The organism is Shinella sp. BE166, assembly GCF_051201095.1.
GTDB classification, from domain to species: domain Bacteria; phylum Pseudomonadota; class Alphaproteobacteria; order Rhizobiales; family Rhizobiaceae; genus Shinella; species Shinella lacus.
In genome coordinates this window covers 55,745-140,392 of record NZ_JBPEHL010000016.1, presented here as the reverse complement: position 1 = coordinate 140,392, position 84,648 = coordinate 55,745, and the positions used below count along the sequence as shown (strand labels likewise).

Annotated in this window: 86 protein-coding genes and 3 pseudogenes (1 of these 89 running past the window's edge); 53 read left to right on the top strand and 36 right to left on the bottom strand. The window is 63.3% G+C overall.

Features of this window, described 5'->3' with window-relative positions:
• Positions 1 to 228 precede the first annotated feature (228 nt).
• The 5 genes from J2Y63_RS28685 to J2Y63_RS28665 all read right to left on the bottom strand — a co-directional run bounded on the left by J2Y63_RS28685 (position 229) and on the right by J2Y63_RS28665 (position 5,989).
• A complete protein-coding gene (locus J2Y63_RS28685) occupies positions 229 to 2,118 on the bottom strand; it encodes a bifunctional sugar phosphate isomerase/epimerase/4-hydroxyphenylpyruvate dioxygenase family protein (protein ID WP_435268913.1) in 1,890 nt (629 codons plus the stop codon).
• A 21-nt stretch (positions 2,119 to 2,139) separates the two neighbouring features.
• Positions 2,140 to 3,000, bottom strand: coding sequence for a shikimate dehydrogenase (locus tag J2Y63_RS28680; RefSeq protein WP_435268912.1), 861 nt, complete (start codon positions 2,998 to 3,000; stop codon positions 2,140 to 2,142).
• Between the two features lie 61 nt (positions 3,001 to 3,061).
• A complete protein-coding gene (locus tag J2Y63_RS28675) occupies positions 3,062 to 4,078 on the bottom strand; it encodes a TRAP transporter substrate-binding protein (protein ID WP_256120139.1) in 1,017 nt (338 codons plus the stop codon).
• A 56-nt stretch (positions 4,079 to 4,134) separates the two neighbouring features.
• Complete coding sequence (locus tag J2Y63_RS28670; protein ID WP_435268911.1) at positions 4,135 to 5,415, bottom strand: TRAP transporter large permease; 1,281 nt, start codon at positions 5,413 to 5,415, stop codon at positions 4,135 to 4,137.
• Positions 5,416 to 5,425: 10 nt separating this feature from the next.
• On the bottom strand, positions 5,426 to 5,989 hold the full coding sequence (locus tag J2Y63_RS28665; RefSeq protein WP_435268910.1) for a TRAP transporter small permease: 564 nt from the start codon (positions 5,987 to 5,989) through the stop codon (positions 5,426 to 5,428).
• A 286-nt stretch (positions 5,990 to 6,275) separates the two neighbouring features.
• On the opposite strand from J2Y63_RS28665, the gene J2Y63_RS28660 reads away from it, so the two are divergent.
• On the top strand, positions 6,276 to 6,923 hold the full coding sequence (locus J2Y63_RS28660; RefSeq protein WP_435268909.1) for a TetR/AcrR family transcriptional regulator: 648 nt from the start codon (positions 6,276 to 6,278) through the stop codon (positions 6,921 to 6,923).
• 66 nt (positions 6,924 to 6,989) lie between these two features.
• The gene (locus J2Y63_RS28655) at positions 6,990 to 7,253 is read left to right on the top strand and encodes a TonB-dependent receptor domain-containing protein (RefSeq protein WP_435268908.1); all 264 of its coding nucleotides are present in this window, start codon (positions 6,990 to 6,992) and stop codon (positions 7,251 to 7,253) included.
• Positions 7,254 to 7,261: 8 nt separating this feature from the next.
• Here J2Y63_RS28655 and J2Y63_RS28650 read toward each other — a convergent pair whose 3' ends face one another.
• From J2Y63_RS28650 to J2Y63_RS28640, 3 genes are all read right to left on the bottom strand, one after another.
• The gene (locus tag J2Y63_RS28650) at positions 7,262 to 7,834 is read right to left on the bottom strand and encodes a UbiX family flavin prenyltransferase (RefSeq protein WP_435268907.1); all 573 of its coding nucleotides are present in this window, start codon (positions 7,832 to 7,834) and stop codon (positions 7,262 to 7,264) included.
• Position 7,835: 1 nt separating this feature from the next.
• The gene (locus J2Y63_RS28645) at positions 7,836 to 8,378 is read right to left on the bottom strand and encodes a carboxymuconolactone decarboxylase family protein (protein WP_435268906.1); all 543 of its coding nucleotides are present in this window, start codon (positions 8,376 to 8,378) and stop codon (positions 7,836 to 7,838) included.
• An 87-nt stretch (positions 8,379 to 8,465) separates the two neighbouring features.
• A complete protein-coding gene (locus J2Y63_RS28640; RefSeq protein WP_435268905.1) occupies positions 8,466 to 10,508 on the bottom strand; it encodes a tripartite tricarboxylate transporter permease in 2,043 nt (680 codons plus the stop codon).
• A 219-nt stretch (positions 10,509 to 10,727) separates the two neighbouring features.
• Here J2Y63_RS28640 and J2Y63_RS28635 point away from each other — a divergent pair, with 219 nt between their 5' ends.
• Genes J2Y63_RS28635 through J2Y63_RS28580 form a run of 12 tightly spaced genes read left to right on the top strand, consistent with a single transcriptional unit; the run spans position 10,728 to position 23,065 of the window.
• Positions 10,728 to 11,330, top strand: coding sequence for an SRPBCC family protein (locus J2Y63_RS28635; RefSeq protein ID WP_435268904.1), 603 nt, complete (start codon positions 10,728 to 10,730; stop codon positions 11,328 to 11,330).
• A gap of 1 nt (position 11,331) precedes the next feature.
• Entirely contained in the window at positions 11,332 to 12,147 is an 816-nt protein-coding gene (locus tag J2Y63_RS28630) for an IclR family transcriptional regulator (RefSeq protein WP_435268903.1), read from the top strand.
• Positions 12,144 to 13,019, top strand: a complete 876-nt coding sequence (locus J2Y63_RS28625; RefSeq protein ID WP_435268902.1) for an FAD binding domain-containing protein — start codon at positions 12,144 to 12,146, stop codon at positions 13,017 to 13,019. The genes J2Y63_RS28630 and J2Y63_RS28625 overlap by 4 nt, the downstream gene beginning before the upstream one ends.
• Positions 13,016 to 13,498, top strand: coding sequence for a (2Fe-2S)-binding protein (locus J2Y63_RS28620; protein WP_435268901.1), 483 nt, complete (start codon positions 13,016 to 13,018; stop codon positions 13,496 to 13,498). The genes J2Y63_RS28625 and J2Y63_RS28620 overlap by 4 nt, the downstream gene beginning before the upstream one ends.
• On the top strand, positions 13,498 to 15,840 hold the full coding sequence (locus J2Y63_RS28615) for a xanthine dehydrogenase family protein molybdopterin-binding subunit (RefSeq protein WP_435268900.1): 2,343 nt from the start codon (positions 13,498 to 13,500) through the stop codon (positions 15,838 to 15,840). Before J2Y63_RS28620 ends, J2Y63_RS28615 begins: the two co-directional genes overlap by 1 nt.
• Positions 15,837 to 16,643, top strand: a complete 807-nt coding sequence (locus J2Y63_RS28610) for an IclR family transcriptional regulator (RefSeq protein ID WP_435268899.1) — start codon at positions 15,837 to 15,839, stop codon at positions 16,641 to 16,643. Before J2Y63_RS28615 ends, J2Y63_RS28610 begins: the two co-directional genes overlap by 4 nt.
• A 24-nt stretch (positions 16,644 to 16,667) precedes the next feature.
• Entirely contained in the window at positions 16,668 to 17,705 is a 1,038-nt protein-coding gene (locus J2Y63_RS28605) for a Bug family tripartite tricarboxylate transporter substrate binding protein (RefSeq protein ID WP_435268898.1), read from the top strand.
• A 54-nt stretch (positions 17,706 to 17,759) separates the two neighbouring features.
• Entirely contained in the window at positions 17,760 to 18,482 is a 723-nt protein-coding gene (locus tag J2Y63_RS28600; protein ID WP_435268897.1) for an enoyl-CoA hydratase/isomerase family protein, read from the top strand.
• A gap of 5 nt (positions 18,483 to 18,487) precedes the next feature.
• Positions 18,488 to 19,267: an alpha/beta fold hydrolase gene (locus J2Y63_RS28595; RefSeq protein WP_435268896.1), complete on the top strand. Its 780-nt coding sequence runs from the start codon at positions 18,488 to 18,490 to the stop codon at positions 19,265 to 19,267.
• A 29-nt stretch (positions 19,268 to 19,296) separates the two neighbouring features.
• Entirely contained in the window at positions 19,297 to 20,919 is a 1,623-nt protein-coding gene (locus J2Y63_RS28590) for a UbiD family decarboxylase (RefSeq protein ID WP_435268895.1), read from the top strand.
• Positions 20,920 to 20,942: 23 nt separating this feature from the next.
• Positions 20,943 to 21,974 (top strand): XdhC family protein, encoded by a 1,032-nt coding sequence (locus J2Y63_RS28585; RefSeq protein WP_435268894.1) that lies wholly within the window; start codon positions 20,943 to 20,945, stop codon positions 21,972 to 21,974.
• Positions 21,975 to 22,000: 26 nt separating this feature from the next.
• Complete coding sequence (locus J2Y63_RS28580; RefSeq protein WP_435268893.1) at positions 22,001 to 23,065, top strand: AbrB family transcriptional regulator; 1,065 nt, start codon at positions 22,001 to 22,003, stop codon at positions 23,063 to 23,065.
• Between the two features lie 15 nt (positions 23,066 to 23,080).
• On the opposite strand, the gene J2Y63_RS28575 is transcribed toward J2Y63_RS28580, so the two are convergent.
• The 3 genes from J2Y63_RS28575 to J2Y63_RS28565 form a co-directional block, all read right to left on the bottom strand.
• Positions 23,081 to 23,566 carry a TIGR02444 family protein gene (locus tag J2Y63_RS28575; protein ID WP_435268892.1) on the bottom strand — a complete coding sequence of 162 codons (486 nt, stop codon included), beginning with the start codon at positions 23,564 to 23,566 and terminating at the stop codon, positions 23,081 to 23,083.
• Positions 23,567 to 23,685: 119 nt separating this feature from the next.
• A complete protein-coding gene (locus J2Y63_RS28570; protein ID WP_435268891.1) occupies positions 23,686 to 24,708 on the bottom strand; it encodes a Bug family tripartite tricarboxylate transporter substrate binding protein in 1,023 nt (340 codons plus the stop codon).
• A gap of 231 nt (positions 24,709 to 24,939) precedes the next feature.
• Positions 24,940 to 25,995: an aminopeptidase gene (locus J2Y63_RS28565; protein WP_435268890.1), complete on the bottom strand. Its 1,056-nt coding sequence runs from the start codon at positions 25,993 to 25,995 to the stop codon at positions 24,940 to 24,942.
• A gap of 210 nt (positions 25,996 to 26,205) precedes the next feature.
• Here J2Y63_RS28565 and J2Y63_RS28560 point away from each other — a divergent pair, with 210 nt between their 5' ends.
• Together J2Y63_RS28560 and J2Y63_RS28555 are read left to right on the top strand one after the other, a co-directional pair.
• A complete protein-coding gene (locus tag J2Y63_RS28560; protein ID WP_435268889.1) occupies positions 26,206 to 27,984 on the top strand; it encodes a thiamine pyrophosphate-binding protein in 1,779 nt (592 codons plus the stop codon).
• A 9-nt stretch (positions 27,985 to 27,993) separates the two neighbouring features.
• Positions 27,994 to 29,451 (top strand): aldehyde dehydrogenase family protein, encoded by a 1,458-nt coding sequence (locus J2Y63_RS28555; protein WP_256120240.1) that lies wholly within the window; start codon positions 27,994 to 27,996, stop codon positions 29,449 to 29,451.
• A gap of 168 nt (positions 29,452 to 29,619) precedes the next feature.
• On the opposite strand, the gene J2Y63_RS28550 is transcribed toward J2Y63_RS28555, so the two are convergent.
• Positions 29,620 to 30,516, bottom strand: a complete 897-nt coding sequence (locus tag J2Y63_RS28550; protein WP_435268888.1) for a LysR family transcriptional regulator — start codon at positions 30,514 to 30,516, stop codon at positions 29,620 to 29,622.
• A 103-nt stretch (positions 30,517 to 30,619) separates the two neighbouring features.
• On the opposite strand from J2Y63_RS28550, the gene J2Y63_RS28545 reads away from it, so the two are divergent.
• From J2Y63_RS28545 to speB, 7 genes are all read left to right on the top strand, one after another.
• Positions 30,620 to 31,615, top strand: a complete 996-nt coding sequence (locus J2Y63_RS28545; protein ID WP_435268887.1) for an ABC transporter substrate-binding protein — start codon at positions 30,620 to 30,622, stop codon at positions 31,613 to 31,615.
• 71 nt (positions 31,616 to 31,686) lie between these two features.
• Entirely contained in the window at positions 31,687 to 32,469 is a 783-nt protein-coding gene (locus J2Y63_RS28540) for an ABC transporter permease (RefSeq protein WP_435268886.1), read from the top strand.
• 7 nt (positions 32,470 to 32,476) lie between these two features.
• Positions 32,477 to 33,250, top strand: a complete 774-nt coding sequence (locus J2Y63_RS28535; protein ID WP_435268885.1) for an ABC transporter ATP-binding protein — start codon at positions 32,477 to 32,479, stop codon at positions 33,248 to 33,250.
• Between the two features lie 5 nt (positions 33,251 to 33,255).
• Positions 33,256 to 34,002, top strand: coding sequence for an SDR family NAD(P)-dependent oxidoreductase (locus J2Y63_RS28530; protein ID WP_435268918.1), 747 nt, complete (start codon positions 33,256 to 33,258; stop codon positions 34,000 to 34,002).
• The gene (locus J2Y63_RS28525; RefSeq protein WP_435268884.1) at positions 33,999 to 34,703 is read left to right on the top strand and encodes an SDR family NAD(P)-dependent oxidoreductase; all 705 of its coding nucleotides are present in this window, start codon (positions 33,999 to 34,001) and stop codon (positions 34,701 to 34,703) included. The genes J2Y63_RS28530 and J2Y63_RS28525 overlap by 4 nt, the downstream gene beginning before the upstream one ends.
• Before the next feature lie 11 nt (positions 34,704 to 34,714).
• A complete protein-coding gene (locus tag J2Y63_RS28520) occupies positions 34,715 to 35,485 on the top strand; it encodes a creatininase (RefSeq protein WP_435268883.1) in 771 nt (256 codons plus the stop codon).
• Between the two features lie 10 nt (positions 35,486 to 35,495).
• Positions 35,496 to 36,458 carry an agmatinase gene (gene speB, locus J2Y63_RS28515; protein ID WP_435268882.1) on the top strand — a complete coding sequence of 321 codons (963 nt, stop codon included), beginning with the start codon at positions 35,496 to 35,498 and terminating at the stop codon, positions 36,456 to 36,458.
• Positions 36,459 to 36,474: 16 nt separating this feature from the next.
• Here speB and J2Y63_RS28510 read toward each other — a convergent pair whose 3' ends face one another.
• A complete protein-coding gene (locus J2Y63_RS28510) occupies positions 36,475 to 37,356 on the bottom strand; it encodes a LysR family transcriptional regulator (RefSeq protein ID WP_435268881.1) in 882 nt (293 codons plus the stop codon).
• 222 nt (positions 37,357 to 37,578) lie between these two features.
• Between J2Y63_RS28510 and J2Y63_RS28505 the strand changes: the two genes are divergently transcribed.
• The 4 genes from J2Y63_RS28505 to J2Y63_RS28490 are packed head-to-tail and all read left to right on the top strand — an operon-like array spanning position 37,579 to position 41,420.
• The gene (locus J2Y63_RS28505) at positions 37,579 to 38,556 is read left to right on the top strand and encodes an ABC transporter substrate-binding protein (protein WP_435268880.1); all 978 of its coding nucleotides are present in this window, start codon (positions 37,579 to 37,581) and stop codon (positions 38,554 to 38,556) included.
• A gap of 19 nt (positions 38,557 to 38,575) precedes the next feature.
• Positions 38,576 to 39,580 carry a FecCD family ABC transporter permease gene (locus J2Y63_RS28500; protein WP_435268917.1) on the top strand — a complete coding sequence of 335 codons (1,005 nt, stop codon included), beginning with the start codon at positions 38,576 to 38,578 and terminating at the stop codon, positions 39,578 to 39,580.
• Positions 39,577 to 40,614 (top strand): FecCD family ABC transporter permease, encoded by a 1,038-nt coding sequence (locus J2Y63_RS28495; protein WP_435268879.1) that lies wholly within the window; start codon positions 39,577 to 39,579, stop codon positions 40,612 to 40,614. The genes J2Y63_RS28500 and J2Y63_RS28495 overlap by 4 nt, the downstream gene beginning before the upstream one ends.
• Before the next feature lie 8 nt (positions 40,615 to 40,622).
• Positions 40,623 to 41,420, top strand: a complete 798-nt coding sequence (locus J2Y63_RS28490; protein ID WP_435268916.1) for an ABC transporter ATP-binding protein — start codon at positions 40,623 to 40,625, stop codon at positions 41,418 to 41,420.
• Here the strand turns inward: J2Y63_RS28490 and J2Y63_RS28485 are convergent.
• Positions 41,392 to 42,090 (bottom strand): class I SAM-dependent methyltransferase, encoded by a 699-nt coding sequence (locus J2Y63_RS28485; RefSeq protein ID WP_435268878.1) that lies wholly within the window; start codon positions 42,088 to 42,090, stop codon positions 41,392 to 41,394. The genes J2Y63_RS28490 and J2Y63_RS28485 overlap by 29 nt on opposite strands.
• A 713-nt stretch (positions 42,091 to 42,803) precedes the next feature.
• On the opposite strand from J2Y63_RS28485, the gene J2Y63_RS28480 reads away from it, so the two are divergent.
• From J2Y63_RS28480 to J2Y63_RS28470, 3 genes are all read left to right on the top strand, one after another.
• Positions 42,804 to 44,291 carry a nucleobase:cation symporter-2 family protein gene (locus tag J2Y63_RS28480; protein ID WP_435268877.1) on the top strand — a complete coding sequence of 496 codons (1,488 nt, stop codon included), beginning with the start codon at positions 42,804 to 42,806 and terminating at the stop codon, positions 44,289 to 44,291.
• Between the two features lie 79 nt (positions 44,292 to 44,370).
• Positions 44,371 to 44,976 carry a nucleoside deaminase gene (locus J2Y63_RS28475; RefSeq protein ID WP_435268876.1) on the top strand — a complete coding sequence of 202 codons (606 nt, stop codon included), beginning with the start codon at positions 44,371 to 44,373 and terminating at the stop codon, positions 44,974 to 44,976.
• A gap of 294 nt (positions 44,977 to 45,270) precedes the next feature.
• Positions 45,271 to 45,588: a hypothetical protein gene (locus tag J2Y63_RS28470; protein WP_435268875.1), complete on the top strand. Its 318-nt coding sequence runs from the start codon at positions 45,271 to 45,273 to the stop codon at positions 45,586 to 45,588.
• Here J2Y63_RS28470 and J2Y63_RS28465 read toward each other — a convergent pair.
• On the bottom strand, positions 45,581 to 46,216 hold the full coding sequence (locus J2Y63_RS28465; RefSeq protein WP_435268874.1) for an FAD-binding protein: 636 nt from the start codon (positions 46,214 to 46,216) through the stop codon (positions 45,581 to 45,583). The two genes, J2Y63_RS28470 and J2Y63_RS28465, sit on opposite strands and share 8 nt — an antisense overlap.
• Positions 46,217 to 46,514: 298 nt before the next feature.
• On the opposite strand from J2Y63_RS28465, the gene J2Y63_RS28460 reads away from it, so the two are divergent.
• Positions 46,515 to 47,321: a phosphate/phosphite/phosphonate ABC transporter substrate-binding protein gene (locus J2Y63_RS28460; protein WP_435268873.1), complete on the top strand. Its 807-nt coding sequence runs from the start codon at positions 46,515 to 46,517 to the stop codon at positions 47,319 to 47,321.
• Here J2Y63_RS28460 and J2Y63_RS28455 read toward each other — a convergent pair.
• Complete coding sequence (locus J2Y63_RS28455; RefSeq protein WP_435268872.1) at positions 47,303 to 47,602, bottom strand: oligopeptide/dipeptide ABC transporter ATP-binding protein; 300 nt, start codon at positions 47,600 to 47,602, stop codon at positions 47,303 to 47,305. The two genes, J2Y63_RS28460 and J2Y63_RS28455, sit on opposite strands and share 19 nt — an antisense overlap.
• A gap of 67 nt (positions 47,603 to 47,669) precedes the next feature.
• On the opposite strand from J2Y63_RS28455, the gene J2Y63_RS28450 reads away from it, so the two are divergent.
• A complete protein-coding gene (locus J2Y63_RS28450) occupies positions 47,670 to 47,960 on the top strand; it encodes a hypothetical protein (protein WP_435268871.1) in 291 nt (96 codons plus the stop codon).
• 157 nt (positions 47,961 to 48,117) lie between these two features.
• On the opposite strand, the gene J2Y63_RS28445 is transcribed toward J2Y63_RS28450, so the two are convergent.
• Positions 48,118 to 48,273, bottom strand: coding sequence for a hypothetical protein (locus tag J2Y63_RS28445; protein WP_435268870.1), 156 nt, complete (start codon positions 48,271 to 48,273; stop codon positions 48,118 to 48,120).
• Between the two features lie 48 nt (positions 48,274 to 48,321).
• Between J2Y63_RS28445 and J2Y63_RS28440 the strand changes: the two are divergent.
• Positions 48,322 to 48,747: pseudogene (locus J2Y63_RS28440) on the top strand (fatty acid desaturase); the annotation flags it as partial.
• Positions 48,748 to 48,761: 14 nt separating this feature from the next.
• Here the strand turns inward: J2Y63_RS28440 and J2Y63_RS28435 are convergent.
• Positions 48,762 to 49,970 carry an MFS transporter gene (locus tag J2Y63_RS28435; RefSeq protein ID WP_435268869.1) on the bottom strand — a complete coding sequence of 403 codons (1,209 nt, stop codon included), beginning with the start codon at positions 49,968 to 49,970 and terminating at the stop codon, positions 48,762 to 48,764.
• Between the two features lie 105 nt (positions 49,971 to 50,075).
• The gene (locus J2Y63_RS28430; RefSeq protein ID WP_435268868.1) at positions 50,076 to 50,426 is read right to left on the bottom strand and encodes a putative quinol monooxygenase; all 351 of its coding nucleotides are present in this window, start codon (positions 50,424 to 50,426) and stop codon (positions 50,076 to 50,078) included.
• A gap of 79 nt (positions 50,427 to 50,505) precedes the next feature.
• Here J2Y63_RS28430 and J2Y63_RS28425 point away from each other — a divergent pair, with 79 nt between their 5' ends.
• Positions 50,506 to 50,823 carry an ArsR/SmtB family transcription factor gene (locus J2Y63_RS28425; protein ID WP_435268867.1) on the top strand — a complete coding sequence of 106 codons (318 nt, stop codon included), beginning with the start codon at positions 50,506 to 50,508 and terminating at the stop codon, positions 50,821 to 50,823.
• 30 nt (positions 50,824 to 50,853) lie between these two features.
• Here the strand turns inward: J2Y63_RS28425 and J2Y63_RS28420 are convergent, their stop codons facing one another.
• Positions 50,854 to 51,786 (bottom strand): AraC family transcriptional regulator, encoded by a 933-nt coding sequence (locus J2Y63_RS28420; protein ID WP_435268866.1) that lies wholly within the window; start codon positions 51,784 to 51,786, stop codon positions 50,854 to 50,856.
• A gap of 101 nt (positions 51,787 to 51,887) precedes the next feature.
• Here J2Y63_RS28420 and J2Y63_RS28415 point away from each other — a divergent pair, with 101 nt between their 5' ends.
• The 5 genes from J2Y63_RS28415 to J2Y63_RS28395 all read left to right on the top strand — a co-directional run bounded on the left by J2Y63_RS28415 (position 51,888) and on the right by J2Y63_RS28395 (position 57,970).
• A complete protein-coding gene (locus J2Y63_RS28415) occupies positions 51,888 to 52,892 on the top strand; it encodes an oxidoreductase (RefSeq protein ID WP_435268865.1) in 1,005 nt (334 codons plus the stop codon).
• A gap of 373 nt (positions 52,893 to 53,265) precedes the next feature.
• Positions 53,266 to 54,348 carry a sugar ABC transporter substrate-binding protein gene (locus J2Y63_RS28410; protein WP_435268864.1) on the top strand — a complete coding sequence of 361 codons (1,083 nt, stop codon included), beginning with the start codon at positions 53,266 to 53,268 and terminating at the stop codon, positions 54,346 to 54,348.
• Between the two features lie 160 nt (positions 54,349 to 54,508).
• Entirely contained in the window at positions 54,509 to 55,492 is a 984-nt protein-coding gene (locus tag J2Y63_RS28405; protein ID WP_435268863.1) for an ABC transporter permease, read from the top strand.
• A gap of 5 nt (positions 55,493 to 55,497) precedes the next feature.
• Positions 55,498 to 57,000: a sugar ABC transporter ATP-binding protein gene (locus J2Y63_RS28400; RefSeq protein ID WP_435268862.1), complete on the top strand. Its 1,503-nt coding sequence runs from the start codon at positions 55,498 to 55,500 to the stop codon at positions 56,998 to 57,000.
• A 10-nt stretch (positions 57,001 to 57,010) separates the two neighbouring features.
• On the top strand, positions 57,011 to 57,970 hold the full coding sequence (locus tag J2Y63_RS28395; protein WP_435268861.1) for an ABC transporter permease: 960 nt from the start codon (positions 57,011 to 57,013) through the stop codon (positions 57,968 to 57,970).
• A 100-nt stretch (positions 57,971 to 58,070) separates the two neighbouring features.
• On the opposite strand, the gene gloA is transcribed toward J2Y63_RS28395, so the two are convergent.
• Entirely contained in the window at positions 58,071 to 58,487 is a 417-nt protein-coding gene (gene gloA / locus J2Y63_RS28390) for a lactoylglutathione lyase (RefSeq protein WP_435268860.1), read from the bottom strand.
• A 161-nt stretch (positions 58,488 to 58,648) separates the two neighbouring features.
• Between gloA and J2Y63_RS28385 the strand changes: the two genes are divergently transcribed.
• The 4 genes from J2Y63_RS28385 to J2Y63_RS28370 are packed head-to-tail and all read left to right on the top strand — an operon-like array spanning position 58,649 to position 62,478.
• Positions 58,649 to 60,103: an FAD-binding oxidoreductase gene (locus tag J2Y63_RS28385; RefSeq protein WP_435268859.1), complete on the top strand. Its 1,455-nt coding sequence runs from the start codon at positions 58,649 to 58,651 to the stop codon at positions 60,101 to 60,103.
• Positions 60,100 to 60,855, top strand: a complete 756-nt coding sequence (locus J2Y63_RS28380; protein WP_435268858.1) for a FadR/GntR family transcriptional regulator — start codon at positions 60,100 to 60,102, stop codon at positions 60,853 to 60,855. The genes J2Y63_RS28385 and J2Y63_RS28380 overlap by 4 nt, the downstream gene beginning before the upstream one ends.
• 2 nt (positions 60,856 to 60,857) lie before the next feature.
• The gene (locus J2Y63_RS28375; RefSeq protein ID WP_435268857.1) at positions 60,858 to 61,601 is read left to right on the top strand and encodes an SDR family oxidoreductase; all 744 of its coding nucleotides are present in this window, start codon (positions 60,858 to 60,860) and stop codon (positions 61,599 to 61,601) included.
• Between the two features lie 28 nt (positions 61,602 to 61,629).
• Positions 61,630 to 62,478: a fumarylacetoacetate hydrolase family protein gene (locus J2Y63_RS28370; RefSeq protein WP_435268856.1), complete on the top strand. Its 849-nt coding sequence runs from the start codon at positions 61,630 to 61,632 to the stop codon at positions 62,476 to 62,478.
• 5 nt (positions 62,479 to 62,483) lie between these two features.
• Here J2Y63_RS28370 and larB read toward each other — a convergent pair whose 3' ends face one another.
• From larB to J2Y63_RS28350, 4 genes are read right to left on the bottom strand one after another with little or no spacing between them, the layout of a single operon-like run.
• Positions 62,484 to 63,152: a nickel pincer cofactor biosynthesis protein LarB gene (gene larB / locus J2Y63_RS28365; RefSeq protein WP_435268855.1), complete on the bottom strand. Its 669-nt coding sequence runs from the start codon at positions 63,150 to 63,152 to the stop codon at positions 62,484 to 62,486.
• Entirely contained in the window at positions 63,149 to 63,946 is a 798-nt protein-coding gene (locus tag J2Y63_RS28360; RefSeq protein ID WP_435268854.1) for an adenine nucleotide alpha hydrolase, read from the bottom strand. Before J2Y63_RS28360 ends, larB begins: the two co-directional genes overlap by 4 nt.
• On the bottom strand, positions 63,943 to 65,175 hold the full coding sequence (locus J2Y63_RS28355; protein WP_435268853.1) for a LarC family nickel insertion protein: 1,233 nt from the start codon (positions 65,173 to 65,175) through the stop codon (positions 63,943 to 63,945). Before J2Y63_RS28355 ends, J2Y63_RS28360 begins: the two co-directional genes overlap by 4 nt.
• On the bottom strand, positions 65,172 to 66,110 hold the full coding sequence (locus J2Y63_RS28350; protein WP_435268852.1) for an NAD(P)-dependent oxidoreductase: 939 nt from the start codon (positions 66,108 to 66,110) through the stop codon (positions 65,172 to 65,174). The genes J2Y63_RS28355 and J2Y63_RS28350 overlap by 4 nt, the downstream gene beginning before the upstream one ends.
• Positions 66,111 to 66,192: 82 nt before the next feature.
• Here J2Y63_RS28350 and J2Y63_RS28345 point away from each other — a divergent pair, with 82 nt between their 5' ends.
• On the top strand, positions 66,193 to 66,969 hold the full coding sequence (locus J2Y63_RS28345; protein ID WP_435268851.1) for a FadR/GntR family transcriptional regulator: 777 nt from the start codon (positions 66,193 to 66,195) through the stop codon (positions 66,967 to 66,969).
• Here J2Y63_RS28345 and larA read toward each other — a convergent pair.
• From larA to J2Y63_RS28315, 6 genes are all read right to left on the bottom strand, one after another.
• Complete coding sequence (larA, locus tag J2Y63_RS28340) at positions 66,950 to 68,239, bottom strand: nickel-dependent lactate racemase (protein WP_435268850.1); 1,290 nt, start codon at positions 68,237 to 68,239, stop codon at positions 66,950 to 66,952. The two genes, J2Y63_RS28345 and larA, sit on opposite strands and share 20 nt — an antisense overlap.
• Positions 68,239 to 68,967: an ABC transporter ATP-binding protein gene (locus tag J2Y63_RS28335; protein ID WP_435268849.1), complete on the bottom strand. Its 729-nt coding sequence runs from the start codon at positions 68,965 to 68,967 to the stop codon at positions 68,239 to 68,241. Before J2Y63_RS28335 ends, larA begins: the two co-directional genes overlap by 1 nt.
• Entirely contained in the window at positions 68,964 to 69,689 is a 726-nt protein-coding gene (locus J2Y63_RS28330) for an ABC transporter ATP-binding protein (RefSeq protein ID WP_435268848.1), read from the bottom strand. Before J2Y63_RS28330 ends, J2Y63_RS28335 begins: the two co-directional genes overlap by 4 nt.
• Entirely contained in the window at positions 69,686 to 70,687 is a 1,002-nt protein-coding gene (locus J2Y63_RS28325) for a branched-chain amino acid ABC transporter permease (protein ID WP_435268847.1), read from the bottom strand. The genes J2Y63_RS28330 and J2Y63_RS28325 overlap by 4 nt, the downstream gene beginning before the upstream one ends.
• 19 nt (positions 70,688 to 70,706) lie before the next feature.
• Positions 70,707 to 71,576 (bottom strand): branched-chain amino acid ABC transporter permease, encoded by an 870-nt coding sequence (locus J2Y63_RS28320; protein WP_435268846.1) that lies wholly within the window; start codon positions 71,574 to 71,576, stop codon positions 70,707 to 70,709.
• Between the two features lie 106 nt (positions 71,577 to 71,682).
• Positions 71,683 to 72,903 carry an ABC transporter substrate-binding protein gene (locus J2Y63_RS28315; RefSeq protein ID WP_435268845.1) on the bottom strand — a complete coding sequence of 407 codons (1,221 nt, stop codon included), beginning with the start codon at positions 72,901 to 72,903 and terminating at the stop codon, positions 71,683 to 71,685.
• 160 nt (positions 72,904 to 73,063) lie between these two features.
• Here J2Y63_RS28315 and J2Y63_RS28310 point away from each other — a divergent pair, with 160 nt between their 5' ends.
• From J2Y63_RS28310 to J2Y63_RS28300, 3 genes are all read left to right on the top strand, one after another.
• On the top strand, positions 73,064 to 74,050 hold the full coding sequence (locus tag J2Y63_RS28310; RefSeq protein ID WP_435268844.1) for an aldo/keto reductase: 987 nt from the start codon (positions 73,064 to 73,066) through the stop codon (positions 74,048 to 74,050).
• A gap of 78 nt (positions 74,051 to 74,128) precedes the next feature.
• On the top strand, positions 74,129 to 75,007 hold the full coding sequence (locus J2Y63_RS28305; RefSeq protein WP_435268843.1) for an amidohydrolase family protein: 879 nt from the start codon (positions 74,129 to 74,131) through the stop codon (positions 75,005 to 75,007).
• A 1-nt stretch (position 75,008) separates the two neighbouring features.
• Positions 75,009 to 75,977 (top strand): aldo/keto reductase, encoded by a 969-nt coding sequence (locus J2Y63_RS28300; RefSeq protein ID WP_435268842.1) that lies wholly within the window; start codon positions 75,009 to 75,011, stop codon positions 75,975 to 75,977.
• Between the two features lie 47 nt (positions 75,978 to 76,024).
• On the opposite strand, the gene J2Y63_RS28295 is transcribed toward J2Y63_RS28300, so the two are convergent.
• Complete coding sequence (locus J2Y63_RS28295) at positions 76,025 to 77,056, bottom strand: aldo/keto reductase (RefSeq protein WP_435268841.1); 1,032 nt, start codon at positions 77,054 to 77,056, stop codon at positions 76,025 to 76,027.
• Between the two features lie 150 nt (positions 77,057 to 77,206).
• On the opposite strand from J2Y63_RS28295, the gene kduI reads away from it, so the two are divergent.
• Positions 77,207 to 78,043 carry a 5-dehydro-4-deoxy-D-glucuronate isomerase gene (kduI, locus tag J2Y63_RS28290; RefSeq protein ID WP_435268840.1) on the top strand — a complete coding sequence of 279 codons (837 nt, stop codon included), beginning with the start codon at positions 77,207 to 77,209 and terminating at the stop codon, positions 78,041 to 78,043.
• Positions 78,044 to 78,046: 3 nt separating this feature from the next.
• Complete coding sequence (kduD, locus tag J2Y63_RS28285) at positions 78,047 to 78,802, top strand: 2-dehydro-3-deoxy-D-gluconate 5-dehydrogenase KduD (RefSeq protein ID WP_435268839.1); 756 nt, start codon at positions 78,047 to 78,049, stop codon at positions 78,800 to 78,802.
• 131 nt (positions 78,803 to 78,933) lie between these two features.
• Here kduD and J2Y63_RS28280 read toward each other — a convergent pair whose 3' ends face one another.
• Positions 78,934 to 79,224 (bottom strand): hypothetical protein, encoded by a 291-nt coding sequence (locus J2Y63_RS28280; RefSeq protein ID WP_435268838.1) that lies wholly within the window; start codon positions 79,222 to 79,224, stop codon positions 78,934 to 78,936.
• Between the two features lie 355 nt (positions 79,225 to 79,579).
• Positions 79,580 to 79,828, bottom strand: a pseudogene (locus J2Y63_RS28275) (MFS transporter); the annotation flags it as partial.
• Positions 79,829 to 80,053: 225 nt separating this feature from the next.
• Between J2Y63_RS28275 and J2Y63_RS28270 the strand changes: the two are divergent.
• Positions 80,054 to 80,989 carry a LysR family transcriptional regulator gene (locus tag J2Y63_RS28270; RefSeq protein WP_435268837.1) on the top strand — a complete coding sequence of 312 codons (936 nt, stop codon included), beginning with the start codon at positions 80,054 to 80,056 and terminating at the stop codon, positions 80,987 to 80,989.
• A 28-nt stretch (positions 80,990 to 81,017) separates the two neighbouring features.
• On the opposite strand, the gene J2Y63_RS28265 is transcribed toward J2Y63_RS28270, so the two are convergent.
• The gene (locus tag J2Y63_RS28265) at positions 81,018 to 82,031 is read right to left on the bottom strand and encodes an aldo/keto reductase (protein ID WP_435268836.1); all 1,014 of its coding nucleotides are present in this window, start codon (positions 82,029 to 82,031) and stop codon (positions 81,018 to 81,020) included.
• A 279-nt stretch (positions 82,032 to 82,310) separates the two neighbouring features.
• Positions 82,311 to 82,478, bottom strand: a pseudogene (locus J2Y63_RS28260) (O-methyltransferase); the annotation flags it as partial.
• Positions 82,479 to 82,562: 84 nt separating this feature from the next.
• Between J2Y63_RS28260 and J2Y63_RS28255 the strand changes: the two are divergent.
• The 3 genes from J2Y63_RS28255 to J2Y63_RS28245 form a co-directional block, all read left to right on the top strand.
• Positions 82,563 to 83,192: a TetR family transcriptional regulator gene (locus tag J2Y63_RS28255; RefSeq protein ID WP_435268835.1), complete on the top strand. Its 630-nt coding sequence runs from the start codon at positions 82,563 to 82,565 to the stop codon at positions 83,190 to 83,192.
• Between the two features lie 172 nt (positions 83,193 to 83,364).
• Positions 83,365 to 84,222: a MurR/RpiR family transcriptional regulator gene (locus J2Y63_RS28250; RefSeq protein ID WP_435268834.1), complete on the top strand. Its 858-nt coding sequence runs from the start codon at positions 83,365 to 83,367 to the stop codon at positions 84,220 to 84,222.
• Positions 84,223 to 84,306: 84 nt separating this feature from the next.
• Positions 84,307 to 84,648 carry the start of an ABC transporter substrate-binding protein gene (locus J2Y63_RS28245; protein WP_435268833.1) on the top strand. 771 nt of this gene lie beyond the right edge of the window, so only the first 342 of its 1,113 coding nucleotides appear in the window; the start codon lies at positions 84,307 to 84,309; the stop codon falls past the right edge of the window.

Genomic DNA, 84,648 nt, shown 5'->3' with positions numbered 1-84,648 from the left:
CCCGATACGACCGGTGCGCGCATACTTTCTTCTCAGCCATCTGCATCGCAGCAACCGTCATCTTCTGGCTTTAATCAATGAGTCCTGAGCCTAGTTGGCGGCCTCAACCCCACCGGCTCGCGCTGACACCAAAAGCTGTCGCCAAGCGAAGACCACATACATGCGTTCCCCAAGCACAACGTTCCTTCGCAAAATTGGTTGTCCGATTTTCCGTCAGGAAATTGCGTGTCAGGAACGCGGCATTCCCAGTGGCCGGAGATGACGGCGCAGGGCGGCGATGCGGAAGATCGCGTTTGCCGCGCCATAGCCGCGATAGCCGCGCCGCTCGACGATCTCGAAGAAGAGACCCTCGCCGTAGGTGGGGCTGTAGAGCTGGAAATATTCGCCATGCTCGTCACGGTCGTAGAGGATGTTGCGGGCCTGCAGCCGTTCGGTGAGGGCGGGGTCGAGGCCGAAGCGCGCTTCAAGGTCGTCGTAGTAGTTCTGCGAGATGTCCAGAGCGACGAAACCGTTTGCGGCGAGCGCGTCGGCCGTCGCAAAAATGTTGTCGGTGGTGAAGGCGAGATGCTGGATGCCGGAGCCGAAGGTTTCGCTGATGAAGCGGCCGGCCACCGTGTTGCGGTTTTCCGCGCCGTTCATGGTGATGCGCAGCGATCCTTCGCCGTTCTCGACCACCTGGCTGCGCACCAGGCCCGACGGGTCGACGATGTCGACCATCGGCGTCTTCTCTGCCTCGAAGATCGCGGTGTAGAACAGCAGCCAGGTCAAAAGCTCGTCATAGGGCATGGTCTGGGCGACGTGATCGACGCGCCCGAGGCCGGCGTCCCGCATTCCCGGATCGCCCTCCACGGGATCGAACTCGATGTCCCAGATGCGGGCGAGTTCGCTCGTCCGGTCGAGGAAATAGAGCACGCCGCCGCCCACGCCGCGCACCGCCGGCATTTCGATCTCGCCGGGATCGAGCGGTTCTCCGAAGGCCTCAGCGCCGAGCGTGACGGCGCGCGCCTGCGCGGCCCTCGCATCCTCGACGAGAAGGCCCATCGCATAGGCGGAAGTACCGTGCACGAGATAGGAGGAGCCGGCAAAGCCGCACTCGTCGGCATTAACGACGAGGCGGATATCGCCCTGCCGGAACACGATGACGTTCTTCGATTTGTGGCGGGCCTCCCGGCGGAAGCCGAGGGTGGCGATCATGGCTTCGAGATCGGGTGCCTCTGCCTCGTCTACCGTGAACTCGACGAATGCGACCCCCTCCACGCGGCTGCGCGCCGGCATGGCCGGCACGTCGAGGGAGAGGCTGGGGTTGGCGCGGCGGATGCGGTCGCCGAGATAGACGAGGGAACGGTAACCGTCGACGGCAATCGCGCCCGGCGAGCCGCCGCGGAACTGGTCGTTGAAGATTTCGAGCGAGAGGTAGCCGTCATAGCCGGTCTCGGCCACGGCGGCCATGAAGGTCTCGACTGGCAAGTCCCCTTCGCCCGGCATGTTGCGGAAGTGGCGGCTCCAGTAGAGCAGGTCCATGTCGATCTTCGGCGCATCGGCAAGCTGGATGATGAAGATCTTTTCCTTCGGGATCGAGCGGATCGAGTTGACGTCGATTTTGCGCGCCAGAGTGTGAAAGCTGTCGAGGATCAGGCCGATATTGGGGTGGTCGGCCCGGCGCACGATTTCCCAGGCGTCGCGGTGATCGTTGATGTGCCGGCCCCAGGCGAGCGCCTCATAGCCGACCCGGAGGCCGCGTTTTGCCGCGCGTTCGCCGAGTTCGTGGAAGTCGGCGGCGGCGCGGTCGAGCCCGCCGAGGGCGGCGCTGGAGACGTTCGAGCAGACCAGCACGAGATCGGTGCCCATATCCTGCATGAGGTCGAACTTACGCTCGGCGCGGTCGAAGGTGCGGCTGCGCAGCGGCTCTGGCATGCCTTCGAAATCGCGGAAGGGCTGGAACAGCGTGATCTCCAGGCCGAAATCACGCACGATGCGGCCGAGCTGGCGCGGGCTTTCGTCGAAGACGAGAAAATCGTTCTCGAAAATCTCGACGCCGTCGAAGCCGGCCTTGGCGATGGCGCCGAGCTTTTCGCTGAGGTCGCCGCTGAGCGAGACGGTGGCGATCGAGGTCTTCATGGCGATGTCCTCCGGCACTTCTCAGCGGGCGAGCATGTTGAAATGGGCGAGCATGCGGTCGGCATCGGGTTCGCGGCCGGTGAACAGCCGGAACGCGCCAACCGCCTGGAACACCGCCATGCCCCCGCCGTCGAGCGTGCGGCAGCCGTGGCGTTTCGCTTCGTGCAGCAGCGCGGTTTCGAGCGGGAAATAGACCACCTCAGCGACCCAGTGGCGCGGCGCGAGCAGATTGGCCGGCAGCGGCAGGCCGGGATATTTCGCCATGCCGGTTGGTGTCGCGTGGACGAGTCCCGTGGCGGCCCGCATGGCCGCGACTAGATTCTCGGCCGCCTCGACATGGGCTGCGGGAAAAAGCGCGGCCATGCTGTCTGCCAGGGTTGCGGCGCGTTCCGGCTCCCGGTCGAAGACCAGAAGCCTTTCCAGTCCCAGCGATAGCAGAGCATAGGCGGTCGCCGCGCCCGCTCCGCCAGCGCCGAGTTGCAACGCCGCGGATAGCTCGGCCTGCGGCAGGCCCCTGCGAAAACTTTCGGCAAAACCCCACCAGTCGGTATTGTGGCCGAAGCGCTTGCCGTCGCGCAGCACGACCGTGTTGACCGCGCCGAGATCGCGCGCCTGCGGCGATAGCTCATCGAGATGGGGAATGACGCTTTGCTTGCAGGGATGGGTGATGTTGAGCCCGGCAAGCCCGCGCGCCTCCGCCTCGCCGATCAGGCGCGGCAGGTCTTCAGGCGTGGCGCCGATCTGGTTGAGGTCGATCAGCGCATAGTCGTAGGAAAAACCCTGAGCCTCGCCCTCGCGCATATGCATGGCCGGGGTCAACGATGCCTGGATACCAGCACCGATCAGGCCGGCTTTCATCGGTTTGATGAGCGTGTCGATCATCTCTTGCAATCCATTGGGGTGTGGTCCGGCCCGCCCGTCCGGCGGGCCGGTTCCGGCGGGTTTACTGGCCGCGGATCGTTTCGAGTTCCTTGAAGAGGGCGGCGACCGTATCCGGGCCGATTTCGGCGCCGAATTTTTCGATCAGCGGCTTGACGGCGTCGCGCAGCTTCTGGGTTTCCTCGGGCGAAAGCTCGCTCACCTCCATGCCGGTCGCCTTGATGTCCGCGAGCGCCTTGGCGTCCACCTCGCGCGAGACCGTGCGCTGGTAGTCGCGGGCTTCCGCCGCGGTGGACTGGAAGAGCGCCTTCTCCTCGTCGTTGAGGCCGTCCCAGACCTTCTTGCTGATCAGCACGATCTGCGGGTTGTACTGGTGGCGGGTCACGGTCATGTATTTCTGCACTTCGAAGAATTTTGCATTGAGGATGTTGGCGGAGGGGTTCTCCTGGCCGTCGACGGTGCCGGTTTCGAGCGCGGTGTAGAGTTCGGTATAGGGCAGCGGCACGGCATTGGCGCCGAGGCTGTTGAACAGCTCGATCGGGATCGGCGACTGGATCGTGCGGATCTTCAGCCCCTTGATGTCCTCAAGCTTAGTCACCGGATGGCGGTTGTTGGTGAGGTTCCGGAAGCCGAGTTCCCAATAGCCGAGGCCGACGAGGCCAGTTTCGGGCAGAAGCTCCATGAGGCTCGTGCCGAAGGTGCCGTCCATCACCTTGTCGGCTTCCTCGCCGCTGTTGAAAAGGAAGGGCAGGTCGACCGCGCCGAATTGCTTGACGTTGCCGGCGAGGATACCGGCATTCAGCACGGTCATCTCGATGACGCCGCCCTGCAGCGCCGAAACGGTCTGCACGTCGCCGCCGAGAACGCCGCCCGGAAACAGCTTTACCTCGATCTTTCCGCCGCTCTTCTCCTTCATGAGTTCGGCGAACTTTTCCATGCCGGTCACCTGCGGATGACCCTTGTTGTTGGCGGCAGCGAATTTGAGCTGGTGTTCGCGGATTTCCGCCGAGGCCGGCAAGGCGACAAGCAGGGCGAGCGGCACGATCGTTCCGAGCGCCAGTTTCTTCAGTGTATCGAACATGGTTTCCTCCCAGGTTTGGCCGTGCCTTTGCACTCGGCCGGTTGAGTTTCCGCGGCTCAGTGTCCCATCAGCGCCACGGGAACCGTGACGAGCTGTGGGAACAGCACGAGCAGCAGAAGCACGATGATTTCGGCGATGAGGAAGGGCATGACCCCCTTCATCAATTGCTCCATGCTGAGCTTGGAGACGCCGCAGATGACGTTGAGCACGGTACCGACGGGGGGCGTGATCAAGCCGATGGAATTGTTGATGATGAAAAGCACGCCGAAATAGACCGGATCGATGCCCGCCTCCCGGATGATCGGCATCAGCACCGGCGTCATGATCAGGATGGTCGGCGTCATGTCCATGGCGGTGCCCACCACCACGACCAGGGCCATGATGGCGAGCAGCAGCAGCGTCTGGTTGTCCATCAGTGGCCGGACGAGCGAGGCGAGTTCGCCGGGAACGTCGGCGACGGTGACGAGCCAGGCCGAGACGGCGGCGCAGGCGACGAGGAACATGACGACCGCCGTGATCTTCGCCGCCGCGACGAAGACGCCGAAGAGTTTGGCCGGCGGCAGTTCGCGATAGACGACCATCGCCACGAACAGCGAATAGACCGCCGCGACCACGCCCGCCTCCGTCGGCGTGAAGACGCCGAATTTCAGGCCGACGATGATGATGACAGGTAGCATCAGCGCCCAGATACTGTCGGTGAAGGCCTTCAGGCGGGCGGCGCCGCTCTGGCGCGGCGGTAGCGCGAATTGCTCCTTGCGGGCAACGAGCAGCCAGGTGAGGCAGAGCGCGCCGGCGATCATCAGGCCGGGAAAGATGCCGGCAAGGAAGAGTTTCGTGATCGAGACCCCGCCGACGACGCCGTAGAGGATGAAGCCGATAGACGGGGGGATGATCGGCCCGATGACCGAGGCGGATGCGAGCAGCCCACCCGTCCTTGCCGGATCGTGGCCGGATTTCAGCATCATCGGATAGAGCAGGGCGCCGAGCGCAGCGGCATCGGCGACCGCCGAGCCCGAAAGGCTGGACAGGATGCAGGCCGCGAAGATGGCCACGAAGCCGAGCCCGCCGCGGATATGCCCGACCATCGCCATGGCAAGGTTGACGATGCGCCGCGAAAGGCCGCCGGTGTTCATCACTTCCCCAGCCAGCAGGAAGAAGGGCACGGCCATCAGCGGAAAGCTGTCGGCGCCGTTGAGCACGTTCTGCGCCACGATCTGCGCATCGAAGAGGCCGAGATACATCATCAGGGCAACGCCGCTGAGGATGAGGGCGAAGGCGATCGGCACGCCGAGCGCCATGGGCACGAGAAGGGCGCCGAGAAAGATCGAGACAGTCATCGGCGGGGCCTCACTGTTTGATGGAAGGGGCGGTGAGCGGGGCAGTGGGCTGGTGATCCAGCGCCAACTCGTCCTCGCTGTCCTTGACGAATTCGGCCGTGGTGACGTCGATGCGGCCGGTGAGGACACCGATCATGTCGGAGAGGACGAGCAGCACAGCCGGGATGCCAAAGGCAAGGCCCGCGCCGTAGAAGACGCCCATGGAAATGCCGGTCGCCGGGGCCGAGACGTGAAGGTTGATCAGAGTCTGCGTCCAGCTTCCGCTGATCATCAGCCAGATGGCCCAGAGCATTAGCGCCTGGCCGGCCAGAACGGCGATCTTCTCGCCTCCCGGCGGCAGGCGGCGCAACAGGGAATCAACGCCGAGATGGCCATGTTCACGTATGGCGACGACCGCGCCGAGGAAGGTCAGCCAGACGAAAAAGAGGCGCGACAGCTCTTCCGAATAGGTGATGCCGGTGTTGAAGGCATAGCGCAGGACCACATTGCCGAAGACCAGCACGACCATGCCGGCGAGCAGCGCGGCGATCACAGCCTTCAGTCCCCAGAAGCAGAAATCGATGATGCGAACCATTGTGCTCCTCCCAAAGCCAATTGCCGCTTGCACGGCCCTGTTCCTACCTAGCGCGGTCCGCCGGGACGCGTTAGGGGCACCGCGCCTTGACAGCTTCCTCCTCGCCGTCAAAGTCCGGTACAAAATGTACGAACTAGTACGTATGTCAAGTGCCCTCTCTTGAAAGAGCCCTTCAATCTCAATATGACTTCCCCGAGCGATAGAAAGCGGAGGCCGTTAGCGCGTCCGCTTCATGGCGCTTTTCTTGATGAAAATCAGGACGATCGCCGGAGAGAAGTGACGAGGAATGGTGGCGCGAGCTGAAACGAACCGAAAGAACGATCCGGAGCGGACGAAAGAGGACATCCTTGCTGTCGCGACCGAGGAATTCTCGACTCACGGTCTCGCTGGCGGACGTGTCGATGCCATCGCCGAGCGCACGCGAACATCAAAGCGGATGATCTATTATTATTTCGGCGGAAAGGAGGGGCTCTATCTTTCCGTCCTCGAACGCGCCTACCGCAAGATCAGAACCCTCGAAGAGGACCTGAAACTCGCAAGCCTTGCGCCGGAAGAGGCGCTGCGCACGTTGATCGCCAGCACCTTCGAGCATGACGAGGCCAATCCCGATTTTGTGCGTCTTGTCAGCATCGAGAACATCCACCATGCCGCGCACATGCTGCGCTCGGACGCGATCCGCGACCTCAACGTCTCGGTCATCGAGACCATCGCCGGCATCCTTGAGCGCGGCCTCGCGGATGGCGTCTTCAAGCGCCAGGCCGACCCGATCGATGTGCATATGTTGATCAGTGCCTTCTGCTTCTTCCGTGTCTCCAACCGCTACACCTTCGGCACGATCTTCCGCCGGGATCTCTCAGAACCCGAGATAATGGTGCGGCACAAGGGCATGATCGCCGACGCGGTTATAAACTACCTTAAAAATGAGCGTAGTTGACTTGCCCTTCCACAACGCGTTTTTCTTCCGATATCCGGCACGCGCCGGTAGGAACACGCCACCTCCTTGTGTGACAGGCTCGACCGTCCGAGTTATCTCTTCGATAGCGGCATCGCGTCTTGTGTCAGCTTCGCGCAGTCGTTCAAGCCTCAGGCTGGTGCGGACTTCAGCCACAACATCTCCAAGCCGACCACCGGCGAGCAATACGAAATCGGCATCAAATGCCAGCGCGCCGAAATCGGCGCGCTCGTTACGCTCTCCGCGTTCCAAATTGCGCAACAGAACACGCTGACGACTGACCCGGCCGATCCCCTATTCCAACTCGTTTGACCTCTTCTTCAAACCTCTTTCGTTTCCGTCCAGCGCTTGACCCTATGCGTATCGATATCAAAGAGATCGAGCGCGCGTCCGACGGTCTGGTCGATGATGTCGGCCAGGGTTTTGGGACGGTGGTAGAATGCGGGTACGGGCGGCATGATGATGGCACCGTTGAGTGTCGCCTGTTCCATGAGGCGGATATGGCCGGCATGCAGCGGAGTTTCGCGAAGCAGCAGCACCACGCGACGGCGCTCCTTGAGGCAGACGTCGGCGGCGCGCACGATCAGCTCGTCGTTATAGCTATTGGCAATGCCGCTCAATGTCTTGATGGAGCAGGGCGCCACCAGCATGCCTTCCGTCTTGTAAGAGCCTGATGAGAGCGAAGCGCCGATGTCCTTGAACGCGTGCACAGTGTCTGCGAGAGCGCGGACCGCGTCGATCTCGTAGTCCGTCTCCTCTCCGATCGTCCGGATGGCTGAGGGCGACAGGATGAGATGGGATTCGATGTCCTCGATCTCCCGGAGCATCTCCAGTGCGCGAATGCCATAGATGACGCCAGAGGCCCCGGTTATCGCAACGATGAGCCGGCGCATGTCATGGACCTCCGTTTGTCTTACGTAGCTCGGCGAAGGGTCGCGCCACGCCGTCGGGAACACCAATGTCGAAGACGTTGAGCGTCATGGCGACGAAGCTGTAGTAGCCCGCGATTGCCACGAGGTCTATCATGCCGTCTTGCCCCAGTTCTGCGATACCGCATTCATAGCTTTCCGCGGAAAGACTGCGTGACACGTAGAGCTCGTTCACCAACGCATAGACACAGGCGCTCTTCGCATCGGTAAAACGTGGCGTGGCGTCGGTTTCGATGGCATCGATAATATCCGGTGTGATGCCGGCGTGTAGAGCTTCGCGCTTGTGCGCATGCCATTCGTACTCGCTCATCCAGTAGCGGGCGGTGACGAGGATCGCGAGTTCGGACAGTTCCGCCGGCAACGACGTGCCGTAACGGGCATAGGCGCCAAGACTCTGCCCGCGCCGGGCGAGTTCGGGCCGGAACAGCCAGGCCTTGAGAGGAGCGGGCAGGCTGGAGCGTGGCCCGGCGAGTGTTTCGTCGCAAATCTTGCGCTGTTCGGATGACATGGTTGCGGGGTCGAGGTTAGGCAGTCGGGGCAATCGCGAACCTTTCGATTGGGACGCGGCAGTAAGTCCGCCGCGCCTTTGTTCACACTAGACGGTGGGGATGATCGTGAGGGCAGGAATGAGCTTGCCTAGCACCGTTGCCGGCCACGGAATATGCATGATGCGATCGGCCAGGACATGGATGAAGATGGTGAAGCATGTTGCCTGCGTCACGCTCAACCACCACGGCTCGCGTCCCTCCACCCGCATATATGCGATGATGAAGACAAAGGAGCTCGGGAGGAAACCGATCAGCGATACTCCGACGATGAAGGAACCAAACCAGGCAAGGAAGATACCGGACCGCACGAGGAAAGTGCGGATGTCGATCGCTTCATCGCCGCTGATATCCATGTGAACGGCGGATTCGCGTTGTTCGCCCTCCCGAAGGCTGACCCCACCTCGGCGCAGAACTTGATAGACGAGGCTGATGCCGGCGGTGATCATGAAGACGCAACCTACGATGATGGGAGCGGTGTTTGCCGGTGCCCGCCATCCCGAGGCTTGGAACATCATGATGGCGACCACGACGATAAGAAGCACGTAGAACAGGTCGGCGACCTTGAATGTCGGCCGGTGGAACTCCAGCAACATCCGCTTGAGCCCGCCGCTGCGCTTGGTTTCCCGCAGGAATGGACGAACCATGCCGAGGACGGAGACGGTGAGAATGACGACGACGGCCGGCCGCAGAAGCCAGTCGGCACCGTAGCGCACCACCGAGATCGACATGTAACGTTCAATCAGCGCACCAAGGACGAAGCCCAGCATAAGGGGCGGACGCGCCCAGCCCAACCGCTTCATCGTCCATCCGAGCACGGAGAATACGAGAAGCGCGTAGATGTCGCCCCAATCGCGGGTTTCCTGATAGGCGCCCATGAACACCACACAGAGAACGATGGGAAGGATGAGCGTGTAGCGAAGCGTCGCCAGCTTGGCGAGTTGGCCGGAAAACAGAAAACAGATACCGGCGCCGAGGATGTTGGCGATGGCGATCGACCAGATCATCGAGAAAGTGATTTCGATGTTGGTGGTCAGCATTTCCGGCCCGGGGATCAGGCCCTGGATAAGGAATGCTCCGAGCAGGATCGCCATGCTGGCGCTGCCGGGGACGCCGAAGGCGATGGTGGGGATGAGCGAACCGGCGGTGATGGAGTTGTTGGCGCTTTCCGGCGCGATAAGCCCGCGCACGTCGCCTTTCCCGAAGGTCTCGCGCGCACCCTTGACCGTCTGCATGGCGTGGCCATAAGCAAGCCAGTCGACGACCGAAGCACCGAGGCCGGGGATGGCGCCCACGGCGGCGCCGATGCCCCCGCAACGCAGTACCAGCCACCAGTTCGTGAGCGCATCACGCACGCCGGCACCCATGCCCTCGCGAACGTTGAAACGGGAATGGCTGGCGATCGCCGCCCGGCGAATGGCAAGATCGGCGAGTTCCGGAACTGCAAAAAGGCCGAGTGCGATCGGCACCAGCGGTACGCCCTCCCAGAGATAGAGTTGACCCATCGTCCAGCGCAACGTGCCGGTCTGGGGATCGGTGCCGATCATGGAGAGCATCACGCCGAAGCTGGCGAGCGCCAGCCCGCGCAACGGGGCACTGCCTGAGAGCGTCGCCACCATGGAGACACCGAAGATCGACAGCGCAAGCAGTTCCGGGCTGCCGATCTGGAGGACGAGTGGACGCATGACCGGGATAAGCGCCGCCAGCAAAGCGGCACCAAACAACCCTCCGATCAGGGACGCGGTATAGGCGGCGGCCAGGGCGCGGCCTGCTTCGCCTTTCTTCGCCATGGCGTAGCCGTCGAGCACGGTGGCCTGGGCTGACGATCCGCCGGGCACGCCAAACAGGATCGCCGGGATCGTGTCGCTGGTGCCCGTCACCGACTTCATACCCAAAAGAAGAGCGAAGGCGGTCACGGGATCAAGTGTGAACGTGAAGGGAAGCAGCAGCGCCAACCCTAGAAGTCCACCGATGCCGGGGATGATGCCCAATGCAAGACCCATCAGCACGCCGGCTGACAGCATCATCAAGCGATAGGGCTCGAGCACGCTGAGCATTGCTGAGCCAGCAACCCCCAAGAGCGAAACGTCCATGTCCGAAACTCCTCCTATTTCGCACGTGCGGCCCATCCTCACCACAGTTTGGGGCGCTCAATTTCCACGAGGCGGAATTAGTTTCCGTCTTGTTGACATGTGACTTGGACCTGATGCTAATTGCAAGAACAGCAGAAAATAATTCCGCTAAGTGGAATTTCTTTGGGTCGATTGTGCGTATGCATGGACCGAAAGTGAAAATACCGGAGGAGCATCAGCGTGATACTGCAGAACAAATTTGACGTTCCGACCTCACCCGAGGAAGCCTGGCAGACGCTTCTGGACGTGCCGGGTATCGTTGGATGCGTTCCGGGTGCCGAGCTGACTTCCAAGGAATCGGATAACGTCTACAAGGGCCGTGTCTCCGTGAAGCTCGGTCCCGTCGCGCTCAAATTCAACGGGTCGGCGACGATCGAAACGGCGGATTCCGCTACCCGCACCGCACTCATCCGCGCCAACGGCACAGACCAGCAGGGCCGGGGAAATGCCGGCGCAGTCACAACGATGCGCGTTGAGCCGTCGGCTGCCGGTTCGACCGTGACGCTCGACACCGATCTACAACTCTCGGGGCTCGTCGCACAATATGGCCGCGCGTCGGGTGTGATCACCGCGGTGTCCAGCACCATCATTTCCCAGTTCGCGGAAAACCTCCGCCGACAGATAGGCGCCCAAAAAGTGGCTGATCTGCCCGCCGAAAGAGAGGAGCCAATTTCCGCTGAGCGGAAAACTGCATCGGTTGACAATGCTATCGGCGGCGGCATGCTCTGGAAGATCTTTACCGCCTGGTTCGGTGGCCTTTTCGGCGCGTCGAGAAGGGGCTGACATGTCGCTGGCCATGTCCGCGTTGAGGCGCTCTCATACTTTGTTGTTGCACGTCGCCCAAGCTGGCGAACATGCCACGCTTGGCAGCATCGCCAGCGATCTGGAGATGCCGCAATCGACGGTGCACCGCGTGCTGTCGCAACTGGTCGAGGAAGGGCTTGTGGTGGTTGGCCCGGCCGGGCACTACCGCCTCGGCTGGAAGGCGCTGCAACTGGCGCGTCGCATCTGGAATGCGGCATCGGAGGAGGAACTGGCGCTGCCGCTGATGCGGGAGCTGTCGGAGACGACGGGGGAGACCGTCACCCTCAACAAGTACATTCCGAGCGAAGGCTTCTGTGTCTGCGTTGCGGTCGCGGAGACCTCGCACTCGCTCTCGTATGCGCTCAATGTCGGTGATACCCGACATCTCAATATGGGGGCCGGCGGCAAATCGATTCTGGCAGGGATGGGCGACGCGGACGCCGATGCGGTCATTGCGCGCCACGGACTTCCTTCAGCCACGAAGGAAACGGTCACCGATCTTGAAAGGCTCAACTCCGACATCGCGTGGATCCGAAGCCGGGGCTATGCGGTGTCGAGTGGAGAAAGCGTGGAGGGAGCGATCGGCTATGCCGTTCCGATTTTCTACCGCGGCGAGATGGTCTTCGGTTCCATGGCTGTCACTGCTCCGCAGATTCGCTTTCGCGCGGAATGGGAGCAGGACTGGCTCGCGGCACTTGTCGACAAGGCGCGCACGCTTTCCGAGCTGCTGGGCGCGTCACAACGCAAAATCACGACCTTCTATCCGTCATATCAAAAGGAAGCGGCTGACATATGAAGCCCTCGCCCTTCACCTATCACGCACCCACAACGACGGCCGAACTGACCGAACTGCTTGGAACGCTCGACGACGTCCGCATCATTGCAGGCGGTCAGTCTCTAATGCCGATGATGAATTTCCGCTTCGTACAGCCCGGCCACCTCATCGATCTCAACACCGTTGACGGCCTTGCCTATGTCGATGTCCAGCAGGACTTCATAGAAATCGGCGCGTCCACGCGCCAGAGGTTCCTGCAGCGTTCTCAGGATATCGCCAAGCACATGCCGATCGTTGGCGAAGCCCTTTCGCATGTGGGACACCGCCAGACACGAGCCCGCGGCACGATTGGCGGCTCTCTCTGTCATTTTGATCCGTCCGCCGAACTGGTAAACATGGCCGCGCTGCATGACGCAGTGCTGACGCTGACGAGCGTGGACGGTGACCGGAGTATCAGCTTCGGTGAATTCGGCTTGGGCTTCCTAACGACATCCGTCCAACCCAATGAATTCTTGCGATCGGTCCGTCTTGCCCGCTGGCCGGTAGTTCACGGCTATGGCTTCGAGGAATTCGCGATGCGCCATGGCGACTTTGCGATCTGTGCCGTGTCGTGCTTGATGACGCTGGATCATCGGGGTGCGATCGACTGGCTGGCGGTCGCGGTTTCGGGCGTCACCGAAACTCCTGTTCGCCTCACCGAGATGGAAGGCCGCTTGCGGGGCACAATGCCTGATGCCGGAACAGCCGCTGATCTTGCCGCTGCTGCTGGCGATATCGAGGCCATGAGTGACGCCTATATCACCTCCGACTACCGGAGCCATCTGGCGCGCGTCATCACGCGCCGCGCCTTCACCAAGGCCACCGAGCGCGCCGATCAGAGAGTTCGAGTATGAAAGACCTGCGTACCATTTCCGTGACCGTGAACGGCACGCCCTTTTCGCGCGAAGTCGAAACCCGGCGCACGCTCGCCGACTTTCTGCGCCTCGATCTCAAGCTGACCGGCACGCATCTGGGCTGTGAGCATGGTGCCTGCGGTGCATGCACGGTTCGTGTCGAAGGTGAGGCGGTCCGCTCCTGCCTGATGCTGGCTGTGCAGACCAACGGCAAGTCGGTCGCGACCGTCGAGGGCCTCGCCAAGGACGGTAAGTTGACGCCGATGCAGAACCAATTCTGGGAAAAACATGGGCTGCAATGCGGCTTCTGTACCCCCGGCATCCTCATGACCATGACGGAGTTTCTCGAAGAGAACCCCGATCCGACGGAATCCGAGGTTCGCGATGCGCTCTCGGGCAACATCTGCCGATGCACCGGCTATCAGGCGATCGTTGATGCGGTACTCGCGACGGCGGCTCAGGCGCGGGGAGAACAGTGATGCAGATGCGCTCATTCGGACAGAGCATCAAGCGTAAGGAAGACCCGGCGTTTCTGACCGGCAAGGGGCGGTATGTCGATGACATCGAGTTGCCCAACATGGCGCATGCGGCTTTCGTGCGAAGCCCCCTCGCGCACGCGAAAATCAAATCGATCGACGCGAGTGCTGCACGTGCAATGGACGGCGTCATTGCTGTCATCACGTACCACGAACTGCCCGAAACATTGCGGCAGCGCCGCCTGCCGCTGGTCGTGCCGGTAGAATCACTCACCAATCCGCGGCTTCCGTACACTTTGGCACGTGATGAAGTCTGTTATGTCGGCGAGGCCATTGCCATTGTCGTTGCGGAAAACCGCTACATCGCGGAGGACGCGGTTGCGCAGGTGATGGTCGACCTCGAACCTCTCGGCGTGGTCGCCGACTGCCGGGCTGGGCTTCTGGAAGGAGCGCCCCGATCGCATCTTGGTGCAGACTCCAACATTGCGGCAACGATGCCGTCGGTGACGGGGGACATAGACGCTGCCTTCTCCAACGCTCGCCATGTGTTCAAGGAGTCGATCTTCCAGCACCGCGGTGGCGCCTTCTTTATGGAATGCCGCGGCGCAATCGCCCACTACGATCAGTTCAGCGAAAACCTGCTCGTCTATGTTTCATCGCAGGGCGTGCATCGCATCAAGCGGTCCTTCCACGAACTTTTCGATATTCAGGATTCCAAGCTGCGCATCGTAACGCCGGATGTCGGCGGCGGCTTCGGCCCGAAGGGTTCGTACTACGTGGAATATGGTGCCGTCGCTGCGGCCTCGATGGCAACCGGACGTCCGGTCAAATGGATCGAGGATCGCCGCGAGAATTTCGTCGCTACCCACCAGGAGCGTGACCAGTACTGGGACGTGGAGATCGCCGTCGACGAGAACGCCAAGATTCTCGGTGTCCGTGGCACGCTCACCCATGACAACGGCGCCTACACGCCGTGGGGAATCGTGCTGCCGTGGATTTCGGTCGCAACCGTGCCCGGTCCCTACGTAATTCCCGCTTATGACATGACCCTCATTTCGGTGATCACCAACAAGGTGCCGACCACGCCGGTGCGGGGCGCGGGCCGGCCACAGGCTGTTTTCGTCATGGAGCGGCTTCTAGAGCGTGTCGCCAAGGAGCTTGGCCTCGATCCGGCCGAAGTGCGCCGACGCAACTTCATCAAACCGGAACAGATGCCCTACGATGTCGGGGTCATTTTTCGCGATGGTCGTCCAGTCGTCTATGATAGCGGGGACTATCCGAAATGCCAGGAGGTGGCGCTTGAGGCCGTCAACTACGAGGCCTTCGAGGAACGGCAGAAAGCGGCGCTCTCGGAAGGTCGGTATATCGGCATCGGCATCGGCAATGCCGTCGAGGCGACAGGCCTTGGCCCCTATGAGGGTGTAACAGTGCGCATTGGCACCAATGGCAACATCACTGCCTATACCGGTGCCACGCCGCAAGGTCAGGCGCACAAGACGACGCTGGCACAGATTGTCGCCGACCATTTCGGCGTCTCGATCGATGCCGTGACGGTCGAGACGGGTGATACGTCGAACATCTCGTTTGGCATCGGCACTTTCGCGTCGCGCACGGCCGTCAATGCAGGTTCTTCAGCGCACCTCGCCGGTCAGGCGGTGGCAACCAAGGTGCGCGAGATCGCCGCGCAACTGCTTGAGGTCGAGCCCGACGATATCGAACTGACCGATGGCGTGGCCCGGGTGAAGGGGCCGTCCAACCGGTTCAAGACGCTACGCGAACTTGCCGTCTATTCGCTGGGCAAACCCGGCTTTTCGCTCGCGCCCGGCATGACCCCGGGGCTGGAGAACACCGCCTATTTCACGCCCACGCAGTCCTCTTATGCCAACGGGACCAGCGTTGCGGAAGTCGAGGTGGATGTCGAGACGGGCCGTGTTCACATCAACCGGCTCGTGATGTCCCACGACTGCGGCCGGGTGATCAATCCCATGGTGGTTGATGGGCAGGTCGTTGGTGGCGTTGCCCACGGTGTCGGCAATGCGCTTTTCGAGCGCATGGTCCATGACGACCAAGCGCAGCCGCTGTCCACCAATTTCGGTGAGTACATGCTGCCGCTCGCGGCCGATGTTCCACGCGTCGAAATCCATCATCAAGAGACTGCAAGCCCCAACAATCCGCTTGGGGTCAAGGGGGCGGGCGAGGGGGGAACCATCCCCACCATCGTGGCGATCGTCAACGCTGTAGCCAATGCACTGTCGCCCCTTGGCGTCCACATCGCCGAGGCGCCACTGTCGCCGCAACGCATCATCCAGTTGATCGACGAAGCAAAGGCAAGGAGCGTTGCATGATGGCAGACGGAGGCGTTCCCATGAATTCGGCGAGCTATGCAGAGCGATTGGTCGCCGTCCTCAAGATCTTCGCCGAGGGGCCGGGCGTGCTCTCGATCAGCGAGATCAGCGAAGCCCTCAATCTCGCGCCGAGCTCGACGCACAGGCTCCTCGGGCCGCTGGTCGAACAGGGCTTGATCGATCGTGCCTCCAAGCGGCGCTATCGCGTGGGAACAGAACTCTTTCGTATCGCGGCCCTCGTCGAGACGCGCTACAGCCTTCTCAATGTCGCCAAGCCGGTCGTGGCCAAAACGGCCGAGGAGAGCAAGGAGACCTGCCTTCTGGCGATCGTCACGCCGTCGCGCAGCCGTATCGTGCTCGCCCACAAAGTGGATTCTGCTTATCCGCTTCGTTTCAAGTTCGATCTGCTGATGAACATTTCCCCAATCTGGGGATCGCTCGGCCGCGCGGTGATGGCGTGGCTGGAGCCGGGCGAACTGCGTCGTGTTCTTTCCGAGGGAGGACCGTCCCCGCTGACCGGTGCGCCAATACCAAGTCAGGACGCGCTTTCGGCCGAACTCGCCATGGTGCGGCGGCACGGCTATGCGCGCAGCGTCGGGCAGCGAGCCGCGCCCGACGCCATCGGAATTTCGGCTCCGGTCTTCGATGCAACGGGAGTCGTCTGCGGCGCCCTCGGGATAGTCACCCCCGAGCATCGCATGACGCCCGAACTGGAGCGGCAGGTCATAAAACTTGTCCGCTCGAACGCTGCCAAACTCTCACACATGATGGGCCATTCCGGTCGCATGCTTGATGTGAGTTGATCCATTTCATCTTTGGGAGGAAATATGATGAAGTATTCGAAGACAAGACGCATGCTTTTGGCGGGCGCGATCGCTTTCCTGGCGACGGCGCCGCACCAGGCCCTCGCCCAGACCGTCGAGGAATTCTACAAAGGCAAGACAATCGATATGGTCATCGGCTATGCGCCGGGCGGCAGCAATGATGCCTATGCACGCGCCGTGGCCAATCACATTGGTAAGCACATTCCTGGCAATCCCCAGGTCATTCCGCTCAACATGCCCGGCGGCGGCAGTTTGCTTGCTGCAAATCACCTCGCCAACATCGCGCCCAAGGATGGCTCGGTTCTCGGTGTCGTCGCATCGACGATCCCGCTTGACGAGCAGCTGGGTTCAGAGAATATCCAGTTCAAGTCCGCCGAATTCAACTGGATCGGTCGTGTCGCCTCGAACACCAATGTCACGTTCGTCAACGCATCGACCAATGTGAAGACGGTACAGGATGCCATGAACACGGAAACCATTCTGGCGGCGACCGGTGCAAGTTCGACCGTGGCGATCTATCCCTCGGTTATGAACACCATGGCCGGAACGAAGTTCAAGCTCGTCATGGGCTATGAGGGTTCCGCAGAGGCTATGCTGGCCATGGAGCGTGGCGAGGTCGATGGACATTCGACCAGCCTTGCTGCCGTCATGACGTCCCACCCTGAATGGATGAAAAGCGGCAAAGTCAACTTCCTCGTCCAGTACGGGCTGACCCGCCACGCGGAACTACCAGATGTGCCGACGGCGATCGAGTTGATCAAGGATCCGGCCGAGCTCGCGGCAACCCGTTTGATCCTCGGCGGTGTAGAGGTTGGTAAGCCCGTTCTTACCACGCCCGGTGTGCCTGCAGATCGGGTGGAGGCGCTGCGCCGCGCCTTCGACGCCATGTTGAAGGACCCGGACTTCGTCAACGAACTTACGCAACAGCGGCTCGAGATTTCGCCGATGTCGGGCGAGGAGCTCCAGAAAGTGGTTAGCGAAGCAGCCTCGGCCACGCCCGAACTGATCGCGCGCGTCAAGGCCGTTTGGCCGAACCAGTAAGCAGAGCTGACGTGCCGGCTTCTGCCGGCACGTCTCTCAATAGGGGAAAGAGCCATGTTCGAGTTCGCTGTAGAATTTTCGCGAGAGGGCACCGTCGCGACGGTCGATCTCAACCGCCCGGACGAGGGTAATAAACTGACCCGTGACATGATGCGCCTGCTGACGCAGAAGCTGCACGAGCTTGCGGGCCGGGAGCAGCTGAATACCGTTATCCTGGCCGCGCGCGGGCCGGCCTTCTGCCTCGGACGCGACGGCCGCGGTGAAACGCCGGGCGCACTCTCGGCTTACGATATGCGCGAACAGTCGATGGCGGCTGTACTCGATCTTTATGCTGCGATCAGGCGAGTTCCCGTTCCCGTCATTGCGAAGGTCCATGGCGATGCGCTGGGGTTCGGTGCTGCGCTTGCTGGGGCCTGCGACATCACGCTTGCCGCAAGTGAAGCGAAATTTGCCTTCAGTGAAATTCACCACGGTATTCCCCCCACCATGGCCATGACCGCCGTCATGCGGCATCTGTCGCCCAAAGCCCTGGCTTGGCTCATCTATTCCGGTGAGACGATCACCGCGACGCGTGCGGTCGATATCGGGCTTGCCAGCGTGGTCCTGCCACAAGAGACCTTTGAAGAGAAAGTACAAGCCTTCGTGGACGAGCTGGCATCGCGCCCGCGTCGTAATCTCGCGACGATCAAGAAATACCAGAGTTTTTCCGCAAGCATGGCACCGGAGGCCGCGTCGGACTATGCCGGCGCGCTGCTGGCGCTTGTTAGGGCGAGTTGAGAACGATGGTGCAGATCGTCACGCGCTCCGGATTGAGGCTGCATTACCAGACTCGTGGCGTCGGACCCGTCATCGTACTGCTGCATCCGGTCGGTTTGCGCGCTGCCTTCTGGGATCCGGTGGTCGATGCGCTGTCAGACCGTTTTCGGTTGATCAGTCCCGACCTGCGCGGCCACGGCCAGAGCGATGTGCCGGGTATGGATTTTAGCCTTGAGGATATGGCTCAGGACGTCATCGACCTTATCGACGCGGTCGGTACACCACCAGCAATTGTTTGCGGATGTTCGCTTGGCGGCATGCTGGCCCAGGCGGTAGCGATCGCGGCCCCGCAGATCGTGCGGGGCATGGTGGTCATCAGCGCCGGACATAGCCGTGACGACGCCGGCCGTAAAGCGGTTCTCGCCCGGGCGAACGCAGCCATGGCTGGCATGCCGGCTATCGTCGAGATGACGCTGGAGCGCTGGTTCTCGGAAGAGGCAAACCCGGCGATGGTAGCAAAGGTTCGCGCTTGGCTTCTCGAAGACGACCCGGTTGTGCATTCGCGGTGCTGGCGGGCCATGGCCGGTCTCGATCATGCTGCCAGCCTCGGAACCATCCGGGTGCCGGCCCTAGCGATCGCGGCGACCGATGACAAAAGTGTCTCGCCATCCGTTATGCGGGACCTTGCAGCACGTATCGCAGGCGCGGACTACAAGGAAATTGCCGGAGCGGGGCACCTGTCCCCACTCGAAAGGCCGAAAGATATTGCCGCGATCCTTGGCGCTTTTGCCGAAGCGGTCGCATGAGTGAAACGAACACGTCCGCTGGAGGAACCATGACCGTCCCAAGAACCCCGCCGCTCAATCTCAATGACCATCTCGACGCGCTCGATGCCGCGGGTCTGCTGGTGCGGGTCGACCGCCCCATCAACAAGGATACGGAACTCCACCCGCTGGTGCGCTGGCAGTTCTTGGGTGGATTGGAGGAGAACGACCGCAAGGCATTCCTGTTCACAAATGTGGTGGATTCCAAAGGCCGCAAATACGACATGCCGGTACTTCTTGGCGCATTGGCGGCCTCCCCGCGCATCTATGCCATGGGCATGGGCCGTCCGGTCGAGGAGATCGGTGACGCCTGGAATCACGCGATTGCCAATCCGATTCCACCTAACCGGGTCACGGACGCCCCATGCCAGGCGGTTGTCATTCAAGGCGAGGCGCTGACGCGGCCAGATGGTGGCGTTGCGGCATTGCCGGTGCCCGTTTCGACGCCGGGCTTCGATTCCGCACCCTACCTCACGGCGACCATGTGTATCACGCGCGATCCGGAAACCGGTGTCCAGAATGCCGGCATGTATCGCGCCGCGTTGAAAGCGCCGGACCGCATGGTCATTCGCATGGCGGCAAAGCCCGGCGGCGCCGGCGGGTGGTTGCATTGGCTGAAATATCGTGAGCGCGGAGAGCGCATGCCGATCGCCATCGCGCTTGGGGCGGCACCCGTGGTGGTGTTTACCTCGCCGCAGAAACTGCCCGTCGACGTCGATGAGTTTTCCGTCGCTGGGGGTCTGGCAGGACAGGCGATCGACACGGTGAAATGCGTGTCCAACGACCTTGAAGTTCCGGCAGATGCCGAGATCGTCATAGAGGGATACATCGATACCTCCGTGCTTGAGCCTGAAGCCCCGTTCGGCGAAAGCAACGGCTATGTCGCGCTCGAGGGCTACAACATGCCCATGATCGTCACGGCCATCACGCACAAGCGGGAGGCGATCTTCAACGCCATTATCAGCCAGGTGACCCCGTCGGAATCGAGCGTCATAAAGAAGGTCGCCTACGAACCGCTGTTCCTGCACCATCTGTCCAAGCAACTGTCGATCAAGGGTATCAAGAAGGTCGTGTTGCACGAGCGGTTGACCAATCTTCGCCCGGTCATCTTCCTTCAATATGCCTATGGAACACCGCGCAGCGAGGTCTGGCGTGGGCTCTACGCCGCGTCTTCCTTCATGGGTAGCGTCGGCAAGATCGTCATCGCGATCAGTGAGGACATCGACCCCAATTCGGTCGACGCTATCTTGTGGTCGATGGCCTACCGATCGACCCCCTCCGAGGACGTGCTGATCACGCCCAACAGAGGCGGCGTGCAGGGTGCTCAGTATGGCCCCTCGAACACCGATTCCGGCCTGTTGATCGACGCGACGCAGAAGCGCCCGCTGCCGCCTCTCGCCTTACCCAAAAAGGAATTCATGGAAAACGCCAAGGCGATCTGGGAGGAGTTGGGTCTGCCGGCCATCAAGGCGGAATCCCCTTGGCACGGCTACACGTTGGGCGACTGGACCGAGCGCTGGGAAACCTTGGCGCAGCGCGCCACCGCAAGCGATTGGCAGCTCAACGGCGACGACACCTTGCCGCGGCAGCATTCGGGCAAGGGTCCCGAAGATTCTGCGCGCAATCTCGAGTAATCCGCGCCCGCAGGAGACGACCAATGCAGATCTTCCCAAGGCGTGTGCCCATGATGGCGGCCCGCGTCGATTTCCCGCTTGGCGCACCTGATAGCCAGCCTGACGACGCGCTCACCGCCTTCCGGCTGCTCGAGACTGGTCAACAGGAAGGCCTCGGCTGCGCGCTGATCACTGTCGTGGAGGTGATCGGAGGGTCGGCGCGTGGCAAGGGTGCCCATATGTCGGTGCTCTCGGACGGTCGCTATTGTGGTTACGTGTCGGGTGGATGCGTAGAGGCGGCCATTGCCGCCGAAGCCATCCAGGCTATCGAGAAGGCGCGCGACCAGGTGTTGCGCATCGGCTCGGGCTCGCCGCTCATCGACGTGCGTCTGCCTTGCGGTGGCGGTATCGACTTGCATATCCATGTGGCCCCCGATCCCGTGATTGTGCGCGCCGCCATTGAAGCGATGGAATTTCGTGAGCCGTTCCGTATTGGTTACTTGCCGAAGGAGGGCAGGCTGCGCTTCGACCAGTCGCTCGATGAGGCCGATGGGACGGGCTGGAAGCTCGACATTTTCGAGCGCGTCTACCGACCAAGGACGCGCCTCGTTCTGATCGGTCGTGGGCTTGAGGTGGAAACGACGGCGCGCATAGCAACCGCTGCCGGTCTTGAGGTGATCGCCTATTGTGCCGACGGCGAAACGGCGGACAGCGTCTACCGCAATGGCGCCAAGGCGCATTGGCTTTCGATGCCTTCCGATCGCCCCGATTTCGCAGTCGATCCCTATACCGCCGTCGTGTTCTTGTTTCACGACCATGAATGGGAACTTGGCCTGCTCTGCCATCTCCTTCGGGAACACAAGCCATTTTTTATCGGCGCGCTTGGCAGCCGGAGAACCCATCAGATGCGCGTTGATGCCCTAAGGCAGGCCGGCATCGCAGAGACCTTGATCGATACGATCCATGGTCCGGTTGGGTTGTTTGGTCCCACCAGAGATGCCGCATCGTTGGCAATCTCCATTCTGGGGCAGGTGACGCAGGCCCGCGAACAGGCCGATAAGCTCGCCGGCTCCTGATTGTGGGATCGGCATCGAAAACTGCGATGTGGGCTGGCTTCGGCCTTGCGCTCCTGATCGGTACGGTCGGAGGAGCAGTCTTCGCCTATATCCGCTTTCCTCTCCCCTGGATGCTGGGAGCGATGTGTGCCTGCACGGCCGCAACGCTGCTCCGCCTGCCAGTGCGACCCGTCGCGGCCGTTCGCCCGTTCATGACGGCGATCATTGGCGTTTTGCTTGGAGCGAGCTTCTCGCCTGAACAACTCGCCAGCCTCACGGGCTGGGTGCCTACATTACTCGGTCTTGTGGGCTATGTGCTGGTGTGCGCTGTTCTGGTAACGCCCTACTTCCGTCTGGTTGCGGGCATGGACCTGCCGACCGCCTTCTTCTCCGCCATGCCCGGCGGCGTCATTGAAATGATGCTCGTCGGCGAAGAGAAAGGCGGTGACGGCAGAACGATTGCGCTGGTGCATTCTGCGCGCATCCTTTTCGTCGTGGCCGCGGTGCCACTGATTATCGCGTTTCTCGCGGATGCGACAATTGTGACCGGAGCGAGTGCAACTCGTCTGTCGATTGCTGAGACATCCATAATGAGCGAGTTTTTGCTAGCGGGTTGTGTCGTGGTCGGCATGGCTGCCGGGCGAATCCTGAAACTGCCGGCGCGATACCTTCTTGGACCGATGCTTATCTCCGCCGCGGTGCATATGACGGGCGCTACGGATTTCCAGCCGGCGGCCGAGGTGATTATTCTCGCGCAGGTGGTTCTCGGAACGCTCATCGGGTGCCGCTTCGCCGGCGTACCGCCGAAACGCATCGGTGTCATTCTGTTGGTCAGCGCCGGATCTGTGACGATCATGCTCGCCATTGCGCTGTTCTTCGCCATGGGGCTCGCTGTTGTCTCCCCTTACGGCTTGGAGGCGATCCTTCTGGCCTACTCTCCTGGCGGCCTCAACGAAATGAGTCTCGTCGCACTCGCTATGGACCTCGAAGTGGCATTCGTCTCCGGCCACCATATCGTTCGCGTGATCCTGGTTGTCGCTCTGGCGCAGCTCCTGTTTCGCGGTGCCATCAGATTAGCTCCGCGCAAAGCGAGTGATGATAGTGACGCGTGATGCCGCAACTTGTCGTTAGATTGCGTCGATGAGCGTTTCTATGGCATGCGCGAGCGGCTCGCTCTGGCCCGACGAGAAATGCTCCAGAACGAGGAGGACGGCCGCCCCAGCGCGTGGGCGCGTATCGGATGTTTTTGATGGCGATGCAGCCGCTGGCATGGCTTCAAGTGTATCGAGTTCGATATGTTCCGCGTCGAGTTCGGCGGCTTTGACGCGGTCGCGGAGCTTTTCGGTCGTTTTGTCCGGTGCTGGAGCCGGTCCTGATTTCAACCGGCGGCGAATGGCCCGAAGCGGCAGAACGACCTCTTCGCGCCAGACAGCCACGTGCGCATCAGCGGCCTCGATGTCGCCTTGCTCAAGCGTCTCTTCACGGATTACCGTCCGCCAGAGGGCATGAATCAGGACATTGACGTCGACATTGCCCCGATCCTGGAGCTCGAGGCAGGCCATTGCAACGCCTTCTCGGCGATAGAAATCGAGGGCAAAGTCCCAAAGTCGCACGTCTCGTCCTCCGTCATTCCCGTCATTCTACATGCTCATAAGGCTGCGAGCACGCCAGAGGCCGACGGATAACATGAGGGGCGCCTAGCAAGCGCCCCTTTAGATTTCGAAATCGGTCTCTATTCGCCATAAACCGCCTTCGCCTTGGCGAGAAGTGCGGGATCGATCTTGTCGAAGCGCGCAATCATCTCCTGTAAGTCCTCGCCGGACATCGGATTGACGGTTGCACCGATCGCAGCCGCATCCTTCAGGAAAGCCGGGTCCTTGACCATGGCATCGAAGGCACGGCGCAGGATTTCAAGCCGGTCGTTCGGAATGCCGGGCGTCGTGAAATAGTACTTTCCGATGTCATTGGAACTCATGATCAGTTCCATGACAGGCCGGTTCTCTTCCGAGGCGAGCTCGACGGAGGTCGGAACATCGGGCAGCACCGGATCGCGCTTCAGCGCATGCTGCACAAGAATACGGACCGTTCCCTCCTTGAACCAGGTGGGATTGGCAGCCATCAGGGCTTCGAAGGTCGTGGAGTGCCCTTCGGCTTCTCCGCGTTCCATGGCCAGCATACCGGCTGCGGAGCCCTCATAGCCCATGATGAGCTTGAATTTGGTGCCGAGGAACTGGTTCATCGCGCGCGGATACAGCGAAATCGACGAACCCACATTGGTCGCCGAGAGGATCACTTCTTCCTTCATCGCCTGCTGTATGTCTTTGATGTCGCTCGTATTCCAGACCATGGTCACGCTGGTCGACGGCTGGACGCGGCCGATAAAGTTGAAGCCCGACATTTCGAACTCGACATTGTCGATCATCTTGGATTGCAGCGGCACGGCCTGCGAGACAATGCCGATCACCGTGCCATCTTGTGGCGACGTGTTGTAGAGCTGGTTGGCCGCCGCCAGGCCCCCGGCACCGGGCAGATTGATCGGCACGATCGTCGGTTTACCCGGAATGTGGTCGCCCAGATGGTTGGAGACGACGCGGGACAGGAGATCGTTTCCGCCACCGGGCGCGAAACCGATGACCAGTTCGATGGTCTTGCCTGCGTAGAAATCTTCCTGCGCGAGAACGGGTTGAGCGGCAACGAGGGCAGTGAGTACGACGGCGCCGCGCGCCAGCCAATGCATGGCGGTCTGTCTCAACATGATGCTTTCCTCCAGTGATCGACCTCGCTTTCCCCTGCGAGGCAATATAGAGACGGTAGGAAGCAAAGGAAAACTTGGCAATTGCTTGAACAAAGAATTCCGCCATCCGGAAATACGATAGGATTTTGCAATATTGTCTTGTTTTTATTGATATATATTTCACCAAATACGGGCGCGCTTCGACGGCGCGGGTCACGCGGAGCCGCGCGGAAGTTTCTTGGCTTATGGTCCTTAGCCCAAGGGGCCGTCGATCGGACGTAGGAAGCGTCCGTTTTCGATCCGTTTGTCTCCGTCGACATAAAGCGTTGGTTCGAGGATCACCCCGTCCATGTGAATGTTCGACAGCAGGGTTCCACCCACATCGACATTGGTGCCGAGCCCGAAATGCATGGTGCCCAGGATGTTCTTGTCTTCGCGCTGGACGCCGCGGATCTGGGCCTTCGAGTTGATCCCCACCGACGCCTCCGCTGGGCAGACATAGGCATTCTCGTCGCCATACTGCTCAAGATAGTTGCGCAGGAAGTGCGCGTCTGCGCCACCGTCGATCTTGACGATACGCCCGTGCTCGACCGTAAGCTCGATCGGGCTGGATATCCGGCCGATCTGGTGCATGCACAGATCGATGACCAGTTTGCCGCTGCCGCTGTATTCGACCGGCGGAATGTTGAATTCGCCATTGGGATAGAGGAACCGCAGCATGTTGGACTTGCGGTTCTGAACTTTGGAGACGTTCTGGATCTTGTAGGCAACGAAGTCGTCGCCCGGCATATTCGGGATGAAAATGCGGTTTTCGACCGAATAGGTGAAGTCGCAGCCATATTTGGAGGTAACCCTGCAATGCCTGGCGTCTTTACCGAAGATGTTGGTAGCGACCCAATATTGCCGGATCGCCATTTCCTTCTGGTCCTCGGTGACTGCGCCGGACTGAAACATTTCCAGCGTCATGCCGCCATCCATGCAGATGACCGGAACACCAGCATCCATCGCAACCGCGTTTGCATGAGCGTGCAGCATGCCGGTCGATGCCAGCAGGATGTTGAGGTCCGAATGCAGCATCGCTTCACAGACTGTCTTGGGCGGATCGTAGTAGTCGGCCGGTCGTGGATCAAACAGCGCCAATGTGCCGTCTGCGCCGAGTTCGCTGACAATGCTCATGACAGCCTGCCAGACCCTTGGATCATGCGCCGTATCGGTCACGATGAGCACGTTCATGCCTGGCGTGATGTTGGCCACCAGGGGGCGACGTAGATAATCAAGCGTACCCGTCATGAGACCGTGCAGCGGCATGCAATCCTCCTCAATGCTATTCCTTCCGTCTTTCGCGTCGCGTCTATATTTTCGACGCGCTTGACGGCGATTGAAGTATTTGTATAGCTTAGAAGAAATTTTATGGATTAAAAATAAGTAATTCCACGTAACGGAATTTCCAACGAAATAATAATCAAAAATTCTATTTGGCGGAATTTCCAAGTGCATTGACAACCGGAGGAGGAAGAGTTGGACAAATTTGATCGCCCCATTGGGTTGGAGACACCCTCGACGCTTGATTGGAAGAGTGACATCGCCGCGGAGATGTTGCGAAGGCTCGATATCCCCTATGTCGCCCTCAATCCCGGCGCCAGCTATCGCGGTTTCCACGACAGCCTCGTCAACTACCTCGGTAACCGTTCGCCGCAAATGCTGCTGTGCCTGCACGAAGACCACGTCATTTCGATCGCGCATGGTTATGCGAAGGTCACCGACAAGCCGATGGGCGCTGTGCTCCATTCCAATGTCGGGCTGTTGCATGGCCTGATGGGCATCTTCAATGCTTGGGGCGGGCGAGCGCCGATGATCGTGATCGGTGCGACCGGTCCTGTCGAGCCGGAAAAGCGGCGCCCCTATATCGACTGGATACACACCTCCAAGGATCAGGGCGGATTGCTGCGCAACTATGTGAAGTGGGATGATGAACCACGTTCTGCGGACGGCATCGTCGAGGCATTCCTGCGCGGCCACCAGATCACCGCGTCCACGCCGCGTGGCCCAGTCTATATCTGCCTGGACGCTGGTTTGCAGGAGGACCCGGCCCCTGAACACTTCCATATTCCGACAGCCGAGCGCTATCAGCCGATTTCGCCAGCTTGTGCCACGCAACGCGATATCGACGCTGTGGCCGATCTTGTCCGGGCGGCCCGAAATCCCCTGTTTCTGTTTGGCCGTGGCTCGGTCGATCAGGGCGACTGGGATCGCAGGGTGGCGCTGGTCGAGGCCGCCGGTGCCTATGTGATGACGTCGACCCGCGGCAAGGCGGTCTTTCCGACCGACCATCCTCGCCATGCTGCCCCACCGCTCACCTGGCTTGATGCCGACGCCAAACCGATCGTCGAGGCAGCAGATCTCATCGTTTCGTTCGACTGGGTTGATCTCAACGGCCTGCTGCGGCAGGTCAATCGCAAATCCGACCAGCTTGAAGCCAGGATCGTGCATGTGACGCAGGATCGCTCACTCCACAATGGCTGGGACATGGGGTATTTCGGCCTGCCACCGGCCGATTTCCCCATCGATGCCAATCCTGATGCCTTCGTCGCACAACTCCTCGTTAGCCTGAACGGGCGGGATAAGGGTATTTCGACCTGGACCGGCATAGCGCGCATCGATCCGGGGCCGGCCGAGTTCAACGCTAATGGCGACCGGGAAATTATCCCATTCGACCTGGAAGTAGCGGTCAAAAAGATCGCCGGGAGCCGTAAGGTTACACTCGCCAACAACAATATCGGTTGGTCGACGCGCGCCTTCATGATCCGTGGACCGCTTGACTTCATGGGGCATAACGGCGGCGGCGGCATCGGCGCCGGCCCGGGGCTGACGGTCGGCGTAGCGTTGGCACTGCTTGGCAGCGACCGCACAGTGGTTGGCGTCATGGGCGACGGCGATTTTCTCCAGGGCGTCACGGCGCTTTGGACCGCCGCGCATTACCAGATCCCAGCGCTATTCATCGTGGCCAACAATCGTTCGAACTACAACGACGAGATCCATCAGGCTGCCATGGCCAAAGACCGCGGGCGCCCGCCAGAGAACCGCTGGATCGGACAACAGATCGACAATCCGGCACTCGATCTGGCCGGCATGGCGCGCGCGCAAGGTGTCGAAGCAGAAGGCCCGGTCGAGAATGTCAACGACCTGATGGCGGCGATCGAACGCGGGCTGGCCGTGGTCGATGCCGGGCGGCCATATCTGATCGATGCGCATATCGCCCTCGGATACACCAAGAAGATCGTGACCCGTGGGCATTAGGAGGCAGTGATGAGCAGAACAATACAGTCGGTCCTTCCCGCAAATCGCGATCTCTATTATGGCGGCCGCTGGCACGCTCCCAATGGCGGCTATACAGATGTGTTCAACCCGTCGACCGGTGAGAGCCTAGGTCCGGTTGCGCAGGCCGATATCAGCGATGTTGAAACGGCGATCGCTGCGGCCCGCTCGGGATTCGAAGACTGGCAGGGAACGCTGCCGAAGACGCGCTCGTCCTTGTTGCGTGAGATTGCGGCTGTCATTCGGAAGAATGCCGAGGAACTCGCCCTTCTCGATGCGGCCAACTGTGGCAATCCTGTCACCGCACTGTTGCGCGATGCCGAAAACGCCGCCACAAAGCTCGACTATTTTGCCGGCGTGGCGCTTGAAGCCAAAGGCAGCACGATACCCGCTGGCCAGGACATGATGTGCATGACAGTGCGCGAACCCTGGGGTGTCTGCCTCCGGATCGGCGCTTTCAACCACCCGCTCTCCTTTGCCGGCGGCAAGCTCGGCGCGCCGTTGGCAGCTGGAAACAGCGTGATCATGAAGCCTTCGCCGCAGGCCCCGCTCTCCGCTCTGCGGTTGGCGGAATTGATCGACGGTATTGCGCCACCGGGTGTCATCAACTTCATGACCTGTGGGCTTGAATCCACCCAGGCGCTGGTCACGCACCGCGATGTCGCCATGGTGTCGATTGTCGGTAGCATCGCCACTGGAAAAGCGGTTGCGAAGGCCTGCGCCGACCGACTGAAACCGATGATCTGTGAGCTCTCGGGCAAGAACGCGTTGATCGTCTATGCCGATGCCGATATCGGCCGCACCGTCGAGGGTGCGGTACGGGGCATGAACTTCACCTGGTGCGGCCAGTCCTGTGGTTCGACATCGCGGCTCTTCGTCCACGCAGATATCCACGATGCTGTCGTTGAGGGCATCATCGCCGCGACGCGACGCTTTAAGCCCGGCCTTGCCACAGACCCGGCAACGAATATGGGCGCCATCATCTCCAAGGCGCAGTACGAGAAGATCATGGGTTACATTGAGCTCGGCAAGCAGCAGGGCGCGACGCTCCGGCTGGGTGGCGCGCGCCCGACGTTGCCCGACCTTGCCAATGGTTACTTCATCGAGCCTACGATCTTTACCGATGTCACGCCCGACATGGCGATCGCGCACGAAGAGATCTTCGGGCCTGTCCTCGCCGTGATCAAATGGACTGACGAGGCGGACATGATGCGCCATGTCAACAGTGTCGACTACGGGCTCACCGCGGCGATTTACACAACGAATGTCACCACGGCCCATCGCGCGGCCCGGCAGGTCCAGTCCGGCTTCGTGTGGGTCAACGACACGTCATCCCATTACATCGGCGCACCGTTCGGCGGCTACAAGCTTTCCGGCGTGGGGCGTGAAGAATCGATCGAGGAACTGCTGGAATTCACCCAGATGAAGACGATCAAAATTGCGCTTTGACGTCTTGTCGGATTCACAAATTGCCGAAGTAGAAGAGTGATGGATACATTGTAGCCGCCGCATTTGAGAACCGCTTCGCTGGAAACTGATCAAGTCCAAGTCTGCATGATCCTTGTCTACACGAGGGGCCAGCTGTTTGAATTCCGTCAAGGGACGGAGCGCTAGATTTCATCTCGCTGGCTCGAGCAAGGCCTGCAAGAAAGCAACGACCAAGGGGTTGGCCGCGTTTGCAGTCCTATACGCGATGCGATGTGTGGAGGAGAAGTCGAAGGTTCCCTTCTTCAAGGCTCTCAACTCGCCGGTTTTCACCCAGGGCTCGGCGAAATGGCAGGGCAGGAAGCCGATGAAATGGCCTGATAAAATCATCATGGCTTGCGCTTCCATCTCTACGGCCGATGCGCTGGCGCGGGGATGGCCGACGATATAGAGGTCGTCGAAATGTCGGTAGCGCCGCACGCAGAACCGGCTGTTCTCGATGTCCTTCATGTCGAGATCTTTGTCGTTTCTGGCAAAAAGCGGATGTGCGGCGCCGCAATAGAGTGAATGCGGTTCCGTTGCGAAGTCGCGATAGGTGACACTTGGCGCTTTTTGGGACAGCGGGCCGATGACGATATCGAGGTCCCCGTCGGCCACCTTCTGCTCAAGTTCGGATGGCATGGCGAGTGTCAGTTCCAGGAAGACATCGGCATCGTCCTTCAGAAAGCGGCGGATGGTGTGCTGGAGGCCCAGTTGCGGGCTTGTATAGATGCCGTCCGAGGCGCCGATGCGCAGCCGGCCGGCGAGGCTGCCACGTGCGGCACTGACCCGCCGGGTGAAACCGTCGAGATCGAGAAAGAGCTGCTGGGCCGCGTCATAGGTCGCCTGGCCCGCTTCCGTTAGGCGGAACTGCTGTTTTCCCCGCAGACAAAGCTGGGCGCCGATGCGCTTTTCCAGTTCGGCAAGATGCGTGCTCAGCGTCGACTGGGAGAGGTTGAGCGCAATCTGCGCGTCGGCAAAGCCGCGTGCATCCGCCAGCGCGACGAACACCCGCAGGAGGCGGATATCGATATTGTCCAATCTGCGCATCTGCACCTCACATTGATAATCTTCGATGCAGGGTCGCAAACAATTTGATTTACTTCAATGTACCGCGTGGCAGGCTGTCCTCATAAATTTCAAGGGGAACAAAATGAACGCTTTCATCAGATTAGCCAAGGCTGCAATCCTGTTGTCTTCCACGGCATCGGCCGCGCAGAGCGCCGAGCAGATCCGTATCCTCGCGCCGACCTGGCTCGGCTTTGCGCCCGTCCATGTGGGCATCCAGAACGGCTGCTTCACGGCTCGCGGCCTCGATGTCAGCATCAAGTTCGAGGACGATCTCGCGAATGTCATGGCGGCGATGGCGCGCGGCGATATCGAGGTCCAGATGCGCTCGGTCGGTGAATACCAAGGTCGCCCGCGCGACAAGGACACGCCCGGCATCATCATCGGTACGATCGACGAATCTGTCGGGGGAGACGGCGTCATCACCGACGACAAGATCGCCTCGGTCGCCGACCTGAAGGGCAAGACCGTGGCCTCGGAGCTCAACATTCCATCACGGTTGCTTTTGCAGGCGGCCCTCAAGGAGGCCGGGCTTTCGCTCGCCGATCTCCAGATCAAGGACATTGCCACGGCCGATACCGCGGCCGTCTTCGCCGACGAAAGCATTGCCGCCATTGCGACCTACGAACCCTTCATGTCCCAGGCCGTCCAGAACTCCACGCGTTCCGGCGCGAAGGTACTTCTCTCGTCGAAGGATAAGCGTGGCCTCATCGTCGATGCCATCATCGCACGCAATGACGACCTCAAGGCGAACCCGAAGAAATATGCCGAATTCCTCGCGTGCCTTTACGAGGCGGTCGATTTCATCAAGGCCGAACCCGCGAAATTCGCGGAGATGGTGGCGCCGGAGTTCGGACTGACCCCGGCCGAGGTCACGGGTGTCGTCGAAAGCAGCCTTTCCTATACCAGCCTGGCGGAATCCAAAGCCTATATGGGGGCGGACGGAAAGCTAGGCACGCTCGGCGCGATCTTCGACACCGTCATGGCGCTCAACCTGGAAAACGGTGCGGCGGACAACAAGCTGATCGCCGAAGACCAGATCGACAATTCGATCATCAGCACCGTGACAGGCGCCGAATAATCGACCCTCGGATAACCCAGCACCAGCGGCTGCAATGGCAGGCGCTGGTGCCCAACCTTTCCGGTCCATTCATGTTCACAAACCTGTTCGTCTTCCGGGCGAGGTCGAGCCCGTTGGTCGAGGCCACCGTCGGTGCGCTGGCCGCGGCGGCCCTGCTTCTCGTTTGGGAGGCCGCCGCGCGCGGCGGTCTCATCAGTCCGCAGTTCCTGCCGGCGCCAAGCCGCGTCTTCGTCGCCCTGTGGAGCCTGATCACCAATCAGTCCCTGCTGTACCATACGGGAATATCCGCGGCCCGCGTCTGGGGCGCGTTTCTCATCGCGGCCGTCATGGCGATCCCGATCGGCATCCTCATGAGCAGCTACCGCATCGTCGGCGCAGCACTCGAGCCCATCGTCGACTTCGTTCGCTATCTCCCGGTGCCCGCACTCGTGCCACTGTCGATCATCTGGTTCGGTGTTGGGGAATCCACCAAGATATTCCTGCTCTGGCTCGGCACGTTCTTCCAGCTCGTGCTGTTCGTCGCAGACGACATGCGGCGCGTGCCGAACGAGTTCGTCGAGGTGGCCCGCACGCTCGGGGCGAACTCCGGTCATGTGATGCGGGATGTCGCGCTGCGCTCCATGGCGCCATCACTGCTCGACAATATGCGCATCACGCTCGGCTGGTGCTGGACCTACGTGATCATCGCCGAGATCGTCGCGGCCGATTCCGGCATCGGCTACATCATCTGGACCGCCCGGCGCTTCGTCAAAACGCCCGAGGTCATAGCGGGCGTCGTCGTGATCGGATTGATCGGCCTCGTCACGGACCAGCTGCTGCGCATGATCCATCGTCGCGTCTTCCGCTATCTGTGAGGCCAGGATGACCCAGAACTATCTTCACTTCGACAATGTCTCCAAGGCATTCGGGCCGGTGGATGTCGTCTCGCGCACCAACCTGTCGATCGACCGCAACCAGTTTATCGTCTTCCTCGGCCCGTCGGGCTGCGGCAAGACCACGCTCATGCGCATGGTCGGGGGCCTCGATACGCCGTCGGCCGGCTGCGTGCGCCTGGAATCCGAGGTCGTCGACAAACCCGACCGCCGGCGCGGCATGGTCTTCCAGTCCTATTCGTCCTTCCCCTGGCTCACTGTGGAAGAAAACATCGGCTTCGGGATGCGTTATCGCAACGATCTCACTGCCGGGGAAAAGGCCCGGCGCCGGCAGCACTATCTCAAGCTCGTCGGGCTTGAGGATTTTGCCCGCGCCTATCCGAACCGCATTTCAGGCGGCATGCGCCAGCGCGTGGCGATCGCGAGAACGCTTGCCGCCGGCTCCGACGTGCTCCTCATGGACGAACCCTTCGGCGCGCTCGACGCCCTGACGCGCGAACGCCTGCAGGTGGAGCTGCGGCTCATCCAGAACCGCGAGCAGAAGACCGTCATCTTCGTCACCCACGATGTGGAAGAGGCCGTGTTCCTGGCAGACCGCATCGTGCTGTTTTCCCGCCGGCCGGCGCGCGTCGTCGCGGATATCGACGTTGTCGCGCGGCTGGGGGCGGAGAGGACGTTGGATATCCGCGAGTCTCCCGCCTTCTTCGAGCTCAGGAACCATGTGCTCCATCTCATCCGCAACGAAACAGGAGACATGATGTGACCGGCATGTTCGAAAACAGGACTGTCGTCATAACCGGAGCGAGCCGGGGGATCGGTTTCGGAGTAGCAGGCGGGTTCGCCAGCGAGGGCGCGGACGTCCATATCATCGCCGATGATGAGGGCGTGTTCGAGGCTGCGCGCCAACTCGGCGCGCAAGCCCACCGGGCCGATATCACGGAGCCCCATGCCATCGAGGAGGCACTTGGCGCGATTTCCCGGATCGACGTCCTGGTCAACAATGCGGGTTATGAGCGCATGACGCCTCTGGTGTCCGAGAGCGATCGTGTCGAAGACACGTTCCGGCGCGTCATCGAGATCAATGTCGTCGGCACGGGTATCGTGACCCGCCGCGCGATCGCGCGCATGCGGCCGGGCAGCGCGATCGTCAACACGGCGTCCATCTGGGGCCGCGTGGCGGAGGCGCAATTCGACGCCTATGTCGCGTCGAAACACGCGATCATCGGGCTGACCAAGACTTGGGCGAAGGAGCTGGGGCCACTCGGCATTCGCGTCAACGCCGTGTGCCCCGGATGGGTGCGCACCGAAGCTTCGATGCGATCCCTTGGCCTGATGGCCGCCGCCCGCGAGACGGACGAGGACGGACTGTTGCGGGAGATCGTCGCCGGCCAGGCTCTCGACGGGCTGATGGAGCCGCAGGACATGCGGGAGACCTACCTGTTCCTGGCTTCGGACCGTGCCGCCAATATTACGGGCCAGTCGCTTGGTGTGGATAGGGGGGAAGTGCCGTGGTGAACGTGTTGAAGGGAAAGACCGCGATTGTCACCGGCGCGGCGCGCGGCATCGGTCGCGCCAGTGCACTGGCATTGCAATCGGCCGGAGCGACGGTGGTGGGGCTCGACCGCGATGTACCGGACGATGGCACGAAGATCATTGCCTGCGATCTGACGATCGAAGAAAGCGTGAGAGCGGCCGTGGCCGATGTGGTGGCGCTCCTTGGCCGGGTCGATATCCTCGTCAACAATGCCGGAATCCTCGAAGAGAAGGCGCTTGCGGACATCGATGCCGCCCATATCGACCGCATGTTTTCCGTCAATGTGCGGGGTGCGATCCTGGTGGCGCGCGAATGCCTGCCGCACATGCCGGAGGGTGGGCGGATCATCAACATCGTCTCCGAACTCGCCTATCTCGGTCGCGCCAATGCCTCGGTCTACTGCGCCACGAAGGCGGCGCTTCTTGGCCTCACCCGCTCCTGGGCGCGCGAGCTTGCGCCCCGCATCCTGGTCAATGCCGTCGCACCCGGCCCCACCGACACGCCGCTTCTCGACTTCGGCAATCTCACGCCCGAGCAGAAGGCCGCGGAGACAGCAAATCCGCTTGGCCGGATCGGCCGTCCGGACGAGGTGGCCGCGAGCGTCGTTTTCCTGGCAGGGCCGGGTGCCATGCTGTTTACGGGTCAATGCCTTGGCGCCAATTGCGGCGCGGCAATGTTTTAGGGAGAAACAAGATGAACAAATCCGTATTTTGGGCGGACCACACATGGCCCGAGGCCGAAGCGAAAATTGCCGCGGGCGCACCGGTGTTCCTGCCACTCGGCGCCACCGAACAGCACGGTCATCACATGGCGCTCAACGTGGATGTCGTCATTCCCACGGCGATCTGCGAGCGCGTCGCAAGGGCGGTGGGTGGCCTGGTCGCGCCGACGGTGCCTTACGGCAATCGTTCGCAGCCGCGTTCGGGCGGCGGTCCGGCCTTCCCTGGCACCATAAATCTGTCGGCCCATACCTTCTCGCTCGTCGTGCGGGATATCCTTGTCGATCTTTATCGCCAGAAGGTCCGGCGGATCGTCGTCCTCAACGGACATTACGAAAACATCTGGCCCTCGATCGAGGGTATCGAGCTGGCGCTGGACGCCATCGGCCGCGACAAGACGGATGGCCTGACGATCCTGCGGATGGATCATTGGGAATTCGCGCGGCCCGAGACCATCGCGCGCATCTTCCCCGATGGTTATCCCGGCATCGAACTCGAGCATGCGAGCGTCCTTGAAACCTCCCTCATGCTGGCGATCCGGCCGGACCTCGTCGATCTCGACCGAGCCCTGCATGACGGGCCGGCACAATTCCGGCCCTATGACCGTTTTCCCAAACCGCCCGTCGAAGTGCCGCCGTCCGGGGTCCTGTCCATGACGGACGGCTCGACGGCGGAAAAGGGCGAATGGCTCCTGGCCGACTGTGTCGGCCGGATGGTCGACATCATCAACGAAGAATTCAAATAGGACTTTGATCATGGGAGAGAAATTCCACCAGCCGGTCGATGCCGCCAAGGTGCCGCGTTTTGCAGGCCATGCGACATTCATGCGGTTGCCCGCCGTCGCCTCGGCCGAGGGGCTCGACATCGCGCTCGCCGGCATTCCCTGGGACGGCGGAACGACCAACCGGGCCGGTGCGCGCCATGGCCCGCGCGAAGTCCGCAACCAGTCCAGCCTCATGCGCAGCACCCATCACGTCTTCAAGACCGAGCCGTTCAAGATCGCCAATATTGCCGATGTCGGCGACCTTTCCGTCAATCCGATCGATCTCCTCGATGGCCTGAAGCTCATCGAGGGCGGTGTTGCGGATATCGTCAACGCTGGTGCACTGCCGCTTTGTGTCGGTGGCGATCATCTTACCACGCTTCCGGTTCTGCGGGCGGTCGCCAGGAAAGCGCCGGTCGGCCTCATCCACTTCGATGCGCATTCGGACACCAACGACACCTATTTCGGCGACAACCCGTACACGCATGGCACGCCGTTCCGTCGCGCAATCGAGGAAAACCTGCTCGATCCCCGCAGGGTGGTGCAGATCGGAATTCGCGGCTCTATCTATTCGCCGGACGAACACGACTGGGCCAAGGCGCAGGGTGTGCGCATCATCTATATGGAGGAGTTCAGCGCGCGCGGTCCCGAGGCCGTCATGGCCGAGGTTCGCGACATCGTCGGCGACGTGCCGACCTATGTGACCTTCGATATCGACTCGATCGATCCATCCATGGCGCCAGGCACCGGCACGCCGGAAATCGGCGGCTTTACGACCAGGGAAGCTCAGGACCTGGTGCGGCGCCTCGATGGTCTGAACCTTGTCGGCGCCGATGTCGTGGAGGTGTCCCCGCCATTCGACCTCGCCGGCATGACCGCGATCGCGGGCGCTACCATCCTTTTCGAACTGATGTGCGTCATGGCAAGACAGGTCGACCGCTGCCGCCTGCGTTGACGACGAAGATCAGACGTCACGCCGCCTGCGAGGTCTGGAGCCATTGGTTGAATCCGACCGCCCGGCCGGTCGGGGTTGATCCGGCGATCTCGTAGGCTCCGACGATGGGGTTGATCGTCGGGCGGAGCAGGATGAGTTGGCCTTCGCGCAACTCCCTCTCGATCAGGAAGGGACTTGCCTGGCCGATGCCAAGGCCGGTCATGCAGGCGTCGATGGAGGCTTCGTCGGTGTCGAAGGTGATGCTTCCGCTGCGCGGCCGGAAGGGAATGCCCGCCGCCTCGCACCAGCGCCGCCACGACCAGGCATCCGCGGTGTCGAGCAGGATCGGCAGGTCCAGCAGCGCCTCCGGCGTTACCGTTTTGGCCACGCTGCCGATCAGGAGCGGGGAACAGACGGCGACCGTCCGGTCGAGCAGGAAGGCGGAGGGAAACCGGGTTTCGTCGGCGCCTCTGGTATAGCTGATCGTGACATCGGGCACATCGCTTGCGCCGAGCGCGAGCGACTGGATGTTGAGATCGACGCTGGGGTTTTCCTGCAGGTAGGCGCCGATCCTCGGGATGAGCCAGCGCCGTGCCAGCGTGATCGGCGCCTGGATCACCAGGCGCACGCGATCCGGCAAGAGGGCGCGCGTGCCGTTTTCCAGTGTGGCCAGCGCTGCATTCACATGGATCAGGTACTGCCGCCCCGCATCCGTGAGCGAAATCGCGTTGTGCCTTCGATGGAACAGCTGGACGCCGAGCGTATCCTCAAGCGACTTGATCTGCCGGCTGATCGCGCCGGGTGTCAGATGCAGTTCCCGCGCCGCCAGCGTGAGGCTGCCCGTGCGCGCGGCGATCGAGAAGGCCGGAAGCGTCGCCAGCGGCGGCAGTTTGATGCGGTTGGATTGAGGATTTCTCATGCCGGCGTGAGAATCTTTCGATTGCAAATAAGTTGACTATATCTATCCACATTCTCCTGGAGCGACAAGAATTATCCGGGAAGCCCAGTCTTGAAGACCGATATCCGCAAGCGGCGTGATCACAGCGCGCCGGGCTTCCTGCCGGGCGGCAGCATGCATTCTGCGCAACGGTGCGCGCAGCCTGCGGTCCGCCACTGTCATCACTGATCGAGGGAGAGAACCATGTTTTCCAGTTTTGCCTTGCCGAGCAGGCGCGCTGTTTTGGCCGGCGCGTTCGCCGTCTGCCTTGCGGCCATGCCCGCCCTTGCCGAGGACGCGACGCAGAAGGTCACCGACGACCGTGGCGTCGAGGTGGAGATCCCTGTCCACCCGAAACGGATCGCATCGATCTCGTTCTTCGCCGACGACGTGGCGCTCGCACTCGGCATCAAGCCCGTGGCGAGCACCTACATGGTGGCGGATCGTCCGCCGGAATTCCTGCTCGGCCTAACCCGGGGCATGACGCAGATCGGCCAGCGCGCGAAGCCGAACCTTGAACTGCTCTCGGAAGCAAAACCCGACCTCATCGTCGCCATCCGCCGCTACACCGTCGGCAATGCGCCGCAGCTTGAGAAGATCGCGCCCTACGTTGCCTGGAACATGGAGCTGCTCGACGGCAGCGACAAGGAAATCGAAGCGCTGGCGAAGGTTCTCGGAAAGCCCGAGCGCGGCGTCGAGTTGAACAGGGATTTCCGCGCGCACCTCTCCGAGATTGCGGCCAAGGCGCCGAAGGACACGCATCCCCGCTACGCCATCATGTGGGGCGGCGAGGTGCCGTTCGCCTTCCATGACGAGAACACGTCTGCCTCGATCGTGAACGCCATCGGCGGCGAGAACATTGCCGGCGCCATGACGCCGGGCGGCGAGTTCGGCATTGATCTCAGCCTCGAAACGATGCTCGAAAAGGACCCTGAAGTCCTGTTCATCTATGATTACGGTCCGGATCGTCCGCATGAGAACAATCCGATCTGGAAGGAGCTCACGGCGGTCAAGAACAACCGGGTCTTCTATGTCGGCGACCAGTGGGTCGAGACCAACGGTCCGATCGCGCGCGAAATCGTTCTGCGCGAGGCGGCCCATTATCTCTATCCGGATGTCTTCCCCAAGGTTGACGTGAAGGCGGAAGCGGCCAAGATCATCCCGGCCGAACTCCAGAAATAAGCGATTGACCGCGACGACGATGGATGCACGCAAATCCTCGATAGCCATCGGCTTCATCGTCGTCGCGACCCTTCTCGTCATTGCGGCCGGGCTGATGCCCGGTGCGCGGACGCTCTCGTTCGATGCGGTCCTGCGGGCGCTCGTGAGCCCCGATGGCAAGATCGAGTCGATCCTGGTCTGGACCCTGCGGCTGCCGCGGAGCCTTGCCGCCGCGACGGCGGGTGCGGGGCTTGCCGTGTCAGGTTATCTCCTCCAGTCGCTCACCCGAAACCCGCTTGCCGATCCCGGCATCACGGGGGTTACGGCCGGGGCGATCGCGCCGATTGTTACCTGTTTCGTTTTCCTGCCCTGGGTTTCCGGGCTTTATTATCCGCTGGTCGGGCTTGTCGGCGGGCTTGCGGCGGCTTCGGTGACGTTCTGGGTGGCGCGGGGCGGCAACAGCCATCCGCTTCATCTGGCGCTCGGCGGCGTCAGCGTCTCGCTGTTTCTCAGCGCGATCACGATTTACGTGCTGCTGTTCGCGGGACCGCAATCGACGGCGCTGCTGTTCTGGCTCGCCGGGGGCTTTGCCGGCCGGACCTGGATGCACCTGCTCCAAATGCTGCCATGGGTGCTGATCGGGGTGCTGGGCGCCTTGCTCCTCCATCGGGTCCTCGCCATGTTCGCCCTCAGCGACCATTCCGCCGCGGCGATGGGGGTGCAGCTCACTTTGTGGAAACCGGTCCTGCTGCTGCTTGGCATATGCCCCGTGGCGGGTGTTGCGCCTGTCGCCGGCCCCGTGGCGTTCGTCGGCCTGGCCGCACCGCATATCGCGAGGCTGCTCCGGCCACGGGGAACGCTCTTGGAGATCGGCCTGACCGCCGCCATCGGGGCGCTGATCGTGACGGCGGCGGACCTGATCGCGCGAACCGTCGCCATCCCCAAGGAACTACCGGTCGGCATCGTCACCGCTCTGCTCGGCGGTCCGCTCTTCATCTATCTCATCCAGCGCGGGCGGCTTGATTTCAAGGGGGAGGGGGCATGAGCCTGAACGATGCCCCGGCGATCGGCCGGCCAGGCCGCTGGGTCCTGCCGGCGGCGCTGGCGCTCGTCCTCCTGTCGTTCGTTGCCGCGGTTTTTCTCGGCATCGTCGATATCCCCGCCCATGACGTCCTGTCGGCGCTGACCGGCAACGGGTCGCCGGAAGCGCGCTCGATCATCCTCGATATCCGGCTGCCCCGGATCGTTACGGGCCTTCTCGCCGGCGTGCAGTTCGCCCTCGCGGGCCTGCTGCTCCAGACCATCACGCGCAACCCGCTCGCCGATCCCTCGCTCATGGGCGTCTCGCAGGGCGCGACGCTCACCGTCACAGTGTTCCTCCTCTTCACGGTCTATCGGGCCAATCCCGATTCCTATTCCGTCAACGAATTGCCCATCGCCTGGCTTCCGCCCGCCGGAATGATCGGCGGCATGATCGCGGGCGGCATCATCTATCTGCTCGCCTTTCGCCTCGATCTCAGCCCGCTGCGCATCACGCTCTGCGGCATCGCCATCGGCGCGGTGCTGCACGCCGTCGCGATAGGGCTGATTGCGGGATGGGGCTCGGCGCGCATCGAGATCATCCTCGAATGGCTCTCCGGCAGCCTCTATGCGAGGACCTGGGATCACGCCTTGTTCCTGCTGCCGTTCACAATCGTCGGCCTCGCAATGCTCCCGCTGATCTACCGGCCGCTCATCCTGCTCCGGTTCGATGCGGCCGTCGCCCGCTCCTTCGGGCTTTCCTATAAAAAGCAGTTCTCCTTCGTCCTGCTCGTCTCTTGCGCGCTCGCGGCCAGTGCCGTCGGCGCGGTCGGGCCGGTCGTTTTCGTCGGCCTGATCGTTCCGCATCTGGCGCGCTTCCTCGCGGGACGGCATTTCCCGCTGGTCCTTCCGCTCACCATCGTTCTCGGCGCCGTCATCGTCACGCTGGGCGACCTGGTCGGCCGGCTCGCCGGCGGGCCGGAAGAAGTGCCGATCGGCGTCGTCACCGCCCTCATGGGCGTGCCCGTCCTGCTCGTGCTTCTGCGCAAGGTTCCATGAGGTCGCCCATGCCGCTCGCCTGCTCGCAACTGTCGGTTCACTATGGTCGCCGCAGCGCCTTGGCCGATTTTTCCCTGTCGATGGAGAAGGGGGAAATCCGTGCGCTGATCGGCCCGAACGGATCGGGAAAGAGCACGGCGCTCCAGGCCTTGGCCGGGCTGATCACGCCCTCGAAGGGAAGGGCAGACATCGAAGGCGTCGCGGTCGCCTCCATGTCGCGGCGTAACATCGCCAAGAAGCTCGCCTTCCTGCCGCAGCAGCCGGCGGCCCCGGACGAGATGACGATTGCCCAGCTTGTGCGCCAGGGCCGTTTTCCGCATGTCGGCCTGTTCCGCTCCTATGACCGCAAGGACGAGGAGGCGATCGAATGGGCACTTGAGAGCACGGGCCTGACCGCCTTTGCCGATCGGACGCTGCAGGAGCTTTCCGGCGGCGAGCGCCAGCGCGCATGGATTTCGGCAGCGCTGGCGCAGGAGGCCGGTATTCTGCTTCTGGACGAGCCGACGTCCTTCCTCGATATCGGCTATCAGGTCGAGGTGCTGGACCTCGTGCATCGCCTGAGCCGCGAGCGTGGCGTAACGATCCTCATGGCGATCCACGACATCAACCAGGCGATTGCCGTCAGCGACCGCATCTCCCTTCTGGAAAAGGGTGAGCTACGCTTCGACGGCGAGCCCAAGGCGCTCGCTGAAAGCGGCCTGATCGAGAAGACGTTTCGGGTGCGGGGCCGCTTCGTCGAGGTCGCGCCCGACAAGCCACCCCATTTCGACGTCGAGCTTACGAAGCTGCACCGGCCTGGTTCTTGACGAGCCGGAAGACGATCTTCGTCTGTGTGTAATAGTCGAGAGCATCGGCAAAATCCGGCGTCCACCCATCGGCGAAGTAGGGAATGAAGCCATCATATTCCAGCTTGCGGGCGGAGACCTGGAAGCCGGCCTTGGCGAAGGCCTTCGCGTAGTCGGTGATCGAGCGATCCTGAACGATCGTGTTCGTGCGCTGGGCGACCAGATCGCGCCATTTCGGCCAGAGCGGATTGTCGGTGTGGCAACCCGTGACGGCGTAGTAGACACCGCCCGGTTTCAGCGCCTTGAAGATATCGGCGGCATGGGCGTCGATATCCTCGATAAGATAGATCACCTCGTGGCTGATCGCGAGATCGAATTCCTCGACCCACCCCTCAAGCGTTCCGCCGACGGCATGCTGAACGGGAATATTGCCCTTGAAGGCTTCTGCCTTGGCGACCGACTGTTCGGCGATGTCGATGCCGAGGGCCTTGCGGAAGGGCCGGAGCGCATAGAGATGCCGCAACAAACCACCCTGGTTGCAGCCGAAATCGATCACGCTTTTCTGGCTGAGGTCGCGCTCGACGATCAGCTCGATGAGGTGCCGCCAGATCGGCGCATGGCCATCCGACATCCGGTCTTCCGCGTCCGGGTCGACATACCAGGTCGTGATGGTTTTCTGGTCCTGGCTCACCGTAGTCTCCTATGCAATTTTCCCGTGCCAATCTTTTAAGATACTGACACTCCTGCGAAAAGTGCAAAATGCGGCAAGGCGCGCGTTTGCAGCCGCTTCCTGTGTCGGTTTCGCCGAAGCTGTTTTGCTTTTTTCGAAAAGATGGTGCTGGCGGTGGGCCGCATAGAGCGCGGCCACGCCTGGGATTTGGCTGAATTCGAGACACTGAAGGTGCAGAACCACGGCGTGATGCGTGTGGTCGAACGAATGAATTATCGGCACCTCGCCTTGACAGGCTCCACCATGAGAATGCAAGCTTTGTGACAGTGCTGGTCTAGGCCCGCACAGAAATGCCCCGCTCAACGCATGTTGATGACGATCCGGAGCTCGCACCTCCTGGAACAGGGTCCTGGCGAAACCGGCCATAAGCCGGTTCAACTATGGAAGCTGGTGGGCATGACGGCTGATACTCTCTTTCCTGACGATTTTTCTTCTGTTCGCACTTGGGGCAGCCCATCGGCATGTCGTTCGTTTGCGGCCAACCATCACGTTGGCTGGCGGCGCGATGCCGATTTGACCGCCCCGGCAGGTTGTCCTGCCGCACCATGTCGGCTGGCGCCCGGATATCAGCTTCAGGCGTGAGACACGCTCCGGCATGCGTCCGTGCCCCCGTGGCCATGCCGAAGCGCCTGAGAGAAACGGGGCTCACCTCACAGTTCAACGCAGGCAAAGGTATGGAGGAGTTTACCTTGGCAAAAGCAGATGAAGACAGTGCGGCCATCGCACGGCCGGAAGATGAAAAACTCGGCATTGGCGCCAACATCGCCTATGGGCTGCAACACGTTCTGACGATGTATGGAGGCATCGTCGCGGTCCCCCTGATCGTCGGCCAGGCAGCGGGGCTGAGCCCCAGCGATGTCGGCCTTCTGGTGACGGCATCGCTTTTTGCGGGCGGTCTTGCGACCATCCTGCAGACCCTGGGATTGCCCTTCTTCGGCAGCCGCCTGCCGCTCGTGCAGGGCGTCTCGTTTTCCGGGGTCGCGACGATGGTCGCCATTTCCGGCAATGGCGGCATTCCGTCCATCCTGGGCGCCGTCATTGTCGCCTCGTTGATCGGCCTCCTGATTACGCCGGTCTTCTCGCGGATCACGCGTTTCTTCCCGCCGCTCGTCACGGGCATCGTCATTACCACGATCGGCCTGACGCTGATGCCGGTCGCAGCCTTCTGGGCCATGGGCGGCAACAGCAAGGCGCCGGATTTCGGAAGCCCGTCGAACATCCAGCTTGCGGCCGTAACGCTTGCCATCGTTCTCCTGCTCAGCAAGGTGGGCAGCGCTTCGATCTCGCGGCTGTCCATCCTGCTTGCCCTGGTGATCGGAACCGGCATTGCCTACGCCGCCGGCATGACCGATTTTTCGCAAGTGACAAACGGTCCCGTCTTCGCGCTGCCGACGATCTTCCACTTTGGCTATCCGACCTTCGAGATCGCGGCCATCATCTCCATGCTGATCGTCATCGTCGTCACTCTGGTGGAGACCTCGGCCGATATTCTGGCGGTCGGCGAGATCGTCGAGACGAAGGTGGATTCCCGCCGCCTCGGCGACGGTCTGCGCGCCGACATGCTTTCCAGCATACTTGCTCCGATCTTCGGCTCGTTCACCCAAAGCGCCTTTGCGCAGAATGTCGGCCTCGTCGCCGTCACCGGCGTCAAGAGCCGCTATGTGGTGGCGACGGGCGGCCTGTTCCTCGTGATCCTAGGCTTGCTGCCCGTCATGGGGCGCGTTGTGGCCGCGGTGCCGAGTTCGGTCCTCGGCGGCGCCGGCATCGTGCTCTTCGGCACGGTCGCGGCCAGCGGCATCCGCACGCTCTCCAAGGTCGACTACCAGAACAATATGAACCTGGTCATTGTCGCGACGTCGATCGGGTTCGGCATGATCCCGATCGCCTCGCCGGGTTTCTACGAACATTTCCCGGCCTGGGTCGCGACGATCTTCCATTCCGGCATCAGTTCGGCCGCCCTGATGGCGATCGTCCTCAACCTGCTTTTCAACCATGTGAAGGCCGGCAACTCCGATCAGCAATCCGTCTTCGTGGCGGGCACGGAGCGAACGATCCGCTACACGGACATCGCCCGCCTGCACGACGGCGACTACTTCCTCAATGGCAGGCTCTACGACGCCAAGGGTGTCGAGATCCCGATGATCCCGGAAGCCGCCCACTAGGCGCCTTGCACCACGCGATCCGGATCGGGATTGGCCCCTGATCCGGACCCACTTTTCCACCGACCTCAAAGGAGACAAAATGTCGGAAGAAACCGAAACCCGCCGCCTGCTCGACGCCCTGTTCGGCACGATGGAAGATGGCGTCATCCCCGCCACGGAAACCGGCGTTGCGGCCGGAAACAAGGTCTTCGGCGCAGCATTGCTGCGCAAGTCGGACCTGTCGACGGTCCTCGTCGAAACCAACAACGAGATGGAAAACCCGCTGTGGCACGGGGAGGTCCATACCCTGAAGCGGTTCTACGAGATGCCGCAATGCGACCGGCCGGACTCGAAAGATCTCATCTTCCTGTCGACGCACGAGCCCTGCTCGATGTGCCTTTCGGCGATCACCTGGGCCGGCTTCGACAACTTCTTCTATTTCTTCAGCCACGAAGATTCCCGCGACGCGTTTTCCATCCCGCACGATCTGAAGATCCTGAAGGAAGTCTTCACACTGGACGCCGGCGGTTACAACAAGACGAACGCCTTCTGGAAAGGCCGATCGATCCAAGCCCTGATCGACCGCCTTCCCGAGCCGCAGCGCGAGGAGTTCAAGGAGCGAGCCGAAGCCATCCGCCTGAAATACGACGATCTCTCCGTCGTCTACCAGACAAGCAAGGACGGCAACGCCATCCCCCTCAACTAACCTCTTTCTTACCCAGCTCCTCCCCGGGCACGCTGCCGGTGGTTTTTGCCCTCGGCGGCGCGTTTGGTGTCGGGCGATCAACCGACCAAATTCTTCGATCCGGTCATCGAGCCTCTGCCATCACTGTGGCAGGCGGAAATGGTCGTCGATGTGAGGGCGGTGGCGGGTTTACTTCTGCCGGCCGATCGCCTTGCGGTAGCTGCCGAACGGCTTGCTCCCTCGACCGTCAGCCCATGCACGGCTTCGGCATCTGGATCGACATAGAGTGCATCGACCGGGCGATAAACCTCGCACATGAAGCAGGTCTGGCAGGATGCCTGCCGCAGGATCAGCGGCGGTCCTTCGGGCATCGCCTCGAAGACATTGGTGGGCCAGACCCTGGACGCAGAGAATGCAGTCCGTGCAGGTGTCGGTATTGGGAACCTCGATCATTATTCGGCGGCCTCCCTGTATACCCCCGGATCGGTCGTCTCCTGCCTCACGGCGGCCTGGGCCTGGCGCAGTTGCAGCGCCGCAGATCGGTTCGCGGGTGGCATTGTCGCTCGCGGCATTAAAGCCGGCAACGGTGGCGGTACAGGCGAGGCGGTCAGCCGCAGGATCGCCTTCACCTGATCCGTTTCAGCAAGATCGAGCGGGGCATAGACGGGCTCGGAAGCAGGATGCGGGCGATGATCGAGCGGCCACAGGCAGAGCCTGCGCGCTCGATCAGGCTTTCATCCCGGCGGTAGAACTGGGCAAAGCGATAGAGCGCCATCTTGGTGCTCGAGGCGGAGGCCGGCGATATGGCGTAGGCGGAGGAGAACTCGATGCCGGAGAGTTCGACGCCCGCCTCCGCGCCCATCAGGTAGCCGTCGCCCGTCGGCACGTCGCAGCCGAGCGCCTTGCTCATGAAGGCGCAGCCGCCCGTTGCCAGCAAGACCGCGCCTGCCTGGACCGCCCAGTGGCCACCTTCCTGCCGGCGCAGGCCCGTCGCGCCCATGACTGCGGCGCCATCGCTCACCAGCCGGGTAGCAGGATGGTGGTCGAGGATTGTGATGCCGGCATTTTTCACCTTAAGGCGTATCCATCGCTTGTATTCCGTCCCTTGTACGGAAAGGCTCTGTTGCTCGCCCTTGTCATCGACGGGGAAGGGATAATCCCAGTCCGCCAGCCGATTGACGCTCTCGTAGGTCTTGCCGAGAACGGGCACCATCCAGCCGCGCTCGGAGAGGTAGCCGCCCATCGCCTCGCGGCTTGCCATCGCCGCTTACCGCTCCTCTGGGTCCGGCGGCACGTACCAGATCTGGGTGCCGGCGGAGGCGGTGGCGCCGGAACTGCCGCAATAACCCTTATCGACCAGGACGACCTTGGCACCGCTTGCCGCGGTTCAAGCGCTGCCCAGCATCCCGCCGGACCACCGCCGATTACGAGCACGTCGCGGGCAATTTCGGTTGTAGGTGCAGCGGTGGAGCCGGCGTCTTGCGATGGCAGAAATCCTTTCAGGCAAGAAATCTCATCTATGTATTGCATAGGTTTTGAGTTGTTTCCGGAGCTCGTCCATGCCCATCGCCAGCCTCGCCATGTATGTCGGCCCGGAGCCGGTCGCGCAGGCGACATGGCTGTTCTGGGAGGCGCTCGGCAAGCGGCTGCGGGACCTTGGGCTCGATGCGCCCGAGACGCTTGACGACGGCGTGCGCTACAACGAAGCGTGGCTTCGCCCGGACCTGCTGTTCGGCCAGACCTGCGGCTACCCCTACGTCCAGCATCTGCGCGGCAAGGTGCAGCTGGTCGCTTCCCCCGTTTACGGGCTCCCCGGCTGCGACGGTCCACTCAAATGCAGCTTCATCATCGTCAATGCAGCGTCTTCCGCACAGTCGATCGAGGATCTGAGGGGCGGGCGGGCGGCGATCAACGAGCCCGGCAGCAATTCCGGCTACAACCTCTTCCGCGCCTTCGTGGCGCCGCATGCCATCGATGGGCGGTTCTTCGCATCCGTGCTGGAGACCGGCGGCCATCGGGCGAGCATCGATGCCGTTTCGAGCGGGGCGGCCGATGTCGCGGCGATCGACTGCGTGACCTTCGGCAACACCCTGCGTTTCGATCCCGAGCGTGTCGCGGGCGTGCGCATCCTGGCGGAAACGGCGAAGGGGCCGGGCCTGCCCTTCATCACCGCCGCCTCGACGTCGGCTACGGACCTGGCGACCCTGCGGCGCGCGCTGGCGCAGACCATTGCCGATCCTGCGCTCGCCGAAGTCTGCGATACGCTCTCGCTGCGCGGCATCAGCCTGCTCGGCGATGCCGATTACGAGCTGCTGGCGGAACTGGATCGGTATGCTGCGCGTCATGGTTACCCCGCCATCGCTTGAAGCAGGACGGCCGGTTCCGCGGCGAGCGGAAAGTGGCAGGCGACGCTGCGGCCACCCGTTCCGGTCTGGAGGGCGGGCACTTCGGCCGCGCATTTCGGCTGAGCGAGGGGGAAGCGTTTGTGAAAGCGGCATCCAGACGGCGGATTGCTTGGGCTCGGCAATCCACCGGACAGCACAATGCGCTCGCGCCGGCGGTGGAGCTCCAGCGAAATTCCGTCGACGGCGGTCAGCCGGTCGTAGCGGAGCACCGTATCCTTCAGGGTGAGAACCGGTGCCACCATCACGCGGCCTCCAGCCAGCAGGAGAACACGTGCCCGCCGCCCGTCTGGCGGCGCGGCGGCGAGTGCCTTGCCGCTTTCCGCGTCGATCGCGGCGAAGGCGATTCTCGCCGAATTGAAAGGCGATTTCCGCGGTCTTCTGCTCGCCGATCGGCTTGCCGACGATCTGCTGGAAGTGCGACTGGATCGGACCTTTATGGTCGGGATTGATTTCAAGCACGAACTGTTCGCGCGGCGTCCATTCCTTCAGCGCATAGGGGCCGCTGCCGATCAGCTTCGTGGCGATCGCCTTTTCGCCGAGCGCTTCGAAAGCCTTCCTGGAGAGGATGCGGCCGAGCCATCGGGGAGCGCAATCGTATAGAGTGCCGGCGCCGGGTTCGTCAGGATGATGCGGCCTTCGAGCGGGCCGGTCACGTCAACGCGGTCGAGCGCGGACCAGTCCTTGGTATAGGTAACGGGCTTGCCTTCGCTATCCGGCTTGATGAAGCGTTCGAAAGAGAACTTCATATCTTCCGCCGTCAGGTCGCGTAGCCGCCGGTAGAGGCGAGGCTACTGCGCAGCTTGAAGCGGATTTCCTTGTCCGACACTTGCTCCAGCTCTTCGGCGGCATCGAGCTCCCATTCGGGCGAGCCCGGCTTGAAGGAGATCAGGCCCTGCTGCACCGACCAGATCACGTTGAGATCGACCGGGCCGGAGCGGTTGGCCGGGTCTAGGATGGCGAGATCCTTGTCGGCATGCCGCTCTGGCTCTATCTTTTCGGCTTCGTCTATATCGCAACGGCGCTTTCCAGGCTGCGGTCCTTCGCCGAGCATCGCTATGCCGACCACCACGACGAACGCACGGCGATCGTCGAAAACAGCCCGCTGTTCGGGCTGCTGTTCCTCTACAACAACCTGCATGTGCTGCACCACAAGCGGCCAGGCGTTCCGTGGTACAAAATACCGTTGATCTACCATCGGTACAAGGATGCGCTGATCGAGATCAATGTCGGCCTGGTCTATGACGGCTATCTCGACGTGGCACACCGCTTCCTGTTGAAGTGGCATGATGATCCCCGCCATCCTCGCCACACGCAATCCGATTTCACGGTCGCTGAGGATGTTTACGAGGCTGACGACCCGCATTCGGTGGAACTCAGGGCGTTCTGACCACTCCGCTTCGGCTAATGCTTACCCTCTTCGATCTTCGGAAGAAACCAGGCGAGCAGGCCTGCGAGCGGGAGGAAAGAGCAGATATAATACACCGTCTCGACGCCGTAGCTGTCAGCGAGAATTCCGAGAAGGGCGGCGGCGATGCCGCCGAGGCCGAAGTTCAGGCCGTAAAACAGCCCGCCGATCAGTCCGATGCGGTGCGGCAGAAGCTCGATGGCGTAGATCAGGATCGAGGCGAAGGCGCTTGCCATGATCAGGTTGATCAGCACGGTGAGCACGCCCGTCCAGAACAGATCGACGTGCGGCAGGAGCAGCGTCAGGGGAAGCGGCCCCAGGACGGAAATCCAGATGATCCGATAGCGCCCGATCCGATCGCCAATAATCCCGCCGATAAGCGCGCCCGCGGCCGAGGCCAGCAGGAAGATGAACAGCATCATCTGTGCCGACGGGATGGAGAGACCGAACCTCTCCATGAGGTAGAACGTGTAGAACGACCGGAAGCTTTCGCCATAGGCGTTCTTGGTGAACATCAGCAGGGTCAGAACCACCAGGGCCAGGCCGATCGTAGCGGGAGCGTGACGGACCGTGCCGCCCACCTTCTTGCCATTCGCCCGCAGGGCCGCGAATTCTGCGCTAATCTGGCGCTGTTTGCTGCCGATCCAGAGCAGGAGCGCCATGGCCAGCAAAGCAAGCACGGCGAACCATGCGAGGCTCGGTTGGCCCCATGGCACGATGATGAGCGCCGCAAACACCGGGCCGAGCGCGCCGCCGGCCTGGCCGCCCACCTGGAAGAGCCCCTGCGCCAGTCCCTGCCGGCCGCCGGCCGCGTAGCGCGCCATGCGCGTCGCTTCCGGGTGGAAGATGGAGGATCCGATGCCGATCAGGGCGACCGAGACGAGGATAACCGCATAGCTGTGCGCAAATGCGAGGCTGACGAGCCCGGAAAGGGTGAACATCATGCCGACGACCGGCGAATAGGGGGCCGGATGTTTGTCCGTCACCATGCCGATGGCCGGCTGCAGCAGCGATCCGGCAATCTGGAAGGTCATGGTGATCATGCCGATCTGCACGAAATCCAGCGCATAGGCATCCTTCAGGATCGGATAGGCCGCCGGGATGAGCGATTGCATCAGGTCGTTGAGGAGATGACTGAAACCCAGAACGACCAGCACGGCAAGGTGGGTTTTGGGACGCGAGGCGATAGGAACGGCGGCTGTCATGGCTGTTTTCGTGATCTTTCGGAAAAACATAAAGTATCCGACTCGGATCGTATTGTTCTTCCGTTCGTCAGGGCAAGGGCTGCCGGTATTTTCAAGTGAAAGATATCAAGCCGGATAGGGGCTTGCCATGCGCAACCAGCGAACGTCCATGTCGCCGGCGAGCATCGTGTGGCGCTTGGCAAGGAACTCTTTCACATAGGGCTGCGAGAGGTGCGCCTCGAGATGCGCCGTGCTTGCCCGGACCTCGTAAAATACAAAAAGATCCGGATCGGTGCGGTCGCGATGGACATGATATTGCAGCACGCCGTCTTCCGCGCGCGTCGGCTCGACGAGGGCAAGCAGGGCAGTTTCCAGGGCGTCGGCCATGCCTGCCTTGGCGCGGGCTTGTCCGGCAAGCGCATAGGGGGCGGTTTCATCTCTGTCTTGTGCGGGGAGGGTGAAGGCCGGGCTCGACATGGCATCTCCTTTTGGTATGGATTACACCGTACCTATCATTGCATAAGGTATGATGCAATCCATACCTTGGAGTGTTCGCATGGATCATGAAGGTCACCCCGACGAGGATGAGATCGCGTTTGGCAGCGTCCTGTCGGCGCTGGCGGACCCGCTGCGGCGGCAGGTCGTCATGGAACTGGCGCTGGCGCCGGCCGGAACGGAGCGTACCTGCGTCTCCTTCGGGCTGCCTGTCAGTAAGGCGACGCTGACGCACCATTTCCGTGTTCTTCGCGAGGCGGGGCTGATCCGTCAGGTCGACCGGGGCAACAGCCGGGCGGCGACGCTGAGGCGCGACGAGATCGATCGGCGCCTGCCGGGCCTGCTCGATCTCGTCGCTGCGGAGAAGGCGAGCACCTGAACGGGGTGCGAATCCCATCAAGCCGACATGTTACGCCGCATCCAGCTCTCGGCCACCGGTGCGGGCGGTACGCCGCGGTGAGCGTCCCATGACGCGCTTGAAGGCCGCGCTGAATGCCGCTTCCGAACTGTAGCCCACCGAATGGGCGATCTCGGCCACGGAACTACCGCCGCGGCGCAGCGCGCGGTCTGCCTGGCGCATGCGCCACTCGGTCAGATAGGCAAGCGGCGGAATGCCGGCGACGGCGCGAAAATGCGTCGCGAAGGCGGTTCGCGACATGGCGGCGGCACGGGCGAGTTCCGGCAGGCTCCAGGAGTGCCCAAGGTTGCCCTGCATCAGCGCCAGTGCCGGCACAAGCCGCGGGTCGCAGGCGACGCGCAGCCAGCCGGGCTCGACCTGAGCGGCTGCCGCGAGATGGCGGCGCAGGATCTGGATCAGCAGCAGGTGCGCGAGGCTGGAGCAGGCCATTTCCGCTCCGGGAGCACGCCCCGCGGCTTCTTCGACCAATTCCCCGATCAGGGCGCCAAGGCGGCCTGCACCGCTCTCGCAGGCGGGGATGTGCAGGAAATCCGGCAGGCTTTCCACCATCAGCCGCCCGCCCGCGTGATCGGTGTCGAGATGGCCGCCGAGGAACAGGAAATCGTCGCCCTGGCCTACCGGTACGATAGCCGCGCCCGCGCCGGCGAAAATCGCATGCGCCGGCTTCGGCGTCAGCGCCAGGTCGGTCGTCACGGTGAAACCGGCATTGCTTGTCAGGAGGAAGACGTCGCCGGCTTCGAGCGGGAACGCTGTCGCGGTGCCGTCGAGCGCCAGAAGGCAGGAGCCGCGTCCGATCACGAAGAACTTGATCTTGCGCGGCGGATCGAACCGGATCGACCAGTCGCCACCGCCGATGAACCCGCCGGCATAGATCATCCGGGCATCGATCAGTTCAAGGGTTTGGGACAGGGGATCACGGGCCATTTCTGAACTCTGGCTACAGAATGAGGGATTATTGCGCATTCAAAATACGGGAAGAAGGGCGCATATCCAAGCCATAGCGATCAACCACCGGAGTTGCAAAAATGACCACGCCCCAGAAGCCGCTTGGATCGGGCTTTTCAGCCTATACGACGTCGATCGACGTCATCCGTGGCATCGACCTGACCGGCAAGCTTGCCATCGTCACCGGCGGTTATGCCGGTCTCGGCCTGGAGGCCGCCCGGACACTGGTCTCCGCCGGCGCACGCGTCATCGTGCCGGCGCGCGATGTCGAGCGTGCCCGCCGGGCGATCGCCGAGATCGACGGTGGCATCGAGGTCCAGCCGATGGATCTCACGGATCCGGCCTCGATCGATGCTTTTGCCCGCGGCATCGTCCGGTCGGGCCTGCCGCTCCACATCCTGATCAACAGCGCCGGCATCATGGCCGTGCCCGAACGCGCGCAGGATGCCCGTGGAAACGAGACGCAGTTCTCGACCAACCATCTTGGCCATTTCCAACTGACGCTGCGGCTCTGGCCGGCGCTCCTCCGCGCGAACGGTGCGCGCGTCGTCTCCGTCTCGTCCATGGGGCATCGCTTCTCGGATATCGTCTGGGACGACATCAACTACGAAAACCGGGCCTATGACCCGTGGAACGCCTACGGTCAGTCGAAGACCGCCAACATCCTGTTTGCGGTCGAGCTCGACCGGCGCGGCCGCGAGCATGGCATTCGTGCGTTCTCGTTGCATCCGGGCGGCATCATAACCGGTCTTGCCAAGCATCTGTCGGTCGAGCGGCTGAAGGAGATGGGCAATCTCGACGCCAATGGGGAGCCGGTCATCGATCCCGACCGTGACATGAAATCCATCCCGCAGGGCGCGGCCACCCATGTCTGGTGCGCGGTCAGTCCGCAGCTCGATGGCAAGGGCGGTGTCTTCTGCGCCAGCTCGGACATTGCGGAGCTCGAAGACGGCAAGGTCACGATGACGCTCGAAGGCCGCGACCGGCGGACGTCCAAAGTGGCGCCCTATGCCGTCGACCCGGCCTCGGCAGAGCGGCTGTGGAAGCTCAGCGAAGCCATGACGGGAAGCAGCCTGCCGGCTTGAGCCACGGCCCGTCGGCAAAAGCTAAACCCCGAAGAGATCGGTGGCGGCATTGTTTGCCGCCACAATTGTTTGGATGGCACAGTAACGTTATTCTCGCAGCCGAGCGACGTCGACCGCGCACCAGGGACCGCGCCGGCCCCTGCCAAAAACATCCGGCATACCCTCTCCATCAGCGTTCACGAGGAATTTTGTTTCCCTTTCGCACGGACATTCTCAAGTCCCTTGTGCGTCGTCGCGATCAAGGGTATGGTTATCGTGTTGAAGGGTTGTCGTACAACAGAGGAGTTTTGGACGACGACTGCTCAAAGGGTTCAGGCAGCCGGGCCGAACCGGCGGGGAACGGAATTTCCATTGTTTCACGGGAGGAACGAGAATGACTGATGGAAGTCAATTTGCACATTTCGGAACGATGAAGCGGCGCACGCTGTTGCTCGGCGCGGCGTCGGGCCTGGCGGTCGCTGCCATGCCCGGGCGCATCTTCGCGCAAGGCGCGCCGACGCTGGTCACGTCGATCCGTTCGCTTTCCAATCCTTACCATGCCGTCTGGAAATCCGGGGCCGAGGCTTTCGCGAAGTCGGTCGGGCTTGAGCATGTCACGCTCGTCTCCGAAGGCAACAGCGAGAAGGGCATCGCCGACATCAAGGCGATGCTCGCCAAGACCGGCGGCAACATGGTGCTGAATTCGGATCCGAACGACACGCCGGACGCCCGCCCGATCGTCGAGGCCTGCAAGGCGGCGGGCGCCTATGTTGTCACGCAGTGGAACAAGCCGGCTGACCTGCATCCGGTCGATTTCAACCCGAACTACGTCTCGCATATCGAATTCGACGGCATCGCCAGCGGCAAGCAGATCGCGGAAGTGCTGTTCAGCGCGATCGGCGGATCGGGCGGCATCGTGGCGCTCGGCGGCATGATCTCTACGACGGCGGCCATCGAGCGCAAGAAGGGCCTCGATGAGGCGCTGGCCGCCAATACGAACATCAAGCTGCTCGATTTCCAGGTCGCCAACTGGAAATCCACCGAAGCCTTCGACCTGACGGGCAACCTGCTCACCCGCTTCGGCGACGAGATCAAGGGCATCTGGGCGGCGAACGACGACATGGGCACCGGCGCGCTGGAAGCGCTTCGCGCGGAAGGCCTTGCCGGCAAGGTGCCGGTGGTCGGCATCGACGGCATCAAGGCGGCGGTGGACGCGGTGCGCAGCGGCGAATTCGCCTGCACCATCACCTCCGACCCGTTCTGGCAGGGGGGCATCGGCCTCGCGCTCGGTCTGGCGGCCCTGACCAAGAAGCTCGACCCGACGGCGGAACCGCCGGAGCATCGCGAGTTCTACGGCAAGGTCGTCGCGATCACCAAGGACAATGTCGAGGAATATTACAAGACGAATGTCGAGGCGCAGCCGACGATCGACTGGAACGACCTGTGGGGTCGTGTCGTCGGCCAAATCCGGACCTGACGAAAGCATCCATCTTCCCAAGGACCCGGCGCGGCGCGCCGGGTTTTGTCGCCGGCGATCGCTTCGCCGGCGACCTTTCAGCCTTTGAAGCGGAGTGTTTCCTTTGACTGCCAATTCTGACAGCATGAAGGTCGTGGAACACGCGGGGGAGGCATCGACCATGCGAGGCTTGTTCGCGCGTTTTGCGGGAAGGGGCGGGGGCAAGGCATTGCGCCGGTTCGCCCCTCTGGTCGTGCTCATCGTTCTCTGCGTGCTCATCGCGATCGCCAACCCGAATTTCATCGAGCCGCGCAATCTCATCCGCATCGCCAACTCCGCGGCGGTGCCGCTGACGCTCGCCATGGGCATGACCTTCATCATCCTGATGGGCAGTATCGACCTGTCCGTCGAGGGTGCCCTGTCGGTCTCGGCGATGGTGCTCGTGATGCTTGCCGCCAACGACCTCAACGGCAACGATTACGGCTGGCTGGCCGTGCTGGTGGCGATCGCCGCGAGTGTCGCGATCGGCCTCCTCAACGGCCTCATCCAGACGATGCTGCGCATACCCTCCTTCATGGCGACGCTCGGCATGTGGTTCATCGGGCTCGGCATTTCGGTCTACATGCTTGGCGGTTCGGCGGTGCGCCTGTCGGATGCCTCCATCCGCGCGCTCTCGCTGGAGCGCTTCCTCGGCTTCCCACTGGCGGTCTTCGTGGCACTGGGTGCCTTCCTGCTGGCGGTCGTGATCCAGTATCATACGCGGCTCGGCCGCCATATCGTGGCGATCGGCGGGGGCGAGGACGTGGCCGAACTCTCTGGCGTCAGCCTCGTGCGGGTGCGCATTCTGGCCTTCGGCGTGGCCGGCTTCTTCTTCGGCGTGGCGGGCGTCCTGTCCGCGGCACAGCTCGGCCAGTCGAACGCCGTCATCGCCGATGGCCGGCTGTTTGCCGCCGTCACGGCCGTCGTCGTCGGCGGCACGGCGCTGACGGGAGGCGAGGGCGGCGTGCTCAACACGCTCGTCGGCGTCCTCATCGTCACGGTGCTTGCCAACGGCATGGTGCTGCTTGGCATTTCCCCCTACGTGCAGCAGACCGTGCAGGGCCTGCTGATCATCGCGGCGGTCGCGCTTTCGCTGGATCGCCTGCGCCTCAAGATCGTGAAGTGACCGCCATGCTGAGCGTGAACGCAATCTCCAAATCCTTTCTGGGCGTGAAGGCGCTCAAGGATGTCTCCATCGAGATCAGGCCGAACGAGGTGATCGGCCTGATCGGCGAGAACGGCGCCGGTAAGTCGACGCTGATGCGCACGCTGGCCGGCACGCTCCGGCCCGACAGCGGCACGCTGACGCTCGACGGCGAGCCGCTGCGCCTGCGCGGCACGCGCGACGCGGCGCTGCACGGCATCGGCATGGTGTTCCAGGAACAGTCGCTGCTGCTCAACATGTCGGTCGCCGAAAACATCTATCTCGGCCAGGAAGACCGGTTCACCCGCTTCGGCATCGTCAACTGGCGGGCGATGCGTGCGGCCGCGCGCCGGCAGCTTGCCAAGATCGGCGTCGACATCGACGTCACGACGCGCACCGCCGAACTGTCCTTCGCCGCCCGCCAGATGGTGGAGCTCGCCAAAGCGCTGACGCTGGAGGAATCGGTGTCGCGCCAGCTCGTCATCCTGCTCGACGAGCCGACCTCGGTGCTGACCGCTGCCGATATCGAGGTGCTGTTCGACCGGGTGCGTGCGCTGAAATCGCGCGCCAGCTTCGTCTTCGTCTCGCATCGGCTCGACGAGGTGCTGCGCATCTCCGACCGCGTCTACACGATGAAGGATGGCGAGGTGGTCGCCGAGCACAGGGCGTCGGACGTCACGGCGCCGCAGCTGCACGAGATCATGGTCGGCCGCGGCCTCCAGACGGAATATTACAAGGAGCCGCGCCAGAAGCCGCCGCGCCCCGACGTGGTGCTCGAAGCCAATGGCCTCGGCGTCAAGGGCGCCTTCCACAACCTGGATTTCAAGATCCATGCCGGCGAAATCCTCGGCATTGCCGGCGTTGTCGGCTCGGGCCGCGAGGAGCTGAGCCGCACGCTCGGTGGTTTCATGCCGCAGAGCGAAGGCGTGCTGAAGGTTCGCGGCGAGGAGGTGCGGTTCACCTCGCCGGAACAGGCGGTGAAGAAGAGCATCGGTTACATCCCGCGCGAGCGGCGCTATGAGGGGCTGGTGATGTTTTTGTCGATTGCCGAAAACATTTCGCTCGCCGATCTTTCGAGCGTCATGCGCGGCGGCGCCATCGACTATGGCAAGGAGCGGCGGCTGGCGGCGGAGTGGATCCGGAAGCTGAAGATCAAGGCGCCCGGCCCGGATGTCGCCTGCCGCAAGCTTTCGGGCGGTAACCAGCAGAAGGTCGTGCTCGCGCGATGGATGACGGCGGGCTCGCGCATCCTCATCCTCGACCATCCGACGCGCGGCCTCGATGTCGGCGCGAAGGAAGAAGTCTACGAGTTGGTGCGCGACCTCTGCGACCAGGGCATCGCGATCGTGCTCCTCTCCGACACGCTGGAGGAGACCATCGGCCTGTCGCACCGCGTGCTCGTCATGCGTGACGGTGCGGTGACGGCGCATTTCGATGCGGCGGCGGGCAGCAAGCCGGACCAGGTCGATCTGGTGCGGGAAATGGTGTGAGGAGACGGCCATGAAGAAGTTTTCCGATAGGATCGCGGCCGGCTGGTTCCAGGGCGCCATTCCGCCAGCCCTGCTCGTCCTGCTGATCGTGATCGTCGAGATCGGTTCGCCGGGCTTCCTGACGGGCGAGACGCTGGCGCTGCTGCTCGCCAACACCGCCGTCCTCTTCATCCTGGCGACGGGCGTCACCTTCGTCATCCTGCTCGGCGGCATCGACCTCTCCATCCAGGCGGTCGCGTCGCTGGCGAGCGTCATCCTCGCCCAGCTCCTGCCGTCGCTCGGCATTCTTGCCTTTCCGGTCGCCATTGCAGCGGGAACCGTCTTCGGCATCCTCAGCGGTGTGGTGCATGTGCGCCTGCGCGTGCCGTCCTTCGTGGCGACGCTGGCGACGGGGGGCGTCGTCGCGGGCATCGCGCTGTGGATCGCGGAAGGTCGCGCCATCACCATCGAGGAGGCCGGGCGGCAGAACACGATGTGGATCAACGGCACGGTCGCCGGCCTTCCGGTCGTGGCGATCCTGGCGGCCGGCGTCGGCCTCGTGAGCTTTCTCGTCCTGCGCTACACCCGGTTCGGCCGCTACAGTTTCGCGGTCGGGGCAGGCGAGCCGGCAGCCCTTGCGGCGGGCGTCAATGTCGACCGCGTGAAGATCGTCGCCTTCGCCCTGTCGGGAACGCTTTCTGCCATTGCCGGCGTCATCCTCGCATCGCGCCTTTCCAGCGGCTCGCCGAGCCTCGCCAACCAGCTGCTGCTCCCGGCCATCGCCGCCGTCATCGTCGGCGGCACGGCGATCACCGGCGGGCTTGGCGGGGTGGCGCGCACGGCTGTCGGCGCGCTGATCATCTCGATCGTGCGGATCGGCATGACCTTCGTCGGCGTCAATATCTTTGCGGAAAACGTGGTTTTCGGCGCCGTTCTCATCATCGCGGTCGCTATCACCATCGACCGCAGCAAGATCCCGGTCATCAAGTGACATGGCCGGTTCGGGCGGAAACTCTCCCATTCGCCCGCTGGGGAGCCGCGCCGTCGGGCGCGGCTCCCTCCATTGTCGATCACGACTCCGCTATTTGCGGTCAGGACATCGTGTCGAGGTCGATCAGCTCGATCTTGTAGCCGTCCGGGTCCTCGATGAAGGCGATGTGGGTCGTGCCGTGCTTCATCGGGCCTGGCGGACGCGGAATGCGGGCACCCTGCTTTTCCAGCGCGCCGCAGACGGCGTAGATGTCGCGCACGCCGAGCGCGAGGTGCCCGAAGCCGGTGCCGAGGCCATAACCCTCGTCGCGGCCCCAGTTGTAGGTGAGTTCGACGACGGTGTCCGTCTCTTCCGGACCGTAGCCGACAAAGGCATTGGTGAACTTGCCCTCGGGATAGTCGTCGCGGCGCAGCAGCGTCATGCCGAGAAGCTCGGTGTAGAACTTGATCGAGGCGTCGAGATCGAAAACCCGGATCATCGTGTGCATCATGCGGAACTGGCTCGGTGCATCGGCCATGGTGGCATTCCTCCATTAAGTGGCAGTTTTCATTCTGACTTCCACATCGGAACGGCTTTGGAAAAAGTGTGACCGCCCTTGATGTTCCTTATCAGTGTTGTATGATAACCATGCAAGTAGGATACTTGTCCAGCCCTTCGGGCGAGCGAGGAGAAGAAGTGATGAACGTGGCGGGTTCCGCGCGCGAAAAAAAGCTGGCGGCGCTTTTGGCGGAGTTGCCGGCCGGCCTTCTCCTGACCGCGCCGGAAGACATGGAACGCTACACGCGCGACTGGACGGGCGATCACCACGGCCTGCCGCTCGCCGTCGCGCGGCCCCGCTCGACCGCCGACGTCTCGAGCCTGCTCGCCCTCTGTTCGCAAAACGGCATCGGCGTCGTGCCGCAGGGCGGGCTGACCGGGCTTGTCGGTGCGGCTGTCGCCTCCACGCCGCGCGACGAGGTCGTCGTGTCGCTCGACCGCATGAACCGGGTGCGTTCCGTCAGCCCCATCGACTATGCCATGGTCGTCGAGGCCGGCTGTATCCTGGAGGATGCCAAGGCTGCGGCGGAGGCGCAGGACCGCATCCTGCCGATCACTTTTGGCGCGCAGGGCAGCTGCCGGATCGGTGGCAACGTCGCCACCAATGCCGGCGGGTTCAACGTGCTGCGCTACGGCATGACGCGCGACCTGGTGCTGGGCCTCGAAGTGGTGCTGAGCGACGGCCGCATCTGGAACGGCCTCAAGCTCCTGCGCAAGGACAACCGCGGCTATGACCTCAAGCAGCTTTTCATTGGCAGCGAAGGTACGCTCGGCATCGTCACCGCGGTGTCGCTGAAGCTGTTCCCGAAGCCCAGCCAGATCGAGACCGCGCTGGTCGGCCTGCGCTCGGTTGCCGATGCCATGGAGCTTTACGCCCGGGCGCGGCGCGAATGCAGCGACCTGCTGAATGCCTTCGAGCTGATCCTGCGCGGCGGCATCGAGATCGCGCTTGCCGCCCGCAGCGATTTCCGCGAGCCCTTCGAGACGGTCTGCCCCGTCTATGTGTTGATCGAGGCCTCGGCCGGCGGGCGCGTCGACCTGCGCGCCATCCTTGAGGATTTCCTGATCGGTGCTTCCGATCTGGTGGTCGACGGCGCGGTGGCGACGAGCCGGGCGCAGGCAGCGCAGCTCTGGCTGCTGCGCGAGGTGATGGTGGAAGCGCAGGGGCGCGGCGGGCGTTACCTGCGCACCGATGTCTCTGTGCCGATCTCCAGCCTTGCCGGCTTCGTCGATGATGCGCTTGTGGCCTTGGCCGCAAGCCACCCGCAGGCGCTGGCCGTCACCTACGGCCATGTCGGCGACGGCAACATTCATCTCAACATCGTGCCGCCGGTCGGCATGGATGATCCCGCCGATATCGAGCATCTGTTCCACGAGGCGGAGATGGTGATCTTCGATGTGGTCGACCGTTACGACGGTTCGCTCAGCGCCGAGCACGGCATCGGCCGCGTCAAGCAAGCAGCTTTTCTTGAACGGGTGGACCCGGTTTCGCTCGATCTCGCCTTCCGCATCAAGCGGGCACTCGATCCGGCGGCGATTATGAATATAGGTAGACTCCTGCCGTCTGAAGAGACGGACGAACGGGGTGATCCATGATGCTGAAACTCGACAAGGTCAATCGCGGTCCGCATTTGTCGACGCTGGTCGCAAGCTCCATCTCGCGCGAAATCGCGCAGGGGCGGCTGAAGCCGGGCGACCAGCTGCCGACCGAGCAGGCGCTGGCGCAGACCTTCGGCGTCAGCCGCAATGTCGTGCGCGAGGCGATCGCCCGGCTGCGGTCGGAAGGACGCATCTGGTCGCAGCAGGGCCGCGGCGCCTTCGTGGCCGATGCGCAGAACACCACCGTCCTCACCATCGACCACGATTCCCTGCAGGAGGCGGATGCCTTCAAGAACCTGTTCGAGATCCGCGGCATCCTCGAAGTTGAGATTGCAGGGATCGCCGCGCAGCGGCGCACCGACGCGGACATCGACGCGATGAAGGAGGCGCTGGCGACTATGGCGGCAGCACCCTATGGCAGCGTCACCTGGCTGAAGACTGACCTCGAATTCCACCGCACCGTCGCCTCGGCCACGCAGAATTCCTATATGGCGCCCTTCCTGATGTTCGCCTCGGAGCGGGTGCGCGACAGCATTCTCGCCTCCGGCCACCAGCAGCGCTCGGATGATCTGGCGAGCATCACGCTCGGCGAGCACCAGAGCATCCTGGATGCCATTGCGGCCGGCGATGTCGACGGCGCCCGGCGCGCCATGACCGAGCATCTTGCAGGCGCCGCGCGCCGCGTGGGTCTTCCGGCCGCGACCGTCGACCCCGACGGCGCGGACGATCATTTCGAAAGGGAATCATGAACATGGCAGGCAGGTTGCAGGGAAAGACGGCCGTTGTTACGGCCGCCGGGCAGGGTATGGGGCACGCGACCGTGCTCGCCTTCGCGCGTGAGGGTGCAAGGGTCGTGGCGACCGACATCGACGCGGGCAAGCTCGCCGCGCTCGACGGCATGGCCGGCGTGGAGACCCGCGCCCTCGACGTGCTCGATCCGGAAGCGATCAAGCGCTTCGCCGGCTCGATTACGGCACCCGACATCCTCTTCAACTGCGCCGGCTATGTGCACAACGGCACGATCCTCGACTGCGACGAGGACGCCTTCGATTTCTCCCTCTCGCTCAACGTGCGCTCCATGTACCGCATGATCCGCGCCTTCCTGCCCGGCATGCTGGAGCGCGGCGGCGGGTCGATCGTCAACATGGCCTCGGTCGCCTCCACGGTCATCGCCGCGCCGAACCGCTTCATCTACGGCACGACCAAGGCCGCCGTCATCGGGCTTACCAAGTCGGTGGCCGTCGACTATGTGACGAAGGGTATCCGCGTGAACGCCATCTGCCCCGGCACGATCGAAAGCCCCTCGCTGCAGGACCGCATGCGCGCGACCGGCGACTATGACGCCGCCCGCGCCACCTTTATCGGCCGCCAGCCGATGGGCCGGCTCGGCACGGCCGGCGAGGTCGCCGAACTGGTCGTCTACCTCGCCAGCGACGAGTCCGCCTTCATGACCGGCAACGCCGTCGTCATCGACGGCGGCTGGACGAACGCCTGATCCGCTTTATTTCCACGGGAACAAGACCATGAAACTTCTCCGTTACGGTTCGCACGGCGCCGAAAAGCCGGGATTGCTCGATTCGGAAGGGCGCGTGCGCGACCTTTCCGGCCATGTCGACGATATTGCCGGCGGCGTGCTGACGAATGAGGGCATTGCCCGCCTTGCGGCAATCGACCCGGCAAGTCTGCCGCTCGCCGCCGATCCCGGCCGCATGGGGCCGTGCGTGGCGCGCGTCGGCAAGTTCATCTGCGTCGGCCTCAACTATGCCGACCATGCAGCCGAGACCGGCGCGGAAATCCCCAAGGAGCCGATCCTCTTCATGAAGGCGACGAGCGCCATCACCGGACCGAACGACAATGTCATCATCCCGCGCAACTCGGTGAAGACGGACTGGGAGGTCGAACTGGGCGTCGTCATCGTTCACGAGGCGCGCTACGTCTCGGAAGCCGATGCGATGAAGCACGTTGCCGGCTACTGCCTGATCAACGACGTTTCCGAACGCGCCTTCCAGGCCGAGCGCGGCGGGCAGTGGACCAAGGGCAAGTCGGCCGACAGTTTTGGCCCCATCGGCCCCTGGATGGTGACGCGCGACGAGATCGCCGATCCGCAGAACCTCGGCATGTGGCTGACCGTCGACGGCGTTTCGCGCCAGAACGGTTCGACGCGCACCATGGTCTTCGGCGTCGCCTTCCTCGTGCACTATATCTCGCAGTTCATGAGCCTGCAGCCGGGCGACATCATCTCGACAGGAACCCCACCCGGCGTCGGCCTCGGCATCAAGCCGGAGCCGATCTACCTCAAGGCCGGCCAGACCATCCGCCTCGGCATCGAGGGCCTTGGCGAGCAGCAGCAGCTCACCGTCGACGCGGCCTGAAGGGCTCAGGCGGCGGTGATCCGCCGGGCGGAGGCGATGATACGCAGCGCGGCACAGGCGGCACCATAGCCGTTATCGATGTTGACGACGGCGAGGCCGGAGGCGCAGCTCGCCAGCATGGCGTTGAGCGCTGTGCGCCCCTGTTCCGCCGCGCCGTAGCCGACGGAGGTCGGCACGCAGATCACCGCCGAGCCGACGAGGCCGCCGAGCACGCTGGCGAGCGCGGCGTCCATGCCCGCCACCGCGATGACGACGGGAAAGGCGCGGATTTCCTCGATCCGCTCCATCAGCCGCCAGAGGCCCGCCACGCCGACATCGACGATGAGAGATGCCTCGACGCCCGCATGCCGGAGCGTGCGCGCCGCCTCGCGAGCGACCGGCGCATCCGAGGTGCCGGCAGCGACGATCGCCACCGAGCGGCTATCGGCGACCGGCCGCACCGGGCCGAAGAACGCAGTGCGGGAGAGGGGGCAGTAGTCGATCTGCGTGCGGTAGGCGGCGGCGAGCGCTTCGGCCTTTTCCGGCGCCAGCCGCGTCAGCAGGAGACTGGCGTTGCGTGCGAAGGCGCCCCCAAGGATCGTGTCGATCTGGGCCACGGATTTTTCACCGCACAGCACGGCCTCGCCAAGGCCGATGCGGCTTTCCCGGTCGAAATCGAAGACGACATCGCTCATGCGCCCTCCCGCAGGAAGGCGCTGCCGTTTCGATAGGGCGCGAAGGCGATGGTCACGCCTGCGATTTCCGGTGGGAGCAAGGCGGTGATATCGCCCGTAAGCGCCAAGCGCATATCGTCGCCCGCTGCCGACAGGCTTGCGGGATCGAGCTCTACGACGATGCCGGCGCGGCGCAGGCGGCAGCGTACCGTTTCGGGCGCGAGCCGGGCGGCGACGAGTTTTTCCACCGCGTGGATGGCCACGAGTATTGCGGGCTCGATGCGGATCGCGGTCTCGACGCGGCTCGACAGGCAGGGTGAGGAGGGCAGTTCGGCGAGATCGCCGAGGCCGAGGGTGCGAGCGAGGGACCGCACCGCGGGCTTGTCCATACCCGCCTCCACGAAGGGATGGCGCACGGCATTGCGCTTTGCGGCATCGAGGCCGGGCCGGTATTCGCCGAGGTCATCGGTGTTGGTGCCCGAAAGGATCGTCGCCCCCGTGCGGCCCGCGATGGTGCCGTAGAGATTGCCCTTGCAGAAGAAGCAGCGGTCGACCGGATTGGCGCGGTAGTTCTCGTCGGAAAATTCGCCGGCATCGATCAGCTCCAGCCGCCAGCCTTCCCGGCTCGCCCAGGCCTCGACCCGCGCTGTCGCCTCCGCCGGCACGGCGGCCGAAACCGCGTGCAGCATCGTTACTCGGGAAGGACCGAGATGGCGGCCGGCAAAGACCGCGAGCGTGATGGAATCCACGCCGCCGCTCAGCGCCAGCGCCGCCGTGCCGATCTCGCCGATCACGTCGCCGAGGGGGCGGCTCATTGGTTGCCGCCTTCTGCCTCGCGCCGCAGCCGTTCCCGCGCGGCCCGGCCGGCGACCGCCGACAGGGCATCGGCCTCCAGCTTCATCGTGTCGCCGGAAGGGCGTGCGGCGGTCTTGGCTGGAAGCGTCCGGCCGCCGGCTTGTGTTTCGTGGCTGCGGCGCGGCAGCGTCAGGCGTTCGGTGACGGTGCGGCGGATGCCGAGCGTCGCCGTTTCGTCGAAAATCAGCCGCGCGACCTCGTCGGCGGCGTGCGGGACGGAAAGCACGCGCAGATGCGTCATCAGCCGGCCCTTCTTGCCGAAGGCGACCGCCTGCAGGGCATCCAGCACGCCGGCATGGGCGCGGATATGGGCAAGGGCGATCGCCAGGTCCTCGCTCGTCTGGTCGTCGATCTCGCATTCGAGCACGGTGACCCGGTCGGCCTGGATATCCTCTCCCCGCTCGAAGGCGAGGATGCGCAGGCAGTTGCTGACGCCGGCTAGCCGGCGCGTGCCAAAACCGTGGCCGGACCCGGCGAACCTGCCGGAGCGCACGGCGCCATCCCCGCCCTTGCAGAGATAACGCAGGATCGCCGCTCCCGTCGGCGTCACCCGCTCGCCGCCCACGCCGTCGTCGATCATGGGGAAGCTTTCCAGCAACAGCACCGTCGCGGGGGCGGGGACCGGCAGCAGCCCGTGGGCCGTGCATATCCTTCCGGAGCCGAGCGGGATTGCGCCGACCGTCCACTCGGCAGGCCCCACGGCATCGATGAGAAAGGCGGCGGCCAGGATGTCGGCGATGGAATCCCAGGCGCCGACCTCGTGGAAGGTTACGGCTTCTGGCGTCGTCCCATGCACGCGGGCCTCGGCGGCGGCGAGTTCGGAAAAGATGCCGATGGCATGGCCGATCACCGCGGCGGGCGCCGGCATATGGTCGAGCGCGTGCCGGATCGAGCGCCATTCGACATGGCTATGAGGACTATCGTCATGGTGATGGTGGCCATCATGGGCGTGATGATGATGGTGGGGCGGGTGGTCCTTTGGCGCATTGTCGTTCGTCACCGTGAAGCGCCGGCCCGTCAGCACAACGTCGTCATGCGGCGCGAGCGTGGCCGAGACGCCGTGCAGCAGCGGGCAGCGGGCGATGAGATCGTGCAATCCCGGCTCCAGCTCGGGCCGCAGATCGAGCATGGCGGCGGCGAACATGTCGCCGGCCATGCCGCCGAGCGGATCGAGGTGGAAGGCGTTCATGTGCCGTCCGCTCCATCGTCATGCAGCGATATGCCGTTCAGCCCGGCGATGACATCGGAGAGCGCCGGCACGAAGGCCTCGCCCTTGCCGGCCGCGACGGCGCTGGCAAAGCTGTTGCGCACCGCCGCCCCGATGGGATTGACGACGCCGGCCGCCTGCGCGGTGGCGGCGAGATAGCTCATGTCCTTCAGCGCGTTCGTCATGGCGAAGCGCTGGGCGTTCTCGTTGCGGTTCAGCACGAAATCGAAGAAGGCCTGGTAGAAGGGGCAGTCCATGCGGCTGCCGCTGAGCACGCTGTTTATAACCTGCGGCGTCAGCCCCATCTTCGCGCCGACGGTCAGCGCTTCGGAATAGATTGTCGAGTAGCCCATCGAGACGAAGTTGACGAGCAGCTTCATGGTGTGGCCGCTGCCCGTGGCACCGGTATGGATGACGCGGCCGGCGAAGGCCTCGACCACCGGGCGGGCGCGGGCGACGTGCTCCGCCGCGCCGCCGATCATCACGTCGAGCTTGCCTTCCGCCGCCTCCTTCGGCGTTCGCCCGAGCGGCGCATCGAGGAGGATGATGCCTTGCCCTTCGAGCTCGGCGGCGAGCGCCGTGGTTTGCGCCGGGTTGGAGGTGGAGCAGTCGATGACGAGCAGCGGCTTGCCGGCGGAAACGAGCCCGTCGCGGCCTTTCACGACCTCCTCGACCTCGCGCGAGCCCGTCACGCAGAGCACGACGATGTCGCATGCCTGCGCAAGCGCGCGGGGCGTGGCTGCCTCCTGTGCGCCGCGCGCGACGAGGTCGTCGATCGCCTCGCGGCGGCGGTGGGCGAGCACGGTAAGCGGAAAACCCTTGGCCAGCAGGTTGCCGGCCATGCCGGCGCCCATGGCGCCAAGCCCTATGAAACCGATCCGTTCCCTCATCGCATCCTCCCTTTGGTTGTCTCTCATTTTGATTTTTCCCGCATCATCGGATAGCAGGGAGTTTTCGCCGCCCGCAGGCCGGGGCGCATGAAGGAGTTCGATTCGGACGATGACGGACAAGGACACGGCATTTTTCGACGCCATCCAGCAGGTCCCGAACCTGCGCAGCGGCCTTGTCGACGCCCTGGCGGCGCAGATCGAATCCGGCGATCTCGCGCCGGGCCAGCGCCTTCCGACCGAGCAGGCGATCATGACCCAGACGGGCGTGAGCCGCACGGTGGTGCGCGAGGCGCTTGCCGCCCTGCGCGCCCGCGGGCTCATCACCACCCGCCAGGGCCTTGGCGCCTTCGTCACCAACGATCCGAAGCCGCGCGCCTTCTCCATCGTGCCGAACGACCTGCAATCGATCGACGACGTGATCAGCGTGCTCGAACTGCGTGTCGGCCTGGAGGTGGAGGCCGGCGGCTTTGCCGCGCTGCGGCGCGAGGAGGAGGACCTCCGGCGCATGCGCGCCCGCCTCGACGCGCTGGATGCGGCGATCGAACGGGGCGAATCCGGCGCAATGGAGGATGCCGCGTTCCATCGCGCGATCCTGGTCGCCACGCAAAATCCCTATTACGCGCGGCTGTTCGATACGTTCGGCACCCTGATGATGCCGCGCCAGTGGGCGCGCTTCGAGGCGATGGCGAAGGCGGAGAAGACGCGGCATACGAGCCGCATGCACCGCGAGCACGAAACGATCTTCGCGGCTATCGAGGCGGGCGACGACAAGGGCGCGCAGAAGGCGCTGAGGACGCATCTCACCCGCAGCCTCGCCCGCTTCGCCGAATTGCGCGACACGACCGAGCGCATCGGCCCGCCGTCCGTCACGCCGTCTGGGGAATGACATAAGGTCCCTCCGGGATCACCGCGACGCGGGGATCACCGCTCCGCTCGATGCTGCGGGCGATTGCCGCGCCGATATCGTCGATCATGCCGACGCCGGTCAGCCGGCGGTCATCGCCCTGAAGGCCGGTCGTATAGAGTTCGATCCGACCGACGCGCATCGGTTTGAGCTGCATCTCCGTCTGCCATTCGTCGATTTCGGCGAGTGATTTGGCCGTCAGCGTGGCGAGAAAGCGTTCGGGGCCGAGGTCGACCAGCCGCGCCTGTGCTTCGCGAAATTCGGGCGAGCCAAAACCCTCCGAACATTCCGACACCATGATCAGCGTGCCGGCGGGTGCCAGGATGTCGATCGGCGTCACCATGCCCTTGATCGTCTGGTAATAGGTCTTGTCGAGCGGGTAGCCGGCCGACGAGGTGACCACGGTCGAGAACTTGTGCGGCACGCCGATGCGGGTGGCGTCGCTGACGAAATCGACGGCGGCCGCATGGCTCGCGATGATCTCGCCGAAGGTGACGCAGACGAGGTCGCGATCCTCGTCGAGCACGGTGTTGAGCGCGTAGATCTCGCCGAGCGTGCGGACGATCTGCAACTGCTCCTCGTGCAGCGGGTTGCCGACGAGATTGCATTGCACCGCCAGTGGATCTTCCATGAAGCGGGCCGAATGGAAGGTGCGGATGGTCTCGTGATGGGCGACGCCGGGGGCGACCACCTTGCGCCCGCCCGACCAGCCGGCCATGAAATGCGGCTCGACGAGGCCGGTGGCGATGCGCAGGTCCGCCTCGACCAGCAGGCGGTCGAGCTTGACGGGCGTGCCGCGCGTCGGGGTGACGCCAAGGTCGATATGCACCGCCTCGTCGCGGGCGTCGTGGTTGACGATGCGGATATTCTCCAGCACCCAGGGATCGCCGATCAGTTCGGCCAGCTCCTCACCGAGATTGGGGCGGTGCAGGCCGGTGGCAATGAGGATGGCGATGGCATCCTGCGGAATGCCGGCGGCCATCATCGTGCGCACCATGGGGCCGAGGAACAACCGGTTTGGCACGGGTCGGGTGATGTCGCAGATCAGGATGCAGGCGCTTTGGCGCCCGCGCGCCAGTTCGGACAGCGGCGCTGCGTCGATCGGTGCTTCCAGCGCAGCCTCGACCGCGCCCTGCGGGTCGGCGATTTTCGGCAGGGCGCGTTTGCGGATGACGGTCGGCACGGCCCCGGCCGGCAGGTCGATGGGCAGGTGCCCCCGGCCGTAGGAGACGGAAACCGGATGCCCGCCCATCACGCGCTCTCCTTCACGCCGCCCAGATAAAGCTCGCGCATCAGCGACATATCGCGCAGCTCGTCGATGGCGCCCGACAGCATGATGCGGCCGTTCTGCATGAGATAGCCGCGCGCGGCGACGGAAAGCGCCAGGCCGGCATTCTGCTCGACGAGCAGCACGGAGGCGCCGAATTCCCTGCCGATATTGAGGATGATGCCCTGGATCTCCTTCACCAGCAGCGGCGAGAGGCCGAGCGAGGGCTCGTCGAGCAGCAGCACCTTCGGCCGCGCCATCAGGCCGCGGGCAATGGCCAACATCTGCTGCTGGCCGCCGCTGAGCGAGCCGCCCTTCTGCGCGCGCTTGACGGCGAGGATGGGGAAGAACTTCTCCATCAGCGCGATGTCGGCCTCGACGGCGGCGGCGTCCGTGCGGGTATAGGCGCCGAGCCGCAGGTTCTCCTCGACGCTCATGTCGGCGAAGATGCGCCGGCCCTCGGGCACGAGCACGACGCCGCGCCGCGCCATCACGTCCGGCGGCGAGCCGGTCACGTCCTCGCCGTTGAAGGTCACCGTTCCCGCGCGCGGGCGGACAAGGCCGGCGATGGTGCGCAGGAGCGTGGATTTGCCCGCGCCGTTCGGCCCGAGCACGGTGACGATCTCGCCGGCATCGAGGGTGAGCGAGACGTCGCGGTTGACGGTGGTGGCACCATAGCCGGTGGAGACGCTGGAAACGGAAAGCAGGGTCACAGGTCGCCTCCGAGATAGACTTCGAGCACTTTCGGATCGCGCAGCACGTCGGCCGTTGCGCCGTCGGCGATCTTGGAGCCGAAATCGAGCACGACCAGACGCTTGCAGAGCATCTGCATCAGCTTCATGTCGTGGTCGATGACGCAGACGCTGATGCCGTTTTGCGGGAATTGCTTGACCAGGCCGACCAGTGCGGCCGTCTCCTTGTCGTTCAGGCCGGCGGCGGGTTCGTCGAGCAAAAGCAGGATCGGCCGTGTGGCAAGCGCCAGCGCCAGCCCGAGCAGGCGCAGGCTGCCGAAGGGCAACACGCCCGCCCGTTCTTCCGCGAGGTGGCGGATGCCGACGAAATCCATCAGCGCATCCGGCGTCGTCCAGGGAAAGTCGCGCGCGTCGGCGCGCTTGCAATGTTCGGTCGCGATGGTGACGTTTTCGCGCACGCTGAGGCCGGTGAAGGCCATGGCCTGCTGGAAGGTGTAGCCGATGCCGGTCTGCGAGATGCGGTGCGGCGGGATGGCGGTCACGTCCTGCCCGCGCCAGGTGACGCGGCCGGCCGTCGGCCTGTGGACGCCGGTGATGACGTTGAACAGGGTCGACTTGCCCGATCCGTTCGGGCCGACGATGCCGAGGATCTCGCCGTCCTCGATGCTGAGATCGACGCCCGCAAGCGCCGCCACGCCGCCGAACTGCTTGCGCAGGCCGGAGATTTCCAGAAGGGCGCTCATCGGCCGGTCTCCTTCAGGGTGGCTTCGGTGCTCGTCTTGCTGAAGCCGCCGACGAGGCGCTGCCAGAGTTCGCCGATGCCGGCGATCAGGCCGTTCGGCAGGAACAGGATGACGGCGATCAGGCAGACGCCGTAGACGATGCGGGATTCGACCGGGTCGAGGTTCAGCACTTCCGGCAGGAAGGCGACGAGGATGCCGCCGGCGAGCGGGCCGAGCAGCAGGCGCGCGCCGCCGATCATCACCATCAGGGCGAGGTAGATGCTCGGGAAGGAGGCGAACTGCTGGGGCGAGATATGGCCGAGGAAATAGGCGAGCAGAACGCCCGACACGCCGGCATAGACGCCGCTGACCACGAAGGCGCCGATCTTGTGCCGGCCGACATTGATGCCGAGGGCAGCGGCGAGCTTCTCGTTCTCGCGGATGGCGCGCAATGTGCGGCCATAGGAGGAGTTGATGATGGCCCAGCTTGCCACGGCCGCCAGCGCGACGAAGGCGACGACCAGCACATAGAAGCGCGGCAGGTCGCCGAGGTCGATGCCGAAGAAGGTGACCGGCCGCAGGATCGAGATGCCGCTTGCCGCGCCAGTGAAATCGCCGCCATTGGTGAGCACGATCGTCAGGAGCTGGCCGAAGGCGAAGGTCATGATGACGAAGTGGTGGCCGCTGACGCGCAAAGACGGGATGCCGACGATGGCCGCGGCAATGGCCGCGAACAGCCCTGCGAAAGGCAGGGCCACCCAGAAGCCAACGTCGAAATCGCGCAGCAGCATGGCCGCCGTATAGGCGCCGACGCCGACTAGAGCCGCGTGGCCCATCGACAGGATGCCGGTCTGGCCGAACAGCACGGAAAGGCCATAGAGCGCGATGACGTTGATCCCGGCTGAGATGGCGAGCGAGAGAAGCCGGTTGCTCGGCGAGAACTGCGGCACCAGTGCGAGAAGCACCAGCAGCGCCAGGACCGCGAACAGCGAATGAAGGGAGTTGCGTGACGAAATCATGGTTCCTGCCGTTCTGTTCTCAAGCCATCTTCGGCCCGCTCGTGCCGCCGAACAGGCCGTGCGGGCGGAAGAGCAGGACGAGGATCATGAGGCCGAAGGAGTAGGCGTCGGTCCATTCGGAGAAGCCGTAGCCTGCGCTGAGGCCCTCCACGATGCCGAGGATCAGGCCCGCCGCGACGGCGCCCGTGAGATTGCCGAGGCCGCCGATGAGCGCGACAGCAAAACCCTTCATGACCATGGTGCCGCCGGTAAACGGCGTGATCGGGAAGAGGGCGATGAGGAGGGCGCCGCCAAGGCCGGCGAGCGCGCTGCCGAGCACGAAAACGCCCGTGATGTAGCGGCGCACCGGAATGCCCATCAGGGCTGCCGTGTCGCGGTCCTCGACGCTGGCGCGCAGCGCCCGGCCGTAGCGGCTGCGGGTGATCATCATATAGGTGGCGGCGACCACGGCGACGGTGACGAGGATGACCATGACGCGCACCGAAGCGATGCGCACGCCGCCGACGTCCCACACGGTGGAAAGCGGGCGCGGGATGCTCTTCTGGTTCGGATCGAAGAACAGGATGACGATGTGCTGCAGCACGACGATGAGGCCGAGCGAGACGATGAACCCGTTCGTCGGCCGCTCCAGCGTGAAACGGAAGATGCCGCGTTCGAGCACATAGCCCATCAGGGCGACGGCCGCGACCGCAAGCGCAACGGCGAGCGGAAAGCCGAGGCCGCTGCCGACGGCGAGCCAGGTGACGATGCTGCCGACCATGAGAAATTCGCCGTGGGCGAAGTTGATGATGCCCGTCAGGCCGAAGATCAGCGTGACGCCGACCGCGATCAGCGTGATGACGCTGGCGATCGACAGGCCGTTGAGGATCTGTTGGATGAGGATGTCCACGGCATTCTTCCGTCTGTGCGAGGCGGCGGCCAGGCCGTTCCGCCTCCGTTGGCATTCGCTCCCGCAGGGCTTTCACCCGGCGGGAGCGGATCGATCGGCACAGGGTTTATTCCGGCGCTTTTTCAGGCGGCTGCTGCATCGAGCAGGTGATGTCGCCGCCGGGTGCCGCGGCGCAGACTTCCGTCGCATGCGTCACCTGGTGTGTTTCGTTGAAGGCGAGCTTGTCCGAGACGACGCCCGAATAATCCATCGACATCAGCGCTTCGACCGTCTTGTCCGGATCGAGCGTGCCGGCCTTTTCCCAAGCCTTGGCGAGGAAATGCACATAGTCGTGGTAAAGCAGCGAGACCGACGAGGTGACGCCATGCGGCGCGCCGGCCGCGAAGTAAGCGTCGAAATAGGTCTTCGAGTTCGGGTTTGACGATGCGCCCCAGCAGACCGGCACGCAGCTCATGGCCACCGGCACGTCGGCGGAGAGGCCGCGTTCCTTCCAGATGCCCGGATCGACGCCGAACAGGAAGTAGCTCTTGGCGGCACCCAGTTCGATCGCCTGCGGCAGGGCCGTCAGCGTCGAATCGCCGTTGTACCAGAAGTGGATCGTATCCGGCTCGAAGCTCTTCGCCTTGGTGAGGAACGGCGAGAAGTCGGTGGTATCCGGTGGGTAGAAGATGATGTCCGGAACTTCCTGTCCCTCGGCCTTGAGCGCGGTGATGTAGAAGGAGGACAGGAACTGGCCCGTCGCGTCGTTACCGACGATCATGACCGATTTCTTCGGCTTGTAGCCGAGCAGCGGCTCCAGCAGGTTGAGAACGCCGCGCGCCGTCGAGCCCGAACGCTGGAATTCCTGCGGTTCCGACTGGAAGAGGTAATGCACGTCGCCGCCGGCCTTTACGCCGTCGGGCGTCAGCACCTTGCCGAGCGTGGAATTGCCGGCAAAATGCACGACCTTGGCGGGCTGGGTGATCTTGGCCATGGCGAGCGTGAAGTCGTGCGATTCCGAGCCGAAGATCGCCTGGACCTTTTCGTCGCGCACCAGTTCCTGGGTTGCGGCGATGGCAGTCGCGACATCCGTTCGGTCGTCGCGCTTGACCATTTCGAGCTTGTAGGTCTTGTCGCCGACCTTGATGCCGCCGGCATCGTTGATCTGCTGGACGGCAAGCCCGACGCCGGCGGGCAGCGTGTGGCCGGCCGAGACGAAGGCGCCGGATTCCGCGGCGACGACGCCGATCTTGATGACGTTTTCCGCATCCTGCGCGAGCGCCGGATGGATGAATGTTCCAAGGCTGAGCGCAAGCGCGCTGCCCCGCAATAGGCTGGATCTCACCATTTCTTCCTCCCGATGGCGATTTTGCCGTCTTACCGGGTTGTCGTACAACCCTGTTTTCTGATAATACCGTTGCCAGGGAGATGTCAAGCGTGGTCGTGCACCGGCCGGGCGGCATTTCGGAAGTCCGCACGGGATGGAAAACCCACAAGGGAGAATGAAAATGCAGTCACGACAATTCGGTCGCACGGGCCGCAGCGTCAGCGAAATCGGCTTCGGCGCCTGGGCGATCGGCGCCGCCTGGGGCGAGGTGAACGACGAGGAGGCGCTGGCCGCGCTGCACGCCGCGCTCGACACTGGCGTCACCTTCATCGACACCGCCGATGTCTATGGCGACGGCCATTCCGAACGCCTCATCGCGAAGGTTCTGAAGGAACGCGGCGGCGAAAAACCCTTCGTCGCCACCAAGGCCGGCCGACGCCTGCCCGCGCAGTCCGTCGATGGCTACAGTGCGGAGAATCTCAACGCCTGGATCGACCGCAGCCTGAAGAATCTCGGCGTCGAAACGCTCGACCTCGTGCAGCTGCACTGCCCGCCGACCGACCTCTACTACCATCCGGAGGTCTTCGGGCGGCTCGACAGGCTCGTCGAGGAGGGCAAGATCCGCCATTACGGCGTCAGCGTCGAGCGCGTCGAGGAAGCCCTGAAGGCAATCGAATATCCGGGCGTCGTCAGCGTGCAGATCATCTTCAACGCCTTCCGCCAGCGCCCCGCCGAACGCTTCTTCGCGGAGGCGAAGCAGAAGAACGTTGCGATCATCGCCCGCGTACCGCTGGCGAGCGGTCTTCTCTCCGGCAAGTTCAAGCGCGACACCAAGTTCGAGGCGACGGACCACCGCCTGTTCAACCGCAATGGCGAAGCCTTCGATGTCGGCGAGACCTTCTCCGGCGTTCCCTACGAGGCCGGCCTCGATGCGGTCGAGCGCATCCGCCCGCTGGTGTCCGGCGATACAACCATGGCGAAATTCGCGCTGCGCTGGATCCTGATGTTCGACGCGATCACCGTCGCCATTCCCGGCGCGCGCAATCCGGCGCAGGCGCGCTCCAACGCCGAGGCCGCCACGCTGCCGGCGCTCCCCAAGGAGGTCATGGAGGAGATCGTGAAGATCTACGACGAGGACATCCGCCAATACGTCCATCAGCGCTGGTAGCCGCCGCCGGCTGACCGACAGACCATCCGAGACGGCGTGCCGGAGACGGCGCGTCGTCCATTGCCAACGGAACGGACCATGCCCACACCCATCATCGATTCCCACCATCATTTCTGGGACCCCGCAAGCGGCGGCGACTATGCCTGGCTGAGCGGCCCCTTCGAACCGATCAACCGCGTCTTCGCGCCGCAGGACCTGCGCCCGTCGCTCGCGTCGAACGGCGTGTCGGGCACCGTGCTCGTCCAGACCTGGAACGACCTTGGCGAGACCTGGGATTTCATCCGCACCGCCGAGGAAACCGATTTCGTCGCCGGCGTCGTCGGCTGGGTCGATCTCACCGACCCGGATGTCGCCGCCACCATCGCCGAACTCCGGCAAAGCCCCGAGGGCAAATGGCTCGTCGGCGTGCGCCACCTGATCCAGACCGAGAGCGACCCGAACTGGCTGCTGCGCGCTGACGCGGTGCGCGGCCTCAAGGCCGTGGAAGCCGCCGGCCTCGTCTACGATCTCGTGCCGAACCTGCCGCAGCTTCCCGCCTGCATCGCGACCGCCAAGGCCTTCCCCGGCATGCGCTTCGTGCTCGACCACATTTCCAAGCCGGAAATCCGCAATCGCGGCTTCGACGAATGGGCGGTGCTGATCCGCCAGTTCCGCGGCGAGCGCGGCCATGTCTGGTGCAAGCTCTCCGGCATGGTGACGGAGGCGAACTGGCAGACGTGGACGCCCGAAGACCTGAAACCCTATGTGCATGAAGTCCTCGACGTCTTCGGCGCCGATCGCTGTATGTTCGGCACGGACTGGCCAGTCTGCCTCGTGGCTGCGAGCTACGACCGGGTGGTGGATGCGCTGCGCGAATGCCTGAAGGACCTGCCGCAAGCCGATCTCGACCGCATTTTCGGCCTCAACACCATCGAGGCGTACCGCTTGCCGGGCTTCGCCGGCGAAAAGAGCGCCTGAGATGGGCGAGGCCTTCACTTTCGCCTCGCGCGTAGGCTTCGGCGCCAGCGGCATCGGCACGCTCTACCGCGACGTGCCGGAGGCTGTCGCGCGCGATACGCTTGCGACCGCCTACGACGCCGGCATCCGCTATTTCGACACCGCCCCCCTCTACGGGCACGGGCTCAGTGAGCTTCGGCTGGGGCAGTTCCTGCGCACGGTGCCGCGCGACGGCATCACGGTCTCGACCAAGGTCGGGCGTTATCTCGTGCCGCCGCGCGGCAGCCCGGTGGACTACGGGCTCTGGGCGTCGCCGCTACGCCTGAAACCCGTTTTCGACTACAGCTACGACGGCACGATGCGGGCGCTGGAACAGTCCGCCAGCCGCCTCGGCTTTCCGGATTTCGACGTGGTCTATATCCACGACGTCGATCGCTACACCCACGGGCCGGACGGTTTCGAGCGTCATTTCGACGAGGCGATGGCGGGCTGCTACCGCGCGCTCGACGAGCTTCGCCGCTCGGGCGAGGTGAAGGCCATCGGCGTCGGCGTCAACGAGAGCGACATCGCGACCCGTTTCGTCGAGGCGGGCCGTTTCGACGTTGTGATGATCGCGGGGCGCTATTCCCTGATCGACCGCAGCGCCGAAAAGGACCTGTTTCCGGCGGCGAAAAAGGCGGGAACCGGCATCGTGGCGGCCGGGGTGTTCAATTCCGGCATCCTCGCCAAGGGACCGGGCGCGGAAGGGGCGACCTATGATTATGGCGCGCCGCCGTCCGATGTCACCCGCCGCGCGGAGGCGATCGCCGGCATCTGCGCGCAATACGATGTGCCGCTTCAGGCCGCCGCCGTCCAGTTCCCGTTGCGCTCACCGCTCGTGCGGGCGGCCGTGCTCGGCATGAGCCGGCCGGAGCGCGTCGCGCAGAACCTCGAATGGTCACGCCTGCCGATCCCCGAAGCCATGTGGCAGGCCATCGACGCCGCGCTCTGAAACCCGGATCGAAGACCGCCCGGATGTTCGTCCGGGCAGTCCTTCGTTCAGGCCGCCTTGCCGTCCGGCAGGGGCGCCTCGGCGGCAACGAGGCCTTCGGTCTTCAACTCGCTCCAAAGGTCCGCCGGAATAGGCTGGCGGATGTAGGCGAGGTTCTGCTCCAGCTCCGCGACCGAGCGTGCGCCCGGAATGACGCTGATGACGAGCGGATGACCGAGCGGGAATTGCAGCGCGGCGGCCGGCAGCGGCACGCCGTGGCGCGCGCACACGGCCTCGATGCGGGCAACCCGCTCCAGCACCGCCGGGGGTGCCGCGCGGGTGTTGAAGGTCGCGCCCTGTTTTGCTCCGGTGGCGAGGATGCCGGAATTGTACGGGCCGCCGATCACGATCTTCGTGCCCCGCGCCGCACAGGCGGGCATGAGGTCGGCGAGCGGCTCCTGTTCGAGCAGCGTATAGCGCCCGGCAAGCAGGAAATAGTCGAACCGGCCGGCCACGACGAAATCGCGCAGCATCTGCCACTGGTTGATGCCGACGCCGATCGCCTTGACGACGCCCTGCGCGCGCAGGTCCTCCAGCACCGGATAGGCGCCCTCCATGGCCTCACGAAAACGGCTGCGGGCATAGGGGTCCTCGCCCGGCGCGAAATGCAGCGCCTCGTCCGGATCATGGATCGCCAGCATGTCGACATGGTCGGTGCCGAGCCGCTTCAAAGTACCCTCGATGGAGCGCAGCACGCCGTTGCGCGAATAGTCGAATTCGGCGCGGAAGGGCGGCGCCTTGTCCCAGAGTTGCGGCGTCATCTCGCTGTCGGGGATCGGCACGAGATCGTAGCCCACCTTGGAGGAGATGACGATGTCCTTGCGCGGCAGCGAACGGATCGCCTCGCCCAGCCGGCTTTCGGCCAGCCCGAAGCCGTAGACCGGTGCCGTGTCGAAATAGCGGATGCCTGCCTCGTAGGCGGCCTGGACCGTGGCGAAGGCGTCCTGCGGCTCGGTCGCGCGGTACATGTTGCCAAGCCCGGTGCCGCCAAGCCCCATCGTCGTCACGTCCAGGCTCCCGTTGACGGACCGCGACAGCATTTCAGGCATCCTAATTCCTCCCATTCCGATGATTTTCCGGCGACGAAGCGCGTCGCTTCCTCAAGCATATTGACACACTACTTGTCGTACAACAATGTAAGATGGCAACGGAATGACAAGGGCGGCGCAAACGCTGCCGGAAGGTTGAAAATGGACATCGAGGTCAGGCATGCCGCACATCCGGATGCGGTCCGCACGTTCGATACGGAGGCGCTGCGGGCGCATTTCCTCGTCGAGACCGTTTTCGCGCCGGGGCGGATCGCGCTGACATACAGCCATTACGACCGCTTCGTGCTGGGCGGCGCGACGCCGCTGGAGGGTGAGCTGGTGCTCGGCGCGCCGAAGGCGATCGGGCAGAAGACCTTTTTGGCCGAGCGGGAACTGGGCGTGCTGAACATCGGCGGCGCCGGGCGCGTGCGCGTGGACGGCACGGTCTATGACCTCGCCCGGCTCGATTGCCTCTATGTCGGCAAGGGCGCCGTGGATGTCCGCTTCGAGAGCGAAACGCCGGGCGATCCGGCGAAGTTCTACCTGATTTCCGCGCCCGCCCATGCGATCCATCCCACCCGGATCATCACGAAAGCGCAGGCGCGCCACCATGAGCTCGGCGAGACGGCGACGGCGAACCGGCGCGGCCTCCACCAGTTCATCCATCCCGAAGTCTGCGATTCGTGCCAGATCAGCATGGGCTTCACGCTTCTGGAGGCCGGGAGCATCTGGAACACCATGCCCTGCCACACCCACGAGCGGCGCATGGAAGCCTATCTCTATTTCGACATCGCCCCGGAGCACCGGGTCTTTCACTTCATGGGCGAGCCCCACCAGACCCGCCACCTCGTCGTCGCGAGCGACCAGGCGGTGATCTCGCCACCCTGGTCGATCCATTCGGGCGCGGGAACGAGCCGCTACGGCTTCATCTGGGCGATGGCTGGTGACAACCGGGATTTCACTGACATGGATCATCTGGCGATCGGCGAGCTGAGATAGGCGATGACGAACCTTTTCGATCTCACCGGCCGCGTCGCGGTCGTCACCGGCGCCAATACCGGCATCGGCCAGGGCATCGCCGCCGCCCTTGCGCGAGCCGGCGCCTCCATCGTCGCCGTCGGCCGTTCGTCGATGGAGCAGACGGGCGCGATGGTGCGGGATGCCGGCGCGGCCTTTCACGCCATTTCGGCGGACCTCTCCTCCACCACCCCCGTCGCGGGCATCGTCGACGAGGCAATCCATACCTTCGGCGCCATCGACATCCTCGTCAACAATGCGGGAATCGTGCGCCGTGCTGACTCGGTCGATTTCACCGAAGAGGACTGGGACGCGGTGATCGACGTCAACCTGAAGACCTTGTTCTTCCTCACGCAGGCCGCCGGGCGCCACATGCTGGCGCGTGGCCGCGGCAAGGTCGTCAACATCGCCTCGATGCTCTCCTTCCAGGGCGGCATCCGCATTCCCGCCTATACCGCGTCAAAGAGCGGCGTCGCCGGCCTCACGCGACTGCTCGCCTGCGAATGGGCGGCGGGCAACGTCAACGTCAATGCGATCGCACCCGGCTATTTCGCCACCAACAACACGGCAGCGCTGCGCGACGACGCCGACCGCAGCAAGGCGATCCTGGACCGCATTCCTGCAGGCCGCTGGGGACAGCCCACGGATATCGGCGGCGCGGCCGTGTTCCTGTCCTCCGCCGCGTCCGATTACGTCCACGGCGCCATCCTGCCTGTCGACGGTGGTTGGCTCGCGCGCTGAAGCACCCCTGGGCCGCGTCCTCGCGCCACACTGTCATATGCTCAGCTTTACGACGTTTGGCCGACCTATACACTTACGGCCGATCGTTCTGTGCGTGTGAAACGCTTGGCACGAGCGGTCCGCGACCCGCATTATTGAAGTAGAGAAACATCTTCCTTCGACGCTGCAGCCCCGGCCTTGAGGATTTCGGGCGCGATCCAATCGTCGATATTAACTTTGGAGTCTATGAAGCCGTGCCTGGCGAGGCGGTCGATCTGAATGTCGAGAAGACCAAGGCGTTCGCGATCAAGGCTCGGCGTCATCGCGGCCTTGAGATTGGAGCCGTAGGTGGCCTCCGCGAAGTCTCGCGCCGCGCCGGTTTCCTTGCAAACGATCGAGATGCCGCGGTCGCGGTTTTCGCCGACCCATTCGCCCGCGCGCAACGTTGCCGAAACGAAGGCGATGACCAGCTCCGGACGCTTTTCCAGAAGATCCGCATGGACGGTGATGGGGCGTGGCGTTCCGTTCTTGACGCGATCGCGGATCGGCAGTGCATCGATATCGGCGAGGGTCGCAAGGCCGAGCCGATGCGCTGCCTCCCGCGTCGCGGCGCCCTTGACATAGGCGGCGTCAGCCTCTCCCGAGGCAACCTGTGCTAGCGACGGCCAGTCCTTGATCTTGAGATCGCGTCACAGCCGCCCCGGCGGGATGGTCTGCGCAACCGGTGTCTCGATGATGGAAGCATCGCCGAAGGTAAGACCCCGTGTCTCAGCGCCGCCTCGAACCCTCCGAGCGCCATGGTGCGCCGATGATGACGCCGAAGGCATAGGCAGTGATCGCGTTGGCCGCTACGGGAACGCTGATGCCCAGGCTATCCGAGAACGACTGGATGATACCCATGCTGGCAAACTCCGAGGTTCCGATCGAAAAACTGCCGAGCGCGAGGGCAAACAGCGTCAGCTTTTGGGCACGACCAGTTGCCGGCCGGGCGACCTTTGAGATGGTGCGACCGGGCAAGAAGAGGTGTGTTTCAGACGTGATGGACATTTCGACGATCCTTTCGAATAGGGACTTGGGTGCAGTCGTTTTTGAAAATCCAAATCCTGTATGTTGCTTGACGACATGAATCTCACGTCGCGCCGGGGCGCAGTAGCCGGATCGCGTTCTCACGATTTGGGAAGAAAATTCACAGATTGGGCCTACTAGGCCTGACAGCATGCGCGCTCGGGACTATGCTTGGCCCCGCTTGTGACTTGGTATCGGGGATGGGTCATGGACAATCGCGCGGGCGAGATGATGGTGTTCGTTCAGGTCGTAGAGGCGGGAAGCTTTTCCGAAGCGGCGCGATCGCTCCTCATGACACCCTCTACCGTGTCGAAACTCGTTGCCCGGCTCGAAAGTCGGCTCGGCATCCGTTTGGTCGAGCGCTCGACGCGTCGGCTGGCGCTGACCAAGGAGGGCGAGTTCTATTACGAGCGAAGCCAGCGGCTTCTCGCCGATCTCGACGAGACCGAACAGCAGATCGCGCAGGGCGGTGCCGAGCCTGAGGGCGTGATCCGTGTCAGCTGTTCGGTCACCTTCGGCGTTGCGGCGCTCGAGCCGATCCTTCCCGCTTTCTGGGAAGCCTATCCCGGCATCGTCATCGATCTTTCACTGTCCGACGAAACGGTTGATCTCTATCTCGAACGAACCGATGTGGCGATCCGGGTGGGCAAGCTCCCGGATTCCAATCTTATCGCACGGAAGATCGGCACGACCCGGCGCCGGATCGTCGCTTCGCCCGGATATCTAGCCAAATGGGGCGTGCCCCAGACGTCCGAAGATCTGCTCCAGCACAATTGCCTCGGCTTCAATTTCCGCCGTGCGAACCCCGTCTGGCCGATGCGCGAGGGTGGCCGTATAGTCGAGCGCATGCTGAGCGGCTCTCTGCTGGTCAATAACGGCGAGACCATCCGCCGGATGGCCATCGCGGGCGTTGGGATCGGCCGCATCGCCGACTATCATCTTCGCGGTCCGATCGCCCGGGGCGAGCTGATCGAGATTCTCGCCGACAGTACCCTTTCCGATTTTGACGACATCCATGCGCTCTATCGCGGTGCCCAGCTAATGCCGGCCCGCGTGCGGGCCTTCCTGGATTTCACGGTGCCGCGCATGCAGAAATTCCTGGCGACCGATCCGATGGGGGACGCCTCGCCCACGGATGGCTGAGCGAGGCATGGATTGGTCTCTCATCGCCTCAGGCTGGGATCGGAAGTGGTGCAGCCGAGTTGACGAGGCCATCGTGACGAATCTCGCGCCAGAAATCCGCCGGGATCACCTCTTTAAGCGCGGCGCTATCCTCAGCGATGCGGTCCGGTTTGCTTGCGCCGGGAATGACGGCCGCGACTGCGGGGTTGGCGAGCGCAAATTGCAACCCGGCTGCTTTCATGCTCACGCCATGACGATCGGCGATGGTTTTGATCCGTGCCACCTTGTCAAGGATTTGAGGCGTTGCCGGCGCATATTCGAAGTTCGGGCCGCCCACAAGCGCGCCGGAGCTATAGGGGCCGCCGACGACGATGCCGAGGCCACGCTCGGCGACAGCAGGCATGACGCGCTGGAGCGCACGGTCATGGTCAAGCAACGTGTAGCGGCCGGCAAGCAGGAAGCCATCGGGTCGTGGACCTTCCAGCGCCAGCAACAGTTCGATCGGCTCGACACGATTGACGCCCAGGCCCCAGGCCTTGATCACGCCCTCGTCACGCAGCCGGTCGAGCGCCTTGAAGGCGCCCGTGCGTGCACTTTCAAAGACAACAAGCCACTCGTCGCCATAGAAGTCCTGGGCGACGTCATGGACGAAAGCGAGCTCGATGTGATCGGTCTTGAGCCGCTTCAAGCTGTCTTCGATCGAACGCAGGGTTGCGTCTTCCGAATAGTCGTTGACGATCTTGTTGGGGCGTCCATATTTGAAGACGTCGCCCTTTTCGCCGAGATCACGGACGCTGACATCTTCAATCTCATCAAGGATGATACGTCCGACCTTGGTGCTGATCACAAATTCGTCGCGCGGCTTGGTGGCGAGCGCTTCGCCCATGCGGATCTCCGCGAGGCCGGCACCATAGAAGGGTGCGTTGTCGAAATAGCGGATACCGTCATTCCAGGCCGCCTCGACAGTTGCCAGCGCCTCTTCTTCCGGAATGTCGCGAAACATGTTGCCGAGCGGTGCTGCGCCAAAGCCGAGCTTGCTCGGCAGTATGTCCTTCAATGTCATTGTCTTAACCTTTCGCTCTCAGTAGCTTGAACCAGGGCCGTCTCTGTTGGATGTTGATTTAAAGGAGGCCAGAGAGTGCCGGTAGCCGGTGGGGCTTCGCAGGATATAGGACGCGAATTCACAGATCCCCGGAGGCTGCCCGTATCGGCGGGAAAGAGGCGGTGCCCAGAGTTTGGGGCACTTTACTCTCATTTTCATCTCTATTGGATGTGTTAGTCTTTGGACGATTAGCAATGACATTCTCTCGATGCCGGGATGCGCATCGTCGACGGAGTTTCAAAGGTCTTTCAGCCGGCCGTAGAGGTCGAGGTAGTCGGTCTTGCTGGCGGTGAGGGCGATACGCTCTTCGGGCGTGAACGATTTGATCGCCGGGCTCGTGGCCGCATCGGCTTCGGCGAACAGCCGGTCAAGCAGCGGCCCGAGAGGGGATGTCGTCGGGGTGGACATGGTGTCTCCGGAACATGGCATTGCGTTGGGCATAGAAATACGATTAATTCATCGCATTTTCTAATCGCGTTGCTGGAGAACGCGATGGCGCAACGCGTAAGACCCCGGATTTCCACGCGAAAAGAGCCCAAACAGAGCCGCTCGAACGAGCTGGTTTCGGCAATCCTGACGGCGGCTGTTCAGGTTTTGGTGGAGGAGGGCGCGCAGCGTTTCACCACGGCGAGGGTGGCGGAAAAGGCCGGGGTCAGTATCGGTTCGCTCTATCAATATTTCCCGAACAAGGCCTCCATCCTGTTCCGGCTGCAGAGCGACGAATGGCGCGGTTCGACCGAAATGCTGCGTGAGATCCTCACCGGCATCGCGCCGCCGAAGGACCGGCTGCGGCGGCTGGTACGTGCCTTCGTCCGCTTCGAATGCGACGAGGCGCCAGTCCGCCAGGCGCTCGCCGACGCAGCGCCGCTCTACCGTGACGCCCCGGAGGCACGCGAGATGCGCGCGGAGGGCGACCGGATTTTCGACAGTTTCATTCGGGATTTGCTTCCCGGCTTGCCCGATGGACCGAGGGATATCGCTGGCGACCTGATCGTTACGACATTGACAGCCGTGGGCAAGGAATTCTCGGAGACGCCGCGGACGGACGAAGAAATCGACGCTTACGCGAGCGCGATGGCGGACATGCTTTGCGCCTACGTCGAAACACTGGTGAAGGTTTGAAGCCTGTTCATGCAGGCTTGGGTACGGGCTCGGTGGCCCGAATGCGTGGAGGGCTTGGTCTCCTCGGCGGTGCTTGGAGCATCGCTTTGCCGCCCCCACATGCTTCGCCAACGACCGTTGCTCTGCCACGCTCGAAGTTCTAGGGAATGAGCGACAGCAACAGGTGCCGGATATGGATGAGGATGCGGACCACAAATCCCTTGTTGAGCGTGTGCAGGACGTTGCGCATACGCTGACGGACACGGAGCAGCGGTTGATCTCGGAGCTTTTGAAGGCGCCTCGGGAGATTGCGCTTGGCACGTCCAGCGAATTTGCGGCACGGCTCAATGTGCATGAGGCGACGACGTCGCGGCTGTCGCGCAAGCTCGGCTTTGCGACCTATGCGCAGTTCCGCGCGCATCTGCGGGATGAGTTCCTGCGCAGTTCGGCTCCGGCCAGCCGGATTTCCGCAACGCTCAGCGAAAGCAGGCGGCAAGGTTTTCTGCCGCTGTTGATCGAACAGGAGATGGCTGCGCTGGGAGCAGTCTCCGATCATGTCACGGATGAGCAGATCGTCGAGGCCGCTTCCATGCTCGACCGCGCCCGGGTGTTGATCTACGGGCACGGCAATGCCGAAACGCTGGTTCTCCTCATGGAACGGCGCCTGCGGCGGCTTGGCATCGTCACCCTGCGCCTGTCGGGAAACCGCCGGGATCTCGCCGAGCAGATGCTGACGCTTGGCCGGGACGACGCCGTCCTGATGTTTGCCTTCCGCCGCCAGCCTCCGGACTACAGCCGCATCATGGAGGTTGCACGCGACGTGATGGCCTCGACGGTAACGGTGTCCGGCACCATCGGTCCCTCGCTGCAGCCAAAGCCCGATCTCCTGCTCTCCGCACCCCGCGCCGGCAGCCGGGAAAGCTTCCAGACGCTGACCGTGCCGATGGCGCTCTGCAATGCGGTCGTTCTCGCCCTTGCGGACAGGCGGGGACCGGACGCGCTTGCGAAACTCGACCGCCTGGGCGCGCTGATCACGCAATTCGGAGACTGATTTTGCAAGTAAACTTGCATGTCATATAATTGTTGCAAGAAAACACTACATGGGGTACACCATCCACAAGAGGAGTTTCCCCACATGTTGAAAATGCTCGCCCCATTCTGTGCGCTGGCGCTGGCCACGTCCGCCTATGCCCAGGACCTCGACGGCAAGTCCGTCGCGGACCTGCTGCCGCTTGCGAAAAAAGAAGCCAAGGTCACCGTCTACGCCTTCACCAGCCGCATCGGCCGGGTGGAGGAGGCCTTCGAGGCGGCGTATCCCGGAATAGACATGGTGGCCTTCGACATGTCATCGACCGAGCAGATCGCGCGCATCAAGAGCGAGGCCGCCGCCGGGGTTGCGGGCGCCGACGTCATCTACATCTCTGACGCGCCGGTCGTGTTGACGGAGCTTGCAAGCCAGAACCTCGTGACCCGCTAC

Bases quoted from the DNA above. Each gene is read 5' to 3' on its own strand.
- larB (WP_435268855.1), bottom strand. From the start codon at position 63,152: ATGAGCGATGTCGTCTTCGATTTCGACCGGGAAAGCCGCATCGGCCTT.
- larA (WP_435268850.1), bottom strand. From the start codon at position 68,239: ATGGGCGGGCATCCGGTTTCCGTCTCCTACGGCCGGGGGCACCTGCCC.
- J2Y63_RS28510 (WP_435268881.1), bottom strand. From the start codon at position 37,356: ATGAGAAATCCTCAATCCAACCGCATCAAACTGCCGCCGCTGGCGACG.
- J2Y63_RS28360 (WP_435268854.1), bottom strand. From the start codon at position 63,946: ATGAGCCGCCCCCTCGGCGACGTGATCGGCGAGATCGGCACGGCGGCG.
- J2Y63_RS28615 (WP_435268900.1), top strand. From the start codon at position 13,498: ATGCAGATGCGCTCATTCGGACAGAGCATCAAGCGTAAGGAAGACCCG.
- J2Y63_RS28545 (WP_435268887.1), top strand. From the start codon at position 30,620: ATGAACGCTTTCATCAGATTAGCCAAGGCTGCAATCCTGTTGTCTTCC.
- J2Y63_RS28540 (WP_435268886.1), top strand. From the start codon at position 31,687: ATGTTCACAAACCTGTTCGTCTTCCGGGCGAGGTCGAGCCCGTTGGTC.
- J2Y63_RS28630 (WP_435268903.1), top strand. From the start codon at position 11,332: ATGTCGCTGGCCATGTCCGCGTTGAGGCGCTCTCATACTTTGTTGTTG.
- J2Y63_RS28430 (WP_435268868.1), bottom strand. From the start codon at position 50,426: ATGTCGAGCCCGGCCTTCACCCTCCCCGCACAAGACAGAGATGAAACC.
- J2Y63_RS28550 (WP_435268888.1), bottom strand. From the start codon at position 30,516: ATGCGCAGATTGGACAATATCGATATCCGCCTCCTGCGGGTGTTCGTC.
- J2Y63_RS28665 (WP_435268910.1), bottom strand. From the start codon at position 5,989: ATGGTTCGCATCATCGATTTCTGCTTCTGGGGACTGAAGGCTGTGATC.
- J2Y63_RS28640 (WP_435268905.1), bottom strand. From the start codon at position 10,508: ATGGACGTTTCGCTCTTGGGGGTTGCTGGCTCAGCAATGCTCAGCGTG.
- J2Y63_RS28675 (WP_256120139.1), bottom strand. From the start codon at position 4,078: ATGTTCGATACACTGAAGAAACTGGCGCTCGGAACGATCGTGCCGCTC.
- J2Y63_RS28530 (WP_435268918.1), top strand. From the start codon at position 33,256: ATGTTCGAAAACAGGACTGTCGTCATAACCGGAGCGAGCCGGGGGATC.
- gloA (WP_435268860.1), bottom strand. From the start codon at position 58,487: ATGGCCGATGCACCGAGCCAGTTCCGCATGATGCACACGATGATCCGG.
- J2Y63_RS28385 (WP_435268859.1), top strand. From the start codon at position 58,649: ATGAACGTGGCGGGTTCCGCGCGCGAAAAAAAGCTGGCGGCGCTTTTG.
- J2Y63_RS28380 (WP_435268858.1), top strand. From the start codon at position 60,100: ATGATGCTGAAACTCGACAAGGTCAATCGCGGTCCGCATTTGTCGACG.
- J2Y63_RS28270 (WP_435268837.1), top strand. From the start codon at position 80,054: ATGGACAATCGCGCGGGCGAGATGATGGTGTTCGTTCAGGTCGTAGAG.
- J2Y63_RS28605 (WP_435268898.1), top strand. From the start codon at position 16,668: ATGATGAAGTATTCGAAGACAAGACGCATGCTTTTGGCGGGCGCGATC.
- J2Y63_RS28395 (WP_435268861.1), top strand. From the start codon at position 57,011: ATGAAGAAGTTTTCCGATAGGATCGCGGCCGGCTGGTTCCAGGGCGCC.
- kduD (WP_435268839.1), top strand. From the start codon at position 78,047: ATGACGAACCTTTTCGATCTCACCGGCCGCGTCGCGGTCGTCACCGGC.
- J2Y63_RS28425 (WP_435268867.1), top strand. From the start codon at position 50,506: ATGGATCATGAAGGTCACCCCGACGAGGATGAGATCGCGTTTGGCAGC.
- J2Y63_RS28315 (WP_435268845.1), bottom strand. From the start codon at position 72,903: ATGGTGAGATCCAGCCTATTGCGGGGCAGCGCGCTTGCGCTCAGCCTT.
- J2Y63_RS28610 (WP_435268899.1), top strand. From the start codon at position 15,837: ATGATGGCAGACGGAGGCGTTCCCATGAATTCGGCGAGCTATGCAGAG.
- J2Y63_RS28660 (WP_435268909.1), top strand. From the start codon at position 6,276: ATGGTGGCGCGAGCTGAAACGAACCGAAAGAACGATCCGGAGCGGACG.
- J2Y63_RS28680 (WP_435268912.1), bottom strand. From the start codon at position 3,000: ATGATCGACACGCTCATCAAACCGATGAAAGCCGGCCTGATCGGTGCT.
- J2Y63_RS28625 (WP_435268902.1), top strand. From the start codon at position 12,144: ATGAAGCCCTCGCCCTTCACCTATCACGCACCCACAACGACGGCCGAA.
- J2Y63_RS28565 (WP_435268890.1), bottom strand. From the start codon at position 25,995: ATGCCGCTGCACGGTCTCATGACGGGTACGCTTGATTATCTACGTCGC.
- kduI (WP_435268840.1), top strand. From the start codon at position 77,207: ATGGACATCGAGGTCAGGCATGCCGCACATCCGGATGCGGTCCGCACG.
- J2Y63_RS28250 (WP_435268834.1), top strand. From the start codon at position 83,365: ATGGATGAGGATGCGGACCACAAATCCCTTGTTGAGCGTGTGCAGGAC.
- J2Y63_RS28400 (WP_435268862.1), top strand. From the start codon at position 55,498: ATGCTGAGCGTGAACGCAATCTCCAAATCCTTTCTGGGCGTGAAGGCG.
- J2Y63_RS28305 (WP_435268843.1), top strand. From the start codon at position 74,129: ATGCCCACACCCATCATCGATTCCCACCATCATTTCTGGGACCCCGCA.
- J2Y63_RS28535 (WP_435268885.1), top strand. From the start codon at position 32,477: ATGACCCAGAACTATCTTCACTTCGACAATGTCTCCAAGGCATTCGGG.
- J2Y63_RS28325 (WP_435268847.1), bottom strand. From the start codon at position 70,687: ATGATTTCGTCACGCAACTCCCTTCATTCGCTGTTCGCGGTCCTGGCG.
- J2Y63_RS28480 (WP_435268877.1), top strand. From the start codon at position 42,804: ATGGAGGAGTTTACCTTGGCAAAAGCAGATGAAGACAGTGCGGCCATC.
- J2Y63_RS28570 (WP_435268891.1), bottom strand. From the start codon at position 24,708: ATGTTGAGACAGACCGCCATGCATTGGCTGGCGCGCGGCGCCGTCGTA.
- J2Y63_RS28475 (WP_435268876.1), top strand. From the start codon at position 44,371: ATGTCGGAAGAAACCGAAACCCGCCGCCTGCTCGACGCCCTGTTCGGC.
- J2Y63_RS28470 (WP_435268875.1), top strand. From the start codon at position 45,271: ATGAAGCAGGTCTGGCAGGATGCCTGCCGCAGGATCAGCGGCGGTCCT.
- J2Y63_RS28620 (WP_435268901.1), top strand. From the start codon at position 13,016: ATGAAAGACCTGCGTACCATTTCCGTGACCGTGAACGGCACGCCCTTT.
- J2Y63_RS28685 (WP_435268913.1), bottom strand. From the start codon at position 2,118: ATGAAGACCTCGATCGCCACCGTCTCGCTCAGCGGCGACCTCAGCGAA.
- J2Y63_RS28350 (WP_435268852.1), bottom strand. From the start codon at position 66,110: ATGAGAGACAACCAAAGGGAGGATGCGATGAGGGAACGGATCGGTTTC.
- J2Y63_RS28590 (WP_435268895.1), top strand. From the start codon at position 19,297: ATGACCGTCCCAAGAACCCCGCCGCTCAATCTCAATGACCATCTCGAC.
- J2Y63_RS28255 (WP_435268835.1), top strand. From the start codon at position 82,563: ATGGCGCAACGCGTAAGACCCCGGATTTCCACGCGAAAAGAGCCCAAA.
- J2Y63_RS28520 (WP_435268883.1), top strand. From the start codon at position 34,715: ATGAACAAATCCGTATTTTGGGCGGACCACACATGGCCCGAGGCCGAA.
- J2Y63_RS28295 (WP_435268841.1), bottom strand. From the start codon at position 77,056: ATGCTGTCGCGGTCCGTCAACGGGAGCCTGGACGTGACGACGATGGGG.
- J2Y63_RS28650 (WP_435268907.1), bottom strand. From the start codon at position 7,834: ATGCGCCGGCTCATCGTTGCGATAACCGGGGCCTCTGGCGTCATCTAT.
- J2Y63_RS28555 (WP_256120240.1), top strand. From the start codon at position 27,994: ATGAGCAGAACAATACAGTCGGTCCTTCCCGCAAATCGCGATCTCTAT.
- J2Y63_RS28375 (WP_435268857.1), top strand. From the start codon at position 60,858: ATGGCAGGCAGGTTGCAGGGAAAGACGGCCGTTGTTACGGCCGCCGGG.
- J2Y63_RS28370 (WP_435268856.1), top strand. From the start codon at position 61,630: ATGAAACTTCTCCGTTACGGTTCGCACGGCGCCGAAAAGCCGGGATTG.
- J2Y63_RS28345 (WP_435268851.1), top strand. From the start codon at position 66,193: ATGACGGACAAGGACACGGCATTTTTCGACGCCATCCAGCAGGTCCCG.
- J2Y63_RS28330 (WP_435268848.1), bottom strand. From the start codon at position 69,689: ATGAGCGCCCTTCTGGAAATCTCCGGCCTGCGCAAGCAGTTCGGCGGC.
- J2Y63_RS28505 (WP_435268880.1), top strand. From the start codon at position 37,579: ATGTTTTCCAGTTTTGCCTTGCCGAGCAGGCGCGCTGTTTTGGCCGGC.
- J2Y63_RS28645 (WP_435268906.1), bottom strand. From the start codon at position 8,378: ATGTCATCCGAACAGCGCAAGATTTGCGACGAAACACTCGCCGGGCCA.
- J2Y63_RS28300 (WP_435268842.1), top strand. From the start codon at position 75,009: ATGGGCGAGGCCTTCACTTTCGCCTCGCGCGTAGGCTTCGGCGCCAGC.
- J2Y63_RS28310 (WP_435268844.1), top strand. From the start codon at position 73,064: ATGCAGTCACGACAATTCGGTCGCACGGGCCGCAGCGTCAGCGAAATC.
- J2Y63_RS28355 (WP_435268853.1), bottom strand. From the start codon at position 65,175: ATGAACGCCTTCCACCTCGATCCGCTCGGCGGCATGGCCGGCGACATG.
- J2Y63_RS28420 (WP_435268866.1), bottom strand. From the start codon at position 51,786: ATGGCCCGTGATCCCCTGTCCCAAACCCTTGAACTGATCGATGCCCGG.
- J2Y63_RS28435 (WP_435268869.1), bottom strand. From the start codon at position 49,970: ATGACAGCCGCCGTTCCTATCGCCTCGCGTCCCAAAACCCACCTTGCC.
- J2Y63_RS28405 (WP_435268863.1), top strand. From the start codon at position 54,509: ATGCGAGGCTTGTTCGCGCGTTTTGCGGGAAGGGGCGGGGGCAAGGCA.
- J2Y63_RS28265 (WP_435268836.1), bottom strand. From the start codon at position 82,031: ATGACATTGAAGGACATACTGCCGAGCAAGCTCGGCTTTGGCGCAGCA.
- J2Y63_RS28600 (WP_435268897.1), top strand. From the start codon at position 17,760: ATGTTCGAGTTCGCTGTAGAATTTTCGCGAGAGGGCACCGTCGCGACG.
- J2Y63_RS28670 (WP_435268911.1), bottom strand. From the start codon at position 5,415: ATGACTGTCTCGATCTTTCTCGGCGCCCTTCTCGTGCCCATGGCGCTC.
- J2Y63_RS28580 (WP_435268893.1), top strand. From the start codon at position 22,001: ATGTGGGCTGGCTTCGGCCTTGCGCTCCTGATCGGTACGGTCGGAGGA.
- J2Y63_RS28585 (WP_435268894.1), top strand. From the start codon at position 20,943: ATGCAGATCTTCCCAAGGCGTGTGCCCATGATGGCGGCCCGCGTCGAT.
- J2Y63_RS28500 (WP_435268917.1), top strand. From the start codon at position 38,576: ATGGATGCACGCAAATCCTCGATAGCCATCGGCTTCATCGTCGTCGCG.
- J2Y63_RS28595 (WP_435268896.1), top strand. From the start codon at position 18,488: ATGGTGCAGATCGTCACGCGCTCCGGATTGAGGCTGCATTACCAGACT.
- J2Y63_RS28495 (WP_435268879.1), top strand. From the start codon at position 39,577: ATGAGCCTGAACGATGCCCCGGCGATCGGCCGGCCAGGCCGCTGGGTC.
- J2Y63_RS28465 (WP_435268874.1), bottom strand. From the start codon at position 46,216: ATGGCAAGCCGCGAGGCGATGGGCGGCTACCTCTCCGAGCGCGGCTGG.
- J2Y63_RS28415 (WP_435268865.1), top strand. From the start codon at position 51,888: ATGACCACGCCCCAGAAGCCGCTTGGATCGGGCTTTTCAGCCTATACG.
- speB (WP_435268882.1), top strand. From the start codon at position 35,496: ATGGGAGAGAAATTCCACCAGCCGGTCGATGCCGCCAAGGTGCCGCGT.
- J2Y63_RS28490 (WP_435268916.1), top strand. From the start codon at position 40,623: ATGCCGCTCGCCTGCTCGCAACTGTCGGTTCACTATGGTCGCCGCAGC.
- J2Y63_RS28460 (WP_435268873.1), top strand. From the start codon at position 46,515: ATGCCCATCGCCAGCCTCGCCATGTATGTCGGCCCGGAGCCGGTCGCG.
- J2Y63_RS28455 (WP_435268872.1), bottom strand. From the start codon at position 47,602: ATGGTGGCACCGGTTCTCACCCTGAAGGATACGGTGCTCCGCTACGAC.
- J2Y63_RS28410 (WP_435268864.1), top strand. From the start codon at position 53,266: ATGACTGATGGAAGTCAATTTGCACATTTCGGAACGATGAAGCGGCGC.